The sequence below is a fragment of the Paenibacillus sp. FSL L8-0436 genome (assembly GCF_038593025.1).
In the GTDB taxonomy this organism is placed as follows: domain Bacteria; phylum Bacillota; class Bacilli; order Paenibacillales; family Paenibacillaceae; genus Paenibacillus_AQ.
In genome coordinates, this window is record NZ_CP151955.1 from 3,800,148 (window position 1) to 3,915,490 (window position 115,343).

The 115,343-nt window shown below is 45.6% G+C and carries 87 protein-coding genes, 7 pseudogenes and 1 riboswitch (2 of these 95 cut by a window edge); of the genes and pseudogenes, 68 read left to right on the forward strand and 26 right to left on the reverse strand.

Annotated features, from left to right (window positions below; all coding sequences use genetic code 11):
* Positions 1–276, forward strand: partial view of a DHA2 family efflux MFS transporter permease subunit gene (locus NSS79_RS17420; protein ID WP_342435453.1) — the 3' portion only. The gene continues 1,116 nt to the left of window position 1, outside the view; the window shows 276 of its 1,392 coding nt (coding positions 1,117–1,392); its start codon lies beyond the left edge, outside the window; it ends in the stop codon at positions 274–276.
* A gap of 160 nt (positions 277–436) precedes the next feature.
* Entirely contained in the window at positions 437–1,687 is a 1,251-nt protein-coding gene (locus tag NSS79_RS17425) for an MFS transporter (protein WP_342435454.1), read from the forward strand.
* A gap of 147 nt (positions 1,688–1,834) precedes the next feature.
* On the opposite strand, the gene NSS79_RS17430 is transcribed toward NSS79_RS17425, so the two are convergent.
* The 3 genes from NSS79_RS17430 to NSS79_RS17440 all read right to left on the reverse strand — a co-directional run bounded on the left by NSS79_RS17430 (position 1,835) and on the right by NSS79_RS17440 (position 6,062).
* Positions 1,835–3,886, reverse strand: a complete 2,052-nt coding sequence (locus NSS79_RS17430; RefSeq protein WP_342435455.1) for a serine hydrolase domain-containing protein — start codon at positions 3,884–3,886, stop codon at positions 1,835–1,837.
* Positions 3,887–4,036: 150 nt separating this feature from the next.
* The gene (locus NSS79_RS17435) at positions 4,037–5,320 is read right to left on the reverse strand and encodes an ATP-binding protein (RefSeq protein ID WP_342435456.1); all 1,284 of its coding nucleotides are present in this window, start codon (positions 5,318–5,320) and stop codon (positions 4,037–4,039) included.
* 1 nt (position 5,321) lies between these two features.
* A complete protein-coding gene (locus tag NSS79_RS17440) occupies positions 5,322–6,062 on the reverse strand; it encodes a LytTR family DNA-binding domain-containing protein (RefSeq protein ID WP_342435457.1) in 741 nt (246 codons plus the stop codon).
* Positions 6,063–8,314: 2,252 nt separating this feature from the next.
* Here NSS79_RS17440 and ltrA point away from each other — a divergent pair.
* The 3 genes from ltrA (at position 8,315) to NSS79_RS17455 (ending at position 17,096) form a co-directional block, all read left to right on the forward strand.
* Positions 8,315–9,481, forward strand: a complete 1,167-nt coding sequence (gene ltrA / locus NSS79_RS17445; protein ID WP_342435458.1) for a group II intron reverse transcriptase/maturase — start codon at positions 8,315–8,317, stop codon at positions 9,479–9,481.
* A 270-nt stretch (positions 9,482–9,751) separates the two neighbouring features.
* A complete protein-coding gene (locus NSS79_RS17450; RefSeq protein WP_342435459.1) occupies positions 9,752–11,383 on the forward strand; it encodes a response regulator in 1,632 nt (543 codons plus the stop codon).
* A gap of 4 nt (positions 11,384–11,387) precedes the next feature.
* Complete coding sequence (locus NSS79_RS17455) at positions 11,388–17,096, forward strand: HAMP domain-containing protein (RefSeq protein WP_342435460.1); 5,709 nt, start codon at positions 11,388–11,390, stop codon at positions 17,094–17,096.
* A gap of 138 nt (positions 17,097–17,234) precedes the next feature.
* Here the strand turns inward: NSS79_RS17455 and NSS79_RS17460 are convergent, their stop codons facing one another.
* The 3 genes from NSS79_RS17460 to NSS79_RS17470 are packed head-to-tail and all read right to left on the reverse strand — an operon-like array spanning position 17,235 to position 19,662.
* Complete coding sequence (locus NSS79_RS17460) at positions 17,235–17,846, reverse strand: DUF4097 family beta strand repeat-containing protein (protein ID WP_342435461.1); 612 nt, start codon at positions 17,844–17,846, stop codon at positions 17,235–17,237.
* The gene (locus NSS79_RS17465; RefSeq protein ID WP_342435462.1) at positions 17,843–19,441 is read right to left on the reverse strand and encodes a hypothetical protein; all 1,599 of its coding nucleotides are present in this window, start codon (positions 19,439–19,441) and stop codon (positions 17,843–17,845) included. Before NSS79_RS17465 ends, NSS79_RS17460 begins: the two co-directional genes overlap by 4 nt.
* Complete coding sequence (locus NSS79_RS17470) at positions 19,438–19,662, reverse strand: hypothetical protein (protein ID WP_342435463.1); 225 nt, start codon at positions 19,660–19,662, stop codon at positions 19,438–19,440. Before NSS79_RS17470 ends, NSS79_RS17465 begins: the two co-directional genes overlap by 4 nt.
* Positions 19,663–19,677: 15 nt before the next feature.
* On the opposite strand from NSS79_RS17470, the gene NSS79_RS17475 reads away from it, so the two are divergent.
* Both NSS79_RS17475 and NSS79_RS17480 read left to right on the forward strand, forming a co-directional pair.
* A complete protein-coding gene (locus NSS79_RS17475) occupies positions 19,678–20,181 on the forward strand; it encodes an ATP-binding protein (RefSeq protein WP_342435464.1) in 504 nt (167 codons plus the stop codon).
* 256 nt (positions 20,182–20,437) lie between these two features.
* Positions 20,438–20,746 (forward strand): annotated as a pseudogene (locus NSS79_RS17480) (EamA family transporter); the annotation flags it as partial.
* 179 nt (positions 20,747–20,925) lie between these two features.
* Here NSS79_RS17480 and NSS79_RS17485 read toward each other — a convergent pair.
* On the reverse strand, positions 20,926–21,633 hold the full coding sequence (locus NSS79_RS17485) for an alpha/beta hydrolase (RefSeq protein WP_342435465.1): 708 nt from the start codon (positions 21,631–21,633) through the stop codon (positions 20,926–20,928).
* A 182-nt stretch (positions 21,634–21,815) separates the two neighbouring features.
* On the opposite strand from NSS79_RS17485, the gene NSS79_RS17490 reads away from it, so the two are divergent.
* From NSS79_RS17490 to NSS79_RS17510, 5 genes are all read left to right on the forward strand, one after another.
* The gene (locus tag NSS79_RS17490) at positions 21,816–22,058 is read left to right on the forward strand and encodes a hypothetical protein (RefSeq protein WP_342435466.1); all 243 of its coding nucleotides are present in this window, start codon (positions 21,816–21,818) and stop codon (positions 22,056–22,058) included.
* A gap of 669 nt (positions 22,059–22,727) precedes the next feature.
* The gene (locus NSS79_RS17495) at positions 22,728–23,405 is read left to right on the forward strand and encodes a hypothetical protein (RefSeq protein ID WP_342435467.1); all 678 of its coding nucleotides are present in this window, start codon (positions 22,728–22,730) and stop codon (positions 23,403–23,405) included.
* Entirely contained in the window at positions 23,395–24,258 is an 864-nt protein-coding gene (locus NSS79_RS17500) for an ABC transporter ATP-binding protein (RefSeq protein WP_342435468.1), read from the forward strand. Before NSS79_RS17495 ends, NSS79_RS17500 begins: the two co-directional genes overlap by 11 nt.
* Positions 24,251–25,459, forward strand: coding sequence for a hypothetical protein (locus NSS79_RS17505; protein ID WP_342435469.1), 1,209 nt, complete (start codon positions 24,251–24,253; stop codon positions 25,457–25,459). The genes NSS79_RS17500 and NSS79_RS17505 overlap by 8 nt, the downstream gene beginning before the upstream one ends.
* A gap of 18 nt (positions 25,460–25,477) precedes the next feature.
* Positions 25,478–26,623: a hypothetical protein gene (locus NSS79_RS17510; RefSeq protein WP_342435470.1), complete on the forward strand. Its 1,146-nt coding sequence runs from the start codon at positions 25,478–25,480 to the stop codon at positions 26,621–26,623.
* 56 nt (positions 26,624–26,679) lie between these two features.
* Here the strand turns inward: NSS79_RS17510 and NSS79_RS17515 are convergent, their stop codons facing one another.
* Complete coding sequence (locus NSS79_RS17515; protein WP_342435471.1) at positions 26,680–27,453, reverse strand: AraC family transcriptional regulator; 774 nt, start codon at positions 27,451–27,453, stop codon at positions 26,680–26,682.
* A gap of 144 nt (positions 27,454–27,597) precedes the next feature.
* On the opposite strand from NSS79_RS17515, the gene NSS79_RS17520 reads away from it, so the two are divergent.
* The 6 genes and pseudogenes from NSS79_RS17520 (at position 27,598) to NSS79_RS17545 (ending at position 35,103) form a co-directional block, all read left to right on the forward strand.
* Positions 27,598–29,094 (forward strand): family 43 glycosylhydrolase, encoded by a 1,497-nt coding sequence (locus NSS79_RS17520; RefSeq protein WP_342435472.1) that lies wholly within the window; start codon positions 27,598–27,600, stop codon positions 29,092–29,094.
* Positions 29,095–29,212: 118 nt separating this feature from the next.
* Positions 29,213–29,680 carry a MarR family transcriptional regulator gene (locus tag NSS79_RS17525; RefSeq protein WP_342440393.1) on the forward strand — a complete coding sequence of 156 codons (468 nt, stop codon included), beginning with the start codon at positions 29,213–29,215 and terminating at the stop codon, positions 29,678–29,680.
* Between the two features lie 152 nt (positions 29,681–29,832).
* Positions 29,833–30,241, forward strand: a pseudogene (locus NSS79_RS17530) (NAD(P)H-binding protein).
* An 84-nt stretch (positions 30,242–30,325) separates the two neighbouring features.
* Positions 30,326–31,348, forward strand: a complete 1,023-nt coding sequence (locus tag NSS79_RS17535) for an NADH:flavin oxidoreductase/NADH oxidase (protein WP_342435473.1) — start codon at positions 30,326–30,328, stop codon at positions 31,346–31,348.
* Positions 31,349–31,405: 57 nt separating this feature from the next.
* Positions 31,406–32,446 carry an NADH:flavin oxidoreductase gene (locus tag NSS79_RS17540; RefSeq protein WP_342435474.1) on the forward strand — a complete coding sequence of 347 codons (1,041 nt, stop codon included), beginning with the start codon at positions 31,406–31,408 and terminating at the stop codon, positions 32,444–32,446.
* A 465-nt stretch (positions 32,447–32,911) separates the two neighbouring features.
* Positions 32,912–35,103: pseudogene (locus NSS79_RS17545) on the forward strand (excinuclease ABC subunit UvrA).
* Between the two features lie 93 nt (positions 35,104–35,196).
* Here NSS79_RS17545 and nrdF read toward each other — a convergent pair.
* From nrdF to nrdI, 3 genes are read right to left on the reverse strand one after another with little or no spacing between them, the layout of a single operon-like run.
* On the reverse strand, positions 35,197–36,156 hold the full coding sequence (nrdF, locus tag NSS79_RS17550; RefSeq protein ID WP_342435475.1) for a class 1b ribonucleoside-diphosphate reductase subunit beta: 960 nt from the start codon (positions 36,154–36,156) through the stop codon (positions 35,197–35,199).
* A gap of 40 nt (positions 36,157–36,196) precedes the next feature.
* On the reverse strand, positions 36,197–38,281 hold the full coding sequence (gene nrdE, locus NSS79_RS17555; RefSeq protein ID WP_342435476.1) for a class 1b ribonucleoside-diphosphate reductase subunit alpha: 2,085 nt from the start codon (positions 38,279–38,281) through the stop codon (positions 36,197–36,199).
* Positions 38,268–38,627: a class Ib ribonucleoside-diphosphate reductase assembly flavoprotein NrdI gene (gene nrdI, locus NSS79_RS17560; protein WP_038592234.1), complete on the reverse strand. Its 360-nt coding sequence runs from the start codon at positions 38,625–38,627 to the stop codon at positions 38,268–38,270. Before nrdI ends, nrdE begins: the two co-directional genes overlap by 14 nt.
* Positions 38,628–39,064: 437 nt before the next feature.
* Between nrdI and NSS79_RS17565 the strand changes: the two genes are divergently transcribed.
* The gene (locus NSS79_RS17565) at positions 39,065–40,237 is read left to right on the forward strand and encodes an MFS transporter (RefSeq protein ID WP_342435477.1); all 1,173 of its coding nucleotides are present in this window, start codon (positions 39,065–39,067) and stop codon (positions 40,235–40,237) included.
* Between the two features lie 132 nt (positions 40,238–40,369).
* On the opposite strand, the gene NSS79_RS17570 is transcribed toward NSS79_RS17565, so the two are convergent.
* Positions 40,370–41,257, reverse strand: a complete 888-nt coding sequence (locus NSS79_RS17570) for a LysR family transcriptional regulator (RefSeq protein WP_038592247.1) — start codon at positions 41,255–41,257, stop codon at positions 40,370–40,372.
* A 99-nt stretch (positions 41,258–41,356) separates the two neighbouring features.
* On the opposite strand from NSS79_RS17570, the gene zwf reads away from it, so the two are divergent.
* From zwf to NSS79_RS17595, 5 genes are all read left to right on the forward strand, one after another.
* Positions 41,357–42,868: a glucose-6-phosphate dehydrogenase gene (gene zwf / locus NSS79_RS17575; RefSeq protein ID WP_342435478.1), complete on the forward strand. Its 1,512-nt coding sequence runs from the start codon at positions 41,357–41,359 to the stop codon at positions 42,866–42,868.
* Positions 42,869–42,907: 39 nt separating this feature from the next.
* The gene (gene fsa, locus NSS79_RS17580) at positions 42,908–43,576 is read left to right on the forward strand and encodes a fructose-6-phosphate aldolase (protein WP_342435479.1); all 669 of its coding nucleotides are present in this window, start codon (positions 42,908–42,910) and stop codon (positions 43,574–43,576) included.
* Positions 43,577–43,777: 201 nt separating this feature from the next.
* Positions 43,778–45,196: an NADP-dependent phosphogluconate dehydrogenase gene (gndA, locus tag NSS79_RS17585; RefSeq protein ID WP_342435480.1), complete on the forward strand. Its 1,419-nt coding sequence runs from the start codon at positions 43,778–43,780 to the stop codon at positions 45,194–45,196.
* Between the two features lie 192 nt (positions 45,197–45,388).
* Positions 45,389–46,984, forward strand: a complete 1,596-nt coding sequence (locus tag NSS79_RS17590) for a peptide ABC transporter substrate-binding protein (protein WP_342435481.1) — start codon at positions 45,389–45,391, stop codon at positions 46,982–46,984.
* Positions 46,985–47,228: 244 nt separating this feature from the next.
* Positions 47,229–47,747 (forward strand): GNAT family N-acetyltransferase, encoded by a 519-nt coding sequence (locus NSS79_RS17595; protein ID WP_342435482.1) that lies wholly within the window; start codon positions 47,229–47,231, stop codon positions 47,745–47,747.
* Between the two features lie 38 nt (positions 47,748–47,785).
* Here NSS79_RS17595 and NSS79_RS17600 read toward each other — a convergent pair whose 3' ends face one another.
* The gene (locus NSS79_RS17600) at positions 47,786–48,961 is read right to left on the reverse strand and encodes a serine hydrolase domain-containing protein (protein WP_342435483.1); all 1,176 of its coding nucleotides are present in this window, start codon (positions 48,959–48,961) and stop codon (positions 47,786–47,788) included.
* 243 nt (positions 48,962–49,204) lie between these two features.
* On the opposite strand from NSS79_RS17600, the gene NSS79_RS17605 reads away from it, so the two are divergent.
* From NSS79_RS17605 to NSS79_RS17625, 5 genes are all read left to right on the forward strand, one after another.
* Positions 49,205–49,741: a DUF2262 domain-containing protein gene (locus NSS79_RS17605; protein ID WP_342435484.1), complete on the forward strand. Its 537-nt coding sequence runs from the start codon at positions 49,205–49,207 to the stop codon at positions 49,739–49,741.
* A 15-nt stretch (positions 49,742–49,756) separates the two neighbouring features.
* Positions 49,757–50,278, forward strand: coding sequence for an SMI1/KNR4 family protein (locus tag NSS79_RS17610; protein ID WP_342435485.1), 522 nt, complete (start codon positions 49,757–49,759; stop codon positions 50,276–50,278).
* A gap of 231 nt (positions 50,279–50,509) precedes the next feature.
* Positions 50,510–51,097, forward strand: a complete 588-nt coding sequence (locus NSS79_RS17615; protein ID WP_342435486.1) for a sugar O-acetyltransferase — start codon at positions 50,510–50,512, stop codon at positions 51,095–51,097.
* A gap of 339 nt (positions 51,098–51,436) precedes the next feature.
* Positions 51,437–52,189 carry an SDR family NAD(P)-dependent oxidoreductase gene (locus NSS79_RS17620; protein ID WP_342435487.1) on the forward strand — a complete coding sequence of 251 codons (753 nt, stop codon included), beginning with the start codon at positions 51,437–51,439 and terminating at the stop codon, positions 52,187–52,189.
* 114 nt (positions 52,190–52,303) lie between these two features.
* Positions 52,304–53,302 carry an NADP-dependent oxidoreductase gene (locus tag NSS79_RS17625; protein WP_342435488.1) on the forward strand — a complete coding sequence of 333 codons (999 nt, stop codon included), beginning with the start codon at positions 52,304–52,306 and terminating at the stop codon, positions 53,300–53,302.
* A 205-nt stretch (positions 53,303–53,507) separates the two neighbouring features.
* On the opposite strand, the gene NSS79_RS17630 is transcribed toward NSS79_RS17625, so the two are convergent.
* The 3 genes from NSS79_RS17630 to NSS79_RS17640 all read right to left on the reverse strand — a co-directional run bounded on the left by NSS79_RS17630 (position 53,508) and on the right by NSS79_RS17640 (position 55,370).
* Entirely contained in the window at positions 53,508–54,005 is a 498-nt protein-coding gene (locus NSS79_RS17630; protein ID WP_342435489.1) for an arsinothricin resistance N-acetyltransferase ArsN1 family A, read from the reverse strand.
* A 22-nt stretch (positions 54,006–54,027) separates the two neighbouring features.
* The gene (locus tag NSS79_RS17635; RefSeq protein ID WP_342435490.1) at positions 54,028–54,834 is read right to left on the reverse strand and encodes an arsenite methyltransferase; all 807 of its coding nucleotides are present in this window, start codon (positions 54,832–54,834) and stop codon (positions 54,028–54,030) included.
* Positions 54,835–54,920: 86 nt separating this feature from the next.
* On the reverse strand, positions 54,921–55,370 hold the full coding sequence (locus tag NSS79_RS17640) for a MarR family winged helix-turn-helix transcriptional regulator (protein WP_342435491.1): 450 nt from the start codon (positions 55,368–55,370) through the stop codon (positions 54,921–54,923).
* A gap of 264 nt (positions 55,371–55,634) precedes the next feature.
* On the opposite strand from NSS79_RS17640, the gene NSS79_RS17645 reads away from it, so the two are divergent.
* Genes NSS79_RS17645 through NSS79_RS17655 form a run of 3 tightly spaced genes read left to right on the forward strand, consistent with a single transcriptional unit; the run spans position 55,635 to position 57,818 of the window.
* Positions 55,635–56,924 carry an arsenic transporter gene (locus tag NSS79_RS17645; RefSeq protein ID WP_342435492.1) on the forward strand — a complete coding sequence of 430 codons (1,290 nt, stop codon included), beginning with the start codon at positions 55,635–55,637 and terminating at the stop codon, positions 56,922–56,924.
* Between the two features lie 21 nt (positions 56,925–56,945).
* On the forward strand, positions 56,946–57,365 hold the full coding sequence (arsC, locus tag NSS79_RS17650) for an arsenate reductase (thioredoxin) (protein ID WP_342435493.1): 420 nt from the start codon (positions 56,946–56,948) through the stop codon (positions 57,363–57,365).
* A gap of 18 nt (positions 57,366–57,383) precedes the next feature.
* Positions 57,384–57,818, forward strand: a complete 435-nt coding sequence (locus tag NSS79_RS17655; protein ID WP_342435494.1) for a dual specificity protein phosphatase family protein — start codon at positions 57,384–57,386, stop codon at positions 57,816–57,818.
* 100 nt (positions 57,819–57,918) lie between these two features.
* On the opposite strand, the gene NSS79_RS17660 is transcribed toward NSS79_RS17655, so the two are convergent.
* Complete coding sequence (locus tag NSS79_RS17660) at positions 57,919–58,881, reverse strand: HTH domain-containing protein (protein WP_342435495.1); 963 nt, start codon at positions 58,879–58,881, stop codon at positions 57,919–57,921.
* Positions 58,882–58,990: 109 nt separating this feature from the next.
* On the opposite strand from NSS79_RS17660, the gene NSS79_RS17665 reads away from it, so the two are divergent.
* The 5 genes and pseudogenes from NSS79_RS17665 (at position 58,991) to ppsA (ending at position 70,889) form a co-directional block, all read left to right on the forward strand.
* On the forward strand, positions 58,991–59,470 hold the full coding sequence (locus NSS79_RS17665) for a GyrI-like domain-containing protein (protein WP_342435496.1): 480 nt from the start codon (positions 58,991–58,993) through the stop codon (positions 59,468–59,470).
* Between the two features lie 23 nt (positions 59,471–59,493).
* Positions 59,494–59,958, forward strand: coding sequence for a phage tail protein (locus tag NSS79_RS17670; RefSeq protein WP_342435497.1), 465 nt, complete (start codon positions 59,494–59,496; stop codon positions 59,956–59,958).
* A 200-nt stretch (positions 59,959–60,158) separates the two neighbouring features.
* A complete protein-coding gene (locus NSS79_RS17675) occupies positions 60,159–61,229 on the forward strand; it encodes a phosphotransferase (protein ID WP_342440394.1) in 1,071 nt (356 codons plus the stop codon).
* A 338-nt stretch (positions 61,230–61,567) separates the two neighbouring features.
* Positions 61,568–67,962: pseudogene (locus NSS79_RS17680) on the forward strand (GDSL-type esterase/lipase family protein).
* A 311-nt stretch (positions 67,963–68,273) separates the two neighbouring features.
* Positions 68,274–70,889 (forward strand): phosphoenolpyruvate synthase, encoded by a 2,616-nt coding sequence (ppsA, locus tag NSS79_RS17685; protein WP_342435498.1) that lies wholly within the window; start codon positions 68,274–68,276, stop codon positions 70,887–70,889.
* Positions 70,890–70,921: 32 nt separating this feature from the next.
* Here ppsA and NSS79_RS17690 read toward each other — a convergent pair whose 3' ends face one another.
* Entirely contained in the window at positions 70,922–71,674 is a 753-nt protein-coding gene (locus tag NSS79_RS17690) for an EcsC family protein (RefSeq protein ID WP_342435499.1), read from the reverse strand.
* A 254-nt stretch (positions 71,675–71,928) separates the two neighbouring features.
* Between NSS79_RS17690 and NSS79_RS17695 the strand changes: the two genes are divergently transcribed.
* From NSS79_RS17695 to NSS79_RS17705, 3 genes are all read left to right on the forward strand, one after another.
* Entirely contained in the window at positions 71,929–72,687 is a 759-nt protein-coding gene (locus NSS79_RS17695) for an AIR synthase related protein (RefSeq protein WP_342435500.1), read from the forward strand.
* Positions 72,688–72,738: 51 nt separating this feature from the next.
* On the forward strand, positions 72,739–73,557 hold the full coding sequence (locus NSS79_RS17700; RefSeq protein ID WP_342435501.1) for an alpha/beta hydrolase: 819 nt from the start codon (positions 72,739–72,741) through the stop codon (positions 73,555–73,557).
* Between the two features lie 160 nt (positions 73,558–73,717).
* On the forward strand, positions 73,718–74,788 hold the full coding sequence (locus tag NSS79_RS17705; protein ID WP_342435502.1) for a GDSL-type esterase/lipase family protein: 1,071 nt from the start codon (positions 73,718–73,720) through the stop codon (positions 74,786–74,788).
* 13 nt (positions 74,789–74,801) lie between these two features.
* Here the strand turns inward: NSS79_RS17705 and NSS79_RS17710 are convergent.
* Positions 74,802–75,279: pseudogene (locus NSS79_RS17710) on the reverse strand (AraC family transcriptional regulator N-terminal domain-containing protein).
* A 98-nt stretch (positions 75,280–75,377) separates the two neighbouring features.
* Positions 75,378–76,185: pseudogene (locus tag NSS79_RS17715) on the reverse strand (aldo/keto reductase).
* A gap of 492 nt (positions 76,186–76,677) precedes the next feature.
* Here NSS79_RS17715 and NSS79_RS17720 point away from each other — a divergent pair.
* The 6 genes and pseudogenes from NSS79_RS17720 to NSS79_RS17745 all read left to right on the forward strand — a co-directional run bounded on the left by NSS79_RS17720 (position 76,678) and on the right by NSS79_RS17745 (position 85,007).
* Entirely contained in the window at positions 76,678–78,003 is a 1,326-nt protein-coding gene (locus NSS79_RS17720) for an extracellular solute-binding protein (protein WP_342435503.1), read from the forward strand.
* A gap of 74 nt (positions 78,004–78,077) precedes the next feature.
* Positions 78,078–79,380, forward strand: a pseudogene (locus NSS79_RS17725) (hypothetical protein).
* Positions 79,381–79,527: 147 nt separating this feature from the next.
* Positions 79,528–80,490 (forward strand): sugar ABC transporter permease, encoded by a 963-nt coding sequence (locus NSS79_RS17730; protein ID WP_342435504.1) that lies wholly within the window; start codon positions 79,528–79,530, stop codon positions 80,488–80,490.
* Positions 80,487–81,332 carry a carbohydrate ABC transporter permease gene (locus tag NSS79_RS17735; RefSeq protein ID WP_342435505.1) on the forward strand — a complete coding sequence of 282 codons (846 nt, stop codon included), beginning with the start codon at positions 80,487–80,489 and terminating at the stop codon, positions 81,330–81,332. The genes NSS79_RS17730 and NSS79_RS17735 overlap by 4 nt, the downstream gene beginning before the upstream one ends.
* A gap of 200 nt (positions 81,333–81,532) precedes the next feature.
* Positions 81,533–83,269, forward strand: coding sequence for a sensor histidine kinase (locus NSS79_RS17740; RefSeq protein WP_342435506.1), 1,737 nt, complete (start codon positions 81,533–81,535; stop codon positions 83,267–83,269).
* A 118-nt stretch (positions 83,270–83,387) separates the two neighbouring features.
* The gene (locus NSS79_RS17745; protein ID WP_342435507.1) at positions 83,388–85,007 is read left to right on the forward strand and encodes a response regulator transcription factor; all 1,620 of its coding nucleotides are present in this window, start codon (positions 83,388–83,390) and stop codon (positions 85,005–85,007) included.
* Between the two features lie 233 nt (positions 85,008–85,240).
* Here NSS79_RS17745 and NSS79_RS17750 read toward each other — a convergent pair whose 3' ends face one another.
* Positions 85,241–85,696, reverse strand: a complete 456-nt coding sequence (locus NSS79_RS17750; protein WP_342435508.1) for a VOC family protein — start codon at positions 85,694–85,696, stop codon at positions 85,241–85,243.
* Positions 85,697–85,817: 121 nt separating this feature from the next.
* On the opposite strand from NSS79_RS17750, the gene NSS79_RS17755 reads away from it, so the two are divergent.
* The 4 genes from NSS79_RS17755 (at position 85,818) to fetB (ending at position 89,109) form a co-directional block, all read left to right on the forward strand.
* On the forward strand, positions 85,818–86,729 hold the full coding sequence (locus NSS79_RS17755; protein WP_342435509.1) for a YafY family protein: 912 nt from the start codon (positions 85,818–85,820) through the stop codon (positions 86,727–86,729).
* 115 nt (positions 86,730–86,844) lie between these two features.
* Complete coding sequence (locus NSS79_RS17760; protein WP_342435510.1) at positions 86,845–87,540, forward strand: hypothetical protein; 696 nt, start codon at positions 86,845–86,847, stop codon at positions 87,538–87,540.
* Positions 87,541–87,598: 58 nt separating this feature from the next.
* Positions 87,599–88,348 carry an ATP-binding cassette domain-containing protein gene (locus NSS79_RS17765; RefSeq protein WP_342435511.1) on the forward strand — a complete coding sequence of 250 codons (750 nt, stop codon included), beginning with the start codon at positions 87,599–87,601 and terminating at the stop codon, positions 88,346–88,348.
* A complete protein-coding gene (gene fetB / locus NSS79_RS17770; RefSeq protein ID WP_342435512.1) occupies positions 88,345–89,109 on the forward strand; it encodes an iron export ABC transporter permease subunit FetB in 765 nt (254 codons plus the stop codon). The genes NSS79_RS17765 and fetB overlap by 4 nt, the downstream gene beginning before the upstream one ends.
* A 45-nt stretch (positions 89,110–89,154) precedes the next feature.
* On the opposite strand, the gene NSS79_RS17775 is transcribed toward fetB, so the two are convergent.
* The 3 genes from NSS79_RS17775 to NSS79_RS17785 are packed head-to-tail and all read right to left on the reverse strand — an operon-like array spanning position 89,155 to position 92,846.
* The gene (locus NSS79_RS17775; RefSeq protein ID WP_342435513.1) at positions 89,155–90,294 is read right to left on the reverse strand and encodes a Ger(x)C family spore germination protein; all 1,140 of its coding nucleotides are present in this window, start codon (positions 90,292–90,294) and stop codon (positions 89,155–89,157) included.
* Positions 90,291–91,385 (reverse strand): GerAB/ArcD/ProY family transporter, encoded by a 1,095-nt coding sequence (locus tag NSS79_RS17780; protein WP_342435514.1) that lies wholly within the window; start codon positions 91,383–91,385, stop codon positions 90,291–90,293. The genes NSS79_RS17775 and NSS79_RS17780 overlap by 4 nt, the downstream gene beginning before the upstream one ends.
* A 36-nt stretch (positions 91,386–91,421) precedes the next feature.
* Positions 91,422–92,846, reverse strand: a complete 1,425-nt coding sequence (locus tag NSS79_RS17785; RefSeq protein ID WP_342435515.1) for a spore germination protein — start codon at positions 92,844–92,846, stop codon at positions 91,422–91,424.
* 318 nt (positions 92,847–93,164) lie between these two features.
* Positions 93,165–93,352, forward strand: a riboswitch (cyclic di-AMP (ydaO/yuaA leader).
* A gap of 293 nt (positions 93,353–93,645) precedes the next feature.
* On the opposite strand from NSS79_RS17785, the gene NSS79_RS17790 reads away from it, so the two are divergent.
* The 8 genes from NSS79_RS17790 to NSS79_RS17825 all read left to right on the forward strand — a co-directional run bounded on the left by NSS79_RS17790 (position 93,646) and on the right by NSS79_RS17825 (position 102,373).
* Positions 93,646–94,056 carry a hypothetical protein gene (locus NSS79_RS17790; RefSeq protein ID WP_342435516.1) on the forward strand — a complete coding sequence of 137 codons (411 nt, stop codon included), beginning with the start codon at positions 93,646–93,648 and terminating at the stop codon, positions 94,054–94,056.
* A 22-nt stretch (positions 94,057–94,078) separates the two neighbouring features.
* The gene (locus NSS79_RS17795) at positions 94,079–95,500 is read left to right on the forward strand and encodes an SPFH domain-containing protein (RefSeq protein WP_342435517.1); all 1,422 of its coding nucleotides are present in this window, start codon (positions 94,079–94,081) and stop codon (positions 95,498–95,500) included.
* 129 nt (positions 95,501–95,629) lie between these two features.
* Positions 95,630–95,818, forward strand: a complete 189-nt coding sequence (locus NSS79_RS17800; RefSeq protein ID WP_038592408.1) for a hypothetical protein — start codon at positions 95,630–95,632, stop codon at positions 95,816–95,818.
* A 277-nt stretch (positions 95,819–96,095) separates the two neighbouring features.
* Complete coding sequence (locus tag NSS79_RS17805) at positions 96,096–96,791, forward strand: response regulator transcription factor (protein WP_342435518.1); 696 nt, start codon at positions 96,096–96,098, stop codon at positions 96,789–96,791.
* 3 nt (positions 96,792–96,794) lie between these two features.
* Positions 96,795–98,054: a HAMP domain-containing sensor histidine kinase gene (locus tag NSS79_RS17810; protein ID WP_342435519.1), complete on the forward strand. Its 1,260-nt coding sequence runs from the start codon at positions 96,795–96,797 to the stop codon at positions 98,052–98,054.
* Between the two features lie 87 nt (positions 98,055–98,141).
* Complete coding sequence (locus NSS79_RS17815) at positions 98,142–98,828, forward strand: ABC transporter ATP-binding protein (protein WP_342435520.1); 687 nt, start codon at positions 98,142–98,144, stop codon at positions 98,826–98,828.
* Positions 98,825–101,482: an FtsX-like permease family protein gene (locus tag NSS79_RS17820; protein ID WP_342435521.1), complete on the forward strand. Its 2,658-nt coding sequence runs from the start codon at positions 98,825–98,827 to the stop codon at positions 101,480–101,482. Before NSS79_RS17815 ends, NSS79_RS17820 begins: the two co-directional genes overlap by 4 nt.
* A gap of 81 nt (positions 101,483–101,563) precedes the next feature.
* Positions 101,564–102,373 (forward strand): AAA family ATPase, encoded by an 810-nt coding sequence (locus NSS79_RS17825; protein WP_342435522.1) that lies wholly within the window; start codon positions 101,564–101,566, stop codon positions 102,371–102,373.
* A gap of 134 nt (positions 102,374–102,507) precedes the next feature.
* Here the strand turns inward: NSS79_RS17825 and NSS79_RS17830 are convergent, their stop codons facing one another.
* A complete protein-coding gene (locus tag NSS79_RS17830; RefSeq protein WP_342435523.1) occupies positions 102,508–102,705 on the reverse strand; it encodes a hypothetical protein in 198 nt (65 codons plus the stop codon).
* A 319-nt stretch (positions 102,706–103,024) separates the two neighbouring features.
* Between NSS79_RS17830 and NSS79_RS17835 the strand changes: the two genes are divergently transcribed.
* The 7 genes from NSS79_RS17835 to NSS79_RS17865 all read left to right on the forward strand — a co-directional run bounded on the left by NSS79_RS17835 (position 103,025) and on the right by NSS79_RS17865 (position 106,492).
* Entirely contained in the window at positions 103,025–103,327 is a 303-nt protein-coding gene (locus tag NSS79_RS17835; protein WP_269322569.1) for a PadR family transcriptional regulator, read from the forward strand.
* Between the two features lie 5 nt (positions 103,328–103,332).
* Positions 103,333–103,704, forward strand: coding sequence for a DUF1048 domain-containing protein (locus NSS79_RS17840; RefSeq protein WP_038592415.1), 372 nt, complete (start codon positions 103,333–103,335; stop codon positions 103,702–103,704).
* 2 nt (positions 103,705–103,706) lie between these two features.
* Positions 103,707–104,060: a DUF1048 domain-containing protein gene (locus tag NSS79_RS17845; RefSeq protein ID WP_342435524.1), complete on the forward strand. Its 354-nt coding sequence runs from the start codon at positions 103,707–103,709 to the stop codon at positions 104,058–104,060.
* Positions 104,057–104,818, forward strand: coding sequence for an ATP-binding cassette domain-containing protein (locus NSS79_RS17850; RefSeq protein WP_342435525.1), 762 nt, complete (start codon positions 104,057–104,059; stop codon positions 104,816–104,818). Before NSS79_RS17845 ends, NSS79_RS17850 begins: the two co-directional genes overlap by 4 nt.
* Positions 104,819–105,598, forward strand: a complete 780-nt coding sequence (locus tag NSS79_RS17855; protein ID WP_342435526.1) for an ABC transporter permease — start codon at positions 104,819–104,821, stop codon at positions 105,596–105,598. It begins immediately after the preceding gene.
* Positions 105,595–105,924, forward strand: coding sequence for a hypothetical protein (locus NSS79_RS17860; RefSeq protein WP_342435527.1), 330 nt, complete (start codon positions 105,595–105,597; stop codon positions 105,922–105,924). The genes NSS79_RS17855 and NSS79_RS17860 overlap by 4 nt, the downstream gene beginning before the upstream one ends.
* Positions 105,925–106,045: 121 nt before the next feature.
* Entirely contained in the window at positions 106,046–106,492 is a 447-nt protein-coding gene (locus tag NSS79_RS17865) for a hypothetical protein (RefSeq protein ID WP_342435528.1), read from the forward strand.
* 558 nt (positions 106,493–107,050) lie between these two features.
* Here NSS79_RS17865 and NSS79_RS17870 read toward each other — a convergent pair.
* On the reverse strand, positions 107,051–107,734 hold the full coding sequence (locus tag NSS79_RS17870) for a 4'-phosphopantetheinyl transferase superfamily protein (protein ID WP_342435529.1): 684 nt from the start codon (positions 107,732–107,734) through the stop codon (positions 107,051–107,053).
* 397 nt (positions 107,735–108,131) lie between these two features.
* Here NSS79_RS17870 and NSS79_RS17875 point away from each other — a divergent pair, with 397 nt between their 5' ends.
* The 3 genes in view from NSS79_RS17875 to NSS79_RS17885 are tightly spaced (at most 13 nt apart) and all read left to right on the forward strand, a layout consistent with a single transcriptional unit that may run on beyond the window.
* The gene (locus NSS79_RS17875) at positions 108,132–110,804 is read left to right on the forward strand and encodes a beta-ketoacyl synthase N-terminal-like domain-containing protein (RefSeq protein ID WP_342435530.1); all 2,673 of its coding nucleotides are present in this window, start codon (positions 108,132–108,134) and stop codon (positions 110,802–110,804) included.
* 1 nt (position 110,805) lies between these two features.
* Positions 110,806–115,278, forward strand: a complete 4,473-nt coding sequence (locus NSS79_RS17880) for an amino acid adenylation domain-containing protein (protein WP_342435531.1) — start codon at positions 110,806–110,808, stop codon at positions 115,276–115,278.
* A 13-nt stretch (positions 115,279–115,291) separates the two neighbouring features.
* On the forward strand, positions 115,292–115,343 hold the 5' portion of the coding sequence (locus tag NSS79_RS17885) for a serine hydrolase domain-containing protein (RefSeq protein ID WP_342435532.1). 1,514 nt of this gene lie beyond the right edge of the window; 52 of the gene's 1,566 nt are visible here — the first part of the coding sequence; its start codon is at positions 115,292–115,294; its stop codon lies beyond the right edge, outside the window.

Genomic DNA, 115,343 nt, shown 5'->3' on the forward strand with positions numbered 1-115,343 from the left:
ATTACGGCCTATGCCATGGCAAGTATCCCAAACACTATGGTTGCTCATGCTTCTCCAATGACGATTACGCTGCGCTCGCTCAGCAGTTCAATAGGAGGTGCCTTGCTTGTAACGATAATGACTTCAACTGCGAGTGCCAGTTCCTTATCCTTTCCGCTGGATATGCTCCAAGGCATCCACATTGCATTCTGGACATTGACGGCTTTTGCCGGATTAGGATTATACTTGTCTTTTCATCTGCAAGAAGTGAGAAAGCTCAAACCTGCTAATATTTGATTTCTTAAATCTATCCTGTGTTAGTTTTCGGATATGCATTCTGTAATTTCAGACTTTAGAAGGATGTGCACGATGATGAGGTCAGTATAATTAGGAATTGAAAGGAGAGGCATTCGATTCATTAAGATAAGTATTTTAGACAAATTGGGGGTTGAAAAGATTGAGTAGGCACGAAAATAGCTCCAATGCACCAAGCCTGTTTCGTAATCGGTTCCTTCAGACGATTTTATTATCAAGTGTGCTCCTGCAGATCGGCATCTGGGTACGTAATTTCGCTATTCTCCTATACGTTGCGGATAGAACAAACAATGACCCCTATGCCATTTCGCTAATCAGCGTAGCTGAATTCGCGCCTATTTTTGTTTTTTCTTTCATCGGAGGTACTTTTGCCGACCGTTGGAGGCCGAAGCGAACGATGATCTGGTGCGATTTATTATCCGCGGTATCGGTATTCGTAGTACTTCTGACCATCCATTACGGTTCCTGGCACTCCGTCTACCTTGTCGCCTTCATCTCAGCTATTCTTTCGCAGTTCTCGCAGCCTTCAAGCATGCGATTGTTTAAGTATCATGTGCGGGAAGAACAGCTGCAGCAAGGGATGGCTTTATTCCAATCGCTGATGGCTATCTTCATGGTGCTTGGCCCTATGCTTGGCACCTTCGTTTACAGCAAGTTTGGCCTTGAAACTTCGATCGCTGTAATGGGCGTAGTATTTCTGCTTTCTGCACTCGTCCTTATTCGGCTGCCTGAGGATAATATGGAACCTCAGAAAGCTGCTGTAAAAGGGCAGTTCCGTAAAGATTTCATAGAAGGCTTTCGTTATGTCTGGCAAAGCCAGGTGCTACGTATGCTTGGACTTGCGTTTATTCTTGCGGGACTTTCGGTTGGCATAGCCCAAGCTCTCAACCTGTTTATTGTAACGGAGCGGCTAGGCAAAAGTGAGGAATTCCTGCAATATCTGCTGATGGTGAATGGTGCAGCCATGCTGATCGGGGGCGGGATCGTAGCCGTATTCGCAAAGCGGGTTCCGCCGCAGCTTCTTCTAGCGATAGGGATGCTGGCAGGCGCGGTCTGTACAGTGATTGTCGGGTATTCGACGAGCGTTCCGGTCACGCTGACTGTTCAATTTCTGAATGGGCTAGTATTCCCTTGCATTCATATTGGGATTAGCACAATGATTCTGAAATGGTCACATGCTTCCATTGTCGGCCGGGTGAACGGGGTTCTGAATCCGATGTTCGTTGGGATGATGGTCGTTTCCATGTCTTTCGCTGGTGTGTTAAAAGATGCCTTCTCGCTGGGTACGATCTATAGCGGAGCAGGATTATTATTTCTTCTTGGCGCACTGGTCATGTTGCCGATCATGAACCAAAAAGCACCGGATCACGCACATACCGCACAAAAGACATAATATCGAAAGACGGCAGCCATTCAATATTTTGGATAGACTGCCGTCTTTTTAATACGGACAAAATAAAGTTTTTACACCTAAGAAGCAGGGGAACTTGCGGGAATAGCGTTTCAAAATCAAAGAATTGCGGCTTCTTCTTGATAACCTCTATTTCTTCATACTAATCTGAAAAACATCTCCTGCCTCGCCGCCGAAAACAATCATCCCGCCCTTTGGGAGGGCGACTGGCTTATCTTTATTAAAGATAGAGGAGAACACAAGCATTCCTTTCTCATCGTAAACGACGAATCCTCCGGTTGCCGGAGCCTCAACGCTCATCATTTTAGCAGCCGAATTGTCACCGATTTTGAACCATACGGCATGACCGTTATCCTCAATCGTGCAGATCGACGTTTTTCCGCCGTAGATTGGATTAACAGCATCCTCACTTAGATAAGACTGCCCATCTATTGTCAAATACTCTTTGTTGTTCACGGTATGGAAGCTCAAATTGAAGGCATCCCTTCCGTTCATAACCGGAATTTCAACGGCATTTACAGCTGTATGCTCATCAACAATTTTAGTACCTGATGCATAGCCGTTTTCACTATCCACAGCTATATTTTTGACTAAGATGGCAGGGGAGAGGTAGAATAGCGAATTGATCTTTTCTCCCAACTCATAGTAATTTTTACCGTTTCTTTTTTCCCATGCGGCTTTGGTTGCCGCCTGCAGAGGATTGGCATCAAGCTTCTGATATTCATAGGTGACCATAATCGTTTGCCCGATTCCGGGAATATCCACATATGAATTTAGCTTAATATAGGTATTTCCATTCGATTGTTTGTCAAAGCTTATCGACACATTGCCATCGTTGTTTTTGAATTGTCCTTTGCCTGTATACACATAGGTTTGTGGCGGAATAATCCCCCCGACCAGAGCGGGAAGTTTCAACTCTCCGTTCTTAATCTCCACATCGATCGTTGTGCCAACTGCACCGTATAGTCCAGAATAAGTGAGCTGCTCCTCCGGCATGTTGACCTTCACGGATGGTTCAAAGGTTCGATCCGGCAAAACCTCTTTGATCTTGCCTTTTTCCTGTAAATATTCCAGTAGAACATTAGTTGCAAAAATACTATTGTAGATCGAACTCCCTCCCGATGACAGGACAGCGATTGAAATATTATGTTCAGGCAATGAAGTCAAGGCAGCATGATACATAATGGTATCCCCGCCTTTGGATAAGGCCTTGATGCCGTAATCATCAAACGGAGCCAAGCTGACGGCATCCCAGCCTAAACCATAGTTATAGATGTTTGTCTCCTCAGGTACCCACACGCCATTTCTATATTCAGGATTTTGCATCGCGGTGGATGACTTCTCTGATAAAATATTCGTCCGATTACCGATCAATAAATCCCCGAAAATTGTAATCTCTTCAGCAGTGGAGTAGAGCCCGCCTGCACCAATGACGTTGGCATTCTCAACTGGCAAAGCCTGTTCCATTGTAGGGTAATAGGTTTTCGCCAGTTTTTCTCTGTCAAAAGCACTAAGCGGCGTTTTGGTGGAGATTAATTTCAGCGGCTGGATAACCTTCTGATCCAGAAATTCGGTATAGCTTAAGCCGCTTACTTGTTCCACGAGGATTTCCAGCAGCTGAAATCCATCGTTACAATACACCGAATATTCGCCCGGGTTGGACTTTAAACGCTCAGATTGAAGCCTCAGCAATAACTCATCATGACTGCGGGTATCATTGTCATCGAACAGCATGCTATTTGCATAATGAGTTCCGTAAAGCCCTGACGAATGATTCATAAGCATGCGTGGTGTGATTTTCTTATATCTTTCATCGGCCATGGTAAAATCCTTGATATACGTGACAAGCGGTTGATCGATATCGATTTTGCCCACATCAGCCAGCATCATCGCTGCAGCTGTTACATGCATTTTGCTGACGGAGCCGATACCGAACATTGTGTCCTTCGTAATTGGAGCGTTGGCGGCTTTATTGCGAACACCCGCACTGTCGGATAATACAATCGATCCCGAATCCATAATGGCGTACTGCAAGCCAGTTACCCCATAGTCGGATACGATTTTTGCTGCCAGTTTTTGAGCCTTCTCCTGTACGGTTTCCTTGCTGATTTGTGCTGAAGCCGAACTCATGGGTATGACCACAAGCATAGCTGCCATTACTACAGCAATGATTTTCTTCATGCTTACTTCCTCCTTAGGTTCCTTTACCGGAATTCACCGGGATTTAATGGTCTGTATTCAGCATACAAGAGAGGAAGCTGGTATATGCAAAAACACCCCGAAACGCCAAAAAACAATCCCTAAACAACAACTTGTTTAGGGATTGTCCGTTCAAAAGGGCAGCATGACCATATTGTGAAAGGTTTTTTGCTTGGTTTCAATAGTCATATGTCCGCCGTATTTATCACAGAGTCTTGCGATATTCGTGAGCCCGATGCCATGATTCTCCGGGTTAGGCTTTTGGCTGCGCAAAGGAACGACTTCATTATCCATATGGTTAAGGATGTGTATGAACAGAGCGGACTCATGGGAAAATATCTTGATCACCACGTACCGGTCCTCTGCGATTTTCACATGCTTGGAAGCTTCAATCGCATTATCTAACATATTTCCGAGTACGACACATAAGTCATAGCGATCTATCAATATCTCAGGAGAATACAAGTTCAGCTTCGTATCTATCCGAATGCCATTCGCTTGTCCGATGTTAAGCGTATTAGTAACGAGGGCGTCTATCACCAAATGGCCTGTATTTACCCGCTGATAGGAGCCTTCGACTTTATTTAACGTCGTTCGGATATGCTCTAATGCTGCCGCCGGCTCATTTCGCTTAATACACTCCTCGATATAGAGAAACTGCTGGTTCGTGTCGTGAATTATTCTTTTGATCGATTTAAAGCTGTGTACAGTCTTTTCATAATTTGCATCCTGGTAGTCCATCTGCTGCTGCAGTTGGGCATTCTCATGCTTGAACTGGAATTTATCAATAATCGTATCAAAAATGTAGATGATCATCACGTTTATAAAAAGAAATCCAATAGCAGAAAGGAAGTAATGGATGTTCATCTCATTGTAATTCGTGAGCACATTCAGCTGGTAGATGCTGATGATAGGGACAAGTATAAATAATATATAGTAACGATAATGCAAAGAGAAGCTTCTGCGTTTGGCAATCAGCCGGATAATTTGAATGACGGCAAACATAATCGTGAAGCTGAGCAGGGTGGCCTTGAATAACAAGTTCTGATTCTGTTCATTTACTGGATCAAGACTGGTAAGGTCAACCGAATCCAACAGATAAAAAAAATAGTTCGAAATAAAATTAACAATAGACATTAACACACCATACAGCACAGTAAAAATGACCTTTGTTTTCAGTTCCACAGTATAGGCTAGCGCCAAACTAAAGATGACCACTAAAGCGAGGATCGAAGAAATCACAAAGGAAACCGGAACGGAAATATAAACGTAACCAAGCACCCCGAAAATAATAAAGTAAATCCACCGCTTTTGCTTTTGGGCAGATTTGTCAAACACCGAGTTAAAGAAATAAATGATCTGAAGGCACATCACAACCTCAACAAACAACCCAAACATCCAGTTGTTCGTAATCATCTCAATGGACCTTCATTATCATAAATTTGGTGTAACAATCCTTAACCTCTTTCAGTTTAGAGCGGCCGATCGGCAGCTCAATCCCACCTGACATAAGCACAACTCCGCTGGCGAACTTCCGCACATGAAGCAGATTAATAATGACGGAACGGTGGATTTGCAGGAAGTTGTTGTCCTTGAGTGCCAGAGCATAATCGGTAAGGATGCCTTTACCTTCATAGGTTTGATTGAGGGTTATAAAATTCAGCTTACTTTTTATGGTTAGGCTTTTAGCCGCTTCGATCGCAATGATATCATCATGCTTCAGCACAATTTCTTCAAAGGCCGACTTGATGATCATAAACTTTTTATCAAGGGCTTGGAAGTATTGGCATAGCTTGATCATTTTCTCCTCTAACACCTGGGGAGTAATGGGTTTGATTAAATACTGGAAGGTCATTACGTCAAAGCTTTCCACCATATATTCCGGGTAGCTTGTCAGAAACACAATTTGTTCATCCAGGTGTTTTAAATTCCGTATTTGGCGGGCAGTCTGAATCCCGTTTATACCACCCATTTCAACATCCAATATTAAAATGTGAAAGGGGGGGGCATTACGCTCATAATGAGATACAAGCTGCTCCCCTGAGCTGAATTCCTCAATTTCAAAATCAATATTCACCTTGATCGACAACGCAATCAGCAAGCCTTTGACAATCTCTCTTTGTTTGTCCTCATCATCGCAAATAGCCACTCGATACATAGTGGATCACCTCTCTTTTCTAATGCCGCTGTTCTAGAGCTTGATCTAACTATCATACAAGCTTTCGAGCTTGAATAAATCATTTTTGGACGAAATGCAGATTTGAATCCCTCAAGTGCATGTGTAAACGAACCCTTTCAATTTCCTATGTATCAGAACGAGAAGTGATTTGAGTCTTTGCATATTTTACAATTCAGCTATTTTGAATATGACAAAGCTGCTCATATTTACCTGCTGATTTCCGGCAAATGGTAGTAGGTCCCGTTAGTCCTTGAGGTCCCGGTAATTGCTATTTTAACTTCGAGAGTACATGTTTCCCCAGGCATTAGAACAAAGTACCTTGAATACCTGTGGGATTATAAGAATTTACAAGGATTAATTTACCTTTGTCCCTTAGAGGGGATTAATCCTGCGAAAACAGGAATAGAAGGTTACTACTACCAACCAGATGAATTAGGAAGCGCAGGAATTTGGAAGAAAGGGGTATTTCCATACCCTAATGTTGTCTATCGCAGGATTGGAGTAAAAAGAAACGATAAATACGACCACTTGCTGGTTAGTGTTGGCCAAAAGATCTTTAATCCAAGCTTTTTAGATAAATGGGCAGTGTGGAAGGCTCTTCAGGATAACCCTAAGATAACCCCCCATCTACCTAAAACAGCATTATTGAGAAATGCAAAAGATGTTATTTGCATGTTAAAAGACTATGGTTCAGTTTATTTTAAACCGGTGAGCGGCTCCTTCGGCAGAGGTATAGTAAAGATCGAATTAACCAACAAGGGTTATCTTTATTGTGTTACCAAAAGAGGCGGCGGGCTTACTTATTTCAGCAGTCAGTAAGTTTGAAAGTCCATAATAAACACATCGACTTTCGAGTGATAATGCAGAAAAACAATACACAAACCTGGAACTGTACTGGTATTATTGCTAGATATGGTATGAAAGGAAAGCATTACACCAATGATGTAAGTGCGCTGAAATTGGGAGTGGTGGTTTGAAAAATGCATTACATTTAAATGATCTACAGACTAAACTCAAGACTCAGGAAATTCTGTCTTTATGTACTTTGGTTTGCGAAAACCTTGATGAGTTACATGGACCCTATGCGGATTTAGGTTTAGATGTGGCAATTGATACTAATTCTAAGGGTGGTTACTTGAGATCAATTTTAGGCATATGCATAACATTGCTGCACTAGTTGGCCAACAGAGTAGTATGTATAGTAAGGTAATAACACGCCCGTTAGAATTTGCAAAAGCATTTGCTGGATACAGCGCTCCATAAACATAGTTTATTTCGAACAACATTTTTTAACTTTATCAACTTATCTATCTTTAGATTACCGGTTTATTCTAACCGGTTTTTTTGTGCGCCTCACAGTCGCACCATCTAGGTGGTTCAAATCCACCCGGTAACTTTACCCTTTAAAGTGCCGTAGCCGAAGCAGACATCCGGCAACCACAGGTTGCCGGATGGGCAGGGTGTCTTCCGCGAGGAAGAATCCGAAGGGCCTGCAGGCAAAGTCCAGCCCGGAATGCAGTGAACCAGAGGTGGCGGCGATGTCGGGCGACCCGCCAAGAAAACGGGGAAGCCTATACGAAAACGTGTATCTTACAGGAAAACAACCAAAGGGACATGACCTGTAGGACTCATCGACGTGTTTAGGGTCAGGATGGATGGAACAGAAGGTGCAGATAACTGAGGGAAGTCTCGTAGTCTCCTTGGCGCAAACGCGGACGAGGTAGGGGAGGTATAACCGAAAGGGAAAGTCAAGCCGAAGGGCTGCGAGATGGCGGATCGTTCCGTAGTAGTGAGTAAATTCGGGCCAATGAAAGCTGGTAACAGACTGGAGGAGAAAACCCGGATGAGTATGTGCCTAAATTTTTTTTTTAGAGGCAAGTAGCCAGAAAAAAAAAAAAAAGAGTAGTGTCGCATACCCTGCTCTCATTCCAAAAGAGGAGAGACAGAGGCGAAGGGAACGTGCTTCGTCAAAGCCTGTGCGTATTCGTGAGTGGAGATCGTAAACGTCTTAAACCAGCGAGGGTTTGACCGAGAGGGTATGTCCCGCCGAGAGCGAGAGAGCGCTTGGGGATGAGGCAAACTGACGACCTGAGTACATCCAAAGGCAGCAGGAGCGATTGAAGGTTTTTTTTCTAACACGTAGTTGCCGGGATGGAACAAGTAAGGAATCGATACTCTGTAGCGAAAACAAGACCAGCTTGGTGAGTAACGGTAAAGGTGGTGAAACACCAATGAAACCGAAAAGACGTTACTACTCCTTAATCGATAAGGTATACCAAATGAACAATCTGCACGAAGCGTGGCTATCGGTGAAGAAGAATCAAGGAAGTGGCGGTGTAGACGGCGTCAGCATCGAAATGTACGAGAAGAGCCTGAGCACGAACCTGAGGGAACTCCAAAGGTTACTGCAGCAGGGGCGTTACGTACCCGATCCTGTGCGCAGACGGTATATCGAGAAGGAAAATGGGAAATTAAGACCGCTCGGCATTCCCACGGTCCGGGATCGGATCTGTCAGCAAGCCGTCCGTCAAATCATTGAGCCCATCTTCGAAGAGGATTTTTACTATTATAGCTTTGGCTTTCGGGCAGGATACTCGGCACATCAAGCTATACGGACCATTCGTAGAGCCAAACGAAACGGATATGAACATGTGGTAGACCTAGACATCGAATCCTTCTTCGATGAAATCCCGCACGAAGGACTCATGGAAAAAGTGCAGGAGAGAATCACAGACGGAAAAGTGCTGACGCTCATTCGCGGATGGCTAACGGCTGGAATCATGGAAGATGATCAGTTCCATGAAACGGAAATCGGTTCTCCCCAAGGCGGGGTCATCTCGCCCCTGCTCGCGAACATATACTTGAACAGCTTCGACTGGGGCATGAAGGAAAAAGGGTTTGCGGTGGTGAGGTACGCGGACGACGCAGTAATCCTGTGTAAGACCAAGGAGGAAGCAGAGGCAGCGTACGGAGAGGCCAAACGAATACTGGAAGAGGAACTGCATTTACGAATGCATCCGGAGAAAACGAAAGTCGTCCACTATGACGAAGGATTCCGATTTTTAGGATTTGATCATTGGAAGGATTATTTGCTCGTACCGGAAGCAAAGGTAAAGAAGTTCAAGGAAAAGATTCGGAAGGTCACGCGCAGACAGCAAGGAAAGAACCTGGAAGAGATGTTAAAGAAGCTAAATGAGATCGTCCGAGGATTTGGGAATTATTTCGGCATAGGGAATGTAAAGAAGAAGTTTGGGCGGCTAGACCAATGGACGCGCATGAGGGTGCGAGCCTACATGCGCCAAAAGAAGTCGACGGTTTCCAATCGGTTGATTCCGAACAAGGCATTGGAATCGGCAGGAATGGTATTTCTAACAAGCTTACTCACCACACGTTCCTAATTCAGGAGTGAAATAGGCAATCCGGCGACGGATGAAGGAAACTCACTCCTGAAGATGGGGAACTGACGAAGGAAAGCCGTGTGCGGGAAATCCGCATGCACGGTTTGACGGGGAGTCCGAGGGAGTAATCCCTCGTCTTACCCTACACGTACACTAAGAACTATCGATGATACCCGAGTTAGAGTTTCATTCTCTAAAGATAAGGGTATATAAGCTATATTTTCGAAATATAATCGCAAGCAAGCCACAAGTTGGGAAGTGAGGGGCGTCATGGATTCTGCAGTCAACATCCTGCTAGTAGACGATCACCCGGAAAACTTGGTTGCCATTGAGGCCGTTCTCAGCGGAGAACCTTATCGTCTGGTTCGGGCATATTCCGGTATTGAGGCTTTGCGCTGTTTATTGGAAGAGGAGTTTGCCGTCATTGTCATGGATGTGCAAATGCCGGAAATGGACGGGTTAGAGACAGCCAGCATCATCCGGACCCGGGAGAAAACCAAATTCGTCCCCATCATCTTTATGACAGCCACCAGCAATAAAATGGAGCATATCTTCGCAGGCTATTCCGTTGGTGCGATGGATTATATGACGAAACCCTTCGTTCCGCAAATTTTTAAATCCAAAATCGAGGGTTACGTCAGTATGTATGAAGCTAACAAAACCCTTCAGATCCAAAGTGAAATGTTGAAGAAACAGACGAGGCAGTTAGAGAAAACTAATCAGGAGCTGATCCAAGCTAAGGAAACGGCGGAGATCGCCTCCCGTGTGAAATCAGAGTTTCTGGCCATGATGAGCCATGAAATCCGGACTCCGCTGAATGGGATCATAGGCATGTCTGATCTGCTATTCGCCTCCGATTTGCCGGAAGAATATTCAGAGATGGCAGGGATTATCCATACTAGCAGCAATGCACTGCTTTCTGTCATCAACCATGTTCTCGACTTTTCAAAAATTGAATCCGGAAAAATGGAATTGGAGGAGGAACCCTTCTCCCTTCAGCACTGCCTGATTGAAACGATTGATTTGTTTACAGCCAAAATCAGGGAACGAAATCTGGAAGTGGTGGTACTGGTTGATCCTTCGCTGCCGCCATGTATAAAAGGGGACATGAATCGCCTCCGTCAGGTGTTGAATAATCTGGTGGGTAATGCCGTAAAGTTTACGCATGAAGGCAGTGTATACATAATGGTAAACAAGCTCGCGGAGACGGAGAATTCGCTAACGCTTGAGTTTATGATTAAAGATTCCGGGATCGGAATCCCTCCGGATAAGATAAACGAACTGTTTCAGCCGTTCTCCCAGTTGGATGCCTCAACTACACGTAAGTTCGGAGGCACGGGGCTCGGATTATCGATCAGCAAATCCTTGGTTGAACTAATGGGCGGCACGATCCGGGTAGAACCGTCGAATGAACCCGGCGCAACGTTCATTTTTACAATTGCAGTCAAGACGCTCATGAGCCCAGTTGAGTCAGATCGGAAGCCGCTGCATACGGATGCTACAACCCAGAGCCATACGCCGGCTCCGATTCGTGTCTTGGTTGGAGAAGATGACAACGTAAGCCGGAGACTAATGAAACAAATGCTGGAAGCACTCGGCTTCTTTGCCGATTTGGCGGAGAACGGCACAGAGGTACTGGCAGCTTTGGAACAAACGCCTTACGATCTGCTTTTCCTCGATCTCCGAATCCCCTTTAAAGAGGGCTGGGAGACTGTACAAGAAATCAAAACGAAAGTTATAGACAAACAAACTGTGATCATTGCCATGACGGCTAACGTTTCTAAGGAAACGATGCAGCGGTGTTTGTCCTCGGGCATGGACGATTTTATCGCCAAGCCTGTTCGATCAGAAGATATAAAACAGGTCATTCAAAAATATGTGATGAAAAAGGGGCAGTGTTGAGTTTATGAACAATCAAGACCAAATCAACGAAACGAACGACGATCAAATTGGCGTCGGCGAACTGCTCAACGCCTTAATGGCGATGAAGAAAGGCAACTTCTCCTACAGGATGCCCTATGACCGTACGGGTATGGCTGGAAAGGTAGCGGATACGTTTAACGAGATCATGGACATTCAGGAAGCTCTGGTGTCTGAAGTCCAGACAGTAGCCAAGGTTGTCGGAAAAGAAGGGAATCTTTCGAGAAGGTTTGTGCAGAAGAATCTGGGTGGATCATGGGAAACAATTACTGATTCGTTAAATGGTCTGGTCATCGACTTGATTCAACCGACGAGTGAGATGGTCCGGGTTATTAACGCCGTAGCCAAAGGTGATCTGTCCCAGAAGGTGGAGCTTGAAATCGAAGGACGAGCTCTTACCGGTGAATTCCAGAGAACGGCAAGCAACATTAATATGATGGTGAATCAGCTCAGCACGTTTGCCTCCGAGGTTACTCGTGTGGCGCGCGAGGTCGGTACGGAAGGGATCTTGGGCGGCCAGGCAGACGTCAAAGGGGTGTCGGGCACCTGGAAGGATCTTACGGACAGCGTGAATTATATGGCGACAAACCTCACGGATCAAGTGCGTAATATCGCGGCGGTAACCACTGCCGTCGCCAACGGTGATCTGTCGAAACAAATCACGGTTAATGCGCGCGGAGAGATTCTCGAACTCAAGAATACGATTAACACGATGGTGGACCAGTTGTCCATGTTCTCCTCCGAGGTTACTCGTGTGGCGCGGGAGGTTGGCACAGAGGGCAAACTCGGCGGGCAGGCGGACGTCAAAGGCGTATCCGGCACCTGGAGAGATTTAACCGAAAGCGTTAACTACATGGCGTCCAATCTGACTAACCAAGTGCGCAACATCGCAGTTGTTACGACTGCAGTCGCAAATGGTGACCTGTCGAAGAAGATTACTGCTGATGTGCAAGGCGAAATCCTGGAGCTTAAGAACACCATCAATACGATGGTGGATCAATTGTCTACCTTTGCTTCCGAGGTTACCCGGATGGCGCGCGAAGTCGGTACGGAAGGGATACTCGGCGGGCAGGCGGATGTTAAAGGCGTATCCGGCACATGGCGGGATTTAACGGAAAGCGTTAACTACATGGCGTCTAACTTAACCAACCAGGTGCGCAACATTGCGGAAGTGACCACCGCCGTTGCCAAGGGCGATTTGTCGAAGACAATTACCGTTGATGCGAAAGGCGAGATTCTCGAATTGAAAAGCACAATCAACATCATGGTGGACCAGCTCAGCAACTTTGCTTCCGAGGTTACCCGTGTGGCGCGGGAGGTTTCAACAGAAGGAATCCTCGGCGGGCAAGCGGATGTTAAAGGGGTATCTGGCACTTGGAAGGATTTAACTGACAGCGTTAACTTTATGGCTGGAACGCTGACCGATCAGGTGCGCAATATCGCTGAAGTGACGACTGCGGTTGCGAAAGGGGATCTATCCAAGCAGATCACGGTTAATGCGAAAGGCGAAATCCTTGAGCTTAAGAACACAATTAACACGATGGTGGAGCAGCTTTCCACCTTCGCTTCCGAGGTTACACGGGTGGCGCGCGAGGTTGGTACCGAGGGGATGCTGGGTGGACAAGCCCAAGTTAAAGGTGTAGCAGGGACATGGCGAGATTTGACCGAGAGTGTAAACTATATGGCTTCGAACTTGACCAACCAAGTGCGCAACATCGCCGTCGTGACGACGGCCGTCGCAAACGGGGACCTGTCTAAGAAAATCACGGCGGATGTCCAAGGCGAAATCCTCGAGCTCAAAAATACCATCAATACGATGGTGGACCAACTCTCGATGTTCTCCTCCGAGGTTACGCGGGTGGCGCGTGAGGTAGGCACGGACGGGAAGCTGGGCGGACAAGCTCAGGTTAAAGGGGTTGGAGGGACCTGGAAGGATTTGACTGAAAGCGTTAATAACATGGCCCGGAATCTGACGGACCAGGTGCGGAACATCGCGGACGTTACGACGGCGGTAGCAAAGGGTGACCTGTCCAAGAAAATCACCGTAGATGTCAAAGGCGAAATCCTTGAACTCAAAAATACGATTAACACAATGGTGGACCAGCTCTCGACCTTCGCCTCCGAGGTTACACGCGTAGCGCGCGAGGTTGGCACAGATGGAAAACTCGGCGCGCAAGCGGAAGTTAAAGATGTTTCCGGTACGTGGAAAGATTTGACCGATACAGTTAACTACATGGCCAGTAACTTGACCATTCAGATGCGCAACATTGCCGGCGTTACGACGGCAGTTGCGAACGGGGATCTGTCCAAGAAAATCACCGTCGACGTAAAAGGTGAACTGTTGGAGCTGAAGAACACGATAAACACGATGGTGGATCAACTAAATTCGTTCGCATCCGAGGTTACGCGGGTGGCGCGTGAGGTCGGTACGGACGGCAAGCTGGGCGGACAAGCTCAAGTGCGCGGCGTCGGCGGAATCTGGAAGGACCTCACCGATAATGTTAACATCATGGCGACCAATCTGACGGATCAGGTGCGCGGGATTGCCAAGGTCGTGACCGCAGTTGCAAACGGCAACCTGAAGCAAAAACTGACTGTTGAAGCCAAAGGCGAAATTGCCGAACTGACGGATACCATCAACAATATGATCGAGACGCTGGCCACCTTCGCCGACCAGGTGACTACCGTAGCGCGGGAGGTAGGTGCCGAAGGGAAACTGGGTGGACAAGCAAACGTGCCTGGTGCAGCCGGTACTTGGCGCGATCTCACCGATAATGTTAACTACATGGCGAGTACATTGACCACTCAAGTACGCGCGATCACCAATGTCGCAACAGCGGTGACGAACGGTGATCTGTCACGTGCCATCGACGTATCCGCATCCGGAGAAGTCGCAACGCTGAAAGACAACATTAACGAAATGATACGGAACCTGAAGGAAACAACCCGGATCAATACGGAGCAGGACTGGCTCAAAACCAACCTCGCCAAATTCTCACGGCTGCTTCAAGGACAAAGAGACTTGTATGCGGTCAGCCGTATGATCCTGTCCGAGCTGGCTCCGCTCGTGTCCATGCAGCATGGTGTCTTCTACATCAATGAACCGTTTAACGGCGAACCGGTGCTGAAGCTGTTTGCCAGCTACGCTTACCAAAGCCGCAAACATTTGGCGAACGAATTCCGGGCCGGGCAAGGGTTGGTCGGCCAGTGCCTGATCGAGAAACAGCGGATCTTGCTCACTAACGTGCCAGGTGACTACGTCGTAATATCGTCTGCTTTGGGAGAAGCCGCGCCTCTCAACATCATTTTGCTGCCGATCATATTCGAAGATCAGGTGCTGGCGATTCTGGAACTCGCTTCCTTCCGCCCATATAGTGATATCGACATCGCCTTCTTGGATCAGCTTACGGAATCCATCGGAATCGTGATTAACACGATGCAGGCGAACCAACGTACGGAGGAGCTGCTGATCCAATCGCAGTCCCTCACCGAAGAGCTCCAAAAACAGCAGATGGAGCTGCGGAATACGAACGACGAACTCGAAGATAAAGCAAAGTTGCTCGTGCTGCAGAAGGCGGAAGTGGAAAGCAAAAATCATGAGGTAGAGGTAGCCAAACGATATCTGGAAGAGAAAGCGGAACAGCTTGCCCTCACGTCCAAGTACAAATCCGAATTTTTAGCCAACATGTCGCACGAACTTCGTACCCCGCTGAATTCCTTGCTGCTCTTGGCAGAACAGCTTGCCGAGAACCCGGAGGACAATCTTCACGAGATTCAGGTGAAGTTCGCGAAAACCATTCAGGACTCTGGACTCGAATTACTTAATCTTATTAACGATATTCTCGATCTGTCCAAAATCGAATCAGGCACAATCACACCAGATTACAGCGATGTATCTTTGGCCGAACTGACAGGCGGGCTCGACCGTACTTTCCGCCACATGGTGGACGCTAAGAAGCTTGATTACAGAATCAAAATTGATCCAGGCGTGCCAGCTAGCTTAGTGACGGACTTCAAGCGGCTTCAGCAAATTTTGAAAAACTTGCTTTCGAACGCCTTTAAGTTCACGGAGCAAGGGCAGATTATGCTTCAGATCCGGAAAGCAAGCGAGGGCTGGCACCAAGAAAATGAATCACTGAATCGTGCTAAAACGGTCATTTGCTTTTCCGTCAGCGACACGGGAATCGGTATCCCTCATGAGAAACAGCAGATCATTTTCGAAGCCTTCCAGCAGGCGGACGGCAGCACGAACCGGGAATATGGCGGAACGGGCTTGGGACTTGCAATATCCCGGGAAATTGCCGAGATGCTGGGTGGAGAAATCACACTGTACAGTGAAGTAAGCAAGGGAAGCGTATTTAATTTGTACCTGCCAACTGAAGCGGAATTCACGGAACCGGAGATCAAGAGAACACATGTACCAGAGGTGATTGATATCACCCCGCCCAAACGCAGAAGCAGCCTAGGCAGAGCGGCGGAAGACACTTTGCTTGACGACCGGGATAACATTGAACCGGGTGACCGTGTATTCCTGATTGTGGAGGATGATCAGAAGTTCAATGAAATTATTCTCGATCTCCTCCATAAAAAAGGAATCAAAGCTGTCATTACGGCCAGCGGCTGGGATGTCCTGGAACTCGTTCAAAAGTACAATCCGATCGCCATAACGTTGGATCTGCATCTTGGCGGGGATACGAACGGTTGGCTGGTACTTGATCAGCTGAAGAACGATATCCATGTACGACATATTCCGATTTGCGTCATGACCGTTGACGAGGACGAGGTGCTGCTGCTGCAGAAGGGGGCTCACGATTATTTCCGGAAACCTGTGACGAACGAAGAGTTGGAGAATGCTTTGGATCGTCTGAACCAATTTGCGGACAAGAAAGTTCAAAATCTGTTGGTGATCGTCCATGATGAGCAGGAGCGCAAGCAAATTGTTGACCTGCTAAGCAATCAGGATCTCAAGATCACGGCAGTGGACACGGGGCGCAAAGCGTTGAACCAGATCAACACGAAAGATTTTGATTGCGTCGTGCTGGACAACAGCTTGCCGGATATGAATCTTATTCGATTCGGTCGAGATATGTACAAAAATGCCAAAAACAAAAAAGTTCCCGTCGTAGCCCGACTAAGCAAGAAGTTGACACCGGCGGAGGAGAACGAATGGGATGAGTTAGTCAAAATGGTGGTTCTCAAAGAGGTGAAGTCGATTCTCCAATTGATCGATGAAACGACTCTCTTCCTGCACAGTAAAGCGGAGAACCTCCCGTCCGGCTCAAGGGAAAAGCTGGTCAAACTGCATAATTCGGATGAAATGATCGAGTATAAGAAAGTGCTTGTGGTGGATGATGATATCCGTAACATTTTTGCACTCACGTCAATTTTGGAACGCCATCAAATGAAAGTCATTCCTGCGGAGAACGGCCAGGATGCCATTAACCTTCTGGAACAGAGTCCGGACGTCGAAATCGTGCTGATGGATATCATGATGCCGGGAATGGATGGTTACGAAACAACCCGCGCTATCCGGCAGAAAGAGAAATTCAAGAACCTGCCCATTCTTGCACTGACGGCGAAAGCCATGAAGGGAGACCGGGAGCTGTGCCTCGAAGCCGGCTGCTCGGATTACATCACCAAACCGGTCAACAGCGCGCAGTTGTTATCAATGATGCGCACATGGCTAGACCAATAACCCATACGTTCGATAAGAAAGCCCTCGTCCTAAAGACGGGGGCTTTTAGACGTTATCTAAACGATTTCCAAGAACAACAGACCGATTAACCCATGGATAGACCAGCTATCGGAATAAACAGGCGATTATCGGAGGCTATCACTCCTCCAAATTTATATTTCCTGAAGCTGAATGCACACTCAGCGTGGAAGCTTCCGTATTAGCCGCGCCTACCGTGCCCTTTAGGCTTTGGCCGCCGCCGTCCGTCTGAATCTCTGTGGATGCCCCGACGCCTAAGTTGATCTTGCCCGATTGGGTAGATGCATCAACCTCCCCCGTGAAGCCGTTGACCGTGATATTTCCTGAATCGGCGTTCAGCGAGATTGTCTGTGCCTGGCTTTCAAAGGTTATATTGCCGGAAGCTGTGGCCAGACGGATAGATTCATAGCTTTGTTCCGGCAGTTCCAGGTAGATAGTCTCATTCTTTAAATGGATGAATCCGGATGCCGGTTCAGTGCTGACGGTAAGCACCCCCGCCTCCAGCCCCGCTGGCAGCTCACCGCTCGTTTTCATACGGAGCTTTACTTCTGAATCCTTGGAACGGCTCACCTTAATGGATTGTCCTTCAGTTTTCATTTTAATCTGCTGTACCTTGGATCCCTCGAAAGAAGCTGTTTTCTCCACAGGTTTTTCCCTGCAGCCCGCAAGTACAAGGATAACGAACGTTGCCGCGATGAGGACAAACCATTTGTTGCCTTTATATTTTGTCATATGGATCTCCTTCTTATTGATAAATTACCGGTCTGCAAGAGCCGGGTGGTTATGCCTGCAGCGAATAAAAGAACGGTCAAGATGAGATAAAGCTCAGGGTTCCTTTCGAATATCCCCAAAAAGTCAAGTGAGGGAACATGATTGAGCGGTCCCGCATACCACCAGAGTAAATAAATGACCTCAAACAGCTTTTTTGAGCCGCCTAATGTGCCCAGTGCTAGCGCCAAAGTCGGAATGAAGACGATACCCGTTCCCCAAGCCAACAACGAAGACATCTGACCCTCCACGATGAAGCGAAGGATTGCACCCGTAGAAAACAGCAAGGTGATGAAGATGCCGGAAAGCCATTCTGTCAACCACTTTACCAGCGGTGAGCTGCTGGACAAGATAAGTTCAGTGGTGAAATGATGTTTATCCCGCGTGCCTAACTGCGACCATAAAGCTAGGGGCCATATCATAATAAAAGGCAGCCAGTTGTTTATGGAGTTTGACGTAATCAGTATAGGTCCTGAAATGAGCACTATGGCGGGCAGCTTCCACCACAGGGACATGCCTTTCAGCATAAGCTTCAGCTCGGCTTTGACCCGCCCGGGCAACCTTGCACTCTTCACTTTTTTTGCCGTAGACAGCTTCAGCGGGACACTGTGTTCTATGCCCGCAAGCGGCAAAGGTGTTGTTTTCCCCTTGCCCGATGCAAGCAGCGGATGAGCTTTGGATGAGCCTTCCGGGTTTTCAAAACGCCGAAACAGCAGGGCTGAAAGGACGACACCCACTATACCCGCAGCTATCCAGACTAGCCGGATTAGGACAAGCGAACGATCCCATGCTGCGCCTTCCCACACAAACGTGGAGATCGGGCCCTGTGTCGGATAATACCCAAAGCTTCCGCTCTCCTCAAGACTGGAGAGGGTAGGATAATGCTCCGCTGCACTGTGAGCCATCGTTTTCAGAATACCGTTGATGCCGAACAAATCCCCCCAATCGCTTGGCGCGGCAATGGACACCGCACCGACAGCGATCCACAGGCAGAAGAACAACACATTTCCCAAAACTCCCTTCAAACCGGGAAACACATCAAACAGGATGGTTAAGGAAGAGAGCAGAAACAGGGAGGGGAAGGTTACATAAAAAAAAGGAGCCATATAGTCCATTAGCCGGAGCTGGGAATCTTCTCCCCGAAGCAGCTGCATGGCCATAAATGCCACTACCAAAACAGCTCCAATCACCAGCAGTACCACAAAATTCGCCGCCGCCTTACTGGCGATATATCTGATTTTCCGGACAGGGGCGGAGGCGATTAACGAACCGAGCTTCAGGCGAGCATCTCCCGATATTTGGCTTCGAAGCATGAAAAAACCGAACAGCCAGAGCAGCATTGTGGACAGCATCGCCGCAAGTCCGCCCAGCCAGGCCGAATTATAGATACCTCTGACCCCGCCGATATAAAAGACTTCATACCCGGCAGCAGCATCCGGTACGCAGACATAACCGGCAAACACGCTGATTCCTATGACGAGCAGGAAGGAATAACTGCGCATCTGACTTTTCAAATTGCTTTTGATAATATAAAAGTAGGCTGAGAGAGTACGGATCATGGCTGAACTCCTAACGAGGACACAGTATACAGGTACGCATCCTCCAGTGAAGCGGGCAGCAGGGTGGCATTTGCGCTGGGGCGCAGATCGGAAACGATCCGGGTATGGATGCCGTCGCTGCGCTGAATGGCGCTGCTTATCGTGTATTTGGCCTGCATGTCCGGCAGGGAGGAGGCAGGCAGGATACAGTTCCAGACCTTCTGCTCCACACTCTGAATCAAGTTCTCCGGTGCAGCATGCTTGACAAGCCGTCCCTTCGCCAGTTTGGCACTCTGGAGTTGATCGGCTTCCTGCAGCGGCTGATCGCCGATGTCGGCAACGATCCAAGAGCAGTGTCCTACCTGTTGAGCCTGGATGCAGAGATAGAGTCGCTGGAGCTTGTTGCTGACGAGAAGGTGCTCTACCGGGCGCTGCAAAATGTACTGATGAATGCCGTGCTTCACAATCCGGAAGGAACTGCCATTCACGTTACTGTGCGGCGGGAGGGAGAGGAAAGTGCAAATATCATGATTTCCGACAATGGCACTGGTATGGACGAAGATACGCTGAACAATCTATTTCAAAAATATTACCGTGGAGCAAAAGGCAGCTCCCATAAGCTGGGAACAGGACTAGGTATGGCTATTGTAAAAAACCTGATCCTCGCACACGGCGGCTTCCTGACTGTGGATAGCGAAGTAAGTAAAGGAACCACATTTCATATCCGTCTACCTGTCCGGGTGCATGAAAAGTCTATTTGAGCTTGAGAGATGAGTTGAAATTTTGAACAAGATATGAAAAAATAAGTAGCTCTATCAAATCCGGAACTTCCATGAACAGTACTATCTGGTTTCGGACAAACGGATAAACCTGGACTAGGGGTGAATTTGATGTTTTGGACTCCATTATTTGAAAACGACGTACCAGTAGCACACTTCTTCTCTTAGTGGAGTGAGTGTGACTACATCTCTCCGTTAGGGGCATTTTCGACCTAATTAAAAACGGAGGGTATAAAAGATGAAAAACACCTTATTAGGTTCTTTATATTTAACTTTAGCTTCCATGATCTGGGGCGGTATGTACGTTGTTGTTAAAATTGTAGTATCGGTCATACCTCCATTAGAACTTGTATGGATGAGATATTTAGTAGCCATTGTTGCACTTCTAGTTATCGGCTTCATCACACGACAGAACTGGCGAATTGAGAAACGTTATTTTATCTTAATCGTAGCTATTGGGCTCATCGGTAATACGATTTCAATTGTTGCACAGGAAACGGGTACCATGTTATCCACAGCACAAATGGGAGCCATTATAACTTCTTCAAAGAACATAGGTGTAGCGTTTTGGATCGGCTCTATCCTAATTTTTACAGGTGTTCTATTCGTTATTAACGAGAAAAAATAGTATTTAGGAAACTCCATTCGAATGTATGAAGTGCACATTCCTTTCGGAGTAGGAGAGCCCTTATGCAGGGCTCTTTTTCATATTCCTAAGTGGGAAGATCATTCGCCGATATGTTCTTGCAGCCACTGTCTGAAAAATTGCAGCTGCTCTTTGGTGTGAAAATAATGTTCGCCATGCTCCATCACGCCCAGTTCACAGTGAAACCGATCACTAAAAGCAGAGACTACGTCAAACTCGCACAAGTTATCGTCTGAGCCATAAAGAATTGCAGTTGGACTTTTCCATGTATTGATAGGATGAGATTTAACATATTGATAATAATCCCAATAAAGTATTTGTCCGATGGGGGTGGAAACTTCTTTTTCAGCTTTTAATTTCTCTTCACTTACGTTGAACCCTGTCATCATACCTTTGATAATTCGCTCCATATCCAGAACTGGAGAAAGGAACAGAGACTGCTTAAGCGGTAACCTGTTGTAAGAAAGCAAGCTAAAGTATGCCCCCATACTACAAGCAAAGATACTGATGTCATTCGATAGATTTTGTGCATAACGCATGATAATCTCAAGATCATGAACACAATTTTGAACTTTGCAAGCGTATTTCTCTTCTTCGCGGTCACCATGCTCAGGCAAATCAAAGCTAAGGACCTGATACCCCCGTGCCGATGCTTCTTCAGCAAAGATAACAATCGCATCATCTGCTTTGTTGGACATATTACCGTGGACAGCAATAAATAGGTTATTGGATTTCTCACCCCATATAATTGCTGGGATGCCCTCAATTTTCAATTCCTGCTTCATCATTTCATTACCTTCTTTGGAAATATTTTTAACAATTATACCACGAACTAATAGTAAATTTAGGTAGATATTTGAAGAGGAAGTTGAATATACTTATCCCATCGCCGAGAGAAGTCAGGAGATATTCCTGAAATTGCTCGGTTTTTTCATAGCCTGATTCCATGTCGATCTATGTGCCGTATGTATTGAATATTGACGGTGGTTACAAGCTGAATGACAAAATTGAAGTTAACTTGAAAGATGCATTTCTTACATTTACAGTAAATTCTAATGTTTTTGCCCATCAATCCGGACTAATGTGGGGTGAACTGGGTATACAAAAAGCAATTGGTTTTACAACCTGCCAGCTGATGAATCAGCTCTCGCTTGGATTTCTGCCGCCTATTATTATGGGTGTATTGCTCGGAAGTATAGCTGGAATTACCTAACCAATCCATTCATGTCAGTGGCGATGCGTGCTATGGGGATTATGAAGGCACATTTTATTATCACGACGTCGTGGATTACTTTGTTTGTGTGGCTCTTGTCATTGTCTCTTACATGACTTCGATGCTGATCACATATCGCATCCGTAAAATATCCGCATATACTTTAGTAAGTGAGTAAATTCGATAGGGTGGGGACGTGGATAATCACGTCCCTTTTTTAGCTTTAATTATTTGTAATATTTTATATATAACGCTCGGTGCGATACTAATGTGAAAATATCTTTGCAGGTTTTAAATACGAATTGGCAGACCAAAAAGCAATCAAGGATCGATTAAGGCGCAAAGCACAAACCATTAATTTAAGAAAAATTTAAGATCTACACACCTAGATTTTTTAGTTGTACAATCTATACTTTGTATCAGGAAGATTAGGGATTAAATGGTAATAAAGAGGGAGGGCCATTTACGAAGACAGTGCGGAAGCCAAGGTTTATCCTGCTTCACTGACAAAAATTATGACCGCAATTGTCACCCTTGAGCATGTTGATGACTTATCTGCAATCGCTCCGGTAGACCGGAGAACGTTCGGCGAGCTTCTTGCAAGCAACTCTTCTATGGCCGGATTTCGCGAAGATGAGGAGGTTACATATTAAAAACGGAGGTGTCTTAGTGAAAAAAATCTTCATGATTGCATTAACTATAACCATTTTGATTGGAGGAAGCCTCTACTTCCAAAATCAAAGCAGCTACTCAGAATATGTAAGGATACAGGATGATAAAACCATCTCAGAGGAATTAGTTACCGTAGATAATCCGAAGGATGTAAAGACAGAGAATGAGAATCCGGGCAATGAGGAACCCCCAGAGGAGATTTTTTTGGATGTTACGCCAGATGTTGAGAAAACTCCTGAGGATATCGCCTTGGACAAACGACTTGATGCAGATAGAAAAAGTAATGAAAGAACTTATCGGGAGGAAGGAAGGACAGGGTCATCAATTAGGCCAACGATAGAAATTCCGACTTTGTCTATCGATGATTATATAGGTATCTACAAAACTGTTGATGCATACATGAGAGAAAATTCGGATCGGTTTTCCGAGCCGGCAGACAATGGCACCAGAGGAAGCACTTCTGATCCGAGAATCCAAAATATTCTATATGCAGAAGAAAAATCAGGTATCATAGCAGGATTTGAAGATGAAAACCTGGTGGCATGGGCAGTGAAAAAGCTGGACGGAGCATATACCAACCTCTTGCTAGGGAGAACGTCTGCGGGAGAGGACTGGCAAGTTCTCTCAGAAGGAGACGTATATCAGTTGAGAAAGGAAATTAGCGATGGAAATTAAAGCGGAAAATGTAACAAGAACATTTGGAACGAAACGGGCCATTGATGAACTGAATTTTATTTTGCCTGAAGGTGTGTACGGACTTTTGGGAGATAATGGGGCAGGGAAAAGCACCTTGATGCGAATTCTTGTGGCAATCGACCATCAGTCCAGCGGCAAGGTTACCTTTAACGGCAAGGATATCTTCCATATGAACGACGACTACCGTAATCTTGTGGGATATATCCCTCAGGATTTCGGGGTGTATCCCGCGTTCACGGCAAAGGAATATCTGGAATATATGGGAGCGCTGAAGGGACTGTCAAAAAAGGAATTGAAGCAAAAAGTTCCAGAGGTATTACAGTTTGTCAACCTGGAGAAAGTGGCTAATAAAAAGGTCAAAACCTTTTCCGGAGGGATGAAAAGGCGGGTGGGCATTGCCCAAGCCATTATTAACGACCCAAAGATATTAATTTTTGACGAGCCCACCGCTGGGCTTGACCCCCATGAGCGAATCCGTTTTTCAAACATCATAAGCGAAATGGGACAGGACAAGATCATCTTGTTTTCTACCCACATTATTTCGGATATCGAAGCAATCACCACCAATGTGATCATCCTAAATCAGGGCAAAATTAAAGAGCAAGGTAATGTGCAAAAGATGTTATCCGGGATTAAAGGAAAAGTGTTCACCGAGGAGATGGACAGAGAGCGGCTTGCCTCCTTTAAAAAGGAACACCTGATCGTACGAATTCGGCAGGAAGAAAACGCTGTCAGTGTACGGTACTTGGGAGAACAGGAATCAGACGCAATCGAATGCGAGCCCACGCTGGAAGATTACTACATCTACTTGGGGAGTGGGAGCCATGCGTAATTTCATTTCATTAGAACTGAAAAAAATATTTAATAAAAATACAGTGATTATCAGCCTACTTTTTCTCACAATTATTCTGATTCCTTTGGTTCAAACCGCCCGGAGTATCGATGTCTTGGATGATGAGGGAACCATACATAGCGGCATTGGGGGCTGGGATATTTTAAGGGAGCGAACGGTTGAGGGCACGATGACGACAGATTATTTATTACATATGAAACAGAACTACGAAAACAGTGTGGACAAACCTTATATTGAGGGGGAAGTGGATACAGACCGCAAGCTGGGCAAAAAATTGATGTTTCCTCACGATATGCTGAACTGGGAACTGAATTTTCCATATGAAAAGTACCGTGTGCTCGATAACAGCTTAAATTTAACCAATGAGCAGCTCGCCAGCTTTTATGAGGTTTGGAAGGGCAGCTTTACCGAATATTTATCCAATGAACAAAATCTATTTCCTTATACAGAGGAACAAATCGAAATCATATCCCAGAAGATGCAAAAAGTATCCACCCCATTTGTATTCAAATACGATAGCGGCTGGGAGTACCTGAAAATAGGTTTATTAAATACGATCTACCTTTTCTTTATGTTCTTTGCCTTTATCCTATGTGAGGGATTCTCCAAAAACAGCAGCAAAGGAATTGACAAGGTGACCTTATCCACCAAGGAGAGCCGGAGGAAGCTACTCAGCTATAAGCTTGGTGCCGCCAATGTGTTTTCTACGATAGCCTATTTTGCGTATATTGCGATCGTACTGCTGTTTGTTGCTGTAGTCTATACGCTGCACGGCTGGGACTCTTCGGTTCAAATTGGAACGACTACATTTTATTCGATGAATCAGCTTCAAGAGGCGTTACTCTATATTGCCATGGGATACTTTTCCACCCTCGTCGTGACACATCTTATCCTGTTTTTGTCCGTGGTTTTTAAAAGAGGGAAACTGGTATTAGCAATTTCACTGATTTATTTTTATCTCGTCAATACTTATCAGATGGGGAGGGGGGCGCTGATTGAAAAAGTGATGGTCTTCATGCCCCAGAACTTTATCAATAATCTTATAGGCATAGAGAAATTATATTTTGTGGGTAATACCGTGTTTCCTTATGTTTTTGTCGCCCTGTTTCTGGGTACTGTGTACATTCTCTTATCTCGAATCGCTATCTCTATATGGATGAGAAGATATTATTTACAGTAGAGGAAGGTAGGTGAAATCATGAGTTACTTATCAAAATTAAACAGAAGTAAAATCCTAAACATAAACGTATTCGGTTTTTTGTTGACATTGTTTCTAATACTTACCTTTTACAACTTAGACACCATCAAAACAGGTTATTTAAATCAGGCAAGATATGAGGTAACAGATGGGACGGAATACCGGTATTTCTATCAGCCGGAGGTATTGGATGAAGTTGAGATTAACAAAATTTTGGAAAAATACAGAGAACTAAGCCTACCAGAAGACAGGAATAAAGCGGATGTTGCAGATTTGCCAGCCTTGGATATGATCGTCCAAGTGTATGGCTCGGACTGGACTGGAATACGCGATATCTCAACAGAACAATTCTATCAGGATAGGTCAGACATCATCAGAAGTGCACAGGAGGAAGCGGGGAGTTCTAGGAAAGGAAACAGCAACGGGACTTTTGCAGCGGCTTCTCTCTCCGAACCTATCCGGATGGGTTATGCCGAGGGCTGGAAGAACGTTAACTCAGGGATGAGCCAATGTGTTTTTATTGTCTTGGTTCTCATTTCCATTGTACTGGTCCCAATTTTTAATGAAGACGAGACCTTGGGCGTGGACGGACTGGTGAAATCCACGAGGTTTGGGAAACGTAAGCTGAGTAGGGTACGGATCATCAACGCCTTCCAACTCTCATCACTGCTTTATCTGGCGGCGGTGGCGATTTACATTACGCCTATATTCTTTATGTACGGTTTACAAGGAGCGGATTTGCATATACAAAGTAGTCCACAATTTTTTTTATCAATGGTTGAGGTGAATTATTTCGAGCAGTTTTTGATCAACCTGGTCATTGGATCTGTGGCAATCTCACTGATGACAGGGATTACCTTATGGATCAGCGTATTAGTCACACAGGTTTATACTGGCTACGCCCTGTTATTATTCACCATAGCCATATCTTACGCCATTCAGATGAGCGAGGTATTCTTTCTGAAACATTACGCGGGCAATTTTCTGCCCATGCAGATAGCCGAGTTCAACAGCTATTACACAAGATTTGAACCTTATGGAGGTATTTTTACAATCATTGCCGTTCCTTCCATTGCTGTTGCAATTTTATTTATGCTCCTACTATTTTTGCCAAGATGGATTAATAAAAGGAGGTTTACTTCTTAAATTGAGCATTATACATAAAGTTAAAAACAACTTGATCGATTCCATCCGAGAAGATTTCATGAATCTGATGCCATCAATTTTTGGTATTCACGAGGTGCATAGCCTGTGATTTGGCGGAACTGCCGACTAAAATGCTCAATATTCATGTATCCGCAAATTGCGGCGATTTCGGAGATCCGATGCGGACTATGAAGCAGCTTTTCCTTGGCAAGACGGATTCGGCATTGAATGACGTCGTCCATGCACGAAATACCAAAGGTTGACTTATAGATGGCCTGTAAATAGCCAGGACTGAGATGCACATGTTCGGCCATAGCCGGAACGGCCCAAGAATGACCCGGGCTGTTGTATATCGCTTTGCGCAGATTCAACAGATTTTGATAGTGAGGAGTATTATTCGTACTGTGCGAAGCTTCAATAAGCTTATTAATGATAATTCGGAATAAGTAATCCATAGAAAGCTCCCGGTAAGCGCAGGAAAAGAAATGTTCAGCCGTAAGCAACTGAAACAACTGGTGAAAATATTCCGGGTCGGGCATGGGAAAGGGAACTCCATGTAATAGCTTTGATTCTTTCAAATGAATTTCGTCTGAATCAAAATGAATCCAGTCATTCCCATAGCTGTCTGCACAGGCCCGGTAGAGTATCTTTTGATGTGGTTGGAAGACTACCGCGCAGTTAGCAGGATATTCCTTCATCTCGCCCTCAACCCAGAATTGGGCGGGTGTTCTGGTGAGAAGGAGCAACCATGTATTATGTCCTTCAGGGACGTCATAAACAAAATCTGCGGTATGGATGGCATCATATCCGGCATAGTATATTGTTATCATATCATTAGCCTTTCTTAGAATAGATCAAATATACGACAGTATACATCATTCAATAGAGCCGTGTCATTAACTTATAATTTTCAAGTAGTTATCTATCCATATGAGAAATAATCAATCAATAACATTCAATTATGAGGTGAAATCATGAAGTACTGCAATCCCGTAATTAAAGGTTTCTTTCCCGATCCAAGTGTTTGTAAAGTAAATAATAAGTATTATCTCGTCAGCAGTTCCTTTCAATATTATCCTGGCGTACCTTTGTTCGAAAGCGATGATTTAATGAACTGGAGACAAATTGGACATTGCTTAACAAGACAATCACAAGTTCATCTTGAGAAGATAGACAGTTCTGGAGGAGTATTCGCATGCACCATCAGATATCATAACGGTCGTTTTTACATGACCACCACTAATAATTCTACCGGGCAAAATTTCTACGTTTGGACAGATGATATCTACGGCGAATGGTCGGAGCCCATCTTTGTGGACCAAGGGGGGATAGATCCCTCCTTTTATTTTGAAGGTGATTTAACCTACTTTATGAGCAACGGCACTGATGACACTGGAAGGAACAGCATCTTTCAATGTGAGATAGATATCGAAACTGGTGAAAAGCTTACACCAAGCCGCGTGATCTGGCATGGAACAGGGGGACGTTATCTGGAAAGCCCTCACCTGTATAAAATCAATGATCTCTACTACTTAATGGCAGCAGAAGGCGGAACCGAATATGGACACATGATTGTATATGCAAGAGGCAATTCCCCTTACGGACCTTTTGAAGCGTATCCCAATAACCCCGTTTTAACAAACAGGAATCTGGGGGGATATGAGATACAAGGTGTAGGCCACGGAGATTTAATTCAAGATCACGATGGAAATTGGTGGATCGTTCATTTGGGCTTTCGGCAAATCGGCAGATGGGTTTTGCATCACCATCTGGGGCGGGAAGTGTTTTTGATGCCAGTTACTTTCCATGAAGATCATTGGTTTACGGTGGGAGACGATGGTACGACTCAGGGGGAAGTTGAAACAAACTACATTCCCAATTCGGCTAAACAGATAGAACAGACGCAGTATACTTTTCATAACACAAGCTGGGATATAGATTGGTGTTACTTACGTTATCCCGATAAACAGAATTATTTGCTGGGCGATGGGGAATTGAAATTAAGAGGTTCACAGTTTTCATTAGACATGGCGGATTCTCCGACCTTTATCGGTTTGCGTCAAAAGGATTTCCATGCGGAAATCTCCTGTGAGATTAGAGTGAATGATGGTGAAGCGGGAATAACGTTATATATGGATGAACATCATCATTATGATTTCGCTTTGAGAAGAATAGGGGAGCGAATTGAAGCCGTTAAGCGTCTGAACATCGGAGACATTAAGACCATACACGAACAATCCGATTTAAATTCAAATGTAGCCATTTTAAAGATTATTTCAAATCATGACATTTACTCTTTTCAGGTAATAAGCGATGGCATAGCAATTGATTTGGGCTCTGCGCAAACCAGATACCTCTCCTCAGAGGTTGCCGGAGGTTTTACCGGCGTTGTAATCGGGTTATATTCCCATGATGGAAGCTGTTCGGAATTCAATGACTTTAGCGACTTCAAATGTACGTATTTAAATTAACAAAATGTATTTTGGCGAAAAACCCTCATTGGTGACGAGGGTTTTTTCAATGTTGTGTTGGACGAATAATGTATGGGTTTTGACCATTTCAATTTGGATTGATACAATAGGGCAAACTATGTCGAATGACTTTAAAATCAGGTGGGGTGATTTAAGCTTGCAACATGAAAACGAACTTTTGGAGGTATGGTTGTCTTGGTCCCGCATCAATTCAAATTTAAGTGAAAAGTTAGAACAAGCTCTGCTGAACAATTATAATTTATCTTTGAAGGAGTTCTATGTTTTAAATTTTATATCCAATGCTGAGGAAAAAAAATTACGGCTACAGCAACTTCAAGAACTTGTGGGATTAAGTCAAAGTGCTACATCGAGACTCGTCGTTAGAATGGAAGCTAAAAACTTTGGTGCTTTAGAAAGACATATATGCGAGGATGACCGGCGTGGTATTTATACTCGAATTACAGAGTTAGGCGAAAATAAATACCAGCGGGCACTTCAGACCTTTACTCAGGTCTTACAAGCAGAACTAAAAAAAGACGGATTTAATTCAGAAGTAAAGAATCTGACGGAAAAATTGTTTTTGTGACCAGTGTAGAGATCTTGTTAGTAGAGTTGAGATGATTGTTAAGTTTAGGATGACGACTTGACATAATTATTTTTCTCCGGTAAATTATATGCATGCGCATGCTTTATTCATTGTTACTGTAATTCAATTCAGCTGATAAGGAGTGGATAGCTATGAAGGTGTTAGTAGTCGGATCGAATGGACAAATCGGACAGCACCTTATTCAACAGTAGACTCCATTGCAACGGCCGCCAAGGGTTGTGACGCTATTGTGTTTACGGCTGGATCTGGTGGGAAAACGGGTGATGACAAAACACTGTTAATTGATTTGGACGGTGCAGGAAAAACGATTGAAGCTGCTGAAAAAGCAGGCATTGACAGATTCATCATGGTCAGTGCAATTCAGGCGAATAACCGGGACAATTGGCACCATAATATTCTACCGTATTACGCAGCAGTATTCCTCGTGAAGATGTAGCGCATACCATTGTGGCTGCTTTGGAAGAGAAGCACACCTATAAGCGTGCCTTTGATCTGATTGCTGGTTACGACCCGATTCCTGATGCATTGCAAAAGTTCTGAAAAAACCATAAACTGAAAGTACATACATGCTTGCGCATGCATGAATATTTTAATATATAAGAGCAAAAAGGGGAGCGTTTATCCATGAAAGATTTGTTTAGCCCATATTCTTTTAAAAGTTTAGAATTGAAAAACCGTGTTGTGATGCCTCCAATGTGTCAATACTCCGTCGAAAATAAAGATGGTATTGCCACAGATTGGCATTACATGCACTATGTTAGCCGTGCTGTAGGCGGAACTGGTTTAATCATAATTGAAATGACTGATGTAGAGCCCGATGGGCGCATTTCCGATTTCGATCTTGGTCTTTGGTCAGATGATCAGATTCCGGCTCTGAAACGGATTGTAGATGCTTGTCATAGTCACGGTGCCAAAGTGGGAATCCAAATCGCGCACGCTGGACGCAAGGCGGAAGATGCCGAAGTTCCAGTAGCCCCGTCAGCAATCGCTTTTGATGAAAATTCTAAACAGCCCCGGGAACTTACCACCGCAGAGGTAAAAGGAATAGTTGAGAAATTCCGCACTGCTGTAGCTCGCGCTGTCCAGGCTGGATTCGATACCATCGAACTTCATGGCGCGCATGGCTATTTGATTCATCAATTCCATTCTCCGCTTACGAACAAACGGGATGATGAATATGGTAAAGATCTTACCTTGTTTGGCCGGGAGGTTATTCAGGCTGCAAAGGCCGAGATGCCGGAGAACATGCCACTAATCATGCGTATATCAGCTAAAGAATACGTTGAAGGTGGTTATGGGATTCAGGAAAGCATTGCTTTTGCCAAGGAATATCAAGTTGCAGGAGTAGACATGTTTGATATTTCATCAGGTGGCGAGGGAGCTATTGCTGCATGGGGCAGACCAGGAACTCACGCAGCTTATCAAGTACCGCTCGCTAGAGATATCAAACAAGCACTCGATATTCCAGTGATCGCTGTTGGAAGATTGGATGATCCAATTTTGGCGAATGCAGTCATAGGAAATGAAGAGGCCGATTTGATTTCTGTCGGAAGAGGAATGCTGAGAAATCCATATTGGGCCTTAGAAGCTGCATCAAAGCTGAGAAAAGAAACAGCAGTTCCTAAACAGTATACTAGTGGATTCTAAGTTCGATTTGTCTAGAAATTAATCGGTATAATACGAAAAAAACTTAGGAGGGTTACGATGTTTAATAACGAATCAGTACAACCATTACTCCGTCCTTTTACTTTAGGAAATCTTAATCTGTCTAATCGGACAGTAATGGCGCCAATGACCCGGAATCTGTCTCCCAATGGGGTTCCTGGAGCAGACGTTGCTGCATACTATCGCCGGAGAGCCGAAAATAATGTGGGTCTGATCGTAACAGAAGGCACGGTTATTGATCATGCAGATGCATCCAATCAGGAGAATGTCCCTTTCTTTTATGGTGAAGAAGCATTGAATGGCTGGGCAAATGTTGTGTCTGAGGTTCATGAAGCCGGCGGTAAAATTATTCCTCAAATCTGGCACATGGGTGCACGGGGCAACGTCAATGATTATTCCGAGTCCGAAATCAGTGGCATCGTTGATGCTTTTGCACAATCTGCAGCTGAAGCCAAGCGTATTGGATTTGATGGAATTGAAATCCATGGAGCTCACGGCTATTTGATTGACCAGTTCTTTTGGGAGAAAACTAATGAGCGTACTGATCGTTACGGAGGCAGCATGATTGCACGTACCCGCTTTGCGGAAGAAGTCATCCAAGCTTGCCGCCAAGCCGTAGGTCCTGACTTTACCATCGTGCTGCGCATCTCACAGTGGAAAGGAACGGAATATACAGCCAAATTAGCGAAAACACCCGACGAGCTTCAACAATTTCTGCAACCTTTGGTTAACGCTGGAGTGGATATTTTCCATTGCTCGACACGGCGTTTCTGGGAACCGGAATTTGAAGGCTCTGACTTGAATCTTGCTGGTTGGGTTAAGAAGCTTACAGGCAAACCAACCATTACTGTGGGTTCGATTGGCCTTGATGGTGATTTCATGACTCTTTTCACTGAAGGAAAAGGTGCAGAGAATGCAAGTATCGAGAGATTGGTTCAAAAGCTCGAAAATCAAGAATTCGATCTGGTTGCTATCGGTAGAGCATTGCTTGTAGACCCTGCATGGGTCAGTAAAATTCGGGATGGGAAGTTGGATGAATTGATTCCATTTACTCCTGAAGCACTCAAAACACTTTATTGATCGGTAAATAAACCTCTATATAGATTGAACTTATAATTCTTCTATTTTGGGATTGGCCGTGACTACAGAGAATGTTTGGACTTCCGGCCGCTGTTAGATTTGGATTTCCTGAATTTAGCCGCGAATCGCGGTAGAAATCCAAACCTTGCCCATGCTTCCGAAGCGAGCTTTCCTGCGGAAAGCTTTCAGGCGGACGCTATCGCTCCTCCAGTTCCAAAATTCCCCTCCGCCACTTTTCCCTAAATGTATATTCTCAAGTTCAATATAGAAAACAAAAGACTGGTATTATACCGGTCTTTTATTTATTTTTTTTGTTCGTCAATCCATGTAACAGAATATGCAGCCCCCCAATGATAAATTAACGGGTACTCAGGTGGAAGTTCGGGCTGCCCGACTATCTATACACGTTGAATGGTACAATGTGAATATAAGCAGAAATTAACACTACCCGGAGGGATGTTTGGCATGAGCGAATTGAATCAGGAGTATATCGTAATTTCGGGTGCGAGGGAAAACAATCTCAAGAACGTATCCTTGCGTATTCCGAAACGGAAGATCACGATCTTCACCGGGGTGTCCGGATCCGGCAAGTCATCGATCGTCTTCGATACGATCGCCGCAGAAACCACGCGATTGCTGAACGAGAACTTCAGCATGTTCGTGCGAAATTTTCTGCCCCGTGTTCCGCAGCCGGATACGGATGCGATTGAGAACCTGAGCATGGCTGTTATTGTGGATCAGAAGCGGCTGGGTGGGGGATCCCATTCCACGTTGGGCACGATTACTGATATTTCTCCCATTCTTCGTCTTCTCTTCTCCCGGGTATGCCAGCCCTATGTTGGACAAGCGCACATGTTTTCGTTTAACGATCCGCAAGGCATGTGTCCCGAGTGTAATGGGCTTGGCCGGCGGCTTGGCGTCGACATGAGCAAGGCGCTGGACAAGTCAAAGTCGCTCCATGAAGGGGCTATTATGCTGCCGGACTATTCAGTGAACGGCTGGGAATGAAACATGATCGTGCAGTCAGGAGACTTCGATCTCGACAAGAAGCTGAGCGATTATTCGGAAGAGGAACTGGAGCAGCTGCTGTACGCCAAGGCAAGAGAAGTTAAGATGGATTTCGCCGGCAAGGCAACAAATATTACAGTGGAAGGCGTCATTGAGAAGTTCACCAATAAATACATCAAGCAGGATGTGAAGATGAAGTCCGAGCGCACACAGAAAGCTGTTGCGCCGTATATTTCCGAGGGGCCTTGCTCCAGCTGCCACGCTGCGAGACTCAGTCAGGCCACGCTCAGCTGCAGGATCAATGGTCTCAACATTGCGGAGCTATCCTCCATGGAGGCCGGACAGCTCATCCGTGTCATTCGTGAGATTAATGATCCTGTCGCCGTGCCGGTCGTCAAGTCGCTGACGGAGCGGTTGCAGCATCTGGTAGATATCGGACTTGACTACTTAACCCTGGATCGTGAAACGGATACTTTGTCCGTCGGCGAGTCGCAGCGCGTCAAGATGGTTAAGCACCTGAGCGGCAGTCTGGTGGATGTTACTTACATCTTCGATGAACCCAGCGTGGGTCTCCACCTCCGTGATGTTCACCTGTTAAATGAACTTCTGCAGAAGCTGCGTGACAAGGGCAATACTGTGATTGTCGTCGAGCATGATCCCGATGTGATCAAAGTGGCGGATCATATCGTCGATGTCGGGCCTCACGCTGACAGGCACACATCTGAAACGTCCGCTCCAGTTGAAGCAAGAGTGCAGGCAGCCGTCCGGTAAGCTGTCCATCAAGGAGGCCACACTTCACAACCTGCGGAACGTAGTACAGATATTCCAACCGGTGTACTGACGGTAGTTACGGGTGTCGCCGGCTCCGGTAAGAGCACGATGATTAACGAAGTATTCCTCAGTCAGCATCCGGACGCCATCGTCATCGACCAATCGGCAATAGGAGTGTCAACACGTTCGAATCCTGCAACTTACACAGGCATTATGAATGATGTGCGCAAGGCCTTTGCATCCGCGAACAAGGTGAGTCAAGGCTTGTTCAGCTTCAACTCCAAGGGGGCTTGTGAGAACTTCCAGGGACTGGGTGTTGTGTGTACACAGACCTTGCCTTCCTCGACAGCGTGAAGCTGCCCTGCGAAGTATGCGGAGGTAGACGATTCAAAGAAGAGGTGCTCGCGTACAAGCTGAACGGCCAGTCAATTGCAGAAGTGCTGGAGATGAATGAGGAGCAGGCATTAGCGTTTTTTCAGCTAAAAGAGGTAGTGCGCAAGCTCCAGGCGATGAGTGATGTGGGGCTGAATTATATTACACTCGGCCAGCCGCTCAGCACGCTTTCAGGAGGGGAATGCCAGCGCATCAAGCTGGCCAGCGAGCTGCATAAGAAGGGCAGCATCTATGTGATGGACGAGCCGACGACCGGCCTCCACATGTCAGATATTGGTCACCTTCTGGAGATCATAAACCGTCTCGTGGATACCGGCAATACGGTGTTTGTTATCGAGCACAACCTCGAGGTGATCAGCCAAGCGGACTGGATCATTGATATGGGACCGGACGGAGGCAGCAAGGGTGGCCAGGTTGTGTTCGAAGGTACACCTCCGCAGATCATCCATGCGGAGCAGTCGATCACGGGAAGATACCTGATGTAATTAATGGCCGGAAGTGTTAACGAATTAATTTAAGATGATGGTAACTAAAAATCCCGCCCTCGAAAAGGGCGGGATTTTTAGTTACATATAAGGTTAGAATTGAAAGTCTTCATCCTTCAGCGGTTCCACGTTAAGCGCCCGGATATATCCGTTGCCTTTCTTCGAGAAGAAGTCATGCTGCTTCGTGTGGGTACTGATGCCGTTCTGGACAATCGGATTGATCTCTTCCTCGTCGAACAGAGGGTCATGGCCCAGATTCATCATCGCTTTGTTAGCGTTGTATCTGAGGAAGGTCTTGACCTCGTCCACCAGTCCGATGGGGGCATAGATCTGCTCCGTATAACGTTCTTCATTCTCATGCAGCAGGCGGAGCAATCCCACCAGCGTCTGGTGCAGGTCTCGCTGATCGTCTTCCGCAAGTCCGTCAAAGATCTCCTGCGCGAGCACCCCGACATATACCCCGTGAATGCTCTCATCCCGCAAAATAAGGTCGATGATCTCACCACTGCAGGTCATTTTACCCTGGCCGGCCAGATACAACGGGTAGAAGAAGCCGCTGTAGAACAAGTAGCTCTCCAGCAGCACGGAGGCCGCCATAGCGAGGTACAGGTCTTTAGGCAAGTCAATATTTTTGTAATATTGTGATATGGTCTCCGCCTTGAACTGCAGGTACGGGTTCTCTTCCACCCAGCGGAATACACTGTCTATCTCCTCTGTGGAGGCTAATGTGGTGAAGATGCTGCTGTACGACTTGGCATGAATCTGTTCCATCATGCCCATGAAGCCCAGCACGGCCTTTCGCTGAAGGCCTTCAACATGCTCCATAATCTGGGGCATACCGACTCCGCCTTGAATCGTATCCAGCAGTGTCAGGCCGCCCAGTACCTTCATATAAGAGTCCTTTTCCTGCTCAGTGAGCGTGAGCCAGGACATTTTATCATCGGACAATGGAATTTCATCATCCGTCCAGAATTGCATAATGTTCTGATTCCAGAACATCAATGAGAAATCGTCGTCGGGACGGTTCCAGTTTACGGCTTGAATAGCGCTCATAATCGTGCAATCTCCTTTTTTTGCGGCAATAGCCTTCCATTTAAATCGAGCAGGTGAGGCATTCCTCGACGGACAGTTTTTTGGTCCGGGTGTAATACAGCGACTTCAGTCCTTTATGCGCCGCATACAGGTAAGAGCGGGCCAGTTCCCTGGTGGATACATCGCTGTTGACATGCAGTACGGTCGAGATGCCCTGGTCGATATGAGGCTGAATTTCCGCGATCAGGTCAATGACCTTGAACTGATCCATCTGGTAAGCCGATTTATAGAAGAACACATTGTCCGGCCGCAAGTACGGCATCGGATAGTATGTGGTTGAATTGGCATAAGTCCGGGTCTCAATCTGCTCCACAATCGGCATAACGCTCGAAGTGGCATTCTGGATATAGGAAATACTGGCTGTTGGCGCAATCGCCAGGCGGTAAGCATGGTACAGACCGTTGGCCATTACTGCATCCCGCAACTGTTCCCAGTCTGCAGGTGACGGGATATACATATCCCCGAACAGCTCCTGCACTCTTGGTGTAGCCGGACGGTAATCCGTTGTCAGGTAACGCTCAAAATAAACGCCGGTGGCGTAGTCTGATGCCTCGAAGCCATGGAAAGAGCGGCCGGTTGCAGCAGCGATCTCCATGCTCTTCTCCAGGGAGTGGAAGTTCATTGTCATGAAGAAGGTCCGGGCAAAGTCGCGGGCTTGCTCGCTTTCATAAGCGATGTTGTTCTTCGCGAGATAGCCGTGAAGATTCATGACGCCTAGACCAACAGAGTGCATCTCTTTGTTCGCTTTAGCTACGCCAGGGGCATTGGAGATACTGGTCATGTCGCTGACAGCAGTCAGGGCGATCATACCTTCATGCACGGATTCGCGGATCTTGCCGTGTTCCATCACGTTGACAATATTCAGGGAAGCCAGATTACAGCTTACATCGCGGCGGATGGTATCCTCCTGTCCGTAGTCGGCAATCTCGGTGGTCTCCTGGAGCTGGAAGATTTCGGTACAGAGATTGGACATTTTGATCTGTCCGACATTTTTCAGGGCATGGGCCGCATTGGCGTTGCTCTTGTTCATGATATAAGGATAGCCGGATTCCAGCTGGATCATGGCTATTTTGGTCAGCATATCCCGTGCACTCATGGCTTTCTTCTTCTTGACACGCGGATCGGCCAGCAGCTTATCGTACATGTCATCCAGATCCATATCGTCGAGATGCGTGCCATAGGCTTTGTACACAGTGTATGGGGCAAATACATGTAGCGGTTCATTGTCCTTCGCCAGCTTATAGAAGCGGTTCGGAATGATCAGCCCAATGGACAGAGTTTTGAGCCTTGTTTTCTCGTCGGCGTTAATCTTCTTGCTGTCGAGGAATTCCAGGACATCCCAGCCAAAAATGTTGTAGTAGGCTGCTCCGGAGCCTTTGCGTTGACCCATCTGATCAGCATAGGAGAAGCCGTCCTCCATGAGCTTGAGCACAGGCATGATGCCCTTGGCTGCATCCTCGACACCCTTGATCGTCTCCCCGCGCGAGCGCAGCTTGGACAGGTTGACTGCCACACCGCCGCCGATCTTGGACAGCTGCATGCAGGTATTGAGCACGTAGTTGATCGAATTGAGCGAGTCGTCCATTTCGATTAGGAAGCAGGAGACGAGCTCACCGCGCCGGCTCTTGCCGGCATTCAGGAAGGTTGGAGTTGCCGGCTGCAGACGCTGCTCCATCATCGAACGGGCAAGCACTCCGGCTGTATTGGCGTTGCCGCGTCCCAGGTGGAGGGCGACTGCCGCCACACGGTCCGGGTAGTGCTCCAGATATTGCTTGCGGTCATTGCTTTTTACAGCATAGTCCATGTAGAATTTCGAAGCTGCCATATAGGATGGGAAGCGGAAGTTGTAGCTATGGGCAATCTGGTAGACTTGCTCAATTTCCTCTACGCTGTACTGCCCGTAAAAGTTCTCGTAGAAATCCTGTTCAATCATGTAATCGACCTTAGCTTTTGTATTTGCAAAAACCAGGCTCCGCCGCTCTACATCCCGCATAAATTCGGCTACTGCCTCAAGGTCTTTGTCCAGTTGAAAGAAGCCGCTCTCGTCCCGCTTCATTAACATGTTGTTCAGTTCAATATGCCGCAACCCGGCTCACCTCCTGTTTAATTCGTTCCACATCGCCAAAAGTACCCGATAACTCAAATTTACCGATAACTGGCACATTGTACTGGTCTGCAATCAAGTCTGCACTGTTTGCGAACAGCTTGCCCCAGTTCTTGTTGCCGCTGGCAGCGATGCCTTTCAGATTGGCATAATTGTTCCCCAAGAAAGCAGACACCTTCTCTGGTATCTGTCCAAAGCCGGTGGTATATGTAATTAGCACATAGGGCTCGTCAATCGTCATATGCTCCTCAATCTGCACAGCCGGCAGCTTCAGCTTGCCGATGAAGCGTTTGACGTTTCCTGTTTTTGAATCATACGCGACTAGCATGGTGTCAGTCCCCCTGTAAATATTGAAGCTCCTCGTAAAATTGTAAAGATTGAATTGCTTAGTTTTAAATACTGAAAAATCATATTAACACTATATTTAGTGTGCGTTGTTTATTTTAATCACTATATGTTGGAAAGTCAATATTGACAAACCGCCTTTTTCGTTATGAATCCGTCTAGTAAGCGCTTTGCTAGAGTATCGGAATCTCATAACTTCAGGCGGTGCAAGCACTTTTCCACTTCTGAAGAAGCTGATAAATTGGTAAGGGGGCTACCCATTCCCTTATTATCTGTCTTTATACGGTTCATTGACTGAATATTGCTATAATTAGTCAAAATATAGCAAGATCCGATGAAAGAATATCAATATTATTATATTTGTGTTTCGATTCGAAGTTGGATCAGATGACAAATACCCAAATAGAGGAGAACCCTAAAATGGTTACGTTATTACTAATGATTATTTATCTCGCATTTATGGGGCTGGGATTGCCAGATGCTTTACTAGGCAGCGCTTGGCCCATTATGCAACACGATATTGGTGCCACAACGGAAATGGCAGGTTATTTATCGTTAATAGTCTCATTCTGTACGGTAATATCGAGTTTATTTGCCAGCAGATTGTTGCACAGGTACGGTACGGGGAAGGTAACCTTGTTCAGTATACTCTCTACAACAATTGCTTTGCTTGGATTCTCTATTTCATCAGATTTCATATTTCTAATTCTACTTGCTATTCCTTTGGGCTTAGGAGCAGGTTCCGTGGACGCCGCAATGAGCAACTATGTAGCACTGCATTTCAAAGCCAAGCATATGAACTGGTTGCATTGTTTTTGGGGAATTGGAGCATTTACGGGTCCAATTATAATGTCGTTTTGGCTGAACCGTGATAACAACTGGCGTGCAGGATACGTTACAGTAGGCTTACTTCTGCTTACTATAGCAGTAATATTACTGGCGTCTTTGTCTTTATGGAAGATTTTTGAGAAGGAGAGTATAGAAGAAGGAAGCGACGAAAAGAAACTGATCAGCAATAGAGAGGCTTTACGAATCCCAGGGGTGAAAATATCCATGGTTACCATGCTCTGTTACAATGGATCGGAAGCTGCTGCAGGTCTATGGATGGCATCTTTTTTTATAGGGAATAAAGGGGTTTCTCCTGGCACAGCAGCAGCTTTATCTTCCTTATTCTATATTGGAATCATCATTGGGCGAATCATATCAGGATTTCTGTCGACCAGCGTATCCAGTAAAAACCTGATAAGATATGGTGGGATCGTGGGCTGTTTTGGACTTTTGATTCTTGTTATGCCAGTCCATTATTGGATTTCTGCAGGTGCCCTATTTATTGTGGGGTTGGGCGGAGCACCAATCTATCCAAGCATTGTTCATTCAACACCGGAACGTTTTGGCAAAATAGCTTCCCCAAGTGTCATTGGACTTGCAATGGCAAGCGCTTATACGGGTTCAACACTAATACCATCATTGATGGGGATATTTGCAAGTCAATTGGGAATGATTATGGTTCCTGTAATTCTGCTCATTCTTTTTAGCATCATGCTGGTATCTTCTGAAATGGTTAACATAGTTTACAAACGTAAGGTTCGATAGGATAAGAGCATTTGGAATTGCTTGATGAGATAGTTTTAATAAGCTTCGAATAGAAAGCCGCCTAAATGGCGGCTTTTTACGTCCTCTCCCAAATGGGGAAATCTTAAATTTAATCATACCTCAATTTATATTTTAGTCTCCCTTAGTAATCTCAATGAACTTGCTGGCCGCGGTCGTCAGCGGCATGTTGCGCATAGTCATCATGCCCACCCGGGCAGGGGGAAGCTGAACATCCAGTTGAATCTCGAAGAGAGAACCTTCCTCCAGCTCCTTGGACACGAATTCCCGGGTCACGAACGAGATGCCGAGTCCTTTGCGGGCAAACTCGATCAGCAGGCCAACGCTGCCAACCTCGAATTCAGGCTTCAGCTCATATCCGTAGCCTTGGAACAAGTCCGTAATCGCCATACGTGCGCGGCTGCTGCGGGAGAAGAGGATAATGGGGTACTGTAGCAGCTCCTCAATAGAGAGCACCTTCTGGTTCAGCTCGGCATAGTGGCTGCCCGCGATGAAGCAGTCCTGCAGCTGAAGTCCCTGCCGTACCTCAAGCTGGGGATCGGTGATCGGCATGCGAACTACGCCCAGATCGACGAGGCCTTCTTTTAAATATGAAATGACCTCTGGTGTCGTTCCGTGGATCAGATGAAGCCGGATGCCAGGGTAGCGCTGGTGAAAGATTTCGATAAAAGGCAGCAGATAATGCTTGAACAGTGAATCACTGCCGCCAATCCGCAGTTCGCCGTTGTCAAGGTTTTTGAGCTCGGCCATTTTCTTCTCGGCTTGGGTGATAAGGATATGGGATTGTTCAATATAAGAGTACAAAGTGGCCCCCTCAGGTGTCAGCACGACGCCCTTGGAATTCCGGGTGAAGAGGGTAAGGCCGAAGCTGTCCTCCAGTTGCTTAATCGCATGACTGACGCTTGGCTGGGTAATGTACAGGGATTTGGCGGCTTGGGTCAGACTTCCGGTCTTGGCTGCCCAGTAAAAAACTTTGTATAGCTCGAAATTGTTCATAGACATGGTCTATAGCTCCTGTGAAATATATTAATTACTTGTATGGATCGTATTTGTATTATAGTGTAACCAGGAAAGATAAACCAGAGCAAAAGGAGAATGGAGATGGAGGCAACCACATTTGTTTTATTTGGAGCGACAGGGGATTTAGCCCGAAGAAAAATCTACCCCGCGCTGTATAATCTGTTTCTCGACCACAAGTTGCACCATTCATTCTCTGTGATTGGTCTTGGCAGAAGAGAACTTGCTGATGAATCCTTTCAGGCTATGGTGGAGCGGTCTATCCGGGATTTCTCCCGGCGGGAAGTGAATGACTCTGCGTCCGTGCGCCGATTCCTGAAGGCCTTCCGATATAATGTGCTGGATGTAGGGCATACAGAGGATTATCTTAAGCTGTTGCAGCGGGTTGAGAAGCAGGAAGAGAGCATGGGCAGTTCCCCGAACCGGATGTTCTATTTATCTGTCGGTCCTGAGTTTTTTGAGCCGATTGCCTTGAACATTAAGGAAAGTGGCCTGGGTGCTGCCAAAGGCTGGAAACGTCTGGTGATTGAGAAGCCCTTCGGACATGATCTGCAGTCTGCGCAGGCGCTGAATCTGAAGCTAAGCGAAGCGTTTAGTGAGGATGAAATTTTCCGGATCGACCATTACCTGGGCAAGCCAATGGTGCAGGAGCTTGATGTATTCCAGCAGACGAATCCGGTGCTTCATGCACTCTGGAACAACCGCTACATTGCCAACGTGCAGATTACTGCGGGGGAAACGGTGGGCGTGGAAGAAAGAGCGGGTTATTACGATCATGTGGGTGCACTGAGAGACATGTTCCAGAATCATATGCTGCAGCTGCTGATGATGCTTGCGATCCGTTTGCCGAAAGACAGCTCCGCAGATGAGGTGCGCTACAAGAAAAAAGAGGTTATGGAAGCCCTGGAACCGTTGGAAGAAGCGGATATCCAGTTTCAAGTAATCCGTGGGCAGTACACTGCAGGCACCATCAAGGGCAAGCCTGTTCCAGGCTATCTCTCTGAACCGGGAATTCCGGCAGGTTCGATGAACGATACATTTATTGCGGCCAGACTTACGATCGATGATCCATTCTGGAAAGGTGTGCCGTTCTATATCCGAACCGGGAAGAGAATGAAAGAGAAATCGACACGGATTGTGATTGAGTTCAAAGAGCCGCTCAAACAGAACTCGTCAGCCGCCGAGGATGATATCCCCAATCTTCTGGTGTTCGAGATCAGCCCGAACGAGGGGATTACGCTACAGCTCAAGGCAAGAGATCCCCAGCACAAGGGGAAGTTCAAGGCCATGCATATTGACTTCCATACCAGGTCTATTGAGATCCCGGAAGCTTATGAGAACCTGATTTATGATGCCTTACACGGAGATCCGTCATTTTTTGCGCACTGGAATGAGGTGGAGCTGTCCTGGAAATGGGTGCAGCCGATCCTGAATGCTTTTGACAAGAATACGGTTCCTCTTCATCCCTACGCTGCGGGTACGTTCGGACCTGTAGAATCGAATCAACTGCTGGCGAAGGATGGAAATCACTGGTGGCTCGACTCTGCCATTGAAGAAGTAAGCGAGCTATCTTTGCCTGAGGCTTCAAATTTTTAATACTAATATTAGCTCAACTAAAAATGGAGGTTTACGAATATGAAATTTTTTATCGATACTGCAAATGTGGAAGACATCAAAAAAGCATACCAAATCGGTGTACTGTCCGGAGTCACAACGAATCCATCTCTGGTAGCCAAAGAAGGCGTGAAATTTGAAGACCGCATTGCAGAAATTCTGCGCACTGTGCCTGAGGTAGAATCCGTATCCGCCGAGGTGACACCGGACGCCATCACTGCTGAAGAAATGATCGAACAGGCAAACGAGCTGATCAAGATCAATAACTATGACAAAAACATTACGATCAAGCTCCCGATGACGCTCGCAGGTCTGGAAGCCTGCCGGTATCTGACTAAAAAAGGCGTGAAAACAAACGTGACGCTGATCTTCACCGTGAACCAAGCGCTGCTCGCTGCCCGTGCAGGAGCTACTTATGTATCGCCATTCCTGGGCCGTCTGGATGATATTTCGGAGGATGGAGTGCAATTGATCGTAAAAGTCGCTGAGCTATTCCGCATTCATAACCTGGATGCGCAGATTATCGCCGCTTCGGTCCGCCATCCGGACCATGTGACCCGCGTTGCCATGGCCGGTGCGCATATTGCCACCATTCCGTTCAGCGTGATCGAGCAGATTTCCAAACATCCGCTGACCGATCAGGGGCTGGAGAAGTTCGCTGCCGACTGGAAGAAAGCGCCGCAGGTCTAATACTGTTAATAAAAACCAAGATTTCTCAAGAGGCTGAAGTGACGGAGGAGAAGTTTGGAACTGTAGGAGCGATAGCGACCGCCTTTGTCTGCGGAAATCTGCAGACAACAGCGCCGGAAGTCCAAACATTCTCCGCAGTCACGACTAAGCCCCTTGATCTCATTTTTGGTCCAGCACATATCATAGGGAGGTTTATTGACGATGGGTAAACAGCAGATTGGTGTGGTCGGCTTAGCCGTCATGGGTAAGAATCTGGCCTTGAATATGGAGAGCAAAGGGTTCTCGGTGGCCCTGTACAACCGTTCCCGGGAGAAAACCGATGAGCTGCTTGCAGAAGCGACGGGCAAAAATTTCGCAGTCGCCTACAGCATTGAAGAGTTCGTCCAGTCTCTGGAGTTGCCGCGCAAAATCATGATTATGGTCAAGGCCGGCAAGCCGACCGATGATACGATTCAGCAGCTGGTGCCGCATCTGTCGCCAGGGGATATCCTGATTGACGGCGGGAACGCCTTTTTCCCGGATACGCAAAGACGTAACAAAGAGCTTCAGGCTCAAGGCTTCCGCTTCATCGGTGCAGGAGTATCGGGCGGTGAAGAAGGGGCGCTAAAGGGACCCGCCATTATGCCGGGCGGACAAAAGGATGCTTATGAGCTGGTGGAGCCAATCCTGACCGCCATTTCGGCCAAAGTGGACGGCGATCCGTGCTCCACTTACATCGGAGAAGATGGAGCCGGGCATTATGTCAAAATGGTCCATAACGGCATCGAATACGGCGATATGCAGCTTATTGGCGAAGCGTATCAGTTGTTGAAGGATGTACTGGGACTGGATACCGATGAGCTGCATCAGATTTTCTCGGAATGGAACCGCGGCGAGCTAAGCAGCTATCTCATTGAGATTACAGCCGACATCTTTGCCAAAGCAGACCCGGACACAGGCAAGCCGATGGTCGATGTGATCCTGGATTCCGCCGGACAAAAGGGGACAGGCAAATGGACGAGTCAAAATGCGCTCGATCTGGGCGTACCGTTGTCCATCATTACTGAATCCGTCTTTGCACGCTTCATCTCGGCCATGAAGGAAGAGCGTGTGGCTGCAAGCAAGCGCCTGAAGGGACCTGAGATCAAGAGCTATGACGGAGACGCCAAGGCATTTATCGAGGCGGTCCGCAAAGCGCTCTATGCCAGCAAAATCGCCTCGTACGCCCAAGGCTTTGCCCAGATGAGAGTGGCTTCGGATGAATATAACTGGAACCTGAACTACGGCAGCATTGCGATGATTTTCCGCGGAGGCTGCATTATCCGCGCAGGCTTCCTGCAAAATATCAAGGACGCCTATGACCGCGACCCTGAGCTCAAAAACCTCTTCCTGGATGAGTATTTCAGCAGTGTGGTTCATAACTACCAGGAGGCGTGGAGAGATGTAGTTGCGATTGCCGTCAAAAGAGGAATTCCGGTTCCGGCCTTCGCTTCCGGACTGGCCTACTATGACAGCTACCGTTCCGAACGTCTCCCGGCCAACCTGCTGCAGGCACAAAGAGACTACTTTGGAGCACATACCTTTGAACGGGTGGATCAGCCGGGAAGCTTCCATTTTCAATGGGTGAACAACAACGAATAATAAGTTATTATTAGATATATATTTCTTTGCAGAAGTCCGGGTGAATAAGCCCGGGCTTTTTTAGCATCTGAGGGATTGCGGAGTAAAAAGCTGCTCAACCTTCATTGAGTTCTTCATTTAGTAGCTCGATTTCAATGATTATGATATTCTATAACCGATGTAAATAATTGGGCAATAAGAGGAGGGGCATGGTTGAAAAGATTATTAGGTGTATTATTGATTTTCAGCTTACTTATAGGGTTAAATACGGCTTCGTGGACTGCCGCATCACCAGCAGGAACAATGCAGGTCCTGCGAATCGGTCTCGAGAAATTACCGGCATCACTCGATCCCGCCATATCCTCAGACGTCATTTCATCGACAATCGTCAATGGACTGTTCGAAGGATTGGTTCGGCTGAATAAAACAGGTCAGGCTGTACCGGGCATCGCTAAAGCATGGACAATCTCATCTGACGGCAAAACCTATACGTTCACACTACGGTCCGACGCGAAGTGGAGCAATAAGGAGAGGATTACCGCCGCGGATTTTGAATACGCATGGAAAAGGGCGTTAGCGCCTGAAACCGGCAGCATCTCTGCATTCAATATGTATACAATTTCCAATGCAAAGGATTACAATCAAGGCAGGCTAAAGGATTCTTCAAAAGTGGGAGTGAAAGCACTGAACAGCAATACCCTACAGGTGACACTGAACGAAAAAACAGCCTATTTCATTCAGTCGCTGGCAGAGAATGTTTATATGCCGGTAAATGCGGGGAATGTGAAGGCGAACAAAAAATGGGCTTACTCTGCAAATACTATAATCACTAACGGTCCCTTCACACTACAGTCCTGGGAAAAAAATAAAATGACTCTGGTTAGCAACCCGAAATATCATACAGCTGCTGATATTCATTTCTCAGAAGTCCAATTTCTTCGGCCAAAGCCGGGAACAGCTAACACTACTGCTGCTTACATAAATAATGAAGCAGACTGGGTTGTTGCGGAAGTCGATAAGCTGGATAATTCTACTCTTGCTAAGACATCTTCTATCCGTACCGTAGAGATGCCTCTTGGTTCAACTTATTATTATCAGTTCAATCTGCAGCAAGCTCCCTTTAACAACGTAAATATAAGAAAAGCCTTAGCTATGGCAATCGACCGGGAAGCTCTCCGGTATGGAGCACCTGCATTCGGATTTATACCTCCGGCTATCCGTAGCACTGATCTCAATTTTCGTACCGCAGTGGCAGATACGTCTTATTTTAAAGAAAATGTGAAGCTGGCCAAGGAATTGCTGCAGAAAGGCTTGAACGAAGAAGGGCTTAACGAGTTTCCAAGCTTTTCGGTCATCGTTAACGAAGGACCCGGGCATTATACTATCGCAGAATCCATCATTAACGACTGGTACAACAATCTGGGTATCAAAGCAAGTCTCGAGGTCCAGTCCTGGGAAGAGCTGATCAGCAACAAGGTCAGCCGGAATTTTTCCGTGGTAAGAGCTGGCTGGGGAGCAGACTATAATGATCCTGCGGCTATGATGGAGATACTGTCTTCCACAAATGAGAACAACGATTCAGGCTGGAGTGATCCGTTGTATGACAGCTATGTAACTCAAGCAAAACATACCTTTGATCCAAAAGAACGCATCAATCTTTATGCCAAAGCCGAAAAGCTGCTTATCGACCAGATGGCGATCATTCCGCTGTATTATTATGTTGCAGATGTTCTGCAAAAACCCAATATTCATAATGTATACCTAGACTATGATGGAAACATTGCCTTCACGAGGGGATATATAAAATAAAGTAAACAGCCAGCAAATCCACCACTTTTAATGAGTCGGTGATTGCTGGCTGTATTTATGAAGAACTATCCTCCTCATTATGCACCAATCTGCGTCCGCAAGTGAAACCGCCCCTAAGCTAAGTCTATAGCCCAGTTGAAAGTTCCTCTGATAATATGTTGTAAATGCAACAATAATATTATAAACTATTAATCATAACGACAACAAGAGAATATATTAATCTTATATAAAGGAGCTTCCTAGAATGACAGTAATAATAAAGAAGTGCAGCCGTGAAGATTTACAAATACTACAGCAAATTAGCGTTGAAACATTCAATGATACGTTTAAACAGCAAAATTCACCTGGAAATATGAAAACCTATTTAGAAAAAGCATTTACCTTTAAACAGTTGGAAAAGGAATTGGGCAATGTTTTTTCAGAATTCTTTTTCATCTTTTTTAATGAAGAACTTGCCGGATATTTAAAAGTAAACATCAATGATTCCCAATCTGAAAAAGCAGGTGATGATTCACTAGAAATTGAAAGAATCTATATAAGAAACAATTTTCAAAGAAAAGGGCTTGGAAAGTATCTAATAGACAAAGCAATGGAAGTAGCGGTGATCCAAAATAAAAAGAAGATCTGGCTTGGAGTTTGGGAAAAGAATGAGAAGGCCATTGATTTTTATAAGAAAATCGGTTTTGTTCAAACGGGAGCTCATTCTTTTTATATGGGTGATGAAGAACAAACTGATTTTATAATGACCAAAACATTCGCCTGAAAGTTATTCCTAACTATGCGATTCCCTTCATTTTGCCCTTACAAGGTGCTGAACACGATATTACGCAGCTTGCGCGTAATTGTCATCGTTCCGGCATCTTTTTTTTGAATCATAAATAGTATAGTCAGACTTTCTTGAGGACTGTTGCTGAAATACGCCCCCAGCCAGCCGTCCCAGCCGTATTCACCTTGGCTGCCGATAAATCCGGCTTTTCCGCTGTCGGTCATGATGCGCATCTGATTGCCGTAGCTATGTCCGCGCAATGTATGCCACGAATCGAAGCCTTTTTGCTGCCAATCGGTTAACGCTGCAGACGTTAAATATTTAACCGTTCTGGGCTTCAATAGTTGAACACCTTTTAAGCTGCCTTGATTCATTAGCATTGTTGTAAATTTGGCGGAATCGTCAATCGTAGACACAAGTCCCGCTCCGCCCGACTCAAATGCCGGATCAAGGTCCATCTGATGACCAATGCCCAGGTGACTTTCCGCATATAGCTTCAAACCGCCTTCACCATCATCCTGATAGGTTTTCACAAGGCGTTCTCTTTTTCCTTCAGGCAGCCAGAAACCGGTATCTTTCATTTCCAGCGGCTCGAAGATTTCCTTTTTCAAAAATTGCCCATACCGCATGCCGCTAACCGCTTCCACAATCGCGCCAAGGACGTCTGCCGATGTTCCGTATTGCCAGTACGTTCCCGGCTCGAACGAAAGGGGGCCTTTACCTAGGCAATTTGCAAATTCCATTGTGCTCATCGCGTTTTCACTGAACAAACGGCTGCCCAGTTCTTGAAACAAAGCCTCTGTTTGCTGTCCGGCTTTGTCCGTTCCGCCATATACCAATCCCGATGTCATGTTCAGCAAATCGTGAATGTTGACTTCCCGGCTGACAGGCACCAGTTCGCCGTTTTTCTCGACCTGTTGGTTTTGGAAGCCCGGAATATAGCGGCTAACAGGATCGAATAAATCGATATCCCCACGCTCGAGCAGCATCATGACGGAAGTGGCGGTAATCGGCTTCGTCATCGAATATAAACGAAAAATCGAATCCCTTGTAATAGGACGTCCCGACTCGAGATCGGCCAAGCCGTCTTCATGGTAAAAAACTTCGTTGCCGTCCTTGATCAGCATGAAGTTTGCTCCTGCGATTTCCTTGTTGCCGATACTTGCTTTCAGTGTTTTTTTCAATTGGTTGGTTAAGTTTGACTCCAGCATGTCACTAATGTCTCCTTCTCGAATAACTTCACTTTAACTAAAGCGGATGTTAACCATTCGTTATAGAAAATATTAAGCGCTTTCGGACAGATTGTATAGTGCCACGGCGGAACACAATCCGGTTAACCTGCAAAACGGATACAATGTAACTCTTATGCCACCGGATAGTTTTATAAGATATGGTGTCTCCACGGCATTATTTGGGGTATATTGGAAGGAGTAAATTGTGGAGGAGAAAAACAAATGTCAGATGTAGTGGTCCGGATACCCGTTGAATCGTGGTCAATAACGGAATTGACGAAGGAGACATATTGCTGCTGTTTCCAGCCTGTACAGATTTGGGGAGACGATGTTGAGGTTGAAATATTCCTGCCCACAGCAATCGGAACGAAGGAAATGGCAAAAGATGCAGCTATAAGTGCCGTTCCTTTGCTGGAGGAGGAGCTTGCCTGGCTTCATATGAACAAGGGAGAACTCGGTAAGGCGCTGGAGTGGGCTAAAGAGCGGGCCGAGGAATGGATTTGGGATGACCCGGATTTTGTTGAGCTATCGGACAATGAAGGCTATGTGGAGCTGGACGGGGAAACTGTGTGCGTTCCTATTTCGGATGAAGCTTTTTTAAACAGCTTGTTTCTATGGAGTGTTATTTTTGAGCAGGTAGATGGTGCCGGTTCGTTTAAGATGTCAGTTGAGCTTGGGAACAAACCGGATTATTTTGCCGGACATCGGATACATATGGACATAGATGAACATAAAAATTTTGTAAACCAAGGTTTATAAGGAGAATGAGGGCATATGACAGAGAAGGCAGAGACACTGTGGCAGCGCATTATTGCAAAAGGCAGCCGGAATACTCCGGGGTACGAAGCGAATTTGAATTTACAGCCTGGCGCTAGCGTGGAAGAACTTGATGGGCTTGCCAGTACGCTGGAGGTTGTACTTCCGCAGGAGTTGAGGGACTTCTACAGCATATATAATGGTCAGGATTGGGAAGCAGGCTCGGAGTGTTTTGTCCGAAATCTAACGCTGTCGCCGCTTGAACAGATTATCGAGCATTGGGAATTTCTAAATGAAGAGTTTGATCCGGATGACATGGAACCGGAGATTGTCCCGCAGATCAAGCCGTTCCTGTGGAATCCACGGTGGATCCCTATTGCCAGCAACGGGGGTGGCGATCATTTCTGTGTAGACACAGACCCTTCAGAAGAAGGGACCTTTGGGCAATTGCTCTATTTTTATCATGACTGGGGAAACCGGTCTGTTGAGGCGGCAGGCTTGTTTGACTTTATTGAACAATGCTTGAATGAAGAGGAGTGAGAAGACAGAGGTATATTTTGCATGAACCATAAAAATGGCATCCTAAAAAAAGTGAAGGGGCAGCATTGCCTTATGAAACTAGGACATATAATGATTTTCGTCAATGACATGACAAAGGCGAGATGGTTTACTTAATGAAGATGGATATTTGACAGTTGGGAAGCATAAAAATAGTGAGATCGGAATACCGGATGCAGAATTCACAAAAAACAACTCGAAAGGGAGTAGGTTATGGACATCGAAAAAATTAAACAGATTATAAATTCTGGGGAGATGTATGATGACGCAGGTGATGATGTAGCAGCAGTTAGGTCATTCGCTTTAACCATGTGCCGAGAATATAATCAAAAAGTAAATACAAATGAAGGCTACGATATGTCTATATTGAAAGAATTGTTTTCAGACGTGGGTGAGGATGTATATATTGAATCTAACTTCCGTTGTGAGTTTGGATTCAATATCTCTATAGGACACGATGTGTATATTAATCACGACATGATTATTCTTGATTGTAACGAAGTGAAAATCGGAAATGATGTCTTTATTGGGCCACGAGTGGGGTTATATGCAGCAAATCATGCGGAAGATCCCTTTGAACGGGCGGATAAAGGAGTCTATTCGAAACCAATTACTATAGGGGATCGGGTATGGCTGGGGGGAGACGTTAAAGTTACTCAGGGTGTAACTATAGGCGAAAACAGCATTGTTGGTGCTGGAAGCGTAGTGACCAAAGATATTCCTCCTAATGTCATTGCTGCAGGAAATCCGTGCAAGGTTATTAGACCGATTAAATTTTCTGATCGTCCTTGGAGAAGATAAGTATAATGAATGGTTTTCCAGACGATCTTGAAGACATGATTATTAATCAACTCATTTAAATGGGTTGATTTTTTTTGTCCGAAATAGAGGGAAGCAGGTCAGATTTCACTCCGAAAAGACCTAATCTTAATTCCGGTCATAAAAACATTCTTTACCGATCATTCTAGATATGTTATATTATTGCCATAGGAGGAATACACAGATAAAAAGCCGCGTTTCATTGAAAATGAATATGGCGGTCTAGACATACTGTTTTTTTTACCCAAACAAGAACGTTCGTTCTAAAATGGATTTAAAACTCATTTACACTAATCTGCATGTTATGGAGGAAAGAATATTATGAAATATACAGTTATTACAGGAGCAAGTTCAGGGATTGGATATGAGACGGCATTGGCGTTTGCTGCACGTGGCAAAAACTTGATTTTGGTAGCTAGAAGATTGGAAAAATTAGAAGAACTCAAATCAGCAATTCAGGATATTGACCCTACTGTAAATGTTATTGTTCGTACAAGTGACCTGTCTGTTACAGATCAGGCCTACACATTGTATAGCAATCTAAAGGAATACCAAATTGAGACCTGGATTAACAATGCGGGGCTCGGTGAAGCTTCTTTTGTAGCAGAGCAGAATTTAGATAAAGTTGAAACTATGCTACGTGTTAACATCGAATCCTTGACGATCCTTTCTACACTATATGTGCGAGATTATGCTGATGTAGAAGGAACTCAGTTAATTAACGTCTCTTCCGCACTCGGATATGCCATTGCTGTTGGGAGTGTTGCTTATTCTGCATCTAAATATTACGTTAGTGCCTTCACAGAAGGGCTTGCAAAGGAACTAGAAATGAAAGGCGCAAAACTAACAGCAAAAGTTTTAGCACCAGCTATAACGGAAACAGAATTCGTAAAGAAATCATTAGATGCTGAAGAATTTGATTACAAAGCAAACATGCCTAAATACCACACTGCCAAACAAATGGCGGGCTTCATGGTAGATCTTTATGATAACAACGAAGGGGTAGGGATTGTGGACCAGAACTATGATTTCAATCTGAGGGGCCGAATCTATCCAATAATTTCAGAATTTTAAAGTTCAGAGAACAGAATAAAGGTGAAACATGGCGTACAACTGAAGATTGTGCGCCATGTTTTTAGTCTAAAGCTGTTCGATGCTATCCCAAATTAGCAAAGGAAGAGGATGAATATGAGGGCAGCTCAAATACAGAAGTATTCAAAAATAATACAAGTGGAATTAAATGATGTTAACATACCACAGATCAATAGCCATGAGGTACTTGTCAAAGTAAAAGCTGCAGGTGTAAATCCACTGGACATCCTTAATCTAAATGGCAGTGTTCGCATGATTGCCGACTATAAGTTACCATTAACTTTAGGGAATGAACTATCTGGAATGATTGAAGCCGTTGGTGATGATGTTTTGAATTTTAAGGTTGGTGACCCTGTTTATACGAGGTTGCCGCTTAATAAAATCGGTGCTTTTGCTGAATATGCAGCCGTGAATGAAGATGCTTTATCCATCATGCCTGAAAATCTATCTTTTATTGAAGCTGCTGCGGTACCCCTTACTGCCTTGACTGCTTATCAAGCATTGCATGATGTACTCCGTGCCCAGCCGAATAAAAAGCTATTCATTCCTGGAGGAACCGGAGGATTTGGAGCTATGGCAATCCCCATTGCCAAATCAATGGGATTATATGTTATTACAAGTGGCAGTGAAAGAGGCAAATCACGTACACAGTCGATCGGGGCTGATCAATTTATAAATTATAAGGCAGAGAATTATGCTAACATACTATCAGATATCGATTATGTAATCGACACCTTGGGTACCAAAGAGATCAAAGCTGAACTGGGCATTTTAAAACCACAAGGGAAATTGGTATCATTGAAAGCAGGACCTAATTATCGCTTTGCGGTTGACAATCATTTTCCAATGTGGAAAAAAGCATTGTTTGGCCTAGTGGGTGCTCGTTTAGATTCTTTAGCGCGTAAGAATCAAAATGAATATCGTTTTTTATTTGTGCAAGACAACGGAAGTCAATTACAAGAAATCACCAAACTTGTTGAAAAAGAAAATATCAAACCCTCTATAGATTCAACTTATACGTTTGGTGACATCAACAAGGCGTTGCTTAAAATGTCGACAGGCCATTCCCAGGGCAAAGTGATTGTGACCTTCTAAACAACAAGTGACTTAAGCGACGTTGCTCGCGTGTTCTGAGTATAAACAAATTATATCCATCGGCCAGAAGCAAAGAATTCGAAAAGGGGAAACAAATATGAAAATAGAGTTACATAAGCAAAGTGATATTGATACTTTAACTGATATTTGGTATAGAGTCTCAATTCAAGCACATGATTTTATCGATCATTCTTGGCGTATCAAGTCAAACAAGCAGCTTCTCCATAATCATCACATCAGTCGGCTTTCCATCTAAAATCCCTTGGTTCTCAAATACACCGACTTCACGATATTTCATTTTTCGATACAGCCCTTGCCCATTTTCATTGAAAGGGAAGGTAAACAAAACGATTTTGTTAAACTCATTTTTTCGGGCTTCTTCTTCTAAAGCTTCCAAAAGTATGGATCCGATGCCTTGGCCTCGATACTCCCTATGAATATAGATGGACAAATCGGCCACTCCACGATATGCACAGCGAAGGGAATAATGATTTAAAGATGACCAGCCAATGATGCCCTGTTCATTTTCAGCGACCATAATCGCAAATCTTCCTTGATGATCATCAAACCAGTTATTTATGAAGGGACGATCTTTCGTTTCTTCTTCTAGAGTAGCAATTCGATCTTCGATGCCTTGATTGTAAATGTGAAGAATATCCTCTACATCTGCATACGTTGCCCTCCGAACGGTAATGTTCCGCATATCCCATAACCTCCAAATCAGTTTAAGATTTTACTGCTTTTATAACGGCTGAAACAATGTATTGATCAACATTCGCACCGGGAACCCAGTCTTTAATAAATGTTCTGGACTCGTCTTTAGGCTCAATCCTGATCTCGGTAAAGCCGCTTTCCCGAAGCATCGCTTCAACAACTGCAATGGAAGAAGCACCGGAGATGCAACCGGAGTAGAGTTCATCAAGATTATTTTTAATTTCAGGTGGAAGCTCCGCCGTAGTTACGATGTCCGAGATGGCCAGACGACCGCCCGGCTGAAGGACCCGGTAGGCTTCACGGAACACCTGTTGTTTATCTGGCGATAGATTAATAACGCAATTGGAGATAATCACATTTACCGAATTGTCGGCGACGGGAAGATGCTCAATCTCACCCAAACGAAACTCAGTGTTCATAAATTTTCCTTTAACAGAGTTCTCCCTTGCGCGGCTGATCATCTCAGGTGTCATATCCACACCGATTACATGGCCTTCGTCACCTACCTGCCGGGAGGCCAGGAAACAATCGAATCCGCCACCGCTCCCGAGGTCCAGAACATGTTCACCAGCCTGCAGTTCAGCAATAGCTTGAGGATTGCCGCATCCAAGGCCTAAATTGGCACCTTCGGGGGCCGCAGCCAGTTCTTCACTGGAGTAGCCCATTTTAGCGGATATGGCATCAAAATCAGAAGGGGAGTCACAGCAGCTTTCGGCTGGGGTGCAGCAGGAAGAGGCAGCTTCGACCTTTTTTACGGCGATTTTTTGGTAGCGGCCCCGTACATTCTGGCGGATCTGGTCGTTTGTCATTTGGGTCATGATTGAACACTCCTTTAAAACTTTGGATTAGTTTTCACGTTATATGTTGAATCAACTTGCAAATTGCAAGTATAAGTCAAGAGAAATCACCCTTTTACTGGTGCACAGCAATTGCTGGATTTCCCCATAGCTTCGTTGAACAGCTTAATCGAACGCAGTAAAGTTTCTACTTCAAACTCGCTCATATTCGAAAAGGCTTCATTCAGGTAGGCGTTCATTTGATGATCAATCGTTATTGCCACCATTTTCCCTTCTGGAGTAAGCGCCAGGGTATAGACTCTTCGATCTGCCTTGTCAGCTGTTTTTGTAACCAGTTTCATTTTCACCAAAGATTGGACTTGTCTGCTAAAGGTTGTAATATCGGTCCCGAGTGTTTCAGCAACCTGTTGCATGGAAGGACTATGGCTCCGATCAATTTCATACAGCAGATGGCTTTGGGCCGCGGAGAGATTACATCCGCCTACGCTGCAGCAATCTTTATTCAGTAATCCTAAACGCCGGGTCATGATTTGGAATAATTCTCGTGGGGTTTCCATTGTTATCACCTCTTGACTTTAGTTATATCGTAATTACTTGTAAAATGCAAGTGTATGTGAATTTGTGGGTATACTATTTACTCCTGGTTCCAAAACAGTCCTCAATACTATGAACAAGTTGCCAACTGCTGTTTGCTGCGAGTGACATTTAGGTTATTGATTATATAAGCTCATAATTATATAATGATGTTCGAGATCCGATCAAATTTGCTTGAAGGGAGAGCTGAGATGCGTGCGGTGTAGACACTATTGGAGGGTAAAGACTTGGTAGCTCTTGCAAGCCTTATCTTTATAGTCACATTGATTTTTGTCATTTGGCAGCCTAAAAATCTCTCGATTGGATGGTCTGCCTGCGGCGGGGCGATACTCGCTTTGCTTGTCGGGGTAGTCAGCTTTAACGATGTTCTTGATGTTACTCTGATTGTCTGGAATGCTACCTTGGCATTTGTGGCGATCATTCTGATCTCGTTGATTCTCGATAAAATTGGTTTTTTTGAATGGGCTGCCTTACATATGGCAAGAGCCGCCCGTGGGAACGGAACCCGGATGTTCATCTATGTCACCATTCTTGGAGCAATAGTAGCCGCGTTTTTTGCCAATGATGGTGCGGCGCTCATCTTAACTCCAATTGTGCTGGCGATGGTCCGCGCACTCCATTTTGACGAGAAAAAAGTATTTCCGTTCATCATTGCCAGCGGGTTCATTGCCGATACTACATCATTGCCGCTGGTTGTAAGCAATTTGGTGAATATCGTATCGGCTGACTTTTTTGGACTGACCTTTATGGAGTATGCCGGGCGGATGTTAGTGCCAACCTTATTTTCCTTAGGGGCAAGCATTATCGTGCTCTATCTCTTTTTCCGTAAAAGTATTCCAAGGAACTTTGACAGCTCACAGCTAAAAAGCCCTGAAGAGGCCATTAAAGACAAACAGATGTTCAAGTTGTCCTGGGTTGTTCTTGCTGTTCTGTTGGTGGGATACTTTGTCAGTGAATTCCTGAACATTCCTGTTTCTGTGGTGGCCGGAATCATCGCCATGTTTTTTCTGTTCATGGCAAGAAGAAGTCCAGCTGTACCGACAATGGAAGTGGTGAAAGGCGCACCTTGGGCGATCGTATTCTTTTCCATCGGCATGTATGTCGTTGTGTATGGGCTGCGAAATGCAGGCCTTACGGATGTATTGGCTGATGCCATTCAGACTGTATCGGAACAAGGGTTGTTTGCAGCTACGATGGGGATGGGCTTTATTGCCGCAATCATCTCCTCAGTAATGAATAACATGCCTACCGTTATGATTGATGCCCTGGCCATTGAGGCTACGCATACCTCGGGACTAATTAAGGAAGCCCTGATTTATGCGAATGTCATCGGTTCTGACTTAGGACCAAAGATTACACCGATTGGTTCACTGGCTACCTTGCTGTGGCTTCATGTGCTTTCGACCAAAAGTGTGAAGATATCCTGGGGAACGTATTTCAAAACAGGTATAATTCTGACGATTCCCACGCTTTTCATCACACTGCTGGGCTTATATATAACATTGATTCTATTTTAAAACTAAAGGAGATTATGAATCATGAATAAGAAAACCATTTATTTTTTGTGTACAGGAAATTCCTGCCGAAGCCAGATGGCCGAAGGTTGGGCAAAAAAATACCTGAGTGACGACTGGAATGTATACAGTGCTGGTATTGAAGCTCACGGTTTAAATCCGAAGGCTGTACAAGCCATGAACGAAGTGGGTATTGATATTTCAAGTCAAACCTCGGATATTATTGATCCGCAACTGCTGAACAACTCCGATCTCGTGATTACTTTGTGTGGAGATGCCGCAGATAAATGTCCAATTACCCCTCCTAAAGTGAAACGTGAGCACTGGGGATTTGATGATCCAGCGAAAGCGCAAGGAACAGATGAAGAAAAATGGGCTGTCTTTCAGCGGGTGCGTGACCAGGTGGGCGAGCGAATCAAACAATTTGCTGAAACTGGTGAATAATTGAGAGGGAGAATTATAATGACAAATTATCACGAACTGATCGAAGGAAAAATATATATCGGCGGAGAGAATGCACTGCTTGAAGCTCTTCAGGAGCAAGAGATTACCGATGTGTTTGATTTAAGAGATACCGGTACTAAAGCAGAAGGCTTTCCTGCCAAGGTAACCCGTCATCATTTTCCGATTGTGGAAGATGAGAGCGGCCAAGAAGGTTCAATTCAAGCTGCGATCCAGGCGGTAACAGCAGCAGTGAATAGCGGGAAGACCGTGTATTTCCATTGCGCCGGCGGACGAAATCTTACGGGAACGGTAGCCACAGGCGTACTGCTCGAACTTGGTCATGCTGCGACGGTTGACGAGGCTGAAGCCTTGGCCAAAGAAAAGCGTCCAGACATCAACATTAAGCAGGATATGCGTGATGTGCTGAAGGGCTTTTATCCATCCAAGAAATAAAAATGCATATATATTTATAGGATCTATGCCGACAGTACATATTCCTTTAAAAACCCGCGCCAGGCGCGGGTGTGCAGAAAAGGGGATAACTGGGCACTAATTATGGGCAGTATAAGCATAATCTCTCTTGCAAACCTTGTAAGACTTCTTCCGGCATTTCCCTAACCTTTATATCCCCACCGAGGAAAAGTAGCCAATTTGTTATTTCGGTCAATTCTTCGGGCTTGTTAACATTGATAAAAGTCTTTAGAACGGCTGTGGTCTGGTATGGATTCGTATAGGAGATTGAAACCTTTAAAGGATGGTATTTTTTGAACTGGACAATCGCTTTTGGACCAAGCTCAAAGACCAGGTTGACTACTTCTTCCTGCTTACTTAGCTTTTCTAAAATCTTTTTCTTACTTAATCTTTTTTTCGTCGGGTAGGGTATGACACTAGTGAGATGGTCGACAGGGAAAATCTGCTTCTTTTCTTCTTTCAAGTCAAAACCTTCGATCAGCCAAAGGCTTTTTTCACGATAAAGGTGTAAGAGATAAATTGGATAAGACTTTATTACCTTCTCCTCTTTGATGGTAATCAATAAATAACTATCTGAAAGAAGGATTTGGATCAGTTTTTCTAACATGGGATGGGGGAGGTCTGAAAGATCAAGCAGGTCGGGATTGTTGGGGTTGGTCCCTTCAAAAAGCAAGCTTTGATTTAGAAGAAAAAGCTCATCTTGCTGGTTTTCTGAGATGAGGCCCAGTAATTTTTCAGATAAAGACTGACGACTCTTTAGATAGGGAAGTTGTTGATTTCTAGTGGCCATAAAGGCAATAAAAAGGGCTTTGACCTCATTATTGGTAAAGCGAACGACGGGAAGTACTGAGTTTCGCATGACAAAATAACCCCCATCCCGTCCAACTTCAGCGACAAACGGCATCCCTAAGGCCTCAATTTCTCTGATGTCTCTAATAGCTGTCGAACGGGAGATGTTAAATTCCCGCATGATTTCAGAAATTGTAAAGTGGGCACGATTGTTGATATACCGCATGATGATATTAATCCGTTCAACCTTTTTCATCGGACTCCTAAACAGTATCATTTTTTGACATGATTTAAGGCTATCATATACTTATCAAGTGAAGAAGACAAATCATTTGATTAATTTAACAAGAAGGAAGGTTTTGAATATGGCAGAATATACCTTAGAAGAAAAAGACAGCTTTACCGTTATAGGTTTAGGCACGGAGCTTACAAGTGATTACACAGACTATGCTGGCATAAACAAGGAAAAGTCTGATTTTTGGCAGGCCGTCAGCCAAGATGGAAGGCTTGATTATTTAAAAGGCATTGCCATAAATGACTACATTTTTGCTGTAAACGAAGCGGTGAATAGCAAGATGATGCATTATGCTGGCGTCATGACCGAGGCCGCTGCACCAGAAGAAGCCAGAGTTATTCAATTTCCTAAGGGGGAGTACCTGGTTGTTAGAGGGGAAGCGAAGACGGCTGATGAACTGAATAATAACCTTGCCGGCCTTGCCTTTGGTCAAGCCTTGCCGGAAGCAAAGAATGTAGCCTATGTTGGCGGGCCAAATACAACGGCTCTGATGGGGCAGCGAAACGGATTTGTTTTTGGTGAAATGTGGATTCCTGTTATAAGGAAATAAAAAGTATAGAAGGAGGCATAGGCATGTCCTATATCGTTGATTTTAAAAATGTGTCTACGATTGGTTTAGAATCTTCACCTGTAGTAGAAACGCTTGCCGGTTTACGTGCGAATGAAGCCCGTTACTTCATGAATAAGTACAAGCATGAATTTACAGTTGTCCCAGCCAGCGAAAGCCAGGAAACCCTTGCTTATGTGAACCGGATTTTGAAAGAAGAACGTGATATTGAGTTCGCGGCCAAACCTTTAGAAACATCGCGTTTTCAAGTAGAAAATATCCAATTTGCCTATGTCTTTTATGAGGATGGTCTTGCGATCAATGTCATGTATACGGTGGATGACCCTAAGAAACGGGCAGTTGGTTTTAAGCTTTCTGAGGGGATGGAGATCCCAAAGGAGTTAGAAGCAAAATTCAAGTTTGCCAGGCAGAAGTCTAAACTAGCTGGAACAATTCGGGGTTCGTTTTTTGTAATTAAAGGAGAATATTAAAGTAATTAAGAACCCGCGCCCTGCGCGGGTTTTGTATTTTAAAGTAAGTTGTTTTATCGGCCTACTACGGAAGAAGGATATTTCAATTATAATTGTTTCTCACCATCCTGTTATCGGCAGGAACTGGTAAACTGTACATATATTAAAGGGGTTTTGGACAAAAGTTATTATAAATACGTTATAGCTTAAGGAGAGATATTATCACTTATAATGAGGTTGTTAAAAGCGTTGATGCCTGTTTACTACCATTAATATCAGAGTTATACGGGTTGGAAGGCTATGAAACCGGTCTGGTTAAGGCACATGACGGAGGGCGGAATGTCGTATACACCTGTGAGAAAGAGGGCGCCGACGCAAAAATACTCAGAATCGCTTTCTTACCGGACAGGAGCCGGGAAGATTTTCTGGGAGAGCTTGAGTATATCAGGTATTTATTCAACCATGGAGGAAGTGTCTCGGATGTAGTCAGCTCCAGGAAGGGGAATCTGCTGGAAGAGATCACCCACAATCATCATATCTTTTTTATCAGCCTGTTTAAAAAGGCCAAGGGGAAACTGCTTGTAGAAAATAATTATCAGTACCGGGAAGGCACTCCAATTACCGAATATCACTATAATTGCGGTAAAGTCCTGGGGAAACTGCACCAACTATCGAAAGAGTATACTCCTATCCATCGCCGGTATAGTTTTTTTGACAAATACAATGCCGAATATATTGATAAACTGATACCGGATTCCTTATCTCCGCTTAAGGAGAAGTTGGTAGAGCTCCTTAATACCTTAGAAGGGGTAGACAGGAACAAAGAGACTTTTGGGTTGAACCATTTTGATTACAACGATGGGAATTATTCGATAGATTTTGATTCCGGGCAAATAACCGTTTATGATTTCGATAATTCTTGTTACTGTTGGTATATGTTTGACTTGGCCAGTATATGGGGAAACGGAATGGGCTGGATACAATCTGAACCAGACGCCAGTAAGCGTAAAAAGTTTATGGAGGATTATTTTGAAACAGTCCTCGCAGGATACAGATCTGAGACCAAGATCGAAAATTCGATGTTGGATACATTGCCCTTGTTTATTCAAGCAAACTTCTTGGAGAATATTATAGATGCGTTCGAGGTAATGCGGAACAACGGCGAAGAGCCGGAGTGTGATGAGGAGCTGTCGTATCGTATAAAATGCATGGAAGACGATATCCCCTATTTCGGATTTTTCCATGAGATTTATTCGTGTGAAGAACCTTTTCAGTATGAGAAATACCTATAGTTCAGAACCAAGATAAATGCAAAAAAGTCGAATGTAGGTCTAAAATGCGTTTTATTGCGAAGAACATCATTCCATTATTTGATACACTTTGTGCATATTTGGATGCGGGGTTTGATCCGCTCAATATGAAAGGCTTGACCGGAGATGAAGTGTCAGGATGGAGTCAAAGTTGCACAAATCAGATACGGTCAAGAAAGGGGGGATCATCACAAGACTGAGCAAAGAGAACATTTTGAAGATATGAAGAAGATTGAAGTTTCGCTGTTATGGCGGTTTCATGTTCGGATTTTCCCCTGATTTCTAAAATGAATTTTAGATAAATAGGAGGAGTTAAGTACATGAGTATAAAAGCTATTTCCATCAAGAAACCGGTGCTTGCATTCTTTATGTCATTTCTAATGGTAATTTCGCTTGCGATCCCCCCATCTCCGGGATATGCAGAGTCAGCGGGCAACCAGACTTCCCGTCAGGCGGAGTATCTTGACCGAGGTCTGGTTGCGGTTCTGGCCGACAACGGCGTGTTCTTGAGCTGGAGGTATTTAAATACGGATCCAAATGAAATCGCTTTCAATGTATATAAAAACGGATATAAAGTCAACACAGTGCCCATCAGCGATGCCACGAATTATGTGGACACAACAGGCGCAGACAGCTCACAGTATCAGATTTCCGCCGTCATTGCCGGCAAGGAAGAAATGCAGCCGGAGACGGTATCGGTGTGGCATAATGATTATTTACCCATTCCGCTGGATAAACCGGCCGACGGCCGAACCAAAGACGGGGGTACGTATTCCTATTATGCCGGTGATGCTTCCGTGGCAGATTTGGATGGCGACGGTGAAATTGAAGTCGTTTTCCTGTGGAGTCCGAGCAACTCGAAGGACAATTCCCAGGCCGGCTATACCGGCAATGTCTATATTGATGCTGTTAAACTTGATGGCACCAAGCTCTGGCGGATCGACCTGGGTGTCAATATCCGTGCCGGAGCTCATTATACCCAGCTGATGGTATATGATCTGGACGGCAACGGCAAAGCCGAGGTCGTCGTCAAAACAGCGGACGGCACCAAGGACGGTCAAGGCACCGTGATCGGAGACGGAACAAAGGATTACCGTAACGACGGCGGGTATATCCTGACGGGCCCGGAATATCTTACGCTGTTCGACGGACAGACCGGAGCAGCCGTGTCCAGCGTAGAATATGAGCCTCCAAGAGGCGATGTAAGCGCATGGGGCGACGGATACGGCAACCGTGTAGACCGGTTCCTGGCCGGTATTGCCTACTTAGACGGCGTGAGGCCAAGCGTAGTCATGGCCCGCGGCTACTATACGCGCACCGTGCTCGCGGCTTATGACTATGTTGGCGGCAAACTGGTGCAGCGCTGGACCTTTGACACCAACGAGGCAGGGGCACAATATCAGGGACAGGGCAACCACAATTTAAGTGTGCTGGATGCCGACGCTGACGGCAAAGATGAAATCATGTACGGTGCGCTCGCGATAGACGACGATGGAAGCTTGCTGTACAGCACCGGACTCGGCCATGGCGACGCGATGCATGCCGGCAAGCTTGATCCGAACCGGGACGGCTACCAGATCGTCAGCGTGCATGAACATACGAATGCCGAATACGGGCTGGAGATGCGCGATGCCGCTACAGGAGAAATTATCTGGGGCCAGTATACAGGGAAAGATACCGGCCGCGGAATGTCGGCGGATATTGATCCGAATTATCCTGGTTACGAATCCTGGGCATCCACGATTGTCAACGGACAGATGGACCCTTTATCCCGCGGATATGCGGCGAACGGAGAAGTCATTTATGAACAGAATGAAGTGCCGCGAAGTGCAAACTTTGCGATCTGGTGGGATGGCGATCTCCAGCGGGAGCTGTTCGACCACGAATGGAACAACAGTACAGCGAAAGGTATTCCGCTCATTTACAAGTGGGATTACGGGAATAAGCAGCTGAAGGAAATCTTCCGGGCAGCAGGGAGCTTGACCAATAACCACACCAAAGGAAATCCGGCGCTTCAGGCGGATATATTGGGCGATTGGCGTGAGGAGCTTCTGCTGCGCAGTGAAGACAGCACGGAATACAGACTTTATACGACGACAATTCCGACGAGCTACCGGATTCCCGCGCTGATGCAAGATCCGGTATACCGGCTGGGTGTAGCCTGGCAGAATGTAAGTTACAACCAGCCGCCTCACACGGGATTTTATCTCGGGGCGGAAGCGACAGAATTCCCTAAAGCGAATTTGGCTCTTACCGGCGGAAAAGATGTGCCGGAGCAGGTCTATCACTTTGATTTCGGTACAGACCCTGCGGCTGGTACAACCGCCGTGCAGGATACACTCTATGCACAAGCAACGGGTTACGGATTCGAGAAGACAAGCGGAATTACGGTGGATGCAAACCATGTTTCTCTGCCGGAAAACGCCAAATTCGCCGTAGACCTGCCCAATGCCAATTACAAGGTAACGTTCAAACTGGGCGATGATGCACGCGACTCGAACGTAGGCGTCAAATCCGAATTCGTTCAGAAGCTGGGCGTGACCAGCGTGAACGCGGGAGAGCCCCGGATCTATTCTTATGACGTTGCACTGGTAGACGGCCAGCTGGAGTTTATCTTCTCCGGCACGGCCATTGATGTGCAGGAAATCATCATCGAGAAATACGCGGAGAAATCACCGGGAGCCGCGACGACGATCTATTTGGCCGGCGATTCGACGATGCAGTCTTACAGCACGATACAGGCTCCGCAGGAAGGCTGGGGTCAGCAATTCGGACGCTATTTTGCAAATGGCGTAGTGGTCCAGAATGATGCAATCGGCGGCAGAAGCAGCAAATCGTTTATGGTTGACGGCCGTCTGGATACGATACTAGAGCGGATCAAGCCGGGAGATTTATTCTTTATTTCCTTCGGCCATAACGATGCCAGCGCAGGTATTCCGGACCGGTATGCCTCTCCGGCGGATTACAAAACATATTTGGCCCGTTATGTGAACGGCGCCAGACAGCGCGGTGCAACACCGGTGCTGCTTACTCCAGTAGGGCGCAGAGATTTTAATACTATTACTCAAGAATTTAACGTAAGCTTCCCGGAATACGTGAACGCTGCCAAAGAAGTAGCGGAAGAGCTGGGCGCGCCGCTGGTTGATTTGAGCCAGTTAAGCGTTACGTATTACGATAAGATCGGCCTGAGTGCTACGGAGAAAATCTTCCTGTACGCCAATCCGGGCGAATATCCGAAGTATCCGAACGGCGTGGGCGATAATACGCATTTCAGCAGCTACGGTGCGCAGGTCATTGCCGCATTAGTTGCAGGAGCGGTGAAAGACATGGATTTAAGCATTTCGCCGCATGTCACTGACCCGGACATTTTGGAACCCGAGCCGGAACCGGAGATCCAGGTCTATGAGGAAAACTTTGAGGGCGATCCCGCCGCCTCCGAATATGCGCTGGTCAATGCCACTGGTATCGGCGGGCAGATGACGGGAACGGTCGCAGAGCAGAACGGGAACAAGGTACTGTCCCTTAGCGGTTCAGGATCCGGACACCGGGCGAAAGTGTTCCGCCTGTTCGATGCAGTGAATGGCGACATCGTCAATGTCAATTTTGACTGGCATTCCGGCAATGTGGGCGCATCCCCGTCGGAAGGACATCTGTCGCTCCAAGATGCGAACGAGAATATTATTTTTACTCTGTTAACAAAGACTGGCTCCACAAGTCCAGACACGAAAATCCATTATTTCACAGGCCCATATACAGCAGACTATGGTACCGGCACCTCAGTTGTTCCGGAAGGCGGCACAGCCACGAACATCCTGAAAAACCAGTGGGTCAATGTGGATGTCACTATTAATTTTGCTAAGAAGACGATAGATTTGACGTTGACTAGCCTGGAGGACCCCAGTGTCACGCAGACGATCGAGGATATTCCGATGAATCCCGGTGTCTACGCCAATAACGCAAGGGCACTCCCTTCCTGGGAACAAGAAAGGGCGGGGGAGGAACACTGAACTGGACCACTCAGATCGATAACGTGAAGATTGAAGGAACGAAGCTGCCGCCGGTTGCCGGCGATCAGAAGGCATTGATTGCGCTTCATGACAAGGTGAAAGCATTGGATCTGTCGGCTTATACAGAAGCATCCAAAGCGGTGCTGAATAAAGCTTTGGCGGCTGTGGAAGCGATCATCGGTACGCAAGCGACGCAGGCCCAGGTCGACCATGCAATGAACATGCTGACAGTCGCGAGGGATTCGTTGACAAGCGAACTGGTAGGCGAGATAAGCGAGTACAAGTTTGATTTTGGCTCTGGAAACGCTGCTGAAGGATACACGAAGGTAGACGCCAAAAGAGCTTACCTGGAAGGAAACGGTTATGGCTTTGCCAATACCGCGCTACTCCAGGATGAGAACCGGGAAACCGGGGATGCCCTGAGGGAAGATTTCACCCGCGTGAACGGCACCTCCTTCCTGGTGGAAATGGAGCCGGCCAATTACCGGGTAACAATGACCATTGGCGATTCGCAAGAATCGACCAACGCAGGAGTTGTTGTAGAACAAATGCCCAAATTGCCGGTTACAACTATACCGAAGGGTGAATTCAAGGAAATTTCGTATGACATCGCCCTGATTGACGGCGTCTTTAACTTTGAGTTCTCAGGCAGCACACCGAAGATCAACGCGCTGAAGATTGAACGTCTGCCGGGCAACGGTGCGGGCGATCAGCCGGTTATTTATCTGGCAAGTGATTCCACGGTGGCCAATTATGCGGAAAGCTATCGTCCGCAGGCCGGATGGGGCGAAACGCTTAAAGGGTACTTCGATCTGGATGAGATCAGTATCGATAACCGGGCTGTAGGCGGCCTAAGCAGTAAAACCTTCCTCGTAGGCGGATATCTCAACAACATTCTGCTGGGCATTCACGAAGGGGATTATCTGTTCATGCAGTGGTCCCATAATGATTCCACACCATCCCGCCCTGAGCGTTACCTTACACCTGAGCAGTTCAAGGTGTACCTGAAAGATTACATTAACGGCACTGTACAGAGAGGCGGAATTCCGGTTCTGGTTACGCCGGTCAACCGACGCGATTTTACCGGAGAAGTATTGAACAAGAGCTTCCCGGAATATGTGCAGGCAATGAAAGAGACGGCGCAAGAAACCGGAGCATTACTGATCGATCTGAATCAGGCCAGCTGGAAATATTTCCAGGAGCTTGGTCCTGAGGGCACCAAATCTATTTTCATGTGGGTAGGTACAACTGAAGATAATACCCATCTTCAGATGAACGGTGCGGTCAAGGTATCCGAGATGGTGGCACGGCTTGTGCAAGAGCTGGATATTCCGCTGTCTGACCTTGTCACACTGGAAGAGGAACCATCGGATACGACAGCACCGCATACGACCGCGGCAGTAGAAGGAGAGTCGCAGAACGGGTGGTATACTTCAGCGGTAAAAGTAACTTTTACCGCGACGGATGAAGACCCGGGAGTTGACACGACCTATTACCAAGTCGATGGCGGCGAAATTGAGAGCGGCACGCATCTAATTCTGAGCGATGAGGGCAATCACACTGTGACCTACTGGAGCGTTGATCTGGACGGCAACAAGGAGACCAAACAGTCGCTTTCGGTGCCGATTGATCTCGCACCTCCGGCCATCGCGATTCAGGGTCAAACGGAATACACTATTGATCAACACGTAGACATCACTTACACGGCCGCCGATACGGCCTCCGGCGTGGCCGAGCCGAATGGGGTAATGTTGAATGCCCCGGCTTATACGCTGGAGCCAGGCTTGAATTCAGTAACTGCAGCGGTCTATGACCGTGCGGGCCGGGAGAGCAGCGTTGACTTCAACTTCGGAGTTACTGCTACCTTCGTAAGCCTGGCAGAGCTGACACGCACCTTTGCAGCCGAATCGGAAGACCCGGGTGCAGGAGCGGTTGTTGAACAGCTTGCCGGTAAGCTGCAGCAGGCTGAACAATCGGCGAATGCGCGTGATGGTGCGATGGCGCGCCAGCTGCTCGCGGCATACGCCAATGAGGTTGATGCCAGCAGAGATACGGTATTTACGGCTGAACAGGCAGACACGCTGCGTAAGTGGGCCGCATGGCTCAGCCAGGTGACGCCGCTGGCGAGCAGCGCTCCAGGCACTCCAGTGTTGTCCGATAATAACGGGCACGATACGGGTCTGAGAGACGGAGATTACACTATTACGATGAATCTCTGGTGGGGCAACAACGGGACTCTTTTCAAGCTGTACGAGGATGGCAAGCTCATCAAAGAAGTGCCTCTGGCTGACCATTCTCCATCCGCCCAGTCCGGGCAGATTGATATTACCGGCAAGCGGAACGGTACGTATGTCTATACCGGTGAACTGATCAATTCACTGGGTACGACGAAAGGTTCGCCGCTGACTGTGACCGTCACCGATGCTTCCCCGGGGCAAGCGGTATTATCGAACGACAACTGGGATGGAGACGGTAGTTTTAGCGTCAGTATGAATCTGTGGTGGGGGACAAATGCTACCGAATATGAGCTCTATGAGAATGGAGTTCTGGTAGACACGAAACCTCTGCAGGCTCATACGCCCAGCGCCCAATCGGCCGTATCATCAATCTCCGAAAAGGTTCCGGGAACCTATGAATACGAGGCTGTGTTACGCAACCCGGCGGGTGAGACCAGAACGGCAAAGATGATCGTAACGGTCCAAAAGTAACTGGATCAGGCTCGACAAATGCACACAAAAAACGGCTGCTAAATGATCGGCAGCCGTTTTTCTTGTGTTGTTATAAGTGAAAAAGTGATCACTTAATGATGATACTAAGGGAAGAGGTAAATCAAAAAAGAACCTGAGTAATTTATCAGGTTCTTCTATATTGCATATAAACAGACTCGATGATATAATCAGTCTGCGTCTTTTATAATATGTATTGACATAAATATCACATCTTATATTTTAAATTTACCATGCCGCTGAACTTTTGTCAAATGTTTTTTTCTCACTTTAATGGTTAGGAGAGATGTTAAATGAGTTCTTTGGTTCTCGGATTTCAGGAAGTGGACAATACGCAGCTTTTGCTCGTTGGCGGAAAAGGGCTCCATTTAGGGGAATTATCAAAAATAGAAGGAATAAAAGTACCCGGAGGATTTTGTATTACAACAGCGGGATATCAAAAAACCATCGCACAAAACGAAACGTATCGTGCTTTGCTCAATCGGTTAACCATGCTAAAAGTAGAAGATCGGGATCAAATTGGAGAAATCAGCCGGAAGATTCGACAACTCATTATGGAAGCAGAAATTCCTTCCGATGTTGTGAAAGCAGTAACTCACTATCTCTCCCAGCTTGGTGATGAGCTTGGCTTTGCAGTGCGTTCTAGCGCGACTGCCGAAGATTTACCGCATGCCTCTTTTGCAGGTCAACAAGACACCTATTTAAATGTCATCGGCAAAAAAGCCATCCTGCAGCATATCAGCAAATGTTGGGCTTCGCTATTTACGGAACGCGCGGTAATCTACCGTATGCAGAATGGATTTGATCATAGTCAAGTTTATTTATCCGTGATCGTTCAAAGGATGGTATTCCCGCAGGCTTCAGGGATATTGTTCACCGCTGATCCGATTAGCAATAACAGGAAGCTGTTATCCATCGATGCCAGTTTTGGACTCGGAGAAGCACTGGTTTCTGGTCTGGTCTCTCCCGATTGTTATAAAGTACAGAAAGAGGAAATCGTCGATAAGATCATATCAACCAAACAATTGGCTATCTATGGACTACCAGAAGGCGGCACTGAAATCCGGCAGCTCGATCCCGATCAGCAAAAGGCTCAAACCCTTACTGAACAACAAATTTTACAGCTGGCACGGATCGGAAGACAAATCGAAGCTTATTTTGGTTGTCCACAAGATATCGAATGGTGTCTGGACCATGATACCTTTTATATCGTCCAGAGCCGGCCAATCACTACTTTATTCCCGATTCCTGAAGCAAATGATCAAGAGAATCACGTTTACGTATCTGTCGGCCATCAACAAATGATGACTGATCCCATGAGACCATTGGGACTGTCTTTTCATCTGTTAATTACTCCTGCACCTATGCGAAAAGCTGGTGGAAGGTTGTTTGTTGATATCACACCTAATCTGGCTTCACCTGATAGCAGGGAAAATTTATTAAATGCCATGGGACAACACGATCCGCTCATAAAAGACGCAGTTATGACCATAGTAGAGCGAGGAGATTTTATAAAATCGTTACCAAATGATAAAAAAGAACAGAGTATTGGTAAAAGCAATAAAGGGATGTCGTCTGCGGGGCTTCAAGCACCAATCCAAAACGACCCGACCATCGTTTCAGATTTGATTAAGCGTAGTCAAACATCGATAGAAGAGTTGAAACAAAACATCCGAACGAAATCAGGAGCGGATTTGTTTGATTTTATCCTGGAAGATATCCCGCAATTAAAGAAGATCTTATTTGACCCACAAAGTACGGCGGTGTTTATGACTGCTATGGATGCTTCAGCATGGATCAATGAAAAAATGTACGAGTGGTTAGGTGAAAAAAATGCAGCAGATACGCTTTCTCAATCTGTACCAAACAACATTACTTCGGAAATGGGTCTAGCGCTATTGGATGTCGCAGATGTGATTCGTCCTTATCCGGAAGTCATTGATTATTTACAACATGTAAAAGATGATAATTTTTTGGATGAACTGGTTAAGTTTGATGGTGGACAGGAAACTCAAAACGCTATCTATACTTATCTGGGCAAATACGGAATGCGATGTGCCGGTGAAATCGATATTTCGAGAACTCGTTGGAGTGAAAAACCAATTACACTTGTCCCCATGATTCTTGGTAATATCAAAAACTTTGAGCCTAATGCCAGCCATCGAAAATTTGAGCAAGGGCGACAGGAAGCTATGGCTAAAGAACAAGAGTTATTAGAGCGATTGAAGCAATTACCGGATGGTGAACAAAAAGCCAAAGAAACCAAACGAATGATCGACCTCATCCGGAATTTCATCGGATACCGGGAATATCCAAAATATGGCATGGTTAACCGCTACTTTGTTTATAAGCAGGCTTTACTGAAAGAAGCGGGACAACTCGTACAAGCGGGCATCATTCATGAAAAGGAAGATATATTCTATCTCACTTTTGAAGAACTTCGCGAAGTCGTACGCACAAACAAACTGGAATACCAGATCATCAGCAAACGAAAAGACGAATACAAATTTTATGAAAAACTAACTCCACCACGTGTGATCACGTCGGACGGGGAAATCATTTCGGGTGAGTACAAACGAGAAAATCTGCCAGCCGAAGCTATTGTAGGTTTAGCTGTTTCTTCCGGAGTTATAGAGGGGCGGGCACGTGTCATCTTAAACATGGAAAAAGCTGATCTGGAAGATGGAGATATATTAGTCACCTCATTTACTGACCCTAGCTGGACACCATTATTTGTATCCATAAAAGGTCTAGTCACCGAAGTAGGTGGACTGATGACCCATGGTGCAGTTATCGCACGTGAATATGGCTTACCGGCAGTTGTCGGAGTGGAGAAGGCTACCAAACTGATAAAAGATGGGCAACAAATTCGCGTGCATGGAACAGAAGGGTATATCGAAATATTGTAATGGCTTGGATGTATATGGCGACAGAGAGAGGATCAACCCAGAACCTCGAAATCGAAATCATCGTGCAATCTGCGCAGGCGGTAAGCGTTCATGGCGAATTCACGCAGCTCTTCAAGAATGGTGTAATTCGCCCATGCGCCTGCGACAGCACCGATTCCAGGCACCATCTGCAGCATTTTCCGGAAGTCAATGGTGTCACGATACTCGATCTGAAATGTCTCCCAGTCCATATTCCGGGAGTATTCGGCGTCGGAGACCCAGTGTTCCTTTTCAATATGCCAATGCGTGATGGAATAGAGCAACCTGGCACGGTTTTCCGGCCCTGAAAACGTCATTTGAAATACCTTGAGAATGAATACCCGCTCGGAGAAGTGCTTGGTGTCATAACCGTAAACATGCGCTAGCTCGAACAAAAATTTCATTTTGATCGCGATTAAAGCTGGAAAGTCTACCATACTAAGCATAATGCCGCCAGCTCCCGTTCCAGCACCTTCGGCAACCGCTATTTTTTGGTATAAGGCAAACAATTCTTTCGCTTCCTTATCGGCAGACTCCAGACCCAGAGTGCTCTGCACCGGACGGCGAGGCGTATATTCCGCACCGAACAATGCCGTACGCACGATTGATCGTATGGTGGTCGTAATGATGTTATGCACCTTCGGGGGAATTAAATGATTGATTCGATTGCCGATTGTTTTCGATGTTTTTTCCAGCCATCCCGGCGGTTTGAACATTTTTTGTTCCCAGTTGGCAACTTCCCTTTGTACTTTATGCTCGTAATTCATGATCAATCGCTCCTCCAAAAGACATAGCCATATTGTAACGAATATCTCCGTGATTCGGAACAGACCGCGGTAGGTAGCGGACCTCGACTAAAGTCCAGCATCACATACAGGATAGATAAGAAGGAACTGTTCAACTCAAAGGCCATTAAAGGTTTCTTTGGCCATAGTATCGAACATTTTCATAATCACAAATACAGCAGGGTTGAAAAATCCGAACTTCAATGCTTACAAAGTTGTCAGGGGGATTACAATAAATGAAACCATCAATACAAAGAATTCGCGATTTAACTTTAGTGCGAAGAGCGGAAAGCCGCTTATTGGTCATAGGCTGTGACTCCAGCGCAAGTATCGGGAACAAGCCAATGGATGCTCTGCAGACTCCGCCGGATATAGTCGGCTATTATACAGCCAGAGTTGCGGTTATGGAAGTTCTGTCCGTGGGCGCGGACATTCTTACCGTAGTGGATACCCTAGCTGTGGAAAAGTATCCGACAGGGAGCGAAATTATCCGCGGGGTACAAAGGCTGCTGGACGAAGCTGGACTTACGGAGGCTCATTTGAACGGCAGCACGGAAGAAAATTTTAAATCGTGCCAGACCGGGGTAGGGATTACCGTAATCGGGGAAACCGATGAGGAACGGCTGAAGCTGATGCGGTCGGTTGCCGGAGACTTTGTGGTTATGCTGGGAGAACCGCTGATCGGGAGCGCAGTATTGGAACAAGAGGCAAGACTATGCAGTATACAGCAGCTGCAGTCACTTGTAGCCTCGCCTGAGGTGCATGAGATTCATCCGGTCGGCTCAAAGGGGGCAGGGTATGAAGCAGAACTTCTGGCTGAGCTGAACGACTGCATTTTCCAGGCAGTTCCAGGAATCATAGAAAAGCTGAATGCCTCAGGAGGCCCGTCGACGGCGGTGATTTTTTCAGCGGCAGAGGAAAAGCTTGAACACCTCCAATCCAAAATTGGCGGCGAGATGGAGATTATCGGTCGTTTGCTCGATAAAGCAATGTAGATTTTTCTTTAGTATAAGCACATTATAAATAGCCCAATTGGAGGAGTCTGTATGCCATATTGTAAAGTCAAGAATGCCAATATATATTACGAGGAAATTGGTACAGGTAAACCGATTATAATGATCCATGGTTTTACACCAGACCATCGGTTAATGAGTGGGTGTATGGAACCGATATTTGAAGACTTCCCCGGTTGGCGTCGTATCTATCTTGACCTGCCTGGAATGGGACAAACAAAGGATTACGATCAAATATGTAATTCAGATGATATGCTGGAAGCAGTTATAAATTTTATCGAGACTCTGATCCCAAACCAAGATTATCTCATAGCAGGCGAATCATACGGTGGATATATTACAAGAGGAATAATTAATAGACATAAAGATCGTATTGGTGGAGCTGCACTGATTTGTCCATTAATTATTCCTGAACACAAAAGAAGAATACTTCCCGAGCATTTTGTTGTTCATTCTGATCGCGAGTTTATGGACACCTTAAGTGAAGAGCAAATAAGTGATTTTAGCGCAAATCAAGTCGTTCTCAATGAATATAATTGGAAAAGGTATTCTGAAGAGATAGTGGCAGGTTGTAAGATCGCTGACTACGATTTTCTTAGCAAGATTCAAAGAAATTATGGATTTTCCACCAATATCGATGAATTAATTTTCGATAAACCAACAGTATTTACTCTTGGGCGACAAGATGCAGTCGTTGGTTACAAAGATGCTTTTAGTATTTTAGACAATTATCCTAGAGCAACCTTTGCCGTACTAGACCGAGCAGGCCATAATCTTCAGATTGAACAGGCTCTATTATTTGAGTCACTTATGCGTGAGTGGCTTGAAAGAGTAACAGAGTTTGGATTTTAGTTGTGTATTAATCCGTTGAACTAACCTTAGCTTGTCAATGGAAGAAACAAATATCTTTTCCCCTTGCGATTACTCCCCATCTAAATTAGAGCGACTTATTGAAAATAGAAAGTACCTTTGTTACTGTTACTGATATACAAGCTGGGAAGGAAGGTACATTATGTCATCAACAACTCAAGTGTTTAAAGCAACAGAGCAACATGTGAAGATCATCGGGCGGACCCACTACTATAACGAAGTACTGTGGCTGGCTCTCTCAGGCGGCGGTGTGGAATTTTCATTCCATGGCAGAAAAGCGGAGATTACTTTAAAAGGTGATGCTGTCGCCTCAACCGGTAATAACTTGGCTCGAATTGGCATTAGCGTAAACGGGAAACGGGTAATTGACGATCAACTGGACACACCGATTAAAACGTATACTGTATTTGAAAGCGATACTGTGCAGGATATAACGGTAACGGTTATTAAACTATCAGAGGCTGCGATGTCAACAGTTGGGATTCAAGAGATCGCTGTCGATGCTGCGGATGGCATTAAGCCAACCCCGCCAAAATTACATACAATTGAATTCATCGGCGATTCCATTACCTGCGGCTATGGCGTTGATGATGAATACGAGCTGCATTCTTTTTCCACGGCTACGGAAGATGTCACAAAAACCTATGCCTACCTGACAGCTCAGCAGCTTAAGGCTGACTATAGCATGGTTTCATACAGCGGATACGGCATCATCACAGGCTATACGGAAAACGATCAAAAGCTTACCACTCATCTTATCCCGGATTACTATGAAAAAGTGGGCAAGTCTGAGGGGGAATTTGAGGGTACACTGTTGCCCCAAGAAGTATACTGGGATTTCAATAAGTTTGTGCCTGATCTGATTATCATTAACCTCGGAACAAACGATGATTCCTATACCAAAGAGGAAGGCAGTAAGCAAGCAGAATATGCCCGGAAGTATATTGAATTTCTAAAGATGGTCAGACGCAATAATCCTAATGCCTCAATTCTGTGTACGCTGGGGATTATGGGGGATAGACTGTATCCTTATGTCGAACAAGCTGTTAGCGGGTATAGCCGGGAAACAGGCGACAGCAATATTAGCGCAATGAAGTTTGATGAGCAGCTGTCATCTGACGGCTACGCAGCCGACTTCCACCCGTCTCAAGCTACTCATAGTAAAGCGGCGAATACACTGACTGCTCAAATCAAAGAGCTTATGATGTGGTGAAAATTGTAAAACATTAGTCCCCTAAGAAAACGATACTTTTAGCGGGGTCGTAAATTTCCTTTAATTGCTTTACGTCAGATCTTGGAGGTGAACCAAACATACGGGAATATTCACGGCTGAATTGGGAAGAACTCTCATAACCGACCCGGAAAGCAACTTCAGCAGCTTCTGCAGATTCAGAGTGCAATACTCGCCGTTTCGGCAAGCTCTTCAACACGCATAGATTGATTGAAATTTGTAGTGATGTGATCAATTACTTCTCTGATTCGATAGGTAGTATTCAAATCGTTCTTGAGCCAAGAGCACCTCTTTTAACCCTTGAGCAATAACGCAATAAGAAGGTTTATACACTCTGTATGCAGGTTCAGATACTCCGGAGTATCGGATTATAGACAGATTGGGTATAGCTGTCTCAAACACTCCATCTTTCGGTGAAAATTGCTCGATGAGCTTTGCCAGTTTTTCTGTTGATTAAGGATTTCCTCCGACATGATGATTCCTCCAATTTTCTTTTCTCGATTATAAACCAAACGAAACAAGAGCAGATGCAATTATGCAATCTGCTCTTGTTTTTAGTATCTTAAGATTGTCAGATATCTAATTTACGGTTACCAATCCATTTGACCATTTCAGGATCGCGGTGGGAGAAGAACAAGCTCTCTTTCGTGTCTAACGCCATAATCGCATTCATATCTTCTTCGCTTGCGAACCGATTTTGGAATGACTACAACCTCTCTTTGGGTTAACCAGCGTAAAACGACCTGAGCAACAGATTTATTATACTTTTCAGCGATGGATACCAATAGCTCATTCTGGAAAAGGTTATTCTTTCCTTCAGCAAAAGGCGCCCATGACTCGATTTGTACCTGGTTCTCCTTCATAAATTTTTCACTTTCGATTTGCTGATTGAAAGGATGTGTCTCAACCTGATTTACGGCAGGAACGACTTCATTATGAATAATTAGATCGATTAGGCGGTCCATATGAAAGTTACTTACGCCAATTGCACGGACCTTTCCTTCACGGTACAATTCCTCCATCGCGCGCCAGGAGCCATACACATCACCAAACGGCTGATGAATCAAATACAAATCCAAATAATCCAGTTGCAATCTGTTCAGTGAATTCTCAAACGCTTTCTTCGTGCGCTCGTAACCAGTATCCTGAACCCAAAGCTTCGTTGTGATAAATAACTCTTCTCTTGCAATGCCGCTTCGTTTGATCGCTTTGCCAACGGCTTCTTCATTCAGATAGGAGGCAGCGGTATCAATCAACCGGTAACCACTTGTGATAGCGTCATAAACGCTTTGTTCACACTGACTTTGATCAGCAATCTGAAACACACCGAAACCGAGCACTGGCATTTCTACCCCATTGTTCGAAATTACTTTTTGCATAATATATCCTCCAGAAGTTTAGAAGTATTGTTTCTCAATCGTTTAACGCTTATCCATTACATACTTATTATGCTCCAGATGATAAAGGAATCGTTATATCATTCATGCCATATCATTGCCTAATCCTCTTACTCATCTCATTTAATAGCTCCGTACAACCAAGCAATAGTCTATAAGGAAGCCGTTGTCAGCTGCTTCGGTCTGGACATCAGTGAGGGATAAAGCGCTGGATGTCATGATATGCGGCGCTATCACGGAGTGGACATTATGTGCCTATGTTAATGACGCGTCTATGCTTGGCATGAATAAAGAAATTCCATCCCGATTTTTGCAATTTAATATAGAGAAACTTCCGTTAAAACATATCAATAGATGTGGTATTTCCGTGAGATTTTAAAATAAATCGTGCATCACCCTCATATGAACTTCCATTCATAATTGTTACTATAACGGTGTAGCAAGACAATACAGATTAAATTAGGAGGGTTAAAGATGTTGAAATGGAAGCGTTCTCTTACAGTCTTGGCCATGGCAGCCTTGCTGGGAACGATGGCAGCATGCGGCGGCGGGGCAAAAAACAATGCAGAAACTTCTTCAGAGCCTGCTAGCACAAATACTGCCGAAAAGAGTGCAACAAGCAATGAACCTGTTAAGCTACGAATTATGTGGTGGGGATCCCAGCCGCGACATGAGGCGACCTTGGCTGCGCTGGACTTGTACACAAAGAACAACCCCAATGTTACGTTTGAGCCGGAGTATTCCGGTATGGATGGATACTTGGACAAATTATCGACTCAAGCTGCGGCTAGTAACGCACCAGATATCATTCAGCTTGATCCGGGCTGGATGCCGGACTGGATGTCACGTAACCAATTGGCTGAGCTGGCTCCTGAGGTCGATGTAAGTAAATTTGATGAGAAATTGCTGGCCGGAGGCCAACTTGACGGTAAGCAATATGCTCTTCCTCTGGGTTCGGTAGCGTTTGGTATGGTGTATGACAAGGCTGCTATGGATAAGCTCGGGATTGCGAATCCGACCAATGGCTGGACTTGGGATGATTTCTTCTCCTTGGCCAAGGAATCCAAATCCAAGCTGCCAAGCGGGCAATATTTTACCTTGGACTATGCAGGCAACTACTTTATGTATTCGGCCTACCAATACGCCAAAGGTAAAGGCCAGGTCATCACTGATGATGGGCGCTTCAACGTAGATCAAGCTGCCTACTTGGTATGGACTAAGAAATTTGAAGAGCTGCGCAAGGAAGGACTGGTTCCTCCGGCGGACGTAAACGCATCCGACAAGGAGAATGATCCGCAAATGGACTTGATGGCAGCGGGCAAAGTTTTGTTCCGGTATAGCTTCTCTAATAACCTAGGCACTTGGGACAGTATTAAACCAGGCGCTTACGCACTTGTAACCATGCCGCGTGCAGAAGAAGCAGGCGGATGGTTGAAACCATCCATGTACCTGTCCGTCTCCAAAAACTCCAAGCATACTGAAGAAGCTAAAAAATTCATCAATTGGTTTGTGAATGATCAGGAGGCAGGTAACATTCTGCAAACATTCCGCGGCCTCCCGGCTAACAAGGAAATTTCCGCTTCCCTGGAAGCAAGCATGAGTGATCTGGATAAGGTTGGCTTAGAACTCCTCCGTGCTACTGAAGCGGATGGACAGACCTGGTCGGCTGGAGCGGGAGGCTGGACGAACTTTATTGACAAAGATTGGGTGCTTGTCCGGGATCAGCTCAGTTTTGGAAAAGTTACGCCGGAGAAAGCCTTTGAGCAGTTGAAAGAAGCGGCGCAATCTTACGAAAAATAATTCAAGGCCCGGAACAGCCTTGTTCCGGGCCTTGAATTTATTTCTGTGTAGAGGCTGTACCGAATATTCCGGCCATGCTGGCGCTGGGACATAAAAAGATCAAGATTGATCAATATGCGGGATACAATCATCTTGTTGTGACTGAGCAGGATGATGTTGTTATTCGTTCTGCAGTGAACGAGCTGACTCAAGGCATGGAGGGAATCACAGGGAGAAACTGGCTTAGCGATAGATAAATCATTCAGCACCGGTGTAAGCGATGCTTTTAAAGCGGAGGGTTATGCGCTTCAAACGGACAGCATTACCGGAAATATTGCCATCGGAGCAGCTACTCCCGCAGGTGTATTATATGGAGTGTTCCATCTGCTGCGAATCATGGGTACAGGGGGCTCTGTTCAGAATTTGAATATTTTGGAGAACCCTGTCAATCAGCTGCGCATGATCAACCAGTGGGATAATATGGACGGGAGCGTGGAACGGGGGTATGCCGGGGAATCAATTTTTTATGAAGCTAACCGGGTAACAAGCAATCTTCAGCGTATTCAAGATTACGCCCGCCTGCTGGCCTCCAGCGGAATCAATGCGATCGCCATTAATAATGTGAATGTCCACCGGGTGGAGAGCAGACTGCTAACAGAATTCCTGCCGGATGTGGCGAAGCTGGCAGCTATTTTCCGCAGCTATGCCATCAAGCTGTTTCTGAGTATCAATTATGCTAGTACCATAGAGATCGGCGGTCTCTCATCGGCAGATCCGCTGGATTCAGACGTCCGAGAATGGTGGATGACCGCAGCGTCGGAAATATATGAAGAAATTCTTGATTTTGGAGGATTTCTGGTAAAGGCCGATTCGGAGAACCGGATTTATGAATCGTATACAGCCCCGCTGGGCGTTGGGTTTATGGTCAATCCTGACCATCACTACGGCCCTAATGTGGATGGATATGAATATTCAATGTGGGGTACTTATCACTTCGCAGACTGTTATGGTATGGGTGTGGACCGCACTACAGCAACAGGAACCGGGTATACCTCCCAATATGCCCCTATTAACATGGAACTGTACGAGTCGCTCGAGAGCTGTCCGGATGAACTGCTGCTTTTCTTCCACCATGTCCCATATACGCATGTGCTTCATTCTGACAAAACTGTGATTCAGCATATTTATGACACACATTTTGAAGGCGCGGAGCGGGCAGCTGGATTGTTAGATGTCTGGAAGCTAGTGAAGGGACAAGTGGATGAACAGGCGTACCAGCATGTAGCAAAGCGTCTTGCGGAGCAGGCTGAGCATGCTAAGGAGTGGCGGGATAGAATCAATACGTACTTCCTCCGGAAGAGCGGCATTGCTGACCAATGGGGAAGAACAATTTATTAATGATTCTTCTAAATGGGGGAGCGGTGGATACCGCTTCTTTTTTTTGTCGTTATATTTTGAAAGAATTCGAGCATTCCCCTCCTTTAGCGGATGATAAGCGGATTATATACTTAAAGTATAAAAATTAACCACAAGAGGTGACCACAGATGAACCGTTCCACAGCCACTGTAGCCCAATCTGCTGCGCAGACGAAAAAAAGCTCATACTTTCGAAGCAGATGGAACGCTCCGCTTGCAGGCTATTTATTTATTTCGCCCTGGCTGATCGGCTTTCTAGCGCTTACGGCGTATCCGTTATTTTTATCACTGTACTATTCGTTTACCGACTACACTTTAATGCAGCCTATGAAGTGGATTGGGACCCGCAATTATGAGCGTATTTTTACAGCGGATCCTAAATTCATCCAATCTGCTAAGGTAACCTTCACTTATGTGCTGGCTTCCGTACCTTTGAAGCTTATAGCGGCTCTCTTTGTCGCTATGATACTCAGCAAGGCGGTAAAAGGAATAAGCTTCTACCGCACGGCGATCTATTTCCCGTCACTTATCGGAGGGAGTATCGGGGTATCGCTGCTCTGGCGCAACATTTTTGGTGTAGACGGGGTCTTTAACAAACTGATTGGCGTCTTTGGCTTTGAAGGAAAGGGCTGGATTACAAGTCCCGATACGGCACTTGGCACGCTGATTCTGCTGACGGTCTGGCAATTCGGCTCCACCATGGTTATTTTTCTGGCCGGCCTGAAGCAAATTCCTAATGATCTGTACGAGGCGTCTTCTGTGGATGGGGCCAATAAAGTAACTCAATTCTTCAAAATCACACTGCCGATGCTTTCACCGATTCTTTATTTCAACCTGATTATGGCAGTCATCGGAGCCTTCCAAATGTTCACTTCCGCATTTGTGATTACGAACGGCGGGCCGATGAACTCCACTTATGTGTATGCGATGTATTTGTATGAACGGGCATTCAGCCGTTACGAGCTGGGGTATGCTTCAGCACTTGCCTGGATTATGCTGGTCGGAATTATTGCAGCTACTGTACTGATCTCCTACACCTCGAAGTATTGGGTATTCTATGAAACAGACACTGGAGGGAAAAAACGTAAATGACAACACTAAAATTGAAGCCTGCGTTTCGCCATCTGTTCATGATACTCTTCAGTTTCATTATGGTTTACCCGGTTCTCTGGTGGATCGGTGCTTCACTGAAACACAGTACAGAGCTTGGCTCACCGTCGATTTTTCCAGCTGTCCCCCAATGGAGCAACTTCACAAAAGGCTGGAGTTCGGTTCCAGGACACACCTTTACGGATTTCTATCTTAATACCTTCGGACTTGAGTTTGCCGTAATCGTCGCAACGCTGTTATCCTGCACACTGGTTGCCTTCGGTTTTGCGAGATTGGATTTTCCGTTGAAGAATTTCTGGTTCTCCATCCTGATGCTGACCTTAATGATGCCTGGACAAGTGCTAATCATCCCTCAATACTCATTGTTCTACCAGCTCGGCTGGGTGAATACGTATCTTCCGTTTATCGTCCCCCATTTGCTTGCCGGTGGGGCAGGCGGCAGTTTCTTCGTCTTCCTGCTGATTCAATTTATTCGCGGTGTTCCAAGAGAACTTGATGAATCGGCCAAAATTGACGGGTGTTCCTGGTTCGGTATCTTTTGGAGGGTTGTTATGCCTCTCGCCTTTCCAGCGATCGTTACCGTGACGATCTTCTGCTTCTTGTGGAATTGGGACGATTTCCTGGGTCATCTCCTGTACATCAACAGCGTGGACAAGTATACTGTTGGACTCGCGCTGCGTATGATCAATGACTCGCAATCAGCGGCGGAGTGGGGTCAACTGCTTGCCATGTCACTAGTGTCAATTCTTCCAGCAACTATTGTCTTCATGTTCCTTCAGAAGTATTTTGTTGATGGGATTGCAACAACGGGAATAAAAGGATAAGATGCAAGTGGAAACGGCTTTGCCGTCCTCAAAAGGACGGTATCTGTTTCAGCGAGAAATAGAAGGATAATATATAGCGTGAAACATATAAATTCTTATCTTTTTAAAAAACATCAGCCCGTTAACGGTAAAGCTTCGAATACCCTTCGCAGCTTTACCGTTTATTGTGTCTGAACCGGAGTTGAAGGAAGGTAGAGCGTTTGAGCAATCCTTTTAAAAAATACAGAATTGACCGCCTGTTTTTTCATAGCTTTGCCATAGTGCTTATTGCGGTTATCGGTGTTACAGCATGGACAAGCTACAGCAATTCATCCAAGGCGCTCGTAAAGACTACCTCCTATTACCAACAGCAGTTGCTGGATGAGTTGAATAATGAAATTACGACCCGGCTAGTCATGATCGAGCAGATTTCACTGTCCAGCTCGCGCGACAGCGAGCTGATAAATTTTCTCCTGAACAGGCAGGATGAATTTGAGAGATACCGCAGACGTTCAGGTGTAGAAAGTGCACTCGCGAATTTGACCTATGCGATCCCGCTGATTCAAGGGATTGACCTGTATATGGATAACCCTATCCTAAGTGAACGGCAAAGCTACATCCAATTCCGGAACCTTACGGATCTCAACAAGCAGGAGGGGGCCGGATGTCTGGCGAAGAGCGACTTTTGCTGGTCCAAAGAGTATAATTTCACCAGCCCGCAAGGTGAGGTTCCGGTGCTCAGCTTTTCCAGAAAAATAATAAATGAGAATGACTATTTAGGTGTCCTTGTCGTCCACATCAAGGCCAACGAGATCCGGAAACTGCTAACCGGCAATTCCGACGGATCTAACCGGATCATGGCAAGCAGCGAAGGACAGCAAATTATGAAAATAGGCGATGCCATTGACCAGAATGACTGGTCCCAGTGGATTGATCTCAAAAGCAATAAATCGGGCTATGTCCATATTCCGGCAAATGATGAATCGCGTGATACACTGCTCGTCTACTCCAGAATGGATAATTCCATCTGGACACTAATTGAATTTACGTCTTGGAAACAGATCACGGCAAGCAGCCTGAAGCTGGCAGAATGGATCGGTTTAATTGGTATTGCTGCAGTGCTGTTGGTACTGCTCTTGACCCACTTTTTAAGCAAGCAATTTACCAAGCCGATCAAAAAACTCGTAACTGCGATGCGGCTATATTCCGTAGGAGGCGACAATGTAGAACTTCCGGTGGATTATGAGAATGAATTCGGTTATTTATTCTCCGGTTACCGGAAGCAGAACGAACGGATTGAAGAACTATATCTCTCTCTGGAGCGCCGTTATGATCAGCAACGTAAAGCTGAAATTGAGGCGCTTCAGGCTAATATCAATCCACACTTCCTATATAATATGCTGGATCAGCTCAACTGGATGGCGATTGAGGCCGGACAAGACGAACTTAGCCGCATTTTGGAGCTGATGGGACGTATGTTTCGGATCGGCTTGTCCAACGGCAACAGCTTCATCACAATAGCAGATGAACTGCTGCATATAAAGTGTTATCTGGAAATCCAGCAGCTGCGCTGGGGAGAAGGGCTTGAATACAGGATTGAGGCAGTGTCTGAGCTACAGGAGTTATACATTCCGAAGCTTACACTACAGCCGTTCGTGGAGAATTCTATCGTTCATGGACTCAACAAACAGAAAAGCGGCTATGTGTCTATCGTAATGGAGAGAAAGGGAGATGCTCTGCATATTGTCATTGAGGATAATGGTGCCGGACTCAAGCAGCCTGAAGACAGGTCCCATAACCGTCATACAGGAGGCTACGGTATACACAATGTGAGAGAAAGAATATCCGGTTACTTCGGGGAGAGTTATGGAATTGCACTAGGAGAACGTGAAGAAGGTGGAACAATAGTGGAAATAACGCTCCCGCTGCTGACAGATCCTCTAACCAAAAAGGACTGATCCCTAATAGATAGTTCCATGGTCAATATACAAATGCACATATTATTTTGGTAAGCGCTTCCGTTGACATGAGATGCAGCCGTACTTTCGTACTTAAGGAGTTAAGGAGGTAAGTGTAATGTGGAAAATCGCAATCATTGATGATGAGCGCCAAGTCCTGAAGGGGATGAAACGGGCGATTCCCTGGGATGAGCTGGGAGCTGAGTGGGTTGGAGAAGCTATGAACGGAGAAGACGGACTGGAGGTAATCCGCCGTACCCTACCGGACATTGTGATCACTGATCTTTATATGCCCGTGATGAGTGGTCTGGATATGATGGAGCAGCTTAGGAAAGAAGGATTCCAAGGCAAAATCATTATTCTGAGCGGTTATTCAGATTTTGAGCATGCGAGACAGGCTCTAAGGTTTCATGTGACCGACTATGTCTCTAAGCCAATCAGTCTGCCGACGTTAAAATCGATTCTAAGCAATGTCGTACAGGAACTTGAGGAAGCGGAAGAGAAGCGAATCAGGCAGTGGGAGCTTGAGTTTAAAATGACGATGTATGAGCCTTTTGTTGAACTGGAGTGGGTTCGCTCCGCAGCTGTTGGTACCCTGGGCCATACATACAGAGACAGCACACCTCTTCCCCCGTCATATCTTTTTTGGCAGGAGCGCAAGCATGTCACTGTCGGAATCGAGCTGATCCGTGATGAACGAGCCAGATGTCTATCCGTCTCTGATTGGAACCTTTTCCGGTTTGCGGTCAGCAATATTGCTTGTGAAGTAGCGCGTAAGCTGTTCCCGGATCTGGAATACACAGAGCTGCACAGTACCAGAACATTACTGATTATTCATCCGGATGCAGGGCAGCTCGAACAGTTAGAAGACAAGCTGGAAGAACTGGGAATCCGGCTGATTGACAGCATCGGCAGCTATCTCAAGCTGGTTACACGTATAGGAATCGGAGGAGTGAAGGATACATGGACCAAGCTTTCCGACTCGACAGAGGAAGCTTTCCGCGCGATGGATCAAAGAGCATTACGGGTCGCTTCCGCACATGAAGTGTATATGTACCGGGAGAACAGCAGCAGCGAACCGGGAAATGTCGCCCTTTTTCCGGTCAAGTTCTCGTATAAGCTGGCAACAGCAATGAAGGCATCTCAGGAAGCGGAAGCCCATCAGCTTGTGCTGGAATATATAACGGAAATGAAAAAGCAGAAGGGGATATCACAGGGATACGTACAAATGCTTGGAAGCGAGCTATGGGGAATTATAACCTACTCGTTGTATGAATCTGGCTTTGTACTGGATGACCTGTTCACCAATGACCAGATTGCCAAGGAAATCAGCAGCCTGATCGTACCGGACCAGCTGGCAAGCTGGCTTATGGACAAAATCACTAAGATCTGCAGCAACAGGCAATGGAAAGGAAGCAGCAAGCATCGGCAGGTTGTCGATTTCATGACCAGTTACATTCATGAGCACTATGCGGAAGAGCTGACACTCGCCGAGCTTTCGGATAAGGTATTCATTTCGCGGAACCACTTGTCTATTATTTTTAAAAATATTACTGGAGAAACCTTCAATAACTACCTGACCCGGGTTCGGATCGAGAAAGCGCGGGAGTTACTCATGGAGCGGAATATGCTGGTGTATGAGGTGGCGGAACGGGTCGGCTATAAGAATATTCCCTACTTCAGCACATTGTTCAAGAAAATAACCGGTATGAACCCTACAGAACTTATAAAAAGCTAACGCTCCCGAAGGACAGCATGCTCTATAAACGGAGAGCAGTTCTCCAGCATAAGCCGTTAATTGAAAACAAGTTTCCTTACTATAACCGTCAATAGATAGTTTTTGCCTACGACAAGGGGCTGTTTTGCGTGAAAAAAGTGAAAACCGGACCGGGCAGGGGATTATCCCTATCCGGTCCGATTATTTTTTTCATCCACTTTGTGCTTATTCAGCAGATTGCGGGCAAGCGAAGGCTACACGGCTAAACGATCAAGGAACTTATAGGCGTCGCTATTAAACTTCCAAACAACACCAAATTTATCAACCAACATTCCGAAGCAGGAAGACCAAGGCATTTCTGATAACGGCATAATAATATAGCCTCCCACAGACAAATTGGAAAAGTAATTTTCCAGTGCCTGTTTATCATCAATAACGATACTAATCAGTATATTATTGCCTTTAACAAACTCGCCTGTTACTTTCTTCATCGAAGGCAGAAAATCCGACATCATAATTTGTCCACCAGCGAATTCTAACGATGACTCCATAATCATGTTCAACTCATTTTCTGGCATAGGGTGGTTTGGATCTTGTGGAAAATCCTTAAATTTCACTTTTTTTACTTTACTTGAATTCAGAGCTTCTGAATAAAACTCAATGACCTGCTCTGTATTCCCATCAAAGTTCAAATATGCAATAACTGACATGAAAAAACCTCCTCCTTGTAATACATGAAGTATAAGCTATAATAGGTGACAGCTATTTTGTCACCTATTATAGCTTTGGCATAATTTTTTTACCTTAAAAGGAATATCAGGGAGGGACAATATGAATAAAATTGAAAGATTAATATCTATAGTAATGATCTTGCTGCAAAAGAATGTTGTTTCCGCAACCGGATTTGCACAATTATTTAACGTGTCCAAAAGAACGATTCTACGGGATATGGAAACTCTCAGTTTGTCTAATATACCTATTTATTCTATAAATGGAGTTAAGGGCGGATACGGGATTATGGATGAATACAAATTAGACAAACGACTTTTAAGCAGTAAAGACTTAGAGAATATCCTAACCGCATTAGGCGGATTGGGACAAATTCTATTTAGTGACGAAGTTGAGCTAACTCTTAAAAAAATCGAATCAATGATAGGCTCAACAACCTGGAAAGGTTCAATTCACCTGTCATTTTATGATTGGGACGGTCGTTCTGAAATTCTTCAAATACTAAAGACTTGTCAAGAAGCAATAGTGCAAGGAAGATTACTTAGCTTCGATTATATAGATGGAAATGGAGGGAAGACGAACAGAATGATCGAGCCATACCAGCTTCATTTTAGTGAAAGGAGTTGGTATTTGAAGGGGTTTTGTTTAAATCGAATGGAATATCGGACTTTTAAATTGTCCAGAACAGATAATCTTCATATCGATATCAAAACATTTGTTCCTAGAGATTTTTTGACTGAGCAAAAAGCCGAACAACATTATCAACCGGAATTAATTACAATTAAAGCATTGATCTCGCATAGCATAAAAGATCACTTTATTGAAAGATACGGGCAGAAAAGGATTGAAGCCTATAATTCTGAATTTTTAATAGCTACAATAGATGTGCCGCAAAACCATATCGGATTCCGGTTTTTGGCTAGTTTTGGATCTGAATTAGAAATCATAGAGCCTCAAACATATGTTGAAGATTTTCGAGAGTTTCTAAATGTCATGATAAAGAAATATGCCTAAAGAATCTCCATTGCATATCAGCTGGCCGAATGGCTTTTTAGAAAGGTACCGGCACTGGATAACATTCAGCCATATGAGCTGCTTCAAGTAATTCAACCGACTAAGGGGAGTCTTTATGAGAACGATTGGTTATGTACTAATAATACTTTTTAATATATTCCTTTTATCTGCTTGTAATAGTAGCAATGTTAATTCCAGTGACCATCCTTCTTCCAAATCCGATGTGGTAGAAGAACAACCATTGAAAGATATAAATACATTAATACCATCTGGATGGAGAGTACTAATTCAAGATGATGAACCTGTTACAACAGAAGGTGATTTGAATAAAGATGGAATTACGGATGTTGCAATGATAATTGAGCAACTACAACCTAATACAGAAGAGGCTCCTGAACGGTCCTTACTAATAGCGTTTGGAACAAATGATTCTTACTTGTTATCAATAATTGCAGACAAAGTCATTTTAAAATCGGATGAAGGAGGCGTTTGGGGAGACCCTTTTGAATCTCTTTCAATTGATAGAGGATCTGTTGTCGTTAGTGATTATGGAGGAAGTAACTGGAGATGGTACAACAAATATAAATTTAGATTTCAAGATAATGAATGGTATATGATCGGGGCGACGATGGGAGAATACTTTTCTGGAAATGCAACTCAAGAAGCAGCAGATGAACAAGACTATAACTTACTAACTGGAGATTATATTATCAAGAAAACAAATGAAGATGGGAAGATGATAACGGAGCGGGGAAATAGAGGGAAGCGACAATTAATAAAACTCAAAGATTTCAATATTGAGAACATGTAAATGACAGAATAGAAGAATTGATTATCGCCAAGCTTTTTGGCGGAAGGGAGGATTCGCGTTGAGTGGATTATTCGAAATATCTAATCTGTCCAAATACCATTGGGACACTGGAAATCATGCATCTAGATATCTGTTCTCACACATCTCTGCTCAACTCCCGGAGCCGGAGCGGATTGCTCTCATAGGTGCTTCAGGCCAAGGGAAAAGCACGCTGCTGCGGATACTGGCGCTGCTGGACTCTCCCGATGAAGGCGATTTGATCATGGAAGGTGTCTCGTTCAAGGATATAAATCCCCGGCAATGGCGCATGGCAGTAACTTATGTAGCACAGCAAGCGGTAATGCTGCCAGGCAGTGTGGAGGACAATTTACGGCTGGTCAGCCGGCTGCACGGTACTCCTTATGATTCGATTCTTGCCGCACAGCTCATAGAGCAGCTCGGTCTCGATTATCTGGATCTCGGGAAGAAAGCGGCAGACTGCTCAGGCGGAGAGAAGCAGCGGATATCGCTGATCCGTTCATTGCTGCTCCGTCCCCGGATACTGTTGCTGGATGAAATCACAGCTTCACTGGATATGAACAGTACCCAGAAGGTTGAAGCGCTGCTGCTAAATTGGCATCAGGAGAAAGGCACCTCCTTCGTATGGGTAACGCATGATCTGGAACAGGCCCGCAGAATCAGCAGCAGAACATGGATTTTGAGCCAAGGTAGCCTGCAGGATCATAGCAGCGATTGCTTATTTAAGGAACCGGTAGTGGAACTGGCCCGGAAATATATCCAGAGTACGGAAGGGGGAAAGCACTCATGAGCTTGACCGCGCTTAGCTTTACACTGCTGTTTGTCATCGGAACGATGCTGATCTCCATCTGGCAGAAGCTTGGGTTGGAAAAGGACATAGCCATAGGCACAATCCGTTCTGCCGTTCAGCTGTTGGCGGTAGGTTATGTGCTGCAGTTTATTTTTCAGGCGGAGCATATGGCCTTTGTCATTTTAATTATTATTTTTATGATTGGTGTTGCTTCATTTAATGCCGCCAAGCGAGGCAAGGGGCTGCCGGGGCTGGTATGGAGGATTGCGGTGGCAATTTCCGCCTCGGAGCTAATGATGATGGGAATACTGCTCGGATTGCATATTATCGATGCTACACCGCAATATATTATTCCGATCAGTGGAATGACAATCGGAAGTGCTATGGTCGTCTCCGGCCTATTCATTAACCAGTTTAAGCATGAGGTTCAACAGAACAAAGGGGAAATCGAAACACTGCTGTCCCTGGGTGCAACCGCTCAGCAGGCAATGCAGACCGTCAGAGCCAGGGCTGTGAAATTCAGTATGATTCCTACGATTGACGGCATGAAGACTGTGGGGCTTGTACAACTGCCCGGGATGATGACCGGAATGATTATTGCTGGAGCCAATCCGGTCATAGCCGTGCGTTATCAGATACTCATCGTCTTCTCTTTCACATCATCCGCTGCCATCACGAGCATACTGCTTAGCGTACTCATTTACCGGCTGTTCTTCACTGCCGGCCTACGTCTGCAGCTGCCGGGAGCCGGCAAATATTAGCTCATGAGCTTAGCGGATATTCACCGTAGAAGGTTGGGAACATCTCTACTCAAGAATCCCGGTATCTACAATTTCAACCTCCACTTTAGGATGGAATTGCACTTTACGATAATCCTCAGACCAATTTTTCTCCTTCCAGACATTGTGATGATAAGCAATAAGCTTTCTCCCCACACCAAAGATATCACAGTTAGCCTTTTGGACTTCTTTCACAACCGATTTGGCTTCCTTTGTAAGAATTTCCGAAAGCGCTTGATTTATTTTTTGAAGATCTTTATCTTTTAACGAATCCTCTCCGGGAAACTCTTCTACGATGGCTTGAAGTTTTATTTCCAAATTGACTTCAACACTTTCGTCAGCAGAAACCGATACCTTGAATTTCCGTTTCACTTTTTTTAAACCTACATTAATGGTGATGTACTCCTGTATATTATCCGGATAGCCCAGAACAATTTTCTTTGTGAATCGCGCATTTTTCCCCTTTTGCCCGTTCAGCAGGACTAGTAATATTGACTGATCCGGGTTCAGCATCCCGCTATAATACTGATCATTAAAGAGGGCCAATCCTTTTGTGATAATCTCGTCGCTTTCTATAGCTATATAGGGAAGAGCAAAGTCCTGCCCAGGATCCTTCAGGAACCGGAACACGGTATCTAACGTTTCTTTTGGAAATACACTCATTTCCTCAAGACTTTCAATCTTATGTGTAATGAAATCGCCAATCTTTAATTCTCCAACCATTTTTTGTTCAAGAATGTCGGATGCATTTCCTTCCGCAATAATTACCCTAACGTTGGATGTCGGGTTGCTTGGATCCCTGAAGTTCACATCCAAATTAGAGTACAGGCCATGCTCTGCTATGGACTTTCCGAATAAGAGAAAACCATTTTTAAGAAATCTTATGTTTCCCCTCACCCGATTACGCATCTCATTGCTGGCACTACGTAGGTTATGTCCATAACTCGTATGAATTTCGTTCGTAGTAGCTTTTTGCTCAATATCAGGTGGAATGATTAATTCCACAGTTTCTTTTATCTTTCCATTTTCAGTTAGATCAAACCCCACACTGTAGGCCAGATGCAAGTCTTTCAAATATTCCCGGTCCCAGCATCCGGTCAGGCTGAGGGGGAAAAGAATAATCAGCACCGACAGTGCAACCATTCCTAATTTCACGCGCCATCTCATGCAAGGCCACTTCCTTTTCTCTTTATAAATAGAGAAATGATTAACATTACAAGCGGGAATCCACCAATAAAGAGATAGGCAGCATTTGTAGCGGCTGTATCCATTAGATGAATGCCAACAGAAGTTACTGGCGCAAGCGCGATCATAAATGAAATGATCTTCACAAACGGAGTGAATTTCCGATGGCTTTTCCGTCTAAATAAAACACTGAGCCCAATGGACGCTGCATAGCAATAGCTTACGATAGAACATACAATGGTTATGGTCCAGATCGGCAAAAACAAGATATCTGCACGGTCTATAATGAAAAAGCTTAGAGATTTCATTAAGTAAATGACCGGTTCGGGAATCAGTTTGATTTGCTCGGAGTTAAAGAACATCAGACAGGTAGAGACCACGAAGAAATAGAACAGGGTCACAAACAAGTTGGAGAGACTGACCGTTATCAATTTTTGTTTATCTGTACCTTCAGACAAAGGGTAGACGATCAGCATTAATTCGAAACCATACATTGATATGGTTGTTTCCTTCGCTCCTTTCACGATATTCCAGAAGCCTTTTTCCAACAGCGGTAACATATTTTCCAGATGGGCTTGAGTCAATCCATAGCAGACAAATAAAAATAGTGGAATAAAAAGCATGGAAGCCAGCGTATAAAATCTTGCCAATACTGTCAGCTTTTCTCTTGCGAGGTAGAGAGTCATGATAGAAAAAAGAGCTAATACAGCCCATCTTGGCGTAGTTTGCAGCATCCATCTCCGGAGCACCTCAACGGCACTAAGCATAGTATTGGAGCCAAGCAGAATAAAGTAACCAATATACAGAATAATCAATAGACTGCCAATAATCGGGCCTGCAAGTTTTATGCAAATACCGAATAGGTTAAGTCCGGGGAATTTCTTCAGCAGGACCCACAGAAGAATGATGACAAGTTGGGTAATAACCCCTGCAACTAAAACAGAAAGTCCACCTCCACCTTTGGCAGTTTCGTTAAGTTTGTTAGGAAGAGACAGAATACCAACACCGATTTGGGCTTGAATAATAAAAAGGAAGAGTTGTCCCCTTGTGATCTTTTTTTCTTTTTGAGCCACCGTATCAACTCCTGTAAGTACTGTGTAAATTAATGATCATTTATCCGTTTTTGGGTTGCTTGAACTCTTTCGGATGGACCAAATTGGAAAGCGTACGAAGGTATCTTTCAGACCTTGAAATTTCAAGGGACTTAAGGGTCTCAGGTAGGGTTGCCCAAACGATTCTAGCTTGCACAAATGTATGAAAATGAGTGTTAACCCAAATGATATCCCAATATATCCGAATAATGAGGCAGCAATCATCAATGGAAACCGCATAAACCGGATAGCAGAGCTCATTTCGTTGGAAGGGATAAGAAAAGAAGCAATGGCAGTCAACGCTACAACAATGATCATCGAATATGAAACCAATCCCGCTTTAACAATTGCATCCCCGATAACCAACCCCCCAACAATCCCAATAGTTTGACCTACACGGCTGGGCAGACGAAGCCCTGCTTCCCGCAGCAGTTCGAATATAAATTCAAGCAGCATCGCTTCAATCAGCGGAGGAAAAGGGACCCGGGTCAATAAACCTTGAATCGAAAAAAATAATTGCAAGGGAAGGACATTGGAGTGGAAAGAAACGGTGGCAATGTAGAGCGCTGGCAACTGAAATGCTGTTACAAAGCCGATCAGACGGATAAACCGGACAAAAGAAGCGATCATCCATCGATTGTTATAGTCATCCGGTGTCTGATAAAAGCTGAAGAAGCTCGCCGGCAAAATCAGAGCTGTGGGGTCCCCATCCAGCAGTATGGCGACATATCCGTCAAGCAAATAAGCTGAGGTATGGTCCGGACGCTCCGTATTGATTAGTTGGGGAAATATGGAGAAGGAGTTATCCTCCGTTAATTCCTGAATAAAGCCAGTGGAGATTATCCAATCGAGCGAAATTTTCTTTATTCTTGATTCTACAATCTGTATCAATTCAGGGTTGGCGATATTCTCCATATAGACTAAGCCTACCTGTTTGGGGGCGAATTTCCCAAGTGTGAAGTAGCGGACAATAAGGTTTGGGGAGGCTATTTGTTTGCGAATCAGGTATAAGTTAACCTTCATCTGTTCAATAAAACCGTTATGAGGTCCCCGAATAACCCCCTCATTCTCAGGTTCGCTAATGCTTCGTTCGTATTTGGCAGGAGTGAAGAGGACATAAAATCCAGACATTCCTTCTAAAAAATAAAGACAGCTTCCTTCAAGAAGTCCCTGAATACCTTGGTTTAGTTCTGTTTCCAAACTGAAACTAAGCATTGTGAAAAGCTCAGAGAGGTCTTTGTCCTGATTACGGCTAAATGGAACAATCACGTTCCGTTCAATCAATTCCGTGTCAGTGAGAGAATCCAGATAAAAGAGCATTCCTTCCCTTCCCTGAAAGGATAAGCCTCTTTTTTTGAGGTCACTTGTATGGAACAGTGCGGCTTCGATGTAATCGGAATTTTGATCTACAGAAGGAAATGAGGTCTGAGTTTGGTTAGTCATTATAAGGCGCTCAACTTTCGATTAGTTTTGCTGTTAACGTTCCCGAATGATTTGCAGAATATTCCTGACGGAACTTTAACGTGTAATACAGAAGAGTACGGCGGATGATGATGAGCCGTAGAGGTTTCTGTTTTGTTTTCCCAGGGACATGAAGTGGAGCAAAAATGAGCAAATCATCGATCGACTAAGAGTAAAACCAAAGAATGCGCATTCATTCGTGAAGTGATGGCATTTTGGGCTTCTTTTGCCATCCGCAACGTTTTACATTAAATGGTCACAGGCGTAAGATTCAAATCAACAACCGAATGTAATATAACTGTTCTCAAATGGCTGAATTCCGATAATGGGAACGGGGGAACCAATGGTGAATGCGGCTTTTGCTCAGATAGCTGCCGCTCACTTGGGGTGAATCCTTGTTGCGTGCTGAACAGCCGCTTCTTACAAGGTAGGGCAATCTCGCAGCCCGAATCCGTCAGCTAACCCCGTAAGCCTCGAAGAGAGAGGATGAGCGCCATGATCGATTAACCGACCACGGAGAGCCCTGACGCTTCTGTGGTCTTTTTGCTGCGCATGCAGAAAGGAAAGTTGATCTGTATAAGAGTTTATAAATCTTATAACAACGTAAATAAGAGTCATTTGGCACTATCTTAAATGCTTTAAAGGGGGGATTGTTATCGTTACTGTATTTATCGTGTGCTTCTGGGTTGGATTGCTGCTTCTCCTCAGCGGCGGATTTCATGGGCATGGCCTGGCGGGTCATCTGCATGTGGGAGGTGGCGATGCTGGTGGTCCGGGCTTTGTGCCCATACTCCCTCTGATGGTGTTTGTCACAGTCTGGGGCGGCAGTGGTTATGTGCTTACCCGGTTCAGCGGAATGAATATGCTTGCAGTGGTGCTGATCTGCACCGTGGTGGCCTTGCTGCTGGGCTGTCTGATATATGCGGTGCTGGCCCGGGTGATGACTCGGTATGATAGTAGCATGAATAAAATGGATTATGAGCAGGCGGGACAACTCGGGTACATCAGCATTTCTGCAGTGGATGGAGCAGTGGGAGAGATGAAATATGTGCTGCATGGAACGATGCGTTCGATTGGAGTGCGGGCAGAAACCGGCCAGCAGCTCGCCAAGGGCGACAGGGTGATTATTTTGAAGGTGGATAAAGGAATGGCGGTAGTCACCCTCTTCGAGAGGGAAAACGAACAACTATAAATAACGGGGAGTGTCGAACCGAATGGTTATTCTTTATTTAATCTCGGCAATTGTTGTTGTTATCCTGCTGGCTTTGTTCAGTATCGTGAACGCTTATAAAAAGGTTCCGCCCAATCAGGCGATGATTGTATTCGGCCTCGGTGGAAAAAGAGTGGTTCAGGGCGGCGGGACGTTCGTCATTCCCGGCTTCCAGAACAATAAGACCATCTCCATGATGCTGATGAGCTTCGATGTCATCCCGGCGCAGGCGATGTTCTCCCGGCAGGGCATCAAGCTCAACCTGGAGGCGGTGGCCCAGATTAAGATTAAAAGCGATCCTACTGCTATTCTGACTGCCAGTGAGCAGTTTATCGACAGGCCGGAAGAAGACCGTGAGACGATTATCCTGCATTCGGTGGAAGGCCATTTGCGCGGCTTGATCGGACAATTAACGGTCGAATCCATTCTAAAAACACCTGACGAAATCAACAGCAAGATGCGGGAGACCTGCTCGGAAGACCTCGATAAGATGGGGCTTGAGGTGGTCAGCTTTACCATTAAGAAAATTACTGACGACAAAGGGTATATCGACAATATGGGGGTTCCGGAAATTGAGCGCATCCGCCGTGATGCCAGCATCGCCAAGGCGGAAGCAGAACGCGACATTCAGATCAAACAAGCCGAGGCGGAGAAGGAATCCGCCATTGCCAAGGCCAATGCACATCAGGCCACCATTGAAGCGGGAACCGCCGCCCGCGCCAAGGAATCTCTGTTCGAGAAGGATTTGAACATTAAGCAGGCGGACTTTAAGCTGGAGACTGAAGTGAAAAAAGCACAGGCGGATCTTGCGTACGAATTGCAGCAGAACAAAATCAAGCAGTCGCTGGTTACCGAACAGGTCAAGATCACGCAGATGGAAGCGGAGGCCAACCGGACCGTCCGGGAAATCGAAGTTGAGCTGAGACAGAGGGAGCTGGAGGCAACGGTGATCAAGCCTGCTGAGGCGGAGAATCAGGCTACGATCATGAGAGCGGAAGCAGCTAAACAGCGGCAAATTCTTGAGGCGGAAGCAGAAGCGGCCACAATGACCAAACGGGGGCTGGCAACCGCGGAAGCAGAACTGGCGAAGGGAAAAGCCAACGCGGAAATTGTTCAGCTGGCCGGAGCAGCGGAAGCGGGGGCACTGGAGAAGAAAGCTGAAGCGTACAAACAGTTCACGCAAGCCGCCCTTATAGTGGAATTCTTGAAGGTTCTGCCAGAGCTGGCTGACAAAATCGCTTCCCCGCTGTCCAAAGTCGATAAGATTACAGTGATTTCCCAGGATGGAGCTTCATCCGGCGTGAACAAAATTACCGGCGATATCGCCAAAATCATGGCCCAGGTTCCTGAATTGACACAGACGCTTACCGGTATGAACGTGACAGAGGCTCTCAGCGGGCTGCTCGGGCGGGATAAAGAGCAATAATTCTACACAAGCTGGGATTTTGAATTCCTTGCATAAGCACCGCTCTATTATGGAAAACTTCTGTAGTGCGAATAAACAGCATGATTCCATGTTTAGAGACTTATTTTGATTTCTTAGGAGGTTAAGATTATGACAAATCAGGATCCGCAGGAACTGCTTAAGCGAAAACACGAAATGGATGAGCAAAAAAGGCAGTTCACAAATTTTTCCCGAAGTGTTTGCGGCCATGGTGAGTTAGAAGCAGGGCAGGAATTCAGTACTGACCGGGTGCCTGACGATCAGAACCGTATGAAATCTGTTGAGAACAGACGTGATTGATCTTAAGAAAGCTATAAAAATTAGCCGATCCTTTTCTGGATCGGCTTAAAAAATGATTATTACGTTCTACCCCTGATAGGAGGACGGAATATCATCCGGGGGAAGGGCTCCATTCCGGATAACCCTGGTGGACAAGGCTGGGTGAGCGGGCTGGAATTAAGCACCTCATTAATAAATTTTCCACTAAACAGCTTTGTGAAAGATATCTTTCATGATACAGTGAAAAAATGTTGTAGCTTTACTTTAAAAACTTTCTTGAATTAAACAGAGGTGCTCAATGAATCGAATTTTACTGGTTGAAGATGATGATAATTTGGTATTCGGTATTGAATATACTTTAACGAGTGAAGGATATACCGTTGTTATTGCCGGTAGCTTGGAAGAAGCCAGAAAGGCATTAAAAACAGACGACGTCGATTTAATTTTGTTGGATATAAATTTACCTGATGGTTCAGGGTATGACCTGTGTAGGGAAATCCGTACAATATCCCAGGTCCCCATCATTTTCTTGACAGCTTTGGATGAGGAGACAAATGTTGTTGCTGGTCTTGATTTGGGAGCAGATGATTATATGACCAAACCACTCCGTACCAAAGAACTTCTCTCTAGAATGAAAGCCGTTTTAAGGCGCAATCATAAGCCCACGGATGAAGCGAATAGATGGATATCCGACGATATTGAAGTTCGAGTTCTAGAAGGAACTGTTCTTAAATACAATCAGGAACTTTTATTGACGGGGCTGGAATATCGATTACTATTGATGTTAATGACTCACCCCAAGCAAATTTGCAGCAGAAGTATCATTCTTAACAGTCTATGGGATATGTCAGGAGAATTCATTGATAACAACACCCTTTCGGTTCATATTAGAAGGTTAAGAGAGAAGATCGAGGATGTTCCTGCTGTACCGAGATACATCATTACCGTTCGAGGAGTCGGATATAAATGGAATGCAGATGTTGTAGGGAGATAAACCATGAATGAATTCGTTCGTAATCCAGAGTGGAAGTCTATTACTGTTAAAGCGATCGTATTACAAGTTATGTTAGCGGGAATCATGTTCTTTTATATGAGTTATCAAGTCATTCAGATCAATAAGTCGGTGGTTAATCAAAATGCTGCATTGATTGGTTATGTTTTGAAGCAAGCTCCTCAACTAGAAAATGAAATTATCCACTTTATCACTCAGGGTGCACAAGAAGATGAAATCGTAGCGGGAAAACGCAGCCTGGCTCAATATGCATACAAGGAAGATATGCCCGTAAATGATCAACCTGTCCTCTCGGATACCGCCTTACCCATGAAAACGGCGGCTCAAGTTTTGCTTTTTAGTATTCCATTTCTGCTGTTATTGGGATGGGAATACCGCAAAATATTTGACAAGATTCGAACCATAACCTTTGCAGCGGAGCAAGTTGTTGAACATCAGTTTGATCAACCGCTTCCGGAGAAGGATGAAGGAGACTTTGGCGCATTAGGACGAAACTTTAACACGATGGCCGAAAGGTTACACAACAGTCTTCGGCAACTCCAACAAGAAAAAATGTTTCTACGCAACCTGCTTTCCGATATTTCGCATCAGCTCAAAACGCCACTGGCCTCCCTCATCGTTTTTAATGAGAATTTGCTGAATGATCCTCACATGAAGGAAGAAATGAGAACGAAATTCCTGGATCGAAGCCGTCAACAACTAGAGCGAATGGAATGGCTGATTATCAGTTTGCTGAAGCTCGCACGGGTCGAAGCCGGAGCAATAACGTTCCGGAAAGAACGCGTTCGAGTAAGAGAATTGATCGATCATGCTGTGCATTCATTGCGAATGGTATCCGAGCAAAGGAAGCAGAAGATTCACATTCATGGTGGAGAAGATATGTATGTTTGGGCGGATGAAGAATGGCTAACAGAAGCCTTAATTAACTTGATTAAAAATGCACTGGAACATACGTCACTAGAGGGCAAAATTGATGTTATTTTAGAAAAAAATTCATTATTCCAGACAGTAATCATTCGAGATCAAGGAGAAGGCATTTCCCCAGAAGATTTGCCTCACATTTTTGAACGATTTTATAGAGGGAGAAACACGACAAAGCCGCAAAGTCTTGGCATTGGCTTGTCCTTATCCAAGTCCATTATTGAAGAGCAAGGCGGTATGCTCACCGTTGTAAGTCAGGTAGGGTTAGGAACAGAATTTAGAGTTTCTTTTAATAAATGGGATAGTGGAGGAAGCTTACAATAACGTAAGCTTCCTCTTCACTTTATTGTAAGCTTCGATCTTTATAATAACAAACATACAAAGTGAAACATTAGCTCAGGAGGTAAACAGGTGGAAATACTAAAAACTATTAATTTATGCAAAACCTATGGAAGTGCAGAGGCAAAGGTTGAAGCTTTAAAAAATGTCAATTTCTCTGTTCAACATGGAGAATTTGTTGCCATCGTAGGGGCCAGTGGATCAGGAAAAAGTACCTTAATGCATCTTTTAGGTGGAGTGGACCGCCCGTCTAGTGGACAGGTCATCATCGATGGTGCGGATCTTTATTCCAGAAGTGAAGATGAGCTCGCTGTATTCCGAAGACGGAAAATAGGATTTATTTTTCAATCATACAATCTGATCCCGGTCCTATCTACAGAGGAAAATATCAAGTTACCGATGTTATTGGAGAACAAAAGGGTAGATGAAAATTATGTTCAGGAATTAATGGGTATATTAGGTCTGACCGAGCGGAAACATCATCTTCCATCCGAATTGTCAGGCGGACAACAGCAGAGAACGGCGATTGGCCGTGCGTTAATTAATAAACCGTCGATTATTTTGGCAGATGAACCTACCGGAAATCTGGATAGTAAAAGCAGGAAGGAAATTATGGATTTACTTACGTTTTCCGTTAAAAAATACAATCAGACGTTAATCATGATCACACACGATTTGAATATTGCTAAAATCGCAGATCGAGTCGTAAGGATCGAAGACGGAGTCCTTCTACAGGCAAATGAGGTGAGTGAAAGTTGAAAAGCTACACAGATCTTACTGGAAAATACTTAAAGGGACAGAAAAAAAGATCACTGCTTACCATCTTCGGTATAATCTTGTCGGTTACGCTGTTTACTTCCATTGGAACAATCGGGATGAGCTATTGGGATAAGTCAGTCAGACAAACCATACGGGACTTCGGAGATTACCACGCCTCTCTCAATGGTATTTCAGGAGAAGCAGTCCCGAAAGTCAAAAACAATGCAGCCGTAAAAAGTGCCGGCGTCATCAGCAGAGAAGGTTATGCTGTTATTAAGGAGACAAAAGTAAAGGAAAAGAAGGAAGATCCTTTTGCCGCACCCTACCGGTACTTGAATGTCAAGGGATATAATACGGATGCAATGAACATGCTTCAGTCACAGCTAGACTCGGGCAGGTACCCCGAAAATTCAGATGAAATTATCCTTCCATCATCGAGTCTGAGTTATTTTTCGAAAAAACCAAAGCTTGGTGAAACGATTACGCTAAACCTTGGAATCCGGAAGGTGGCGTCAACCGGTGAAGACAAAAAGATTAACGGACTTGGCGATTTTGGCTGGGATCTTGACGAATCCTTCCAAGCTCAATCCCAAAGAGAATATACTGTTGTAGGCTTTATGAAGCCGTCAAGCAAAGGGAATTGGTCTTCCGATTACATCTTTCCTGCAATTACTTTCGATGAGTCCAAGAGTATCGATAACAACAAAAATTACTTTATTTACGTCAAAATGAAATCTTTGAATGACATCAAAGAAAAGACGGAAGCCTTGATGTCCTCTTTACAGCTGAGTAATGTCGAACAAGGTTCTGCTATGCAACTGGACAGGGAGAACTTTATTAAGAATGTAAGAATTGAGTATAATAATGAGCTGCTTAAAATGTATGGCAAAAGCATTTATGAAGGTGTGAATAACAGCTTAATCCTAACTTTCGCTGCTGTCATTGCAATTATAATGATTTGTACGATTGCGATGATTTATAATATTTTTCATATCTCTGTACTAGAGCGGATTTCACAATTCGGTATGTTAAGATGCATTGGAGCTACACCAGCCCAAATTCGCAAAATTGTGATGCGAGAAGCGGCTCTGATCAGCTTGATCGGCATACCCATCGGGATTCTCACGGGAACTCTTTTTATGAAGGTATTGTTCTACAATATCAGCTTGTTAACGTTAGGTTTCTTAAATGATATGAGAATGGTAATTTCCCTACCGGTTCTAATCTCTGCCGGTTTATTGGGCTTGCTGAGCGTATTCCTTTCCGCTATTGGACCAGCCAAACAAGCAGCTCGCGTATATCCTCTTGAAGCTCTGAAAAATGCGGGAAGCTCGAAGGTTGACACTATCACAAAGGTCAAAAAGTCACTGTTCATTAAAAAGCTGTTTGGCATCATAGGGCAATTCGCCAGCAGAAACTTGCAACGGAACAAGAAACGTTTTCGGATTACAGCCTTTTCCATGATTATTAGTATTATTTTATTTATTGTCTTTAGTGGTTTGGTTGATTTCATGCAACGAACAACACAGCTCTCAGGAGCGCAGTATTCTTATTCGCTATCCTATGATGGTCCTTCAAAACGAATAGACGATACTGTGTATCGGGATGTTTCTAAGCTTGATGCTGTTCAACAAGCCTATAAGTTTTACAGTAATCAAGTAGACGCAATCATCCCTAAGGATAAGATTAATCCCAAATATTATGGATTTCATAAGAATCGATACATCGTTGAGGAAGGGGAAGGGTATCGAACAGATAATAATTTCCTTGTGTCCTACGGAGACAATGGCTTGGATGCTCTGCAATCCAAACTCACGGCCGGGAAGATTGACAAAGAGAAAATGAACCAAGAGAATGGCGTTATCGTCCTACAAAAAATAAAAATGATGACAGAAGAAGGCAAACAGCTAATTCTCGATCAAACCCAATTTAAGGTTGGAGATCACATCAAAATTCGAACAGTTGACGGAAGTGATAAAGAATATCAAACTGTGACAGTGGCCGGAATCGTCGATCAAGATTTGTTATCGAAGGAATATACTAGTAGCCATATTGTTACATTCATTACAACCCCACAAGTATACACCAATATTATGGGTAGCAATATTTACTCTAGAATTTTTATCCTTGCTAATTCTGATATATCAAATCATCCTATAACGGACTATCTAAAATCATTAACTGAGAAAGACGCTGGTTTTAACTACAATGATCGAGTGGCGGAGGCCGCTCAAGCTAAAAACGACGCAAAGACTTTTAGTATCTTGCTTTACGGTTTTATCGGTGTCATTGTTCTAATTGCTTTCTTGAACATTGTAAATACAGTAAGTACGAATCTAATTCTTCGTACGAAAGAATTTGCAACCCTCAAGGCCATCGGCATGACCCAGAAGGAAGTTAGAAAAATGATTATTTTAGAAGGCGTATTTTATGGACTATTTGCCGCCGTGATCGGAATTATCCTAGGGACGACGCTGAATTATGGAATACAGGTTCTCTTTGCGAGTGCTTTGGATACAGATTGGGTGTTCCCGTGGTACAGTATCGGCATCGCTTTCGCAGGTTCGATGATTACGACGATCGTCGCAACGATTGGGCCGATGTACAGGTTGAATAAAGTTAGTATCGTAGATGCTCTCCGGAGTGAGAATTAAAATAATGAGGGGACCGAAATACATTGTCTTTTTCTGGTAAAATAGAATTCATACTATAAGCCAGGTAGAAGGAGTGCGGCAATGATTTATTTGAGAAGCTTTAAGCTTTCTGATTATACGGATCGAAATCCCAACATATACCCTGATTATGTATTTAAGCACTTGGCTGGAGAGGTGCTTTTGTTTGATCGAATTACTGTGTTGTATGGCAATAACGGTAGTGGAAAATCCACTTTACTCAATGTAATTTCCAACAAGCTGGGAATTCCGGGGGCCGAAAGAATGACAAGCTATGGGCATAGTATTTATGCTCAGCGATTCCTTGATTTGAGCAGCTATCAGCTTGGGCAAGATGAGCATGAGCATGAAATCAGGCAACTTCCAAAAGGAAGCCGATATCTGAAATCAGAGGATGTTTTATATGAGATCAAGAAGATACAGCAATCTTCCGTACTGCGTGAGGGAATAATAAATGAGCAGATTAACAAAGGGATGAGCAAGGCTCAAGCGGCACAATATGAAGCTACGTATGCGTTTAAAAAGAAGCTGGAGGACATTCAATTCTCACAAGAAAAATACTCTAATGGAGAAACGTCCATGCAGTTTTTTGAGGAATGTCTGCTACCTGGGCAAATGTATTTATTGGACGAGCCGGAAACGTCACTTTCTCCTGCCAATCAAATACGGATGGCCGAACAAATAAATGAGCTGGCACGATATTTTGATAGTCAATTTATTATTGCCACGCATTCTCCCTTTGTTTTAGGCACATTACATGCAAAAATTTATAATCTAGATGCCAAACCTCTTCAAACAGCAGAATGGTTTGAACTAGACAATGTACAATTTTTTTATCGATTTTTCAATAAGCATAAGCAATTGTTTGAATAAGAGTAGGACAGACACAGATTGTAGCTTTTCATCTGAGAAGGGGTGGGCATCTTTGTAACAGACGACCGGAAACTGCCGCTGCTTTATTGAGCTAACGTTCCCCGTGAGCTCAATAGCAAATGAATTACAACTTGTTATTTCTCCCAAAGCTCAATCAGTCGGCCTTCAGGATCTTCAATCCAAATAAACATTCCAAATTTACTAATCTCTTTGTTCTTTGCAAGAGTACCATTCCAATTTTCTATTTCAATCTTCAGCACTTCACTGTACCATTTTTTTATAACTTCAAGATTCTTAGTTCTCCAAAATATTCCTCCGAAACCAATTATCATCGTCTCTAACTCCTGTCTGTCATCAAATTTTTAGCTATCCGATTACATTACTGCCCGTTCAGCTTGATGAAGAGTCGACAGACAAATAATTTATTATCTCAATCAAGAACATAATCCATTGAGAACCCGCGCCCTACGCGGTTTTTTTTGTTTTAAGGGACCAAGGTTATAGATTCAACTATAAATATAAAGCGGCATTATCAGAACAACCGCTATTGACAAACCACTACTTTGTGTTACTATATAGTGGTAGTAAGTAATACTGAATACCGGTCATACAGAATAGCAAGGGGTGATTGTGCTGGAAAATCTGACGGAAATGCTCAAAGGCGTGCTTGAGGGCTGTGTCCTTGAAATAATAAGCCGCAAAGAAACCTATGGCTACGAAATCACGCGGCGGCTAAACGCCCTCGGCTTCACAGATGTTGTGGAGGGAACGGTGTACACCATCCTGATCCGGCTTGAAAAAAGCAAGCTGGTGGATACCACCAAAAAGCCCTCCGACATGGGTCCTCCGCGAAAGTTTTTTGCGCTCAACGATGCGGGGCGTGAGGAGCTGCGGAGGTTCTGGGAAAAATGGGGATTTGTTGCGTCGAAAATCAACCAATTAAAGGAGGAGTAGTAACAATGCTTGATTCAATCATAAAATTGATAATAGGTGACATGGAAGAAAAACGGGCCTATAAACAAATGATGAAGAGGGTTGACGCCTTGCCGAAAGATTATCGGTTTGCATTTCGCAAAATTCAACATTATATGTTTAGTGTTGGCCCCCTTGGCGGTGACATGACGATATTTACGGACTTGACGATGTTTAAGGACTTAGTGGATTTATTTGAAGCAAGTGCGGCTGAGGGCAGGCAGGTTCTTGATGTCATAGGCAGTGACTTCGGCAAGTTTTCTGATGAGTTTATGCGCGCGTCGGTTACCAATACCGAAACAGTGCGGGAAAAACTAAACAAAGAGATTATGGAAAAATTTAATAAGGAGGAGCAATAACTATGCTGGAGCTTATCAAAAAAATGATCGGGGATAAAAAAGAGTATAAGCAGCAAATGGCAAGGGTAGAAGCGCTACCTGAAGACTATCGGTTCGTATTTGAAAAAATTCATGGATACATGTGGAGTTTCGCAGTAGGAGACGGCTCTGATATGTTGAAAATTCAGCACGAATTGATCGAGTTGTTTGAAGCGAGCGCGGCTGACGGCAAACACGTTCTCGACGTGACGGGCGAAGATGTTGTCGGGTTTTGCGACGAGCTTCTGCGCGGCACGAAAATGTGGACCGATAACTTTCGCAAAAAATTAAACCGCGACATGATGAACAAACTCGGAAGGGGGGACGATTCTAAATGAAAGACATCGCAATTCAAGTAAAGGATTTAAAAAAATCCTACAAGACCACGGAAGTCCTAAAGGGAGTGAATTTCGAGGCGCGGCGCGGTGAAATTTTTGCCCTGCTTGGCTCCAACGGCGCGGGCAAGACGACGATTGTTAAAACCCTCACCACGCTGCTTAAACAGGATGGAGGCACCGCCTTCGTAAACGGCTTTGACGTCGCGTCAAAGCCCGACCATGTACGTCAGACGATTAGCTTGACAGGACAGTTTGCTGCCGTGGACGAGATATTGACCGGGCGGGAAAACCTGATCATGATTGCCAGGCTCCGGCACCTGACAAATCCGATTCAGATCGCGGAGGATTTACTGAACCGCTTCGGCCTGACCGAAGCCGCCAACCGCAAGGTATCTACTTATTCGGGCGGTATGCGCCGCAGGCTCGACATTGCCATGAGCCTTGTGGGAAAACCGCAGCTTATTTTTCTCGATGAGCCGACCACCGGGCTTGACCCCGAAGGACGCAACGAGGTTTGGAAGACAGTCAAAGAGCTTGCGAATAATGGCACGACGGTATTCCTGACCACGCAGTATTTGGAAGAAGCCGAGCAGCTTGCAGATCAAATTGCCATTCTGCATGAGGGCAGGATTATCGCGAGCGGCACAGTCGCGGAGCTGAAAAAGCAGTTTCCGCCCGAAAAGGTGGAGTATGTTGAAAAACAACCCACATTGGAGGAAATATTCCTCGCAATCATCGGCAATAAGGAGGAAAAGTAAATGGAAACGATTAAGAAACACTTTTTCAGCGATATGGGCGTTATGCTTGGGCGTTCCATGCGCCATATTTTCCGCAGCATGGATACTATCATCACTGTCACCATCACTCCGATCGCGATGCTGCTGCTGTTCGTTTATGTGTTCGGCGGCGCGATTCAAACCGGCACGGATAACTATGTGAATTACCTGTTGCCCGGCATCCTGCTGATTGCGATTGCAAGCGGCATTGCCTATACGGCTTACCGTCTGTTTATAGATATGCAAAGCGGCATCTTCGAAAGGTTCCACTCCATGCCGATTGCGCGTTCGGCCGCGCTGTGGGGGCATGTGCTGACCTCATTGGTGTCCAATGCGATTTCGGTTGCTGTCATCATTCTCGTAGCGCTCATTATGGGCTTCCGCTCGCCGGCAGGAGTATTGTCATGGCTTGCCGTGGCCGGTATACTTGCGCTGTTTACGCTGGCCTTGACATGGATCGCGGCGATTGCCGGACTGTCCGCAAAATCGGTGGACGGCGCAGGCGCCTTTTCCTACCCGCTTATCTTCCTTCCGTTTATTAGTTCAGCGTTTGTGCCTACCGAGTCAATGCCGTCAGCTGTCCGCGCTTTTGCCGAAAACCAGCCAGTAACTTCAATAGTGGAAGCCATCCGCGCGCTCTTGTCGGGGCAACCTGTCGGAAATGATATTTGGGTTGCACTCGCGTGGTGCTTAGGGATATTGATCGTCGCATATCTATTTGCGATGCGCGCATACAAACGGAAAGCAGCCGCCATCTCATGAAGTCTTGGGGAGAGCATGGGCTGCGCTTTCATGAGCGGGGGGAGCAGGGGATCCGCAATGCAATTGTGCTTCACTCACTGGTGCGCAGATATGAAATCGCCGGAGACGAGGTTGCGCTTGATTTGGCTACTGGCATTGCCAACCACCTTTTGGGACCCTCGCGCTATTTTAATTACAAAATGGAGTTTTTCGGCCATGTCCATTCGGCAGGCTGGGTAGCCTCTGGACTAGTCCGGCTTGGCCGCATCATCGGCAACCAACGCTACAGGAGAAAAAGTAACAGCAGACACAAGCAGAAACCACAACCCGCAAAAGCAATTTTGTAGGCTGTGGTTTTTTGCTCCGGCCGAGTATGAACGGTCTTCTAAAAGAACTTGACTCAAATATTAGGAGGAGGGTTTATGCTATATATGATGATTGTATAATGAGGAAACAAGGGGGGATATTTTGAGAAAATTTCTGTTTTTGATAATTTCGCTTTGGCTGGCAAGTACTTTTTTTGCAATTGGGCCAATTCATGCGGATTGGGCATACAATTTTGTTGTAAACGACGGTAAATCCTATATCATTTCTGACAATCGAGTGGAAAAGGAACAAATCGGTTCAATAATAGGCAAAGTTACATCATTTTCAGACAAGGAAGGCACGTACTCAGGTAATTTTTCGAATCACTATCCGAAGGGCACTGAATATTACAATATCAAAGACGTGGACAAAAATGAGGCAATTGCGATAAAGCTAAATGATGGGTCATTCATTAAAGCTAATTATGAGGGTGAATATGCCGGTTCCACATTTGATTGGGGAAAAGTTGTATGGTATACCGCCGGCTTATTCTTGCTAGTCCTTGTCCTTGTCATTGTCATTGTGAAAAATAATCGGAAACGAAGCTAATACTAAAATGAAGGATCGATAAGATAGCGGGAAACGTTAGTTAAATAAAACAGCGGCAGTCTAGGACTGGTTTTCTCGTCCTTTTACTGTCGCTGTTTCGGCTCCCGAGGTCAGTCTAATTATTCATTGGTGGCATCGTTAGGACTTATTTCAAAAATGGCTCAGCCATCCGGATCATTTCTTCTTTACTAAAATACTGTCCGCTCATCTCGTCCATTTGATACTCGTCAAGTTAAGCAGACGGTCTGACAGTTCCACCGGGAGCATGGCATAATCCTTGCCTGATTCCTCTGCCAGCTTACGAAGTTTGTCCGCTGTAGCGGCCGCTACTTCCGGGGAGGGGCTAGTTGAGCCGCAATCTTCACAGATTGTCCGGAGAGCTTACCTTGCAGTGTAGACCAATCGGAATAGGCAACGGTCATTCTGGTAGGTTGTGCTTTAGCAGGGATACGCAGACTCGTCGCCTTAACAACCGGAATACCCGGGCATGTCTGCGTATAACCAATTGTGAATTGAGGTACCGAATGACCGGACAGGGGATGGAAATATGAAATCCATTCACCACACATAGAGCTCACTGAGCTTAATAAAAGCGGCAGCTTCCGGCAGTGTGCAGCAGCTTGAACAAGCGGCGGCTTTGTAGTCTGGGGCGATAGTATAGGTCTGTAAGTACATTGATTCTGCTTGTGTGATCAGACTAAAGCTGCCATCTTCACACTGCTGTACCGTAAATGAATCAAGCGGCCGGGACAGCCCGGTGCCAATCGCCTTGATATAGCTTTCCTTTAATGTCCACAAGTCATAAAAAAAATCCTGCCGCTCCCCGGCCGACTTGCCCTGTAACGCCTCTCGCTCCTCCACAGAAAAAAAACGCTCTGCTATTTGAATATCTATGGGCCGTATCTGCTCAATATCTACTCCGAGAGAACCCTCGTTCATTCCCCAGATCATCAGCACCCAATCTCCTGAATGAGACACATTATACTCAAAATCAGGCAGCCCAGACACCCCCGGTTTGCCGAATGGATTTTCCTCGAATTGAATATTGCCATTCCGTTGACCGAGCTGGCTGCAGAGGATGTACCGCACCAGTACCTCGCCAAATAAAGAACGATAGGCATCTTCCTTATGGAAAAACCGGGCGAGACGTGCGCGCCGGGCTTCCGATACCTGTGCTGTAAAATAAGCATAGCTTTCCAGACTTAGCTGCTCCGGGAGCTTAAAAGCAAGAATTTTGGACATAAACAACACCTGTCTTAGGAGAATTTATTTTGTTTTCGTTATTGTGAATATTGTAAAAGATGAAGTCCGTTCTCTAAACAGGACAGCTATACGATTCTAGCATATTTATCTGAACTCACTCCATACCTAAATTGGTACTAATAGCTCTTTCCGAAATTTGCACATTATTGAACTACTGGCATATTACGACATAATAGGACGTCGAATGCTGCAGATACATACACAATTTTATTATTTTACTTTAATTTAAAATAATTATTTTTATTGTTATATAGTCCTAAAGAATGGTATTTATTTAAATATTTTCATAGTATAGTTGGTATTATCAAGACGTCGTCAAAATCAGTTTTAATACTACAATATTATTGAATGAAAGCAATATTACGGGAGTGATATCATGTCATTGGAGAATGAATGTGAAGATAATAAGGCGGATATTGCCATTATTGGCCTCTCCATCCGTCTGCCTGGCATTGATACCGTTTCACAGTTCTGGGAAGCCATCCTGAGTGGAGAAGAGGTGGTTGCTAACACATCTCCGCAGGATAAAGCAGAAGTTGCTTCTACGGAGGGAAGGCCGAACTTTATTCGCACAAACACCAACATTCGGAACATTGAGAATTTTGATGCTGCTTTCTTTAATTTCAACATAAGAGAGGCGTCCTTGATGGACCCGCAGCATCGTCTGCTTCTGGAGATGGCTTGGGAAGCGCTGGAGGCAGCGGGATATGATCCGGGAACCTATGACGGTCTTATCGGGATGTATGCAGGCGTGTACGCGAACTATTATCAAATGTTCAACCTTATGCCGCTTGTCAATGGCAACAGAACAGCCTCTGAACTCCAAATGCAGATCGCAAGTGAGAAAGACCATGCAGCGACGATGGCCGCTTACAAGCTAGGCCTTACCGGACCAGTGCTGAATGTTCAGTCTGCCTGTTCCAGCTCGCTGGTTGCTGTACATCTGGCTTGCGAGAGTCTGCTCACTTACTCCAGTGACATGATGGTATGTGGAGGTGCAACACTCGGCATTCCCCAAGCCAACGGCTATTACTATCAAGACAACGGGTTGTTGTCCGCTGATGGGCATCTCCGGGCGTTCGATAAGCAGGCTACTGGAACCTTGTACAGCGACGGGGCAGGTTGCGTCGTACTGAAAAGATATAGTGATGCCCTTGAGGATGGCGACATCATTCATGCTGTTATTAAAGGTTCTGCCGTCAATAATGACGGAGCCCTCAAAGCCGGATATACAGCTCCCTCAGTCAAAGGTCAGATTCAGGTTATTGAACGCGCACAGATGAACGCAGACGTAAGCGCCGAGGACATCTGTTACATAGAAGCTCATGGTACCGGCACTCCTCTAGGAGATGCGATTGAGCTTGAGGCACTGCATGAGGTATTTGCCAGACATACTGAAAAAAACGCTTTTTGTGCTTTGGGTTCGGTTAAATCTAACGTCGGTCATACGGGGCCATCCGCAGGTATTGTTGGGTTAATCAAGGCAGTCATGGCCCTGCGAGAGAGGATACTGCCACCCGCTATTCACGTAGATACACCACACGACAGGTTAATGACGGGCCAGAGCCCGTTTTATCTGAATCCTGTTCCGCTGGAGTGGAGCAGCCCCAATCAGCGGCGTCTGGCTGGGGTCAGCTCCTTTGGGCTTGGAGGTACCAATGCACATGTTATCCTGCAAGAAGCGCCCGTGTTGCCGAAGGAACCTTCCTTACGGCGCAGCAAATTGTTCGTCCTCTCCGCCAAAAGTGCAGAAGCGCTCAAGAGGCAAAAGCAATCCTTGCAGCAATTTCTATGCTCTGCTTCAGAAGAACTGTTAGCGGATGCAGCCTATACACTGCAAACCGGACGGAAGCTGTTTGAGCACCGGGCAATTTGGCTATACGGCTGCGGAGGTGAGACGGAATGGATGGAACGGGAGACTGGCAAGAAAGATAACCCCGATCTGGCGGGCATGCCCTTGTTCCACTTTCCAGACCTATCCAATTTCGAGGCTCCTGAGCTTGGGGATTGGATCGCTGAGGAAACGGTATTCTATAACAACTTCGTGCAGGGTAAGAAACTGGCAGAGGAATGGTTCGGCAAGGGAGATTCGGCATTGCAGGAACAAGCTACATACGCATTAATCGTGCAGATCTCCTTATTCAAACTCTGGGAGAGCTGGGGAATCTATCCCTCGGGCTGCCAAGGTACGGGCAGCGGCTTATTTGCCGCCGCTTATGCCTGTGGCCTCCTGACTCATGCGGATGCTTTGTATCTGGGCAGCTCCTTTACAGCCGCACTCACAACTTCGGGTGAGGCGCGGGGTACTTTTGTCCGAAGCTACCGGCAACGTGTCTCCAGTCTGAAAACGGGGCCGATGAAGGTTCCACTTGCAGCACCGCCGGGGAGGGACCCGATGACTCATACGGAGTGGAGCAGCAGCGATTTTTGGACAGCGTATCTGGCGGATGCCCTGGAAAACGGAGCCTCATTACAGACCAGCAGTAAAAATGAAATAGATCGGCTGGTGCTTGATATGAATCTCGGTGAACCTTCAGAAAGTCATGGAGTGACAGAATGGAAGAGTGTTTACCTTCTTCTCGGCAAAGTCTGGATGGAAGGCTGCCCCGTCAATTGGAAGGCTTATTATCAAGGGGAACGCCGCCGCCGCATTGAATTGCCTGCCTATCCATTTGAAAGAACACGCTGCTGGGTGGAGCGTGATGATTCTGCACTTGATACTACCGGACCGCTTCAGCCCATTTCGGAACCCGTCAACTTGCGGCCAGAGCAGTTGGATGGATACATCGCACCAAGAACAGAGGTTGAACGGGATTTGGTTGCAGCTTGGGAGCTGTATCTGGGGGTGGCCCCGATCGGAATCAACGACAATTATTATGAACTGGGAGGCAACTCACTGCTGGCAGCTTCCTTGCATGCACATATATGTGAACAGTTTTGCGTGACGCTTAGACTTGAAGTTTTTTTGGAGCAGCAGACGATAGCCCGATTAGCCGAATCCATTGAATCCTGGAGATTGAATTCTATATCTGCGAAAGGCGGACACTGATATGGATCTTGTGAATAAGGCATTGTATCGTTTAAGCCATCCCCAAAAGAGAATTTGGTATACCGAATGCCTTCATCCCCAGACAGCCGTACATCATATTGGTGGCTGTGTCCGTATTCACGGGACGCTCGACTTCCCCCGTTTAGAAACTTCGATCCAGAATGTGATTCAGTCTCATGATGGCCTGCGCCTGCGTTTGCGGGCACAAGACGGTGAACCGCAACAATATGTAGCGGATACTCCTTCACTACAGCCGTTGCCCCGCTACGACTTCAGCTCATATGCCAATCCCCAGACGGCTTATGAGAGGTGGGTGAAGGCAGAGGCGGCCAAACGATTTGAACTTTTCGATTCTCCTTTATACCACATCGCTACCTTCAAGGTGGGGGAGCAGGATAATGGTTTTCTCCTGAAAGCCCATCATATCATCTGCGACGGCTGGTCAATGGACCTGCTGACCAGACAAATTCTCGGACATTATGAATCGCTGGGCAGGGATGACATCTCTGACTGTGCGGTGTCCGAACCCTCCTATTTGACTTATCTTGATCTCGAAAGTCAATACCTGAGCTCTCAGCGCTGTCAGAGCAACAAACAATTCTGGGAGAACAAATTTGACATTCTTCCCGAACCGCTGTTTGACAAAACTGCCACTGCTCCGGCCGGCAGCCGCTATACCCGCCTGCTCGACAAGCAGGCCACAGATCAGATTACCCGTGTTCTGCCAGAGCTTAATGTGTCATTGCCCCTATTTTTATCTGCCGCATTCGGGTTGGTACTAGGCAGGTATTACCAGAGAGAAGATCTAATCCTGTCCATACCCGTGTCCAACCGCTCTGCACACACCAAGGCAACGGTTGGCATGTTCACTGGCAATCTGCCGCTGTCACTGCATCTTAAGGAAGGCCTGTCCATACGTACATTTTTACAGCGGGTACGCCGTGAATATTCACGAAATCTCGCTAATCACAAGTATCCGTTCGATCTCCTTGCAAAACATCTTCAGTTGCGAAAAAAAGGGCATGGCAGCTTATACCAGGCCGCTGTGAATTATTATAATACCCACCTGCTGACAACCGTGGACAGCATGAGGATTAGCAATGAGGAGTTCTACTCCGGCGAGCAGGCTTATCCCGTACAGTTGATGATCAAGGACTGGTCCGAGGATGGCACGTTATTGTTCACTCTGGACTACCAGACTCAGATCATTGGCAAGGAAGAGGCAGAGTCGCTGGTGGAATGTCTCCTGCATGTGTTGAACCAGATGGTGCATACCCCAGACCTCCCATTGAGAAAACTGACGCTGTCTACCGCAAGACAATTGGAACAAACTTTGATTCATTACAACCAGCATTCAATCCATAACTATCCACTTGAAAAGACGGTTATGGATCTATACGCAGATCAGGTTCGGCTCCATCCGAATCGGATTGCCGTGAGCTGTGCAGATGAGCAGCTGACCTTTGCAGAATTGGCGCAGCAGGTCAATTGCCTTGCGGCAGCCCTGACCGCAGAATTTCCGCAAGTGTCAGGCGTTATAGGCGTACGGATGCATCATTCTCCCGAACTGGTCATTGCAATTCTAGCGATTCTTCAGTGCGGTGCGGCTTTTCTGCCGCTTGACCCCGGAGTTCCGGCCGCCAGAGCGGAGTATATACTCCAAGACTCGGGAGCAATCTGCCTGTTGACCGATCTGCCAGAGGAACCGGCTTTCGTCTGGCCTGTTCCAATCCGCAATCCCCGGCATCTGCTTCGGCATAGGCCGTTGTCTGCGGGGGAACAGCAGAGGCAGAGGCCTGAAAAAACGGCTTACATCCTATATACCTCGGGATCTACTGGAGCACCCAAAGGGGTTAAAGTTCTTCATTCTAACCTGGCCAACTATATCACTTGGGCAGCAGCAGAATACTTGACCTCGGAACACGAAGTGTTCGCCTTTTATTCCTCAATTGCCTTTGATCTGACGCTGACATCCTTATTCGTACCGCTGGTCAGCGGCACCCAGTTGAGGATATACCCCTCCAGCGGCGAGGACTATACCTTGAGCCGGATTCTGAGCGAGAACAGAGCTACAGTAATCAAGCTTACCCCTTCCCATCTTGCGCTTATGGGGGAAGAACGGAGGCCGGATGCTGCCTTGCGGACACTGATTGTGGGCGGGGAGAGTCTCAAGACCGGCCTTGCGGCAGCCGTTCAACAAGCCTACGGGCCCAATCTGGCTATTTATAACGAATACGGGCCAACGGAAGCAACTGTAGGCTGTATGATTTACCGTTATGATCCCATAAAAGACAAGGGAGCGGCGGTTCCTATAGGAGTCCCTGCTGCAAATGCGAAGCTGTATATATTGGATAGGGATTTGCGGCCGCTGCCTCCAGGCGCGAGGGGAGAACTCTACATCTCCGGCCCCGGTGTTGCGGCTGGCTACGTCCATCAACCCGAGCTGACGGCGGAACGATTCTTGCCGGATTCAGTAAACAAGGGCAACCGGATGTATCGTACGGGGGATCTGGTCCGGTGGGGTGAAGGCGGAGTGATGGAATATATCGGCCGCTGTGATACCCAGCTTAAGGTTAGAGGCTACCGAATCGAGACGGAAGAGATTGAACATCACCTGCTGGAGATGGAGGGCATCCGTAATGCAGTTGTTTTAACGGAGGGTGAAGGCCCCAGTATGGAACTGGTCGCCTGTATTGTCGGAGGCTCGCTTACAGCGTTGGATATCCGCAGCCGTCTGGCAGGCATCCTGCCTGGATACATGGTTCCGGGACGCATCATTTTTAGGGCAGAGATTCCGCTTACTGCTAATGGGAAGACCAATCGGAGGCAGCTTGCACAAGATTTAAATGCCGCCGCAGCAGAGGTCCAGGAGTACGAAGGAGGGACTCAGACTGAACGGCTTTTATCCGTACTACGGACCGTTCTAGACCGCAGGGAAATCAGCCTGGAGGACCGTTTTTTCAATCTGGGCGGGGATTCCATCAAAGCGATTCAGATTTCAAGCCTGCTCAAAAACCAAGGACTTCAACTCAGCGCGGCTGACATTCTGGATCATCCCCTCATAAGCGAAATGCTGCTGCATCTCACGGAAGATAAGGAGGTTCAGCCGGAGGGTCCGCCGGAGGGAATCGTCCCGTTGACACCGATCCTGTCGTGGTTTTTCTCCCGGGAGCTTAAGAATGAAAACCACTATCTGCAAACGATGCTGCTGGAGATCAGAGAAGATGTTGCCACGCATATCCTTGAAGACAGTTTAAGGCAGTTGATCCGGCAGCATGACTCCTTGCGCTTGCATTATGACTCTGTACAGCAGCAGCTAACCTATAACAACGATCTTTCTGTGCGTGAGTTCCAGCTAAATGTACTTGATTTGACCGGATTTAATCCTAAACAACGCGCCCAAGAGTTCCTGTCATATACCTCCGCACTGAAGGCAGGCATACGCCTTACTGAGCAGGATCATTTCCCCTTTCGCGCCTGTCTGATTATGGAGCCGGGACGTGCTAATCGTCTGCTGCTGGCGGCTCACCATGTCTGCATAGACGGTGTCTCATGGCGGATTATTATGGAGGATTTGGGACGATTGCTTCAGGGAGAACGCCAGTGTCTGCCCAAAACATCATCGTTCAAGCGCTGGGCGCTGGCGCTGAGCGAACGCGCTGAACCGCTGGTCCAGCGGGAGCGGGAATATTGGAGCGGAAATTACAACCTCCCAGATGATCATTGGTTTTGTTTAGGGCAACCGGGTAGTGGAAGCACGACACTTCGTACGCTGACGTTCGGCCCTACGGAAACGGGGCTATTGCTTGAACAGTGCGAGCAGATTAACGGTCTGCAGCCCCATGAGCTGCTGCAGACTGCGCTTGCCTTGGCACTTCATGATACCTGGGACTGGCAGACGCAGGTCATTTGGCTGGAAGGACATGGCCGGGAGCCCTTGTTCCCTGAAATTGATCTCTCGCGTACCACTGGCTGGTTCACCAGTCTGTATCCGGTCAGAATTACGGTTGAGGCAGGTACAGGTGTAATCGAGAAGAGGGATAACATTCTCCAACAGTTCAGGGCGGTGCCCCGCAAAGGTCTGGGATATGGCATTTTGGCTTATGGATTAGGGCAGATTACACCGGCTGTTCCCCGGATTGTGTTCAATTATCTTGGGGAATTTCAGGAGGATTACGGGAATGGGCTGTTGCGTGTTCTGAATGAGCCAACAGGACCGGATATGGCCGAAGACAATGCAACACCATTCGTACTGGAGATCAACGCTTATATTCTGAAGCGCAGACTCTATCTGGAGTTACGTTATCCCTCCAGTATGCCGGACAAGGTCATGGAGCAGTGGATGGAGCGGTATGAAGCCCTCTTTGTGGAACTTCTCACTCAACCGCCGGTTCAGAGGGAGCCAAACTGGACACCCGCCGATTTTGATGCGGTGGATATGACGCAGGAGGAATTGGATTCGTTATTCAAGTAACAGGGGGGATGGCATGAACCGCTTGCTAATCAAAATGCTCTGTGCCTGTATTCTGCTTGGCATAG

Excerpts from the sequence above, each read along its gene's own strand:
- NSS79_RS17430 (WP_342435455.1), bottom strand. The coding sequence starts at position 3,886 with ATGAAGAAAATCATTGCTGTAGTAATGGCAGCTATGCTTGTGGTCATA.
- NSS79_RS17435 (WP_342435456.1), bottom strand. The coding sequence starts at position 5,320 with ATGATTACGAACAACTGGATGTTTGGGTTGTTTGTTGAGGTTGTGATG.
- NSS79_RS17440 (WP_342435457.1), bottom strand. The coding sequence starts at position 6,062 with ATGTATCGAGTGGCTATTTGCGATGATGAGGACAAACAAAGAGAGATT.
- ltrA (WP_342435458.1), top strand. The coding sequence starts at position 8,315 with ATGAAACCGAAAAGACGTTACTACTCCTTAATCGATAAGGTATACCAA.
- NSS79_RS17450 (WP_342435459.1), top strand. The coding sequence starts at position 9,752 with ATGGATTCTGCAGTCAACATCCTGCTAGTAGACGATCACCCGGAAAAC.
- NSS79_RS17455 (WP_342435460.1), top strand. The coding sequence starts at position 11,388 with ATGAACAATCAAGACCAAATCAACGAAACGAACGACGATCAAATTGGC.
- NSS79_RS17460 (WP_342435461.1), bottom strand. The coding sequence starts at position 17,846 with ATGACAAAATATAAAGGCAACAAATGGTTTGTCCTCATCGCGGCAACG.
- NSS79_RS17465 (WP_342435462.1), bottom strand. The coding sequence starts at position 19,441 with ATGATCCGTACTCTCTCAGCCTACTTTTATATTATCAAAAGCAATTTG.
- NSS79_RS17475 (WP_342435464.1), top strand. The coding sequence starts at position 19,678 with ATGCTTGACAAGCCGTCCCTTCGCCAGTTTGGCACTCTGGAGTTGATC.
- NSS79_RS17485 (WP_342435465.1), bottom strand. The coding sequence starts at position 21,633 with ATGATGAAGCAGGAATTGAAAATTGAGGGCATCCCAGCAATTATATGG.
- NSS79_RS17500 (WP_342435468.1), top strand. The coding sequence starts at position 23,395 with ATGGAAATTAAAGCGGAAAATGTAACAAGAACATTTGGAACGAAACGG.
- NSS79_RS17505 (WP_342435469.1), top strand. The coding sequence starts at position 24,251 with ATGCGTAATTTCATTTCATTAGAACTGAAAAAAATATTTAATAAAAAT.
- NSS79_RS17510 (WP_342435470.1), top strand. The coding sequence starts at position 25,478 with ATGAGTTACTTATCAAAATTAAACAGAAGTAAAATCCTAAACATAAAC.
- NSS79_RS17515 (WP_342435471.1), bottom strand. The coding sequence starts at position 27,453 with ATGATAACAATATACTATGCCGGATATGATGCCATCCATACCGCAGAT.
- NSS79_RS17520 (WP_342435472.1), top strand. The coding sequence starts at position 27,598 with ATGAAGTACTGCAATCCCGTAATTAAAGGTTTCTTTCCCGATCCAAGT.
- NSS79_RS17525 (WP_342440393.1), top strand. The coding sequence starts at position 29,213 with ATGTCGAATGACTTTAAAATCAGGTGGGGTGATTTAAGCTTGCAACAT.
- NSS79_RS17535 (WP_342435473.1), top strand. The coding sequence starts at position 30,326 with ATGAAAGATTTGTTTAGCCCATATTCTTTTAAAAGTTTAGAATTGAAA.
- NSS79_RS17540 (WP_342435474.1), top strand. The coding sequence starts at position 31,406 with ATGTTTAATAACGAATCAGTACAACCATTACTCCGTCCTTTTACTTTA.
- nrdF (WP_342435475.1), bottom strand. The coding sequence starts at position 36,156 with ATGAGCGCTATTCAAGCCGTAAACTGGAACCGTCCCGACGACGATTTC.
- nrdI (WP_038592234.1), bottom strand. The coding sequence starts at position 38,627 with ATGCTAGTCGCGTATGATTCAAAAACAGGAAACGTCAAACGCTTCATC.
- NSS79_RS17565 (WP_342435477.1), top strand. The coding sequence starts at position 39,065 with ATGGTTACGTTATTACTAATGATTATTTATCTCGCATTTATGGGGCTG.
- NSS79_RS17570 (WP_038592247.1), bottom strand. The coding sequence starts at position 41,257 with ATGTCTATGAACAATTTCGAGCTATACAAAGTTTTTTACTGGGCAGCC.
- zwf (WP_342435478.1), top strand. The coding sequence starts at position 41,357 with ATGGAGGCAACCACATTTGTTTTATTTGGAGCGACAGGGGATTTAGCC.
- fsa (WP_342435479.1), top strand. The coding sequence starts at position 42,908 with ATGAAATTTTTTATCGATACTGCAAATGTGGAAGACATCAAAAAAGCA.
- gndA (WP_342435480.1), top strand. The coding sequence starts at position 43,778 with ATGGGTAAACAGCAGATTGGTGTGGTCGGCTTAGCCGTCATGGGTAAG.
- NSS79_RS17595 (WP_342435482.1), top strand. The coding sequence starts at position 47,229 with ATGACAGTAATAATAAAGAAGTGCAGCCGTGAAGATTTACAAATACTA.
- NSS79_RS17600 (WP_342435483.1), bottom strand. The coding sequence starts at position 48,961 with ATGCTGGAGTCAAACTTAACCAACCAATTGAAAAAAACACTGAAAGCA.
- NSS79_RS17605 (WP_342435484.1), top strand. The coding sequence starts at position 49,205 with ATGTCAGATGTAGTGGTCCGGATACCCGTTGAATCGTGGTCAATAACG.
- NSS79_RS17610 (WP_342435485.1), top strand. The coding sequence starts at position 49,757 with ATGACAGAGAAGGCAGAGACACTGTGGCAGCGCATTATTGCAAAAGGC.
- NSS79_RS17615 (WP_342435486.1), top strand. The coding sequence starts at position 50,510 with ATGGACATCGAAAAAATTAAACAGATTATAAATTCTGGGGAGATGTAT.
- NSS79_RS17620 (WP_342435487.1), top strand. The coding sequence starts at position 51,437 with ATGAAATATACAGTTATTACAGGAGCAAGTTCAGGGATTGGATATGAG.
- NSS79_RS17625 (WP_342435488.1), top strand. The coding sequence starts at position 52,304 with ATGAGGGCAGCTCAAATACAGAAGTATTCAAAAATAATACAAGTGGAA.
- NSS79_RS17630 (WP_342435489.1), bottom strand. The coding sequence starts at position 54,005 with ATGCGGAACATTACCGTTCGGAGGGCAACGTATGCAGATGTAGAGGAT.
- NSS79_RS17635 (WP_342435490.1), bottom strand. The coding sequence starts at position 54,834 with ATGACCCAAATGACAAACGACCAGATCCGCCAGAATGTACGGGGCCGC.
- NSS79_RS17640 (WP_342435491.1), bottom strand. The coding sequence starts at position 55,370 with ATGGAAACCCCACGAGAATTATTCCAAATCATGACCCGGCGTTTAGGA.
- arsC (WP_342435493.1), top strand. The coding sequence starts at position 56,946 with ATGAATAAGAAAACCATTTATTTTTTGTGTACAGGAAATTCCTGCCGA.
- NSS79_RS17655 (WP_342435494.1), top strand. The coding sequence starts at position 57,384 with ATGACAAATTATCACGAACTGATCGAAGGAAAAATATATATCGGCGGA.
- NSS79_RS17660 (WP_342435495.1), bottom strand. The coding sequence starts at position 58,881 with ATGAAAAAGGTTGAACGGATTAATATCATCATGCGGTATATCAACAAT.
- NSS79_RS17665 (WP_342435496.1), top strand. The coding sequence starts at position 58,991 with ATGGCAGAATATACCTTAGAAGAAAAAGACAGCTTTACCGTTATAGGT.
- NSS79_RS17670 (WP_342435497.1), top strand. The coding sequence starts at position 59,494 with ATGTCCTATATCGTTGATTTTAAAAATGTGTCTACGATTGGTTTAGAA.
- ppsA (WP_342435498.1), top strand. The coding sequence starts at position 68,274 with ATGAGTTCTTTGGTTCTCGGATTTCAGGAAGTGGACAATACGCAGCTT.
- NSS79_RS17690 (WP_342435499.1), bottom strand. The coding sequence starts at position 71,674 with ATGAATTACGAGCATAAAGTACAAAGGGAAGTTGCCAACTGGGAACAA.
- NSS79_RS17695 (WP_342435500.1), top strand. The coding sequence starts at position 71,929 with ATGAAACCATCAATACAAAGAATTCGCGATTTAACTTTAGTGCGAAGA.
- NSS79_RS17700 (WP_342435501.1), top strand. The coding sequence starts at position 72,739 with ATGCCATATTGTAAAGTCAAGAATGCCAATATATATTACGAGGAAATT.
- NSS79_RS17705 (WP_342435502.1), top strand. The coding sequence starts at position 73,718 with ATGTCATCAACAACTCAAGTGTTTAAAGCAACAGAGCAACATGTGAAG.
- NSS79_RS17720 (WP_342435503.1), top strand. The coding sequence starts at position 76,678 with ATGTTGAAATGGAAGCGTTCTCTTACAGTCTTGGCCATGGCAGCCTTG.
- NSS79_RS17730 (WP_342435504.1), top strand. The coding sequence starts at position 79,528 with ATGAACCGTTCCACAGCCACTGTAGCCCAATCTGCTGCGCAGACGAAA.
- NSS79_RS17735 (WP_342435505.1), top strand. The coding sequence starts at position 80,487 with ATGACAACACTAAAATTGAAGCCTGCGTTTCGCCATCTGTTCATGATA.
- NSS79_RS17745 (WP_342435507.1), top strand. The coding sequence starts at position 83,388 with ATGTGGAAAATCGCAATCATTGATGATGAGCGCCAAGTCCTGAAGGGG.
- NSS79_RS17750 (WP_342435508.1), bottom strand. The coding sequence starts at position 85,696 with ATGTCAGTTATTGCATATTTGAACTTTGATGGGAATACAGAGCAGGTC.
- NSS79_RS17755 (WP_342435509.1), top strand. The coding sequence starts at position 85,818 with ATGAATAAAATTGAAAGATTAATATCTATAGTAATGATCTTGCTGCAA.
- NSS79_RS17760 (WP_342435510.1), top strand. The coding sequence starts at position 86,845 with ATGAGAACGATTGGTTATGTACTAATAATACTTTTTAATATATTCCTT.
- fetB (WP_342435512.1), top strand. The coding sequence starts at position 88,345 with ATGAGCTTGACCGCGCTTAGCTTTACACTGCTGTTTGTCATCGGAACG.
- NSS79_RS17775 (WP_342435513.1), bottom strand. The coding sequence starts at position 90,294 with ATGAGATGGCGCGTGAAATTAGGAATGGTTGCACTGTCGGTGCTGATT.
- NSS79_RS17785 (WP_342435515.1), bottom strand. The coding sequence starts at position 92,846 with ATGACTAACCAAACTCAGACCTCATTTCCTTCTGTAGATCAAAATTCC.
- NSS79_RS17795 (WP_342435517.1), top strand. The coding sequence starts at position 94,079 with ATGGTTATTCTTTATTTAATCTCGGCAATTGTTGTTGTTATCCTGCTG.
- NSS79_RS17800 (WP_038592408.1), top strand. The coding sequence starts at position 95,630 with ATGACAAATCAGGATCCGCAGGAACTGCTTAAGCGAAAACACGAAATG.
- NSS79_RS17805 (WP_342435518.1), top strand. The coding sequence starts at position 96,096 with ATGAATCGAATTTTACTGGTTGAAGATGATGATAATTTGGTATTCGGT.
- NSS79_RS17810 (WP_342435519.1), top strand. The coding sequence starts at position 96,795 with ATGAATGAATTCGTTCGTAATCCAGAGTGGAAGTCTATTACTGTTAAA.
- NSS79_RS17825 (WP_342435522.1), top strand. The coding sequence starts at position 101,564 with ATGATTTATTTGAGAAGCTTTAAGCTTTCTGATTATACGGATCGAAAT.
- NSS79_RS17830 (WP_342435523.1), bottom strand. The coding sequence starts at position 102,705 with ATGATAATTGGTTTCGGAGGAATATTTTGGAGAACTAAGAATCTTGAA.
- NSS79_RS17835 (WP_269322569.1), top strand. The coding sequence starts at position 103,025 with ATGCTCAAAGGCGTGCTTGAGGGCTGTGTCCTTGAAATAATAAGCCGC.
- NSS79_RS17840 (WP_038592415.1), top strand. The coding sequence starts at position 103,333 with ATGCTTGATTCAATCATAAAATTGATAATAGGTGACATGGAAGAAAAA.
- NSS79_RS17845 (WP_342435524.1), top strand. The coding sequence starts at position 103,707 with ATGCTGGAGCTTATCAAAAAAATGATCGGGGATAAAAAAGAGTATAAG.
- NSS79_RS17850 (WP_342435525.1), top strand. The coding sequence starts at position 104,057 with ATGAAAGACATCGCAATTCAAGTAAAGGATTTAAAAAAATCCTACAAG.
- NSS79_RS17855 (WP_342435526.1), top strand. The coding sequence starts at position 104,819 with ATGGAAACGATTAAGAAACACTTTTTCAGCGATATGGGCGTTATGCTT.
- NSS79_RS17860 (WP_342435527.1), top strand. The coding sequence starts at position 105,595 with ATGAAGTCTTGGGGAGAGCATGGGCTGCGCTTTCATGAGCGGGGGGAG.
- NSS79_RS17870 (WP_342435529.1), bottom strand. The coding sequence starts at position 107,734 with ATGTCCAAAATTCTTGCTTTTAAGCTCCCGGAGCAGCTAAGTCTGGAA.
- NSS79_RS17875 (WP_342435530.1), top strand. The coding sequence starts at position 108,132 with ATGTCATTGGAGAATGAATGTGAAGATAATAAGGCGGATATTGCCATT.
- NSS79_RS17880 (WP_342435531.1), top strand. The coding sequence starts at position 110,806 with ATGGATCTTGTGAATAAGGCATTGTATCGTTTAAGCCATCCCCAAAAG.